Annotated in this window: 104 protein-coding genes and 1 pseudogene; 18 read left to right on the forward strand and 87 right to left on the reverse strand. The window is 53.9% G+C overall.

Annotated elements, in window-relative coordinates; genetic code table 11:
- Nucleotides 1-122: 122 nt before the first annotated feature.
- The 8 genes from ACTQ52_RS07460 to ACTQ52_RS07495 all read right to left on the reverse strand — a co-directional run bounded on the left by ACTQ52_RS07460 (nucleotide 123) and on the right by ACTQ52_RS07495 (nucleotide 9,237).
- Nucleotides 123-1,214: a SufB/SufD family protein gene (locus tag ACTQ52_RS07460; protein ID WP_441982224.1), complete on the reverse strand. Its 1,092-nt coding sequence runs from the start codon at nucleotides 1,212-1,214 to the stop codon at nucleotides 123-125.
- Nucleotides 1,215-1,225: 11 nt separating this feature from the next.
- A complete protein-coding gene (gene sufB / locus ACTQ52_RS07465; RefSeq protein ID WP_410043458.1) occupies nucleotides 1,226-2,644 on the reverse strand; it encodes a Fe-S cluster assembly protein SufB in 1,419 nt (472 codons plus the stop codon).
- A gap of 18 nt (nucleotides 2,645-2,662) precedes the next feature.
- Nucleotides 2,663-3,406, reverse strand: coding sequence for a Fe-S cluster assembly ATPase SufC (sufC, locus tag ACTQ52_RS07470; protein WP_441226341.1), 744 nt, complete (start codon nucleotides 3,404-3,406; stop codon nucleotides 2,663-2,665).
- Between the two features lie 249 nt (nucleotides 3,407-3,655).
- Nucleotides 3,656-4,543 carry a radical SAM protein gene (locus ACTQ52_RS07475; protein ID WP_441982297.1) on the reverse strand — a complete coding sequence of 296 codons (888 nt, stop codon included), beginning with the start codon at nucleotides 4,541-4,543 and terminating at the stop codon, nucleotides 3,656-3,658.
- Between the two features lie 127 nt (nucleotides 4,544-4,670).
- The gene (locus tag ACTQ52_RS07480; RefSeq protein WP_441982225.1) at nucleotides 4,671-6,023 is read right to left on the reverse strand and encodes an ATP-binding protein; all 1,353 of its coding nucleotides are present in this window, start codon (nucleotides 6,021-6,023) and stop codon (nucleotides 4,671-4,673) included.
- Nucleotides 6,024-6,173: 150 nt separating this feature from the next.
- Complete coding sequence (locus ACTQ52_RS07485; RefSeq protein WP_441982226.1) at nucleotides 6,174-6,932, reverse strand: S1 RNA-binding domain-containing protein; 759 nt, start codon at nucleotides 6,930-6,932, stop codon at nucleotides 6,174-6,176.
- Between the two features lie 346 nt (nucleotides 6,933-7,278).
- Entirely contained in the window at nucleotides 7,279-8,529 is a 1,251-nt protein-coding gene (locus tag ACTQ52_RS07490) for a hypothetical protein (RefSeq protein WP_441982227.1), read from the reverse strand.
- A gap of 42 nt (nucleotides 8,530-8,571) precedes the next feature.
- Entirely contained in the window at nucleotides 8,572-9,237 is a 666-nt protein-coding gene (locus tag ACTQ52_RS07495; RefSeq protein WP_441982228.1) for a hypothetical protein, read from the reverse strand.
- A gap of 486 nt (nucleotides 9,238-9,723) precedes the next feature.
- On the opposite strand from ACTQ52_RS07495, the gene ACTQ52_RS07500 reads away from it, so the two are divergent.
- Together ACTQ52_RS07500 and ACTQ52_RS07505 are read left to right on the forward strand one after the other, a co-directional pair.
- On the forward strand, nucleotides 9,724-10,209 hold the full coding sequence (locus ACTQ52_RS07500) for a peptidylprolyl isomerase (protein ID WP_410043454.1): 486 nt from the start codon (nucleotides 9,724-9,726) through the stop codon (nucleotides 10,207-10,209).
- Between the two features lie 209 nt (nucleotides 10,210-10,418).
- Nucleotides 10,419-11,294 carry an ROK family protein gene (locus ACTQ52_RS07505; protein ID WP_441982229.1) on the forward strand — a complete coding sequence of 292 codons (876 nt, stop codon included), beginning with the start codon at nucleotides 10,419-10,421 and terminating at the stop codon, nucleotides 11,292-11,294.
- A gap of 87 nt (nucleotides 11,295-11,381) precedes the next feature.
- On the opposite strand, the gene ACTQ52_RS07510 is transcribed toward ACTQ52_RS07505, so the two are convergent.
- From ACTQ52_RS07510 to ACTQ52_RS07530, 5 genes are all read right to left on the reverse strand, one after another.
- A complete protein-coding gene (locus tag ACTQ52_RS07510) occupies nucleotides 11,382-12,002 on the reverse strand; it encodes an AAA family ATPase (protein ID WP_441982230.1) in 621 nt (206 codons plus the stop codon).
- Between the two features lie 138 nt (nucleotides 12,003-12,140).
- A complete protein-coding gene (locus ACTQ52_RS07515; RefSeq protein ID WP_441982231.1) occupies nucleotides 12,141-13,496 on the reverse strand; it encodes a Na+/H+ antiporter NhaC family protein in 1,356 nt (451 codons plus the stop codon).
- Between the two features lie 81 nt (nucleotides 13,497-13,577).
- Nucleotides 13,578-14,843 carry a cytosine deaminase gene (codA, locus tag ACTQ52_RS07520; RefSeq protein WP_441982232.1) on the reverse strand — a complete coding sequence of 422 codons (1,266 nt, stop codon included), beginning with the start codon at nucleotides 14,841-14,843 and terminating at the stop codon, nucleotides 13,578-13,580.
- A gap of 267 nt (nucleotides 14,844-15,110) precedes the next feature.
- Nucleotides 15,111-16,379, reverse strand: coding sequence for a chloride channel protein (locus tag ACTQ52_RS07525; protein WP_441982233.1), 1,269 nt, complete (start codon nucleotides 16,377-16,379; stop codon nucleotides 15,111-15,113).
- A 98-nt stretch (nucleotides 16,380-16,477) separates the two neighbouring features.
- Nucleotides 16,478-17,296 (reverse strand): MBL fold metallo-hydrolase, encoded by an 819-nt coding sequence (locus ACTQ52_RS07530; protein WP_441982234.1) that lies wholly within the window; start codon nucleotides 17,294-17,296, stop codon nucleotides 16,478-16,480.
- A 129-nt stretch (nucleotides 17,297-17,425) separates the two neighbouring features.
- Here ACTQ52_RS07530 and ACTQ52_RS07535 point away from each other — a divergent pair, with 129 nt between their 5' ends.
- Nucleotides 17,426-18,331, forward strand: coding sequence for a TIGR01212 family radical SAM protein (locus ACTQ52_RS07535; protein WP_441982235.1), 906 nt, complete (start codon nucleotides 17,426-17,428; stop codon nucleotides 18,329-18,331).
- A gap of 109 nt (nucleotides 18,332-18,440) precedes the next feature.
- Here ACTQ52_RS07535 and ACTQ52_RS07540 read toward each other — a convergent pair whose 3' ends face one another.
- The 17 genes from ACTQ52_RS07540 to ACTQ52_RS07620 form a co-directional block, all read right to left on the reverse strand.
- Nucleotides 18,441-19,343: an NAD(P)-dependent oxidoreductase gene (locus ACTQ52_RS07540; protein ID WP_441982236.1), complete on the reverse strand. Its 903-nt coding sequence runs from the start codon at nucleotides 19,341-19,343 to the stop codon at nucleotides 18,441-18,443.
- Between the two features lie 120 nt (nucleotides 19,344-19,463).
- Nucleotides 19,464-20,258, reverse strand: coding sequence for an aspartate dehydrogenase domain-containing protein (locus tag ACTQ52_RS07545; RefSeq protein WP_441982237.1), 795 nt, complete (start codon nucleotides 20,256-20,258; stop codon nucleotides 19,464-19,466).
- A gap of 124 nt (nucleotides 20,259-20,382) precedes the next feature.
- The gene (gene fliB, locus ACTQ52_RS07550) at nucleotides 20,383-21,600 is read right to left on the reverse strand and encodes a flagellin lysine-N-methylase (protein ID WP_441982238.1); all 1,218 of its coding nucleotides are present in this window, start codon (nucleotides 21,598-21,600) and stop codon (nucleotides 20,383-20,385) included.
- Nucleotides 21,601-21,633: 33 nt separating this feature from the next.
- Nucleotides 21,634-22,296, reverse strand: a complete 663-nt coding sequence (locus ACTQ52_RS07555; protein WP_441982239.1) for a zinc ribbon domain-containing protein — start codon at nucleotides 22,294-22,296, stop codon at nucleotides 21,634-21,636.
- Between the two features lie 278 nt (nucleotides 22,297-22,574).
- A complete protein-coding gene (locus ACTQ52_RS07560) occupies nucleotides 22,575-25,124 on the reverse strand; it encodes an FAD-dependent oxidoreductase (protein ID WP_441982240.1) in 2,550 nt (849 codons plus the stop codon).
- A gap of 142 nt (nucleotides 25,125-25,266) precedes the next feature.
- Nucleotides 25,267-25,689 (reverse strand): NusG domain II-containing protein, encoded by a 423-nt coding sequence (locus ACTQ52_RS07565; RefSeq protein WP_441226358.1) that lies wholly within the window; start codon nucleotides 25,687-25,689, stop codon nucleotides 25,267-25,269.
- Between the two features lie 194 nt (nucleotides 25,690-25,883).
- Entirely contained in the window at nucleotides 25,884-26,831 is a 948-nt protein-coding gene (locus ACTQ52_RS07570; RefSeq protein WP_441982241.1) for a hypothetical protein, read from the reverse strand.
- Between the two features lie 232 nt (nucleotides 26,832-27,063).
- Nucleotides 27,064-28,533 carry a PTS transporter subunit EIIC gene (locus tag ACTQ52_RS07575; RefSeq protein ID WP_441982242.1) on the reverse strand — a complete coding sequence of 490 codons (1,470 nt, stop codon included), beginning with the start codon at nucleotides 28,531-28,533 and terminating at the stop codon, nucleotides 27,064-27,066.
- 67 nt (nucleotides 28,534-28,600) lie between these two features.
- Nucleotides 28,601-29,080 carry a PTS sugar transporter subunit IIA gene (locus tag ACTQ52_RS07580; protein ID WP_410043436.1) on the reverse strand — a complete coding sequence of 160 codons (480 nt, stop codon included), beginning with the start codon at nucleotides 29,078-29,080 and terminating at the stop codon, nucleotides 28,601-28,603.
- Nucleotides 29,081-29,083: 3 nt separating this feature from the next.
- A complete protein-coding gene (nagA, locus tag ACTQ52_RS07585; RefSeq protein ID WP_441982243.1) occupies nucleotides 29,084-30,196 on the reverse strand; it encodes an N-acetylglucosamine-6-phosphate deacetylase in 1,113 nt (370 codons plus the stop codon).
- A 26-nt stretch (nucleotides 30,197-30,222) separates the two neighbouring features.
- Complete coding sequence (nagB, locus tag ACTQ52_RS07590) at nucleotides 30,223-30,954, reverse strand: glucosamine-6-phosphate deaminase (protein WP_410043434.1); 732 nt, start codon at nucleotides 30,952-30,954, stop codon at nucleotides 30,223-30,225.
- Between the two features lie 13 nt (nucleotides 30,955-30,967).
- Nucleotides 30,968-32,587 (reverse strand): phosphoenolpyruvate--protein phosphotransferase, encoded by a 1,620-nt coding sequence (gene ptsP, locus ACTQ52_RS07595; protein ID WP_441982244.1) that lies wholly within the window; start codon nucleotides 32,585-32,587, stop codon nucleotides 30,968-30,970.
- Between the two features lie 35 nt (nucleotides 32,588-32,622).
- A complete protein-coding gene (locus ACTQ52_RS07600; RefSeq protein WP_441982245.1) occupies nucleotides 32,623-32,880 on the reverse strand; it encodes an HPr family phosphocarrier protein in 258 nt (85 codons plus the stop codon).
- Nucleotides 32,881-33,464: 584 nt separating this feature from the next.
- A complete protein-coding gene (locus tag ACTQ52_RS07605; protein WP_441982246.1) occupies nucleotides 33,465-34,814 on the reverse strand; it encodes an MATE family efflux transporter in 1,350 nt (449 codons plus the stop codon).
- Between the two features lie 189 nt (nucleotides 34,815-35,003).
- Nucleotides 35,004-35,963, reverse strand: a complete 960-nt coding sequence (locus ACTQ52_RS07610) for a carbohydrate kinase family protein (protein ID WP_441982247.1) — start codon at nucleotides 35,961-35,963, stop codon at nucleotides 35,004-35,006.
- A gap of 27 nt (nucleotides 35,964-35,990) precedes the next feature.
- The gene (locus ACTQ52_RS07615) at nucleotides 35,991-37,505 is read right to left on the reverse strand and encodes a GH32 C-terminal domain-containing protein (RefSeq protein WP_441982298.1); all 1,515 of its coding nucleotides are present in this window, start codon (nucleotides 37,503-37,505) and stop codon (nucleotides 35,991-35,993) included.
- 958 nt (nucleotides 37,506-38,463) lie between these two features.
- Nucleotides 38,464-38,970, reverse strand: coding sequence for a hypothetical protein (locus ACTQ52_RS07620; RefSeq protein ID WP_441982248.1), 507 nt, complete (start codon nucleotides 38,968-38,970; stop codon nucleotides 38,464-38,466).
- A 185-nt stretch (nucleotides 38,971-39,155) separates the two neighbouring features.
- Here ACTQ52_RS07620 and ACTQ52_RS07625 point away from each other — a divergent pair, with 185 nt between their 5' ends.
- Together ACTQ52_RS07625 and ACTQ52_RS07630 are read left to right on the forward strand one after the other, a co-directional pair.
- Entirely contained in the window at nucleotides 39,156-39,428 is a 273-nt protein-coding gene (locus ACTQ52_RS07625) for a type II toxin-antitoxin system Phd/YefM family antitoxin (RefSeq protein ID WP_410043427.1), read from the forward strand.
- Nucleotides 39,409-39,726, forward strand: coding sequence for a type II toxin-antitoxin system RelE/ParE family toxin (locus tag ACTQ52_RS07630; RefSeq protein WP_410043426.1), 318 nt, complete (start codon nucleotides 39,409-39,411; stop codon nucleotides 39,724-39,726). Before ACTQ52_RS07625 ends, ACTQ52_RS07630 begins: the two co-directional genes overlap by 20 nt.
- A gap of 294 nt (nucleotides 39,727-40,020) precedes the next feature.
- Here the strand turns inward: ACTQ52_RS07630 and ACTQ52_RS07635 are convergent, their stop codons facing one another.
- From ACTQ52_RS07635 to ACTQ52_RS07645, 3 genes are all read right to left on the reverse strand, one after another.
- Complete coding sequence (locus tag ACTQ52_RS07635; RefSeq protein WP_410043425.1) at nucleotides 40,021-40,956, reverse strand: DUF1848 domain-containing protein; 936 nt, start codon at nucleotides 40,954-40,956, stop codon at nucleotides 40,021-40,023.
- Between the two features lie 97 nt (nucleotides 40,957-41,053).
- Nucleotides 41,054-41,602, reverse strand: coding sequence for a histidine phosphatase family protein (locus ACTQ52_RS07640; RefSeq protein WP_410043469.1), 549 nt, complete (start codon nucleotides 41,600-41,602; stop codon nucleotides 41,054-41,056).
- 159 nt (nucleotides 41,603-41,761) lie between these two features.
- A complete protein-coding gene (locus tag ACTQ52_RS07645; protein WP_441982249.1) occupies nucleotides 41,762-42,130 on the reverse strand; it encodes a winged helix-turn-helix transcriptional regulator in 369 nt (122 codons plus the stop codon).
- Between the two features lie 268 nt (nucleotides 42,131-42,398).
- Here ACTQ52_RS07645 and ACTQ52_RS07650 point away from each other — a divergent pair, with 268 nt between their 5' ends.
- Both ACTQ52_RS07650 and ACTQ52_RS07655 read left to right on the forward strand, forming a co-directional pair.
- Nucleotides 42,399-42,899: a DODA-type extradiol aromatic ring-opening family dioxygenase gene (locus ACTQ52_RS07650; protein ID WP_441226369.1), complete on the forward strand. Its 501-nt coding sequence runs from the start codon at nucleotides 42,399-42,401 to the stop codon at nucleotides 42,897-42,899.
- A gap of 11 nt (nucleotides 42,900-42,910) precedes the next feature.
- Nucleotides 42,911-43,306: a pyridoxamine 5'-phosphate oxidase family protein gene (locus ACTQ52_RS07655; protein ID WP_154522770.1), complete on the forward strand. Its 396-nt coding sequence runs from the start codon at nucleotides 42,911-42,913 to the stop codon at nucleotides 43,304-43,306.
- A gap of 66 nt (nucleotides 43,307-43,372) precedes the next feature.
- Here the strand turns inward: ACTQ52_RS07655 and ACTQ52_RS07660 are convergent.
- From ACTQ52_RS07660 to ACTQ52_RS07670, 3 genes and pseudogenes are all read right to left on the reverse strand, one after another.
- Nucleotides 43,373-43,594, reverse strand: a pseudogene (locus ACTQ52_RS07660) (VOC family protein); the annotation flags it as partial.
- 138 nt (nucleotides 43,595-43,732) lie between these two features.
- A complete protein-coding gene (locus tag ACTQ52_RS07665; protein ID WP_410043421.1) occupies nucleotides 43,733-43,960 on the reverse strand; it encodes a hypothetical protein in 228 nt (75 codons plus the stop codon).
- Between the two features lie 73 nt (nucleotides 43,961-44,033).
- A complete protein-coding gene (locus ACTQ52_RS07670) occupies nucleotides 44,034-45,770 on the reverse strand; it encodes a [FeFe] hydrogenase, group A (RefSeq protein ID WP_441982250.1) in 1,737 nt (578 codons plus the stop codon).
- A 335-nt stretch (nucleotides 45,771-46,105) separates the two neighbouring features.
- Between ACTQ52_RS07670 and ACTQ52_RS07675 the strand changes: the two genes are divergently transcribed.
- Genes ACTQ52_RS07675 through ACTQ52_RS07685 form a run of 3 tightly spaced genes read left to right on the forward strand, consistent with a single transcriptional unit; the run spans nucleotide 46,106 to nucleotide 47,126 of the window.
- Nucleotides 46,106-46,447, forward strand: a complete 342-nt coding sequence (locus ACTQ52_RS07675) for a MoaF-related domain-containing protein (RefSeq protein WP_410043419.1) — start codon at nucleotides 46,106-46,108, stop codon at nucleotides 46,445-46,447.
- A gap of 30 nt (nucleotides 46,448-46,477) precedes the next feature.
- On the forward strand, nucleotides 46,478-46,948 hold the full coding sequence (locus ACTQ52_RS07680) for a hypothetical protein (protein WP_441982251.1): 471 nt from the start codon (nucleotides 46,478-46,480) through the stop codon (nucleotides 46,946-46,948).
- A complete protein-coding gene (locus ACTQ52_RS07685; RefSeq protein ID WP_441982252.1) occupies nucleotides 46,926-47,126 on the forward strand; it encodes a putative quinol monooxygenase in 201 nt (66 codons plus the stop codon). The genes ACTQ52_RS07680 and ACTQ52_RS07685 overlap by 23 nt, the downstream gene beginning before the upstream one ends.
- 338 nt (nucleotides 47,127-47,464) lie before the next feature.
- Here ACTQ52_RS07685 and ACTQ52_RS07690 read toward each other — a convergent pair whose 3' ends face one another.
- Together ACTQ52_RS07690 and ACTQ52_RS07695 are read right to left on the reverse strand one after the other, a co-directional pair.
- The gene (locus ACTQ52_RS07690) at nucleotides 47,465-47,833 is read right to left on the reverse strand and encodes a hypothetical protein (protein ID WP_441982253.1); all 369 of its coding nucleotides are present in this window, start codon (nucleotides 47,831-47,833) and stop codon (nucleotides 47,465-47,467) included.
- 16 nt (nucleotides 47,834-47,849) lie between these two features.
- On the reverse strand, nucleotides 47,850-48,653 hold the full coding sequence (locus tag ACTQ52_RS07695; protein WP_441982254.1) for an NAD-dependent protein deacetylase: 804 nt from the start codon (nucleotides 48,651-48,653) through the stop codon (nucleotides 47,850-47,852).
- Nucleotides 48,654-48,721: 68 nt separating this feature from the next.
- Between ACTQ52_RS07695 and ACTQ52_RS07700 the strand changes: the two genes are divergently transcribed.
- On the forward strand, nucleotides 48,722-49,228 hold the full coding sequence (locus ACTQ52_RS07700; protein WP_441982255.1) for a hypothetical protein: 507 nt from the start codon (nucleotides 48,722-48,724) through the stop codon (nucleotides 49,226-49,228).
- Here the strand turns inward: ACTQ52_RS07700 and ACTQ52_RS07705 are convergent, their stop codons facing one another.
- From ACTQ52_RS07705 to murI, 13 genes are all read right to left on the reverse strand, one after another.
- On the reverse strand, nucleotides 49,229-49,492 hold the full coding sequence (locus ACTQ52_RS07705) for a hypothetical protein (protein WP_441982256.1): 264 nt from the start codon (nucleotides 49,490-49,492) through the stop codon (nucleotides 49,229-49,231). It lies immediately after the preceding gene.
- 189 nt (nucleotides 49,493-49,681) lie between these two features.
- The gene (lysS, locus tag ACTQ52_RS07710; protein WP_441982257.1) at nucleotides 49,682-51,670 is read right to left on the reverse strand and encodes a lysine--tRNA ligase; all 1,989 of its coding nucleotides are present in this window, start codon (nucleotides 51,668-51,670) and stop codon (nucleotides 49,682-49,684) included.
- A gap of 22 nt (nucleotides 51,671-51,692) precedes the next feature.
- Entirely contained in the window at nucleotides 51,693-52,190 is a 498-nt protein-coding gene (greA, locus tag ACTQ52_RS07715; RefSeq protein WP_410043410.1) for a transcription elongation factor GreA, read from the reverse strand.
- Nucleotides 52,191-52,336: 146 nt separating this feature from the next.
- Nucleotides 52,337-53,290: a tRNA dihydrouridine synthase DusB gene (dusB, locus tag ACTQ52_RS07720; protein ID WP_410043409.1), complete on the reverse strand. Its 954-nt coding sequence runs from the start codon at nucleotides 53,288-53,290 to the stop codon at nucleotides 52,337-52,339.
- 3 nt (nucleotides 53,291-53,293) lie between these two features.
- A complete protein-coding gene (locus tag ACTQ52_RS07725; protein ID WP_410043408.1) occupies nucleotides 53,294-53,878 on the reverse strand; it encodes a DUF6145 family protein in 585 nt (194 codons plus the stop codon).
- Between the two features lie 114 nt (nucleotides 53,879-53,992).
- On the reverse strand, nucleotides 53,993-54,970 hold the full coding sequence (gene pfkA, locus ACTQ52_RS07730; protein WP_410043407.1) for a 6-phosphofructokinase: 978 nt from the start codon (nucleotides 54,968-54,970) through the stop codon (nucleotides 53,993-53,995).
- Nucleotides 54,971-55,060: 90 nt separating this feature from the next.
- Nucleotides 55,061-58,546: a DNA polymerase III subunit alpha gene (locus ACTQ52_RS07735; protein WP_441982258.1), complete on the reverse strand. Its 3,486-nt coding sequence runs from the start codon at nucleotides 58,544-58,546 to the stop codon at nucleotides 55,061-55,063.
- 122 nt (nucleotides 58,547-58,668) lie between these two features.
- Entirely contained in the window at nucleotides 58,669-58,929 is a 261-nt protein-coding gene (locus ACTQ52_RS07740; RefSeq protein WP_410043405.1) for an HPr family phosphocarrier protein, read from the reverse strand.
- Nucleotides 58,930-59,018: 89 nt separating this feature from the next.
- Entirely contained in the window at nucleotides 59,019-59,618 is a 600-nt protein-coding gene (whiA, locus tag ACTQ52_RS07745; RefSeq protein ID WP_441227285.1) for a DNA-binding protein WhiA, read from the reverse strand.
- A gap of 204 nt (nucleotides 59,619-59,822) precedes the next feature.
- Nucleotides 59,823-60,686, reverse strand: coding sequence for an RNase adapter RapZ (rapZ, locus tag ACTQ52_RS07750; RefSeq protein ID WP_410043403.1), 864 nt, complete (start codon nucleotides 60,684-60,686; stop codon nucleotides 59,823-59,825).
- Nucleotides 60,671-61,672, reverse strand: coding sequence for a UDP-N-acetylmuramate dehydrogenase (gene murB, locus ACTQ52_RS07755; protein WP_441982259.1), 1,002 nt, complete (start codon nucleotides 61,670-61,672; stop codon nucleotides 60,671-60,673). The genes rapZ and murB overlap by 16 nt, the downstream gene beginning before the upstream one ends.
- A 3-nt stretch (nucleotides 61,673-61,675) precedes the next feature.
- Nucleotides 61,676-62,611, reverse strand: coding sequence for an HPr(Ser) kinase/phosphatase (gene hprK, locus ACTQ52_RS07760; protein ID WP_410043401.1), 936 nt, complete (start codon nucleotides 62,609-62,611; stop codon nucleotides 61,676-61,678).
- Nucleotides 62,612-62,799: 188 nt separating this feature from the next.
- Entirely contained in the window at nucleotides 62,800-63,621 is an 822-nt protein-coding gene (murI, locus tag ACTQ52_RS07765; RefSeq protein ID WP_410043400.1) for a glutamate racemase, read from the reverse strand.
- A gap of 206 nt (nucleotides 63,622-63,827) precedes the next feature.
- Between murI and secG the strand changes: the two genes are divergently transcribed.
- The 3 genes from secG to smpB all read left to right on the forward strand — a co-directional run bounded on the left by secG (nucleotide 63,828) and on the right by smpB (nucleotide 66,864).
- Nucleotides 63,828-64,055, forward strand: coding sequence for a preprotein translocase subunit SecG (secG, locus tag ACTQ52_RS07770; RefSeq protein ID WP_410043399.1), 228 nt, complete (start codon nucleotides 63,828-63,830; stop codon nucleotides 64,053-64,055).
- 73 nt (nucleotides 64,056-64,128) lie between these two features.
- Complete coding sequence (gene rnr, locus ACTQ52_RS07775; RefSeq protein WP_441982260.1) at nucleotides 64,129-66,303, forward strand: ribonuclease R; 2,175 nt, start codon at nucleotides 64,129-64,131, stop codon at nucleotides 66,301-66,303.
- 78 nt (nucleotides 66,304-66,381) lie between these two features.
- Nucleotides 66,382-66,864, forward strand: coding sequence for an SsrA-binding protein SmpB (smpB, locus tag ACTQ52_RS07780; protein ID WP_441982261.1), 483 nt, complete (start codon nucleotides 66,382-66,384; stop codon nucleotides 66,862-66,864).
- 56 nt (nucleotides 66,865-66,920) lie between these two features.
- Here smpB and pheT read toward each other — a convergent pair whose 3' ends face one another.
- Nucleotides 66,921-69,359 (reverse strand): phenylalanine--tRNA ligase subunit beta, encoded by a 2,439-nt coding sequence (pheT, locus tag ACTQ52_RS07785; protein WP_441982262.1) that lies wholly within the window; start codon nucleotides 69,357-69,359, stop codon nucleotides 66,921-66,923.
- A gap of 17 nt (nucleotides 69,360-69,376) precedes the next feature.
- Nucleotides 69,377-70,399 carry a phenylalanine--tRNA ligase subunit alpha gene (pheS, locus tag ACTQ52_RS07790; RefSeq protein ID WP_410043395.1) on the reverse strand — a complete coding sequence of 341 codons (1,023 nt, stop codon included), beginning with the start codon at nucleotides 70,397-70,399 and terminating at the stop codon, nucleotides 69,377-69,379.
- Nucleotides 70,400-71,035: 636 nt separating this feature from the next.
- Between pheS and ACTQ52_RS07795 the strand changes: the two genes are divergently transcribed.
- Both ACTQ52_RS07795 and ACTQ52_RS07800 read left to right on the forward strand, forming a co-directional pair.
- Nucleotides 71,036-71,881: a Uma2 family endonuclease gene (locus ACTQ52_RS07795; protein WP_441982263.1), complete on the forward strand. Its 846-nt coding sequence runs from the start codon at nucleotides 71,036-71,038 to the stop codon at nucleotides 71,879-71,881.
- Nucleotides 71,882-72,011: 130 nt separating this feature from the next.
- The gene (locus tag ACTQ52_RS07800; RefSeq protein ID WP_441982264.1) at nucleotides 72,012-73,412 is read left to right on the forward strand and encodes a cysteine desulfurase family protein; all 1,401 of its coding nucleotides are present in this window, start codon (nucleotides 72,012-72,014) and stop codon (nucleotides 73,410-73,412) included.
- A gap of 148 nt (nucleotides 73,413-73,560) precedes the next feature.
- Here the strand turns inward: ACTQ52_RS07800 and moaC are convergent, their stop codons facing one another.
- The 20 genes from moaC to ACTQ52_RS07900 all read right to left on the reverse strand — a co-directional run bounded on the left by moaC (nucleotide 73,561) and on the right by ACTQ52_RS07900 (nucleotide 98,597).
- Nucleotides 73,561-74,061: a cyclic pyranopterin monophosphate synthase MoaC gene (moaC, locus tag ACTQ52_RS07805; RefSeq protein ID WP_441982265.1), complete on the reverse strand. Its 501-nt coding sequence runs from the start codon at nucleotides 74,059-74,061 to the stop codon at nucleotides 73,561-73,563.
- A 128-nt stretch (nucleotides 74,062-74,189) separates the two neighbouring features.
- Nucleotides 74,190-75,248, reverse strand: coding sequence for a sulfate/molybdate ABC transporter ATP-binding protein (locus ACTQ52_RS07810; protein WP_441982266.1), 1,059 nt, complete (start codon nucleotides 75,246-75,248; stop codon nucleotides 74,190-74,192).
- A 134-nt stretch (nucleotides 75,249-75,382) separates the two neighbouring features.
- Nucleotides 75,383-76,087 carry a molybdate ABC transporter permease subunit gene (gene modB, locus ACTQ52_RS07815; RefSeq protein WP_441982267.1) on the reverse strand — a complete coding sequence of 235 codons (705 nt, stop codon included), beginning with the start codon at nucleotides 76,085-76,087 and terminating at the stop codon, nucleotides 75,383-75,385.
- A gap of 230 nt (nucleotides 76,088-76,317) precedes the next feature.
- Nucleotides 76,318-77,259: a molybdate ABC transporter substrate-binding protein gene (gene modA, locus ACTQ52_RS07820; protein WP_441982299.1), complete on the reverse strand. Its 942-nt coding sequence runs from the start codon at nucleotides 77,257-77,259 to the stop codon at nucleotides 76,318-76,320.
- A 143-nt stretch (nucleotides 77,260-77,402) separates the two neighbouring features.
- Nucleotides 77,403-78,335, reverse strand: a complete 933-nt coding sequence (gene mog / locus ACTQ52_RS07825; RefSeq protein WP_441982268.1) for a molybdopterin adenylyltransferase — start codon at nucleotides 78,333-78,335, stop codon at nucleotides 77,403-77,405.
- A 123-nt stretch (nucleotides 78,336-78,458) separates the two neighbouring features.
- Nucleotides 78,459-79,439, reverse strand: coding sequence for a GTP 3',8-cyclase MoaA (gene moaA, locus ACTQ52_RS07830; protein WP_441982269.1), 981 nt, complete (start codon nucleotides 79,437-79,439; stop codon nucleotides 78,459-78,461).
- A 128-nt stretch (nucleotides 79,440-79,567) separates the two neighbouring features.
- Nucleotides 79,568-80,611: an XdhC family protein gene (locus ACTQ52_RS07835; RefSeq protein ID WP_441982270.1), complete on the reverse strand. Its 1,044-nt coding sequence runs from the start codon at nucleotides 80,609-80,611 to the stop codon at nucleotides 79,568-79,570.
- Between the two features lie 137 nt (nucleotides 80,612-80,748).
- On the reverse strand, nucleotides 80,749-81,783 hold the full coding sequence (locus ACTQ52_RS07840; RefSeq protein ID WP_441982271.1) for a molybdopterin-binding protein: 1,035 nt from the start codon (nucleotides 81,781-81,783) through the stop codon (nucleotides 80,749-80,751).
- A gap of 3 nt (nucleotides 81,784-81,786) precedes the next feature.
- Nucleotides 81,787-83,376 carry a histidine phosphatase family protein gene (locus ACTQ52_RS07845; RefSeq protein WP_441982272.1) on the reverse strand — a complete coding sequence of 530 codons (1,590 nt, stop codon included), beginning with the start codon at nucleotides 83,374-83,376 and terminating at the stop codon, nucleotides 81,787-81,789.
- A 139-nt stretch (nucleotides 83,377-83,515) separates the two neighbouring features.
- The gene (locus ACTQ52_RS07850) at nucleotides 83,516-84,532 is read right to left on the reverse strand and encodes a TylF/MycF/NovP-related O-methyltransferase (protein WP_441982273.1); all 1,017 of its coding nucleotides are present in this window, start codon (nucleotides 84,530-84,532) and stop codon (nucleotides 83,516-83,518) included.
- A 105-nt stretch (nucleotides 84,533-84,637) separates the two neighbouring features.
- A complete protein-coding gene (locus ACTQ52_RS07855) occupies nucleotides 84,638-85,621 on the reverse strand; it encodes an NTP transferase domain-containing protein (protein WP_441982274.1) in 984 nt (327 codons plus the stop codon).
- A gap of 225 nt (nucleotides 85,622-85,846) precedes the next feature.
- Nucleotides 85,847-86,272 (reverse strand): PaaI family thioesterase, encoded by a 426-nt coding sequence (locus ACTQ52_RS07860; RefSeq protein ID WP_441982275.1) that lies wholly within the window; start codon nucleotides 86,270-86,272, stop codon nucleotides 85,847-85,849.
- A gap of 134 nt (nucleotides 86,273-86,406) precedes the next feature.
- Entirely contained in the window at nucleotides 86,407-88,005 is a 1,599-nt protein-coding gene (locus tag ACTQ52_RS07865) for an acyl CoA:acetate/3-ketoacid CoA transferase (protein WP_441982276.1), read from the reverse strand.
- 14 nt (nucleotides 88,006-88,019) lie between these two features.
- Nucleotides 88,020-89,711: an AMP-binding protein gene (locus tag ACTQ52_RS07870; RefSeq protein ID WP_441982277.1), complete on the reverse strand. Its 1,692-nt coding sequence runs from the start codon at nucleotides 89,709-89,711 to the stop codon at nucleotides 88,020-88,022.
- Between the two features lie 19 nt (nucleotides 89,712-89,730).
- Nucleotides 89,731-90,972, reverse strand: coding sequence for an L-lactate MFS transporter (locus ACTQ52_RS07875; RefSeq protein WP_441982278.1), 1,242 nt, complete (start codon nucleotides 90,970-90,972; stop codon nucleotides 89,731-89,733).
- A gap of 116 nt (nucleotides 90,973-91,088) precedes the next feature.
- Entirely contained in the window at nucleotides 91,089-93,467 is a 2,379-nt protein-coding gene (locus ACTQ52_RS07880; protein WP_441982279.1) for an FAD-dependent oxidoreductase, read from the reverse strand.
- A gap of 18 nt (nucleotides 93,468-93,485) precedes the next feature.
- On the reverse strand, nucleotides 93,486-95,825 hold the full coding sequence (locus ACTQ52_RS07885) for a xanthine dehydrogenase family protein molybdopterin-binding subunit (protein WP_441982280.1): 2,340 nt from the start codon (nucleotides 95,823-95,825) through the stop codon (nucleotides 93,486-93,488).
- A 14-nt stretch (nucleotides 95,826-95,839) separates the two neighbouring features.
- Complete coding sequence (locus ACTQ52_RS07890; RefSeq protein WP_441982281.1) at nucleotides 95,840-96,463, reverse strand: (2Fe-2S)-binding protein; 624 nt, start codon at nucleotides 96,461-96,463, stop codon at nucleotides 95,840-95,842.
- A 411-nt stretch (nucleotides 96,464-96,874) separates the two neighbouring features.
- Nucleotides 96,875-97,564, reverse strand: a complete 690-nt coding sequence (locus ACTQ52_RS07895) for a TetR/AcrR family transcriptional regulator (protein WP_441982282.1) — start codon at nucleotides 97,562-97,564, stop codon at nucleotides 96,875-96,877.
- Between the two features lie 13 nt (nucleotides 97,565-97,577).
- Nucleotides 97,578-98,597 (reverse strand): ThiF family adenylyltransferase, encoded by a 1,020-nt coding sequence (locus tag ACTQ52_RS07900; protein ID WP_441982283.1) that lies wholly within the window; start codon nucleotides 98,595-98,597, stop codon nucleotides 97,578-97,580.
- Between the two features lie 263 nt (nucleotides 98,598-98,860).
- On the opposite strand from ACTQ52_RS07900, the gene ACTQ52_RS07905 reads away from it, so the two are divergent.
- Nucleotides 98,861-99,106, forward strand: coding sequence for a hypothetical protein (locus tag ACTQ52_RS07905; protein ID WP_441982284.1), 246 nt, complete (start codon nucleotides 98,861-98,863; stop codon nucleotides 99,104-99,106).
- 3 nt (nucleotides 99,107-99,109) lie between these two features.
- Nucleotides 99,110-99,301: a hypothetical protein gene (locus ACTQ52_RS07910; RefSeq protein WP_441982285.1), complete on the forward strand. Its 192-nt coding sequence runs from the start codon at nucleotides 99,110-99,112 to the stop codon at nucleotides 99,299-99,301.
- A 231-nt stretch (nucleotides 99,302-99,532) separates the two neighbouring features.
- On the opposite strand, the gene ACTQ52_RS07915 is transcribed toward ACTQ52_RS07910, so the two are convergent.
- From ACTQ52_RS07915 to ACTQ52_RS07980, 14 genes are all read right to left on the reverse strand, one after another.
- Nucleotides 99,533-100,546: a PHP domain-containing protein gene (locus ACTQ52_RS07915; protein ID WP_441982286.1), complete on the reverse strand. Its 1,014-nt coding sequence runs from the start codon at nucleotides 100,544-100,546 to the stop codon at nucleotides 99,533-99,535.
- A gap of 11 nt (nucleotides 100,547-100,557) precedes the next feature.
- On the reverse strand, nucleotides 100,558-101,367 hold the full coding sequence (locus ACTQ52_RS07920; RefSeq protein ID WP_441227297.1) for a spermidine synthase: 810 nt from the start codon (nucleotides 101,365-101,367) through the stop codon (nucleotides 100,558-100,560).
- A gap of 142 nt (nucleotides 101,368-101,509) precedes the next feature.
- Complete coding sequence (locus ACTQ52_RS07925; RefSeq protein ID WP_441982287.1) at nucleotides 101,510-102,055, reverse strand: NUDIX hydrolase; 546 nt, start codon at nucleotides 102,053-102,055, stop codon at nucleotides 101,510-101,512.
- Between the two features lie 53 nt (nucleotides 102,056-102,108).
- On the reverse strand, nucleotides 102,109-102,495 hold the full coding sequence (gene hisI / locus ACTQ52_RS07930; RefSeq protein WP_441982288.1) for a phosphoribosyl-AMP cyclohydrolase: 387 nt from the start codon (nucleotides 102,493-102,495) through the stop codon (nucleotides 102,109-102,111).
- A gap of 113 nt (nucleotides 102,496-102,608) precedes the next feature.
- Complete coding sequence (hisF, locus tag ACTQ52_RS07935; protein WP_441982289.1) at nucleotides 102,609-103,367, reverse strand: imidazole glycerol phosphate synthase subunit HisF; 759 nt, start codon at nucleotides 103,365-103,367, stop codon at nucleotides 102,609-102,611.
- Nucleotides 103,368-103,492: 125 nt separating this feature from the next.
- Entirely contained in the window at nucleotides 103,493-104,209 is a 717-nt protein-coding gene (gene hisA / locus ACTQ52_RS07940) for a 1-(5-phosphoribosyl)-5-[(5-phosphoribosylamino)methylideneamino]imidazole-4-carboxamide isomerase (protein WP_441982290.1), read from the reverse strand.
- A gap of 9 nt (nucleotides 104,210-104,218) precedes the next feature.
- Nucleotides 104,219-104,935, reverse strand: a complete 717-nt coding sequence (gene hisH / locus ACTQ52_RS07945) for an imidazole glycerol phosphate synthase subunit HisH (RefSeq protein ID WP_441982291.1) — start codon at nucleotides 104,933-104,935, stop codon at nucleotides 104,219-104,221.
- Nucleotides 104,936-105,351: 416 nt separating this feature from the next.
- The gene (gene hisD / locus ACTQ52_RS07950; RefSeq protein ID WP_441982292.1) at nucleotides 105,352-106,638 is read right to left on the reverse strand and encodes a histidinol dehydrogenase; all 1,287 of its coding nucleotides are present in this window, start codon (nucleotides 106,636-106,638) and stop codon (nucleotides 105,352-105,354) included.
- 10 nt (nucleotides 106,639-106,648) lie between these two features.
- Nucleotides 106,649-107,305: an ATP phosphoribosyltransferase gene (gene hisG / locus ACTQ52_RS07955; protein ID WP_441227303.1), complete on the reverse strand. Its 657-nt coding sequence runs from the start codon at nucleotides 107,303-107,305 to the stop codon at nucleotides 106,649-106,651.
- A complete protein-coding gene (locus ACTQ52_RS07960) occupies nucleotides 107,302-108,510 on the reverse strand; it encodes an ATP phosphoribosyltransferase regulatory subunit (RefSeq protein ID WP_441982293.1) in 1,209 nt (402 codons plus the stop codon). Before ACTQ52_RS07960 ends, hisG begins: the two co-directional genes overlap by 4 nt.
- Nucleotides 108,511-108,620: 110 nt before the next feature.
- Nucleotides 108,621-109,229, reverse strand: a complete 609-nt coding sequence (hisB, locus tag ACTQ52_RS07965) for an imidazoleglycerol-phosphate dehydratase HisB (RefSeq protein ID WP_410043815.1) — start codon at nucleotides 109,227-109,229, stop codon at nucleotides 108,621-108,623.
- 96 nt (nucleotides 109,230-109,325) lie between these two features.
- Complete coding sequence (hisC, locus tag ACTQ52_RS07970; RefSeq protein ID WP_441982294.1) at nucleotides 109,326-110,417, reverse strand: histidinol-phosphate transaminase; 1,092 nt, start codon at nucleotides 110,415-110,417, stop codon at nucleotides 109,326-109,328.
- Nucleotides 110,418-110,697: 280 nt separating this feature from the next.
- Nucleotides 110,698-112,152 carry a nicotinate phosphoribosyltransferase gene (locus ACTQ52_RS07975; protein WP_441982295.1) on the reverse strand — a complete coding sequence of 485 codons (1,455 nt, stop codon included), beginning with the start codon at nucleotides 112,150-112,152 and terminating at the stop codon, nucleotides 110,698-110,700.
- A gap of 284 nt (nucleotides 112,153-112,436) precedes the next feature.
- Nucleotides 112,437-114,134, reverse strand: coding sequence for an AAA family ATPase (locus tag ACTQ52_RS07980; RefSeq protein ID WP_441982296.1), 1,698 nt, complete (start codon nucleotides 114,132-114,134; stop codon nucleotides 112,437-112,439).
- Nucleotides 114,135-114,391 lie beyond the last annotated feature (257 nt).

The following is a 114,391-nucleotide window of genomic DNA, read 5'->3' on the forward strand; positions in this document are numbered from 1 at the left end:
ATGTGGCATTCAATCTTGAGTAAGTTCTAACTCGAGATCATAGTAGATTTTGAAAAGCACCCTTTGGGGAGCTCTGTTAGAGTTACCCTTTTATAGCCACTGATAAAAAAGGTAATTTTCTGCTAATCTATGCTTGACTTTTCATAGCTGGTCTCCTTATGGCCCTTGAGTTCCTCGAACACACGGTCACGTGTCACGGCATCCGGAATCTTATGGATCACCGAATCGATCCGGGCACCGGCCATCATCTCGTAGACCTCGGCCTCTGTCATACCTCTCGACTCGAGGTAGAACAGCAGGGCCTCATCGATCCGGCCGATGGTCGCACCATGGTTACCCTCGACGTCCTCCTCGTCACAGAGGATGACCGGAATCGTCTGGTTGATTACGTTGTCATTCATCAGCAGCACATCCTCGAGCTCGTTTCCGAGGGCACCCTTCGCGCCTCTCCGGAGGTCGATCGTGCCACGGAAGAGCTTATGTGCCTCATCGCGAAGCACGCCCTTCACATCGATCGCGCACTCGGTCTTCCGGCCGATGTGGTTCGCGATGTAGTTCATATCGAGATGCTCCTGCTGCTTCAGGAGATAGCCGATATCGGTCTTCAGGGTACTGTGTGCACCGACGAGGTCGGTACGGGAGCCCTGGTAGGTGTCTGCGCCGCCGAGGATGAGCTCGATCTGCTCGAAGCCGGCATTCTCCTCGGTCTTCGCGGCCACATCGTTCAGGAAGCGGAAGCCCTGGCCGAGCCGCTGGATCTGCACAAGCAGTACGTGGGCGTCCTTCGCCACATGAATCTTCGTCTGTACGGCTGCGAAGCCGGCGGCCTCTGCGGCGGAGCGGAAATCCATCACGACGACGAGGTCACTTCCTTCGTCTGCGTCAATGTAGACGGTATTGACGTCTGCACAGTCCTTTTTATACTCGAACTCGATATGCACCGGCTGTGCGGCCTTCTGCTGACGGCCGATCTGAAGCTTCAGAACATCCGCGTCCGAATGCTTCATATAGGTATCGAAGTCATAGCCCATACCGCCGGCGATATCCTGGATCTCTGTATAATCCGTCACCGTTGCGGTCACATCGGCTGTCCGGGTCACCATCGGATTTCCTTCGACCGTATCACCCGGTACCTTCACATCTGCGTCGTTCATCCGGAGCCAGTTATAGGTCGGTGACGGCAGAACATTTACTAAAAGCTGATTTTCCTTCATCTCTGCCCTCCTTAACCGATCGCGCCCTTCATCTCGAGACGGATGAGGTTGTTCATCTCAACGGCATACTCGAGCGGGAGCTCCTTCGAAACACTGTCTGCGAAGCCGGAAACGATCAGCGCACGTGCGTCCTCCTCGGAGAGACCACGGGACATCAGATAGAATACGGCATCGTCGGAGATACGTCCGATCTTCGCCTCGTGTCCGACGTCGGCATCCTGGGTGCGGACATCCATCGCCGGGATGGTGTCGGAACGGGAGATGTCGTCGAGCATCAGGGACTGGCAGGAAACCGCCGCCTTCGCGTGCTTCGCCGAGTTGTTGATGACGACGGAGGAACGATAGGTGCTGATACCGCCATCCTTACTGATGGAACGGGTGTTGATGTAGGAGCTGGTATTCTTTCCAGTATGGACGACCTTCGCACCGGTATCGAGGTTCTGGCCCTTTCCGGCGAAGGTAACGCCGGTGAACTCCATATGGGAGTTGTCGCCCTTCAGGATGGTCATCGGATAGAGGTAGGAAACATGGGAGCCGAAGGATCCGGATACCCACTCCATCGTGCCGCCCTCTTCGACGATGGCACGCTTCGTGTTCAGGTTATACATATTCTTCGACCAGTTCTCGATGGTCGAGTAGCGAAGCTTCGCGTTCTTACCGACATAGAGCTCGACGCAGCCGGCATGCAGGTTCGCGATGTTGTACTTCGGTGCAGAGCAGCCCTCGATGAAGTGGAGCTGTGCCCCCTCATCCACGATGATCAGGGTATGCTCGAACTGTCCGGCGCCCGGGGCGTTCAGACGGAAGTAGGACTGCAGCGGGATCTCGACGGAGACGCCCTTCGGGATATAGACGAAGGAGCCGCCGGACCAGACCGCACCATGGAGTGCCGCGAACTTATGATCCGTCGGCGGTACGAGGTGCATGAAGTGATCACGGATCATGTCCGCATACGGACCGTGCAGGGCCGACTCGATGTCGGTATACACGACGCCCTGCTCCTCGACCTCCTTCTGGAGGTTATGGTAGACGAGCTCAGAGTCGTACTGTGCGCCGACGCCGGCGAGTGACTCACGCTCGGCCTGCGGGATACCGAGCTTCTCGAAGGTGTTTTTGATGTCCTCCGGAACCTCTTCCCAGTCCGCGGTCATCTTCGTCTTCGGCTTTACGTAGGTCACGATGTTGTTCATATCGAGGCCGTCGATGCTTGGGCCCCACTGTGGAACCTTTTTCTGATTATAAATTTCAAGTGACTTTAAACGGAAGTCCCGCATCCACGCCGGGTCTCCCTTCTTCTCAGAGATCTCGAGGACGATATCCTTCGTCAGCCCCTCCTGGATCTTGTAGAAATCCGTATCCTTCTCTTCGTAACGGAAATCATACATGGAGCGGTTGATGTCCTGAACCTCTGCCTTTTCCTTATTTGCCATAGATGCTGTCCTCCACGCTTACTTGTTCAGGAAATCCACGAAGCCGTTCTCGTTGATGCGGTCGACCATCGATGCGTCGCCCTCGGCCTTCATCTGGCCGCTGACGAGAACGTGCGTCTTATCGACCTTCAGGGACTCGAGGATTCTCGTGGAGTGGGTGATGATGATGAGGGCACCGTCCATGGACTTCTGGTACTCCTCGACACCCTTACTTACAGTACGAACCGCATCGACGTCGAGGCCGGAATCGGTCTCGTCGAGGATCGCGAGGGACGGCTTCAGCATGAGGAGCTGCAGGATCTCTGCCTTCTTCTTCTCACCGCCGGAGAAGCCGACATTGAGATCACGATCGGCATAGCTCGGATCCATATCGAGGACCTCCATCGCCTTCTTCATCTCCTTCTTGAAGTCCCAGAGGCGGATGTGCTTGCCGGTTCTCTGCTGCAGAGCCGAGCGGATGAAGTTACCGAGGGTGATGCCCGGCACCTCGAGCGGGTTCTGGAAGGACAGGAACATACCGAGCTTTGCTCTCTTATCAGTCGGCTCCGTCGTGATGTCCTGGCCGTTGAACAGGATCTGTCCGCCGACGATCTGGTACTGCGGGTTGCCCATCAGTGCGTTTCCAAGGGTGGACTTACCGGCACCGTTCGGTCCCATCAGGACATGGGTCTCACCTCTATTCACTGTCAGATCGACGCCGTGGAGAATCTCCTTCTCCTCGACCTTCACCTGAAGATTCTTGACATTCAGTAAATCTGCCATATTCATTCCTCCATAAGAGCCCCGGGGTGCGGGGCGTGCATTCTATTCATGTAGAACATGATCACCGTACGACTGTGTCGCCTCCACAGGGCATACGGGAATATATGAAAAGCTGCTGATGTCCGGTCAGATGGTGCCGGATATCAGCAGCTTTGATTATAGCCCAGCGGATTCGCTTCCGCAACAAGATTTCCTAGTTTCCCTATAGGATTACGTACTAAATCGGGTGCACAGCACCCGACATCTCTTCTAGACACCCTCTGCATCCCATTTTGGGACGAAGCTCTCTTTCGCGACGCTGCCTTCCTGGATGAAGGCGTTGGTGACGCCTTTTTCGAGGGCGTAGTCGATGAGGCGTTCGTACTCACGGCGGGTGACGCGGCGGTTGATCTCCGGCCACTTTTCGAGGCGCGGGAAGGGGGTGAACTGGTGCATGAGGCTGAGGTAGACCTGGTCGCCGTAGCGGTCATACACGTAGTCGACGACGCGTTCTGCGTTATGGACCATCGACGGCATGAGGAGGTGGCGGACGATGACGCCCTTCTGCATCATGCCGCGTTCGTCGAAGACAGGCTCCGGGCACTGGCGCACCATCTCGGCGAGGCTTTCCTGCGCGCGTTCCGGGTAGTCTCCGGCACCGGAATACTTCTGTGCCTTCGCGCTGTCCATGTACTTGAAGTCGTCGAGGTAGATGTCCGCGAGGCCGTCCAGGCGGCGGATCAGCTCGGTCGTTTCATAGCCGGAGCAGTTGATGACGAAGGGGATCTTCAGTCCCTGCACGCGACTCCGCTCCATGGCCTGCGCGATGAGCGGGATGTAGTGGTCCGGGGTCACGAGGTTGATGTTGTTCGCGCCCTGCGCCTCCAGCTCGAAGAATATCTCCGCGAGTCGCTCGAGGCTGACGCACTTTCCGACCTCCTGGTGGCTCAGCTCATAGTTCTGGCAGAACACGCACTTCAGGGTGCAGCCGGAGAAGAACACCGCGCCGCTGCCTTCCTTGCCGGAGATGCACGGCTCCTCCCAGTAGTGGAGTGCCGCCCGCGCGATATAGAGCTCGGAGCCGACGCCGCAGACGCCCTTCTGCCCCGCGTTCCGGTTCACGCCGCACTGGCGCGGACAGAGCCGGCAGTTCTCCATCGTCGGTTCGCTGGTCCGGCCAATGCTGTCGGCCTCTGCGGGTGCACTGCGCGGTGTCGCGTCCGCAGGCGCTGCGGTCGGGTGAAATCCGGACGGCGTGTGATCTGATGTAGGCATTGGCCCTGTACTATGCGTTTCCATCCGGTCTCGCTCCTTCCAGTTTACGGAACTGCGCGTTGCGACGATTCTCCTCCGCATTCCGGCGCGCCTGCTCAGACTTCGGCTGGGAGTCGATGCGGGCCTTCTCCTTCTCCCGCTCCTGCTGGCGGCGAAGCTCATCCTCGTGGGCGATCTCCTCCTCGTTCATGACGCCGATCTTCAGGTCGTCCTCATCCTCGTACCACTCGAGGAAGCTGTGCTTCACGTGCTGACGCTTGTAGCCGAGGATCTTGTTCAGGCTGACGTTTTCCATCGCGCTGAAGATGTTCCGCTCGACGTACGGATTCGTTTCCTTCAGCTTCTCGATCAGCTTCTTCGTCTCGAGACGCTTCGAGCTGGTCTGACCGTCGGTATGGCAGGTCGCGCAGGTCTCGGTGAAGTGGCAGGCGCACTGGATGAAGTTCAGGCTGTTGTAGTCACGCCAGTGCTTGATTTCCGCCTCACGGATAAGGTAAAGCGGGCGGATCAGCTGCATGCCCGGGAAGTTCGTGGAGTGGAGCTTCGGCATCATCGCCTCGTACTGTCCGGCGTAGAGCATGCCCATGAGGACGGTCTCGATGACGTCGTCGAAGTGGTGGCCGAGTGCGATCTTGTTGCAGCCGAGGCGCTGGGCTTCCTTATAGAGGTAGCCGCGGCGCATGCGGGCGCAGACGTAGCACGGGGACTTCGGGATGTTGTAGACAGAGTCGAAGATGTTCGTTTCGAAGATCGTGAGCGGGATGCCGAGAAGATCCGCGTTCCGTTCGATGACCTTACGGTTCGCTTCGTTATAGCCCGGGTCCATGCAGAGGAACACGAGCTCGAACGGAATCTTGTTATGGCGCTTCAGTTCCTGAAAGAGCTTCGCCATGAGCATCGAGTCCTTGCCGCCGGAGATGCAGACCGCGATGCGGTCGCCCGGCTCGACGAGCTGATAATCGCAGATGGCCTTCACGAACATGCCGAAAAGGTTCCGCTTGAACTTCTTGCGGAGGGACTTCTCGATGTCGTCGCGGCGCTGCTCGGAATCCATGTCCTTCTGGATCTGGCGGAGCACCCACTTACCGTAGCCGCCGGCGAGGCTGTAGGCCTCATAGCCCTGCGCGCACAGGTCCTCGGCTGCCGTCAGGGAGAGGTCACCATACTTACAGTACAGTACGACACGCTTATCCTTCGGGATGCTGTGGTTCCCCTCGGCGATACGGTCGAGATCCACCCGAAGCGCATCCGGCATCTTGCCCGTCTGAAAATCCTCTTCTCTCCGCACATCAACCAGGTGATAGCTCTCCCGTGGCCACTGCTCGAGCTCCTCCGCCGTCACTTCCTTCGCTGTATACTCCATCTGTTTCCTCTCTTTAACAAAATCATCATGCATTCATTCCTGTTCCGCTATTATACCCATATGCACTGAAATAGAAAGCATAAATCATAAAAAATCAGCCACGCATCCTTTCGAATACGTGACTGATGAAAAATCAAGCTGTCTGCATCATCAGAACTTGATGCCGCTCTTCTTCATGATCTCTGCGAAGGAAGAGGTTGCTGCACCGGACTCCTTATAGTTTGCACGGAAATCCTCGCGCTCCTGCTTCTCCTTACGCTCCTGCTTCTCAGCCTCGAGTGCCTTCATGGAAAGGGAAATCTTACCATCCTTGACGCCGATAACCTGAACCTTTACGGTCTGGCCTTCCTTCAGCACATCTGCCGGAGACTTCACTCTCTTGTTGGAAATCTGAGAAACGTGCAGAAGACCGGTCACGCCATCTCCGAGATCGATAAATGCACCATAGTCCTTTACAGTCTCAACCGTACCCTCGGTTACGAGACCTGTCTGGATCGCAGCTGCCTTCTCTGCTCTTACCTTCTCCTGCTCATCACGGAGAACATCACGTGCAGAAAGAACCAGCTTGTTGTTCTCTGGCTCAGCCGTGATGACACGGACAGTCAGCTTCTTGCCTACCCAGTCCTTCAGCTCCTCATCCTTTACGAAGCCGAGTGAAAGCTTCGATGCCGGGATGAATGCTCTCAGGCCATCCACGCTTGCGGTCACACCGCTCTTCACAGCTTCGTTTACCTCTACCTCGAAGCTGGTCTTGTTCTGGAAGTCATCGAGGATCTTCTCCCACTTGCTCATGTCCACGCGCTTCGCATTTGCATGCTGCTTGAACGATGCCTCAAGCTCCTCCTTGAAATCATCCATGGAAGGGATCTTCTCTTCCTTTGCTTCCTCGATCTTGATCTCGTCTGCCATAGTCTATGGTACCTCTTTTTCTTAATAATGCGTGCCCCGAAGGCTCACTCGGTATACTATACCACAAACCGGCACGTCGCTACAAGATGGGATGGCGAAAATCCGAGTGCTTTGGCAGTGCCCTTTTAGTCTTTTGGGAATGTCCCAGGAGGGCCGGCAACAGAAGCACAGTACTCCGAGGGACACTCCCTATACTGCTACGTATTCACCTTGATGATCCTCTCATTTTCTGAGAAAAGATGCCGCACGTTCCGGATTATACAATCTGGTCGTACGACAGCTTACTCTATTTCACTATTACATCCCTTAGCTTGTTATAATCAGAGACGCTTCGGTCTATTCACTTTTAACGGACATCGATCATGACACCCTGTTCGTTAAATTCAATGGTGTGACCGTTCATCACGACGGTTCCGGTATAGAAGAAGCCCATCGGATTTACCCAGTGTGCATACATCTGGCCGTCAGCACCGAGCTGATAATAAACTTCTGTCTTTCCGGTTGCAAGCGGTGCACCGGTTGTAAGATCTACGAAACATCCTACAGACTGATCACCGGTTTTAATCACAAGCATCGGAGCCTGTGTCACTGCATGTACCTGACCATCTGCCGTGGCAATGCTCTTGCCATCTGCAGAAACCGTTCCAACGCCTGTAAACGTTGCACCTGCGACATCACCGTTGACGTTACGGATGATGATGCTGTTACCATTACCGGTCTGTTCCGAAGTACTTACAGTTGCCTGCTTATCTGCGATTTTTACAACTGCATTTGTATTATGCGTGCCGTTTGAATCAGAAGTCGTTGTTGCTACAGTTGCACCACTGGCAGACGGGATTGTCTGTACATTAGTAGAAGTCACACCTGGGCGACTACTGCTGGAAGATCCCGAGGAACCTGAAGATGAGCTCTCAGATTTCTGAATCGCAGATAATACTGCACTCAGCTGAACTCCACCACCTCTCGGAACGGTCAATGTATATGTTCCGTCAGAATTTTTACGTAATACCGCATCACCATTCTTTACAGAATCAACCTTGTATCCATCACTTGCCTGTACTTTAATGGTAATCTCCTCGGTCTCACGTGCTGTATCGAAACCGGAAATCAGACGCGTGTTAGAAAGCTTGATCGTACCATTATCGACCTTGTCTGTACGAATGATGTAGTTGATGTTCTTTAAAAGTTCTTCTGCAGCCTTATCATTTGCTGTATTTTCTTCCTTAAAATCTTCGTTCGTATAATCGGTTTTGTAATCCACGCCACGTACAATCGTATCCGTATCACTCGTCACCTTCCAGACTGTGATATCGCCACTACGTTTATCACCATATGTATTGGTTGTCACATTATCATTATCATCGAACTCTGTATCCGTAGCTTTCGATATAATGATAGCCGCTTCTCCACCCGATAAAGTTCCGTTTACTGTTACATTCGCTTTACCATCAATGCCCAGCAGCTTTAAGCCATATGCAGAACCTCTGACATCTCCGTTAACATTCGTGTTTGATTCCGACCCTTCATATGCATATTGTAATGAGATGCCTGTTCCCCATTTTTGAGAGGTAGCAGTAACATTACCATTTACTGTCACATTTGAATTTTTTTCCGTTTGATTAATATTAACAGCATCAGATCAGCCATTCGAAATTGCAGTAACATCGCCATTGACAGTTACATCCGTACTTTGTGTTTTATCTCCTTCACCAATAATCCAGATACCTGAGACATAAGAATTATCTCTTTTCTTATTATCTCCATAGGCACTTACATTACCATTAACTTCGACAGAAGCTTCTCCGGAACGATTCGTGATAACAATACCACTTCCAGATACCCTTATACTATCATCGTCCGCAGATGTCCTAGATTCAACATCGCCGTTAACCTTGACATTCAGCTTTCCTTTTGATTTTTCTTTATTAACAGTTAATGCTTCAATATTTATTCTTTGACCCTCAGCAGGTTTTCCGGTAACCTTTATTCCTTTCTCGATATTAACAACGTCATCTTCATCGCCGTGATTTTTTGTTACATTTACACCATTAATTGTCGAAGAAACTGTTCCCTTTACCGATATAGAAGAATTTTCACCATAAACACCTGTAGATTTCGATGTAACATTTCCATCTACCTTGATTGACGAATTCGAACTGTCAATACCATATTCTTCTGATTTAATTGATCCATGTACATTAACTGAAGAATTCCCTGAGCTTCTTACTCCAGAACCGCCCGATATCACATCACCAGTGATTTCAGTTTTACCGCCTTTATCAGTACCAACTGCACATTTTATCATACCACTAGGCTGCTGCGCATCACTCGTAACATTTCCTTTTACTGTAACTTCAGAAGCGCTATTATAAACAGCCGAATATTCTCCATTGGCAGTAACATTACCCGTTACTGTAACTTTAGATCCATTTGTGGCCTGTATAGCATTGTCGTTATTTACGACAATATCACCGGTTTTCTCAACAACTTTTCCTTCGTATTCGATGATTGCGTTTGGATCATGTGAATCGTCTTTCTGTACACGCCGAATTCAGCGATCTGATTTGAGAAGCTGGTCTTTATCCGAACTTTGATTTGTGTGCGCCTATTCCGAAATGAGGTGCATCTGCACCTGTTTTCGGAATAGAGTATGTATTATTGTACTGAGAAATTTATGATGGGCTAAAACAGTCCGAAACTGTAATCAGCGAATCTCCCTTTTTCTATTGTTCTGCCTGCGTTTTACTGGTAGAATCCATAGAGATAAATCAATGAAAAGAGGTTTTCAATTATGGCTAATCCAATCGTAACGATTCATATGGACGACGACAAGGATATCAAGCTCGAGCTGTATCCTGAGATCGCACCGATCACGGTAGAGAATTTCGTGAAGCTCGTAAAGCAGGGCTTTTATGATGGTCTGACCTTCCACCGCATCATTCCTGGTTTCATGATCCAGGGCGGTGATCCGGAGGGCAACGGTACCGGCGGCCCAGGCTGGAATATCAAGGGTGAGTTCTCCTCCAACGGCGTAAAGAACGATCTTCAGCACAAGCGTGGTGTGATTTCCATGGCGCGTGCGATGGATCCGGACTCCGCAGGTTCCCAGTTCTTCATCATGCATGCAGATGCTTCCTACCTCGATGGTCAGTATGCTGCTTTCGGTAAGGTCATCGACGGCATGGATGAGGTCGACCGCATCGCTTCCACCCCGACCGGCTGGCAGGACGCACCTGTAGTCGCCGTCACCATGACGAAGGTTACTGTCGAGGAGTAAATCATATCACTTAAAACGCAGAGCCTCCGGAATCCGGAGGCTCTGTTTTTTAGCGATGCTTTATCTTAAGTTTTTCGTAAGGGGGTCTGACCCCATAAACTTCCAGTTTAGAATCTGTTAAGAAAAATTTAATGGGGTCAGCCCCCCCTTACAGAATTCTTAAGACGATCATAAGGGGACTGCCCCATCCAACAGGAGGATATGAAATTATGCTTTACGGAGCTTTAGAGGCCGGTGGCACGAAGATGGTGTGTGCGCTCGGCGATGAAAACGGAACGATTCTCGAGCAGACATCCATCCCGACGACCACACCAGAGGAAACCCTGTCTGCGATTATCGCATGGTTCCGCGACAAGGAGATTGCATCCCTCGGTGTGGCCAGCTTCGGTCCGGTTGATCTTCGCCGAAACTCACCGACCTACGGCTATATCACGACGACCCCGAAGAAGGGCTGGGCCAATGTTGACATCGTCGGCATACTGAAGCGCGCGCTTGGCATTCCAGTCGGCTTCGACACCGATGTCAACGGCTCTCTCCTCGGCGAGGTCACCTACGGACAGGCGCGCGGTCTCACAGATGCCGTCTACATCACGATCGGTACCGGTGTCGGTGCCGGCATCCTCTCCAGTGGTCATCTCGTACACGGTATGCTTCACCCGGAGTTCGGACACATCCCGGTGGTGAAGCACCCGGACGATACGTATGAAGGCCACTGCCCTTACCATGGCAGCTGCTTCGAGGGCATGGCCGCCGGCCCGGCCATCGAAGAGCGCTGGGGGCAGAAAGCCATCACCCTCAAGGATGATCCGAAGGTGTGGGACATCGAAGCACACTACATCGCAGAAGCCTGCACCACTCTCATCATGACCCTGAGTCCGCAGATCATCATCCTCGGAGGTGGCGTCATGCACCAGGCACAGCTCTTCCCGCTCATCCGCGAGAAGGTGAAATCCATGGTAAACGGCTATGTCCTTACCGACGAGCTCGCCGATCTCGATCACTACATCGTCCCGGCCTCCCTCCACGACGACCAGGGCATCATGGGCGCTATCAAGCTTGCAATCGATGAAGTTTATGGGGTCTGACCCCATAAACTTCCAGTTTAGAATCTGTTTAGAAAAATTTAATGGGGTCAGACCCCCTTACGAAATTCTTAAGGTACGTCCGGGCCGTCAATCCAGCTCGAAGCGCTTGATTACGGCGTCTACGAGGTAATCGGCGGTGCCCTCGATGCCGAGCATGCTGCTATCGATCATGATTTCCTTGAAGCGCTGGTCATTCGGGAGAAATCCTGCATAGTGCATGTGATAGTGGTCTCTCGCCTCATCGACGGACTTCATCATCTTCTTCGCGGTGTCCTCGTCGAGATTCAGGTCATGCAGACAGTGCTCCAGCCGCGCCTCGTACGGGGCGTAAATGTATATGCGGATGATATTTGGCTCATCCGCGAGGATGAAATCACCGCAGCGTCCGACGATGATGCAGGAGTCCCGTTCTGCCAGGAACTGTATGATGTTCTTCTGCGTCTCGAAGAGCTTATCCTGCATCTCATCCGCCTGGGTGCCCAGCGGGAACATCATCCGGCGGAAGGAGTTCGTCTTCGCACTCTTCTGCGCCGTCTCCTCGATTTCGTTGATCTTCGATACCGGCAGATTCAGCTTCTTCGCTGCCTCCTCGACGATATCACGGTCATAAAACTCGATCCCGAGCTTCTCACTCATCCGTTTCGCGATCGGACGTCCCATACTGCCGAACTGACGCGCGATGGTGATGATGAACTTTTTCTTTTCCATAGTTCTGCCTCCCTGTATATCCAGTATTCTTTCCCAAAACAGGTTTTTCATTTGATAGTTGACCACTCAGACAGGTGCTCCTAGCTGAGCGGTCACAGCGATACCTGCATAAACCGTACTGCGTCGATGGAACACGCTCTACATTATAACGCCAAGCACCAGGAATCCGATCATCGAAATCGCCGCACCGATCAGTACATACGGAAGCTGCGACGCCGCATGCTCGAGGTTCTCGACGCCGGCACCATTTGATGCCAGCACCGTCGTATCACAGTAGAAGCAGGCGTGGTTTCCGAAGGCACAGCCGGACAGGATCGCGGCCATGACGAGGATGATGTTTGCCCCCACACTCGCACCCAGCGGCAGCAACACCGGCGCCACCAGCGTGCACACGCCCCAGGCATTGGCGATCATGAACGCCAGCAGACCGACGATGATAAACGTAATCATCGGGAACAGTGTGCCGGACATGATCGGCTTGCACACATCGACGAAGAACTCGGTCATCTGCATCTCACTCGCGATTTTCTGGAAGGTCAGTGCGGCGATCAGCAGGATGATGATCGGAAGCATATCCGAGAAGCCTTTTACGAAGGTATCCCAGAACTCCGAGAAGGTCATGATCTTCCCGGCGATGTACATCACCATGCAGACGAGGATGGCGATCACAGCAGCCACGACTAGATCACCCGTCACCACGGCGATGCCGACGAGAATCGCGAGCGGCAGGATGAAGTACCATACGTTGTTTCCCTCTTCCTCGCCATACTCGGACGCGAGATTGTACTTACGGCTCGCATCGCTGTAGGTCTTGCCCGTTTCAGCCACCCGCTGGTAGGCCGTCTTCATTCCCCCAAGCTTCGGGAACCAGCCCATACAGAAGAGGAAGACGATGAGCAGTGCCACGATCGGATAGACGCAGTACGGAATCGTCATCATATAGGTCTGGATCAGGCTGCCCGCGCCGAGCGCCTGTACGCAGTCCTGCTGCAGGAAGATCGCGCCGAAGTACGCCGCCCAGGACGAGAACGGGATCAGCACGCACACTGGTGCGCCGGTGCTGTCGAGGATATAGGCGAGCGCCTCTCTCGGCACCTTCTTCTTATCATAGGAACCTTTCATCGCTGTCCCGATGGACAGCACATTCAGATAATCATCAACGAAGATGATGATACCGAGGGCGAAGGTCGTGAGCAGGGTCTTCCGCTCCGAATTGCAGATGCGCGTGACGATCTTCGTGAAGCCGAAGCTGCCCTTCGACGCGGTCAGCAGCGCCACGAGGCTCCCGAACAGTCCGCAGATCAGGATGACATACGCCTCATCCGCCATCACCTCCTCGAGCGTCGCCACCCACTGCGTGAGAAACGCACCCTTCCACAGCACCAGCGCGCCTACCATCGAACCCGCGATGAGGAACGCCTCACATTTCTTCGTCACGATCGCGCCGACGACGATCACCAGCACGATCAGGGTTGCTATCAGTCCATAACTCATTATTGTGTCCATCCTTTTCCGTATTAAAAAAGCGCCGTGAGACGTTCATCATCTCACGGCGCCCTTGCCCTTAAATTCTGTTTATTTCAGCAGATCGATCGCACCGATCACCTTCGCCGGTTCCTTCTGGAAAAGGTACTCGCCCTTACGGACGGATGCGAGGATGTCTGCACGCTCACAGATCGCGTCGAACTCACTCTTTGCGTCAAGCACAATGAAGTTCGCCGGCTTTCCTTCCTCGATACCGTATCGATCCTGGATGTGCATGGTGATCGCACCATTCGTCGTTACGAGATCGAGATCATCCTGAATCTCCTCCGGTGACATCATCTGCGCGATATGGATGCCATGGTCGAGGATCATCATCATATTGCCGTTTCCGAGCGGATACCACAGATCAGACATCGAATCCTGCGCGAAGCAGACATTGATCCCCTGATCATGGAGCTCCTTCACACGGGTGAGGCCTCGCCTCTTCGGATAGCTGTCCTGACGACCCTCGAGGTAGATGTTCTCGGTCGGGCAGGATATGAAGTTGATGCCGGACTTCTTGAAAAGCTTCATCATACGGAAGGCGTAGCTGTTATCCGCCGAACCGAAGGAGCAGGTGTGGCTCGCCGTCGTCTTCGTACCGATCCCCTCCATCAGGACGAGTGCATTGAGCAGCTCCAGGAAGCGGCTCTGCGTATCATCCGTTTCGTCACAGTGTACATCGATCAGCTTGTCGTACTTCAGTGCCAGCTCGACGGTCTTATGGATCGACTTCTCGCCGAACTCGCGGGCCAGCTCGAAGTGCGGGATCGCACCGACGCAATCTGCGCCCATCTTGAGTCCCTCTTCCACCAGCTCATCGCCGCCCTTGTAGGCATACATGCCCTCCTGCGGAAACGCCACGATCTGAAGATCAAGGATATCCTTCACTTCCTCACGCACCTCGAGGGCTGCCTTGAGACCGGTAAAGCTCGGATCCGTCACATCGATGTGCGTACGGATCGCCTGTACACCATGAAGCATCTCCTTCCGGATACCACGGTAGATCCGCTCCTTCATCTCCGGCACCGTCATGTGTCCCTTCGACTCACTCCAGCGCTGGATACCCTCAAACAGCGTACCCGAACCATTATTCTCGCCGAGACCTGCTGTAAACACATAATCGAGATGCAGATGCGGATCGACATACGGCGGCACCACCAGATGTCCCTCGACATCGATGGTCTCACAGTCCTCGCCACCCAGACTGTTGTCCTCGCTCGTACCCAGCATGATCTTACGGATCATACCATTCTCCACATAAATCGAATTCAGATTCTGCGAACCCTTTAACCTGACATTGATAAACTTCTTCATATCCTGTACCTCTCCTCTTATGAAAACGACCTGCGCATATACACCATGTTGTTACTCCTGCCGGCAGATCCGCTAAAACGCATACTGCATGCGCAGCTCGTACCTGCAGACAGACTCTACCTATGTATACAAAAAGAGCGCTGAGGAAACAACCATCCTCAGCGCCCTTGCCTGTCTTTTCATATGCCCCACATCTTAGCACCCGACATTTCCGGAGTCAACGCCGTGCGGCATGAAGTATTGTTGTATCGATCATAACCCGCCGGCTCAGTGCGTATTCGCGTCGATCTCCGCCGGATCCCACTTGCTGAAGCGGATTTTCTGCGCGCCGTAGATACCGTAGTTACCGGAGAACAGATAAGTGATCGCGATCGCAAGGATGAAGTACGACGACGCGTCGAAGCCGAACATCTCAAACGCGATGAGCAGCGAGGCGAGCGGACAGTTCGTCACGCCGCAGAAGACGCAGGCCATGCCGATCGCGGAGCAGAGCGCCGGGTTCATGCCGGTAAAACTGCCGACCACATGTCCGAAGGTCGCACCGATGAAGAGCGACGGCACGATCTCACCGCCCTGGAAGCCACCGCCGAGGGTCACCGAGGTGAACAGAATCTTCAGCAAGAAGGCATAGAACGCCAGCTTGAACGTCGGATTTTCGATGCAGCTCGCGATGATATTCGAGCCGGTACCGTTATAGGTCTGGTCGCCCACGAGCAGTGTCAGCACGACGATGATTACGCCGGACACCGCCACGCGGATGTAGTCATTCGGGAAGTACTTCTGCAGCAGCTTCTTACTGCTGTGCATCGACGTCGCAAAGAGGATCGACACCAGCGCACACGCCCACGCAAACAGACCAGTGCAGACGGCGTCGCGCACATAGAAGGCCGGTACCGCCGAAAGCAGCATCGCCTCGCTTCCCGGGTTGATCACCTGCGCCACGAAGTGTGCGGTCAATGCAGATACCGCGCATGGTACGAGCGAGGAGTAATACATGACGCCGACGGTACTGATCTCCATCGAGAGCACCGTCGCGGCCAGCGGCGTTCCGAACAGTGCCGAGAAGGCCGCACTCATGCCGCACATGATGGTCCGGCGACGCTCCTCCTTCCGGAAGTGCAGCAGCTGTCCCAGCCCATGACCGAGCGAACCGCCGACCTGCAGCGCCGCGCCCTCTCGTCCGGCTGAACCACCGAAGAGATGCGTCAGCACCGTCGACACGATGATGAGCGGTGCCATCTTCACCGGCACACGCTCACTCTCGCGGATGGCCTCCAGCACGAGGTTCGTCCCCCGCGGCTTCCGCGCGCCGAGGCGATGATAGAACCAGACGATGAACAGACCCGCAAGCGGCAGCAGAAACACGATCCAGGTATGCGCCAGGCGGAAGCCCGTCGCCAGCACGATAGCCTTCGCAAACAGCGCCGACACACCCCCGACGAGGATGCCGGTCAGCACACCGAATCCGATCCACTTGAGCCCCACCAGCAGCTTATATGGCAGCGTCTTCCAGTACGCTACGTAATTTGTTCCCATAACTCTCCCCCTTTTAGCGCCGATCATGGGGTCTGACCCCATTAAATTTTTCTAAACAGATTCTAAACTGAAGTTTATGGGGTCAGACCCCATAAACTCTACAGCTCGATGGTCTCGAGATCCTCCGGTACCACGACGTGGCCGGTATACGACGCCTGCGCCTCTGCCGTATAGAGCTCCTTCCGGCGCGCGATGTTCTTATCCTCCGTATGATAGAGAAGTAGATTCGGCACCTGGAGACTCTGCGCGAGCTCCGCCGCATCCTTGACCGTCGAGTGATGCTTCTCATACGGATGGAAGCTGTCCCGCTCCTCATAGAGGCAGAACGCCTCATGGAGCAGCCAGTCTGCCCCCTTCGCATACTTCTCCTCGAACGCAGCGTTATACGGCTCATCACCACAGCAGCAGATCTTCCGACCCTCGCTCATCTCATAGAGATAGCCGAACTGCTTCGCCTTCGTAGAACCGATATCGAAGAAGGTCACCTTATGCCCATTGATCACACGGGTCTCGCCATCCTCGACCGGAATCAGATGCAGGCGGTCACCGATGAACTTCACCTGACCAGGCTGCAGCAGCTTCCGGGAGATATCATCAAGCAGCTCGATGACTTCCTTGTGGCCATAGATATTGGCCTCCCCCTCGTACTTCCCGGACTTCATGTTCTGCGTGATGAGACGCACCATCCAGATCATACCGGTGAAGTGATCGATATGCTTATGTGTCAGGAAGATTTCCCGCATATCCATCCAGTTGAAGCCCGCATACTTCAGCTGATGCACGATCTGTCCGCCGCCACCGGCGTCCACCATGAAGTACTTCTCCGTCCCCTGCTTCTCCTCATCCGTCAGTACATAGCAGGTATTGTAAACCTCCGACACGAGCGCATTGCCCGTACCCAACATCGTGATTTTCATATCAAAATCTCCTCATAGAATTATTTTCAGCCTATATATTACAACGTTTTTTCACATGAGAAAACCCCGAGGTTTTACCCTCGGGGTTTCCGTCACCCACGGTCGGCGATGCTGTGCTATACTACGCCTATGAAAATCATCACATTATCCGAATATCTAAAAGAAAAATATGGCACAAAGGTCTACAAGCTTTCGCTTCAGTCCGGCTGCTCCTGCCCGAATCGGGATGGCACACTTTCCTATGGCGGTTGCATCTTCTGCTCGGAGGGTGGGTCCGGCGATTTCGCGGCACCGCTGCTTCCGCTGAAGGAGCAGCTCCGGCTCGCGAAGGCACGTGTCGAGGCGAAGCTCCCGAAGAACCGCGCGGAGGAGGAGCAGAAGTACATCGCGTACTTCCAGTCCTATACGAATACCTACGGACCGGTCGAGCGCCTCGAAGCGCTCTATCGGGAAGCCCTCGCACAGCCGGAAATCGTCGCCCTCTCCCTCGGCACCCGTCCCGACTGTCTCCCGGACGAGATGCTCGCGATGCTGCAGCGACTTCGTGAAGCATCCGGGAAGGACATCTGGATCGAGCTCGGACTCCAGTCGATCCATGAGACAACCGCCGAGCGCATCCACCGCGGCTATCCGCTCGCCGTCTTTGACAACGCCTACCACCGCCTGAAAGCCGCCGGCTTCACCGTCATCGTCCATGTCATCCTCGGCTTCCCATGGGAAACCGACGACGACATGCTTGCGACCATCCGTTATCTCAGCGCACTGAATCCGCATCTCGACGGCATCAAGCTTCAGCTCCTTCACGTCCTCCGCGGCACAGAGCTCGGCCGCATGTATGAAGCGGAGCCCTTCCGAACGCTCTCACTGGACGAATACTGTGCACTGGTCGTGAAGTGCCTCCGGCTCCTGCCACCCGACACCGTGATTCACCGCATAACCGGCGACGGACCAAAGCGACTGCTCCTCGCACCGCTCTGGTCCGCCGATAAGAAAAAGGTTCTGAACACTCTGAATCGCGCGATTCACGAAGCCTGACAGAGAAAAAGCCGAAAATTAATGGGGTCTGACCCCCTTCCGAAATTCTTAAGGTGATGGCAAAATGCCCGCGGGGGTCAGACCCCTTGGCCTCCCGTCAGCGAATGCGTCACACCTCCAGCACGCTCCGGATGTTATCCAGCACCTTCCGGCTCAGAAGCTCATAGGCCTGGCAGGTCATGCCGGCACTGGCATTCATGCAGTACACGTTCGGATAGTCCATGACCTCATCTGCGATCTCGCCGATCGCGCCCTTCGTGTCACAGCAGAAGATGTTCTCCGGATCCTCGATCCACTTCCGGAGCGGCTCCATATCGGCCGCCGGTCCGATCGAGGTGTTGAACATGATCTTCCCCTTACCGAGTGCCTCGAACTCTTCCTCATGGAGCAGGATGACGTTCTTATTGAGTGCGGTGATGATGACATCGGACTCGGAAAGCAGGGTCTTCAGATCCTTAAAGTGGAACCCCTGTGCCGTCCGCTCCGGCTTCTCTGCACGTGCGAAATACGAGATATCCGCACCCAGGAACTGAAGGGCATCTGCGGTCATACCACCGGAGGTTCCGAGACCGACGAAGCCTACCTTCAAGCCTGTGATTTCCATCGGTGCGGACTTCCACATTCTGCCTTCATAGCCGTGAAGGAGCTTTACGAGCTGGTAGATCACATACTCTACGACGCCGTGATCACCGTAGTCACGGATGCCCTTCACCTCGATGCCATGCGCACGTGCATATGGGATGTCAACATTGGCACTCTCCTCACTGTAGAGACTGCAGCACATACCGACATAGCGAAGGTTCGGTGCCTGCGTCATGACATCGGCTTCGAGCCGTGAATTCGCAGACAGAAGCACCGCATCTGCACCCCCGATCCGCGCGACGATCTCCTCATCATTCTCCGGAATATCCTGGGCGAGTTCGATGCTTTCAGCGTAGTTCTGCAGCTCCCGGATGCCCGTCTCCGTCAGCGCCACCTTATCGATCGATACAAGTTTTCTAAATTTCTTCATAGCTTACTCCCTAATGAAAGCGCGATGGCCTTCGATCAAATCACGATACCGCATCATCCGACGTCCCCGGTACATGTCCTGCAGGACAATGTTCCGGGCGCGCACGCTGGACCTCCGCGATCAGAAAAACGAAACCGGACTGCTGAGGTTGCGCAGCAGCGCCACGATGGACCAGCCGGCGATGGCAGAGGTGCTGGAATAGATATCCACGATGGCCTTCAGCCCCTCGGTCTCCACGGTAATCTTATGGTCATCACCGATGAATTCCGGTACGGAGGTGATCCGTGCGGTCGCCTTCTCCGGTCCGATGGTCGCGAGGGACTGCGCGACGGCAACATTGACCTTCGTCGGAAGCAGCGCGATCGCATCCTGACAGGTGCCGTAGAACGCCTCGACCTCCTCGGTGCCGGCCATCTCCTCCTTATACACCGGGGTGTTCTGGAGGGACTTCGGTCCCTTGCGGGTCTCGATGCCGGCCTTGATTTCCATGTCACCGGCCTCGGCCATCAGCGCGATGGTCTGGAGCACATCGAAGCCGCCGACCGCACCGTGCGGGATGTAGATGTGTACGCCATGCGCACGTGCAGCCTCCTGTGCCTTCTGATAGAACGCAGCATCCGCAAATGCACCGATGGAAAGCGGGATGAAGTCTGCCCCGTGCTCGAGGGTCGGGATGCAGGCCTCACGGACCATCGCCACCGACGCGGTCTCGATCACCATATCCGGCTTCAGTGCCAGCAGCTCGTCGAGGCTCTCCACCGCCTCACCACCGAGACCCTCACAGAGCTTCTCGGCCGATGCCTTCTGGTGGCTCATCGCACCCGCCAGCGTATAGTCCGTGAGCAGCCCCTTCTTCATCGCGTCTGCGATGATGTTTCCGAGGAAACCACAACCGATAATCGCAATCTTCTTCATAGTCAAAACTCCTTTGTTTTGTATTTTTATTTTATTGTTTATCCATCGATTCTCGAGAATCGATCCTGATCTAAGATGTCAACGGTATGCGCTTATTCACGTACAGTCGCATTCAAATCATATGCTATGCAAGCAGGTAATCCGCGTAGCCCCACGGCCAGACCGGATTCTCGAAGCTGTCGCGGAGATACTCCTCGATCTCATCGCCGTCATAGCCGGTCATCCGCGCGATCAGGATGAGCAGCTCCCGCGCCTTCGGATAGGCGAGCGGTGCGTCTTCGCTCAGGCGCTGCAGCACCATCGCGTGCACGATCAGCACATACTCCATGATCATCCACTCGAGCTGCAGCACCATGTCCCGCAGCGTGCATCCCGGGATCAGCAGAGTGGCGAATGCTTCCGCCACGAGGTAATTCCGGAGAAGTGACGTATAGGAAACCACGACCTCCGCATGCAATGCGCAGATCTCATCCATCCGCGCAGGCTCCGCTTCCTGAAATTCATGACTCAGCTGCTCTGCCATCGCATAGAGTGGATTCAGCAGTCCCTGATAGCGCCCTTCCTTCCGGTAGTTCTCCGTGATATCGAGGAAGAGCGCATTCTGCTCCTCGATCGACGCCTGTGCATCCTTTGGCATCGCGAGAATCATCTCCGTCAGCTTCTCTACATCGGCCTCTTTCAGGCACTCGCCAGGATCGATCGCCCTCATCTTCTGCTCTTTCTCAAGAAGATCGAGGAGCATGAACAAACAACGTTTTAGATTCACTTCGTTCGAAACCGACGCATCCTGTAGCCAGTACATCATGATGTTACGGATTTGAAACAGTTTATCTTTTCCTTTCAGCAGAAACGCCCGGTCCTGATACGGGAGATTCGTGAAGTGCAGTTCCTTTAATGCATACAGACGATCCACGATTTCCGGACAGCAGCTGACCAGCGTCCGCTCCGTTCGATCCGCGAATTCATGCGTTTCCCGCGGAAATACATGACAGGTTTCGGACAGACACTCCTCTCCGTAATCCAGCACCAGGCGACAGAGCTCCGAATCCTCCAGGAACGGGCAGCGCATATTCGGGAGAAGCTCGATGATCTCACCGCCATCCTTCTTCATCACGAACTGGCTTAACTGCGCCTTATCTAAGCTTGATCGGCATGCATGCTTCGGCACACGACCGCTTTCCAGCACCGTCTCCGGCACGCTCAGCTTCCACCAGCGCTTCTTCGTCTCCGGGTCAACCGCGATCTTCCACTCCTTGCAGCAGGTGAAAGAGCATTGCCCACCGATACAGTGGAAATCCCCATAAAAATCCGGCTCAATCACCGGCTTCCTGTTCTCGCTCACGCTTCCTCCTGTTTCGTGTAATCGTCATTTGTCTCACAGTGCGCCGCCGACCTCGAGGAGCATCACCTCATCCGAGGTAAAGAGCATCAGGATGGCGAAAATCGCGAGGAGCACGGCGTGGACGATCGGGTAGAGCGCGTTTCGCTTCATACCCGGGAGCTGCCGTCGCTCGAAAAAGCTCATGACCGGCAGGAAATAGCTCAGGTACATGTAGCGGCTGCTGAACGCGACGCCACCATACATCTCCGGGCGCTGGCTGATCTCCTTCACATCGAGATAGCCGAAGAAGAAAATCAGGCCCTCGAAGATCAGTGCGGTATTCATCAGATTGAACGACATCTTATCCTGCAGCAGATTGATATGATACAGAAAGGCGAGTACGATCGGGAGCACCGCCTGCAGCCATGCGTACTTATCACGCACCCAGCTCTGACGGATGCGCGCCATAAAGCCGCTGCCATGCATCGCTGCAGCGCCACCTGCGTTCGCGCCGCCTGCATTGGCACCGTGCGGCTGCTGGTGTTCACGACGCTTCACGGGCCGGCCACAGCCAGGACATACCGTCGCATCATCCGGCACCTCTGCGCCGCAGTTCGTGCAGACACGCTTCGGCCGGATCTTCACGATCGGCGTGCCACACGCTGGACAGTGACTTGCATAATCTGATATCTCAGCACCACATTTCGGACATTTCATCTACTCACCTCAAATAATGTAACCGTTCAAGCAGGAGGCCCGGAGGGGCGGCAGCGCTGAACTGTTACCGAAAAACAAATGTAGCCTTCATCATAGTATGGATGCGCAGAATAATCAAGAAGGCCGCCCCTTTCGGAGCGGCCCATGCATGGTATTTTGTAGCTGTTCAGCCAGCTGCCCGGAGGACTGCCGGCTGAATCGTTTCATATTCTGTTTCTGTTCATTCTGCCATCCATCCCCGTGAACGATCCGCAGAATCGTTTCCTGCATTCAGCAGATTAGTTATCCTCGCTGATAGCGTTTGCTGCGGTACGACCGGAAACGAAGATCTCCGTGATCGCGTTACCGCCGAGACGGTTACCACCGTGGATACCACCAGTCACCTCACCGGCTGCATAGAGACCCGCGATCGGCTTCTCGTCTGCATCGAGTACGTGACGCTTCACGTCTACGTGGATACCGCCCATCGTATGGTGGGTCGACGGAGCGAGGAAGCGGATACGAAGCTTTGCATCGTCGAGGTTATAGGTGTCGGCCTTGTAGGAGCCGTCCTCGTTCTTCTCGCAGTCGCCGATCAGTGCAGAGAACTGCTTCTTGCTGACATCCTGTGGCTGTGTGCCATTGATGATCGCCTGATCGTAATCCTCGATGGTCGCCTTGATGGTCTCGACATCCGTGTCGAAGCCCTCTGCCTTCAGCACATCTGCGATCTCGCCGATGGTTCTGACATACTGACGCCCCTCGACATCCTCATCCTTGTACGGATATGGTCCAGGAATCGGGGTAGCTGCATTGGCGATCTCGATGAAGACGCCCTTATGGCCGTTCCACTCGATACCGTTTCTGAACTCGCCGAGAGACAGAACATCACGCTCAGAGGTCTCATCTACGAAACGCTTGCCCGTCGTCGGGTTGATGTAAACAGCATAGTCACCGCCGCCGAATGCGAGGTCACCGTTGTCTACCCAGGAGATCGGCATCAGCTGTGTATAGCCCATACCGGTCGTTGCGGCGCCGACAGCCTCGGCCATCGTGATACCGTCGCCCTGCAGCGAGCTGCGGTTTGTGGTCTCGGTCTTATCATTGAGATACTCCGGATCCCAGTACTCGTTGGTCTCTACGACCTTAGCAATGTTCGCCGCATAACCACCGGTTGCGAGAACGACACCCTTCTTCGCATGTGCAGTGACCGGTGTACCATCATACATCGTCGCCTTCACACCCGTTACACGGCCATCCTCCTGGATCAGCTCCTCGGCGGTGGTACGTGTCATGATCTTATTGTGCTCGTTTGCGTTCAGGAAGGAGGTCATCGGAGCTACGAAGTAGGTGCCCCATCTGCCATCATACTCCTCGGTCTGTCCATCACCATCGGTATCAACATTGGCACCGATAAACTGGTTCTCTCTGTACCAGAGGGCACCGATCAGGGTCGGCTGTGTATCTTCGACGAAGGTCGAACCCATCGACTCGAGCCATGGCTTCAGATCCTGACCATCCTTGATGAACTGGGAAACGAGATCGACATCGCCCCAGATCCAGCTGGACTTATCCGCGCTCTGACGAAGGCCGCCATAGTAGCTCTGGAAGATGTGAAGGTTTACCGTTGAGAACAGGGTGAGATCGGACTCCGGTGTGCCGGCGTCGAGCTTCGGCTGTGCCCAGTCGAGGTATGCCTTGATTTCCTTCTTGAGCGCCTGGAGAGTCGGGAGATACTCAGCAACGACACCGTGCTTCGAAAGCTCCTCGATATCACCGGCTACATACTCGTGTGTATCGTAGTAATCCTCATCGAATGGCTCCTCGGACCAGTTGTAGATGGTCTTCAGCTCATCGATACAGCCCTGTACGGACTTCACCTTGTTGTACTCATTTCCATCGAAGCCGATACCGGTCGTCGCATCCGGATTCTCTGGATCCCATACGAGATACGGCATCACAGACTGGTACTGACCGCCGGATACGAGGGTATTACCACCGACCTCGACGTTCTTCTCGATCACGAGTACGCTCTCGCCGTTCTGTGCGGCCTGTGCAGCTGCCGCCATACCGGCTCCGCCGCCACCGACAACAACCACATCCCAGGTATCCTCGATCGGATCCTGCGCCTTTACCTCGAGGGTGTTTGCCTTAAACGCATCGAGGTTGGTCGCACCAGCCTGCTCTGCAGCATCATTGACTGCGGTCTTCAGTGCCTTCGAGGAGAAGGTCGCACCGGACACGGCATCGACGCCGGTACCGTTTGCCTCGATCATCTGCGGGATGAGTACCTCGAACGCGGTATCACCTACATGAGCGGTCTCCTTCGTATCCACGATCTTGATATCCGTGATCTTACTGTCATCGAAGGTAACCTCCACGGTCGTCGGGCCGTTATAGCCCACACCGGTTCCTGTATAGGTACCTGCGGTGAATGCAAGCGCTTCATCGGAGCCGGTGGACGCATCACCACTCTTCGCCTTTTCAATGGCAGCGGCCATCGCCTTCTTTACGGCGTCACTGGTCACGGTCGAACCACTGACCGCGTCCACCTCTGCGGACTGCGCCTTCAGAAGCTCGCCCTGCAGCTTTTCCATCGCAGCGCCACCCTTGTCCGGGGTCTCATTCGGTCCCTCGACCTTTACATCTGTGATCTCCGACTCACTGGTCGTGATGGTGACCGTCACCTTACCGGCGAAACCCTCCTCGGATGCCGAGTAGGTGCCTGCCACATACTGCTTCGCAGCTTCCGTAGCAGCCGCTGTCGTCTCTGCAGGCTTTCCGGTTGAGCATGCCGTCATCGATGCGACGAGGCAAAGCGCCATCGCACCACTTACGATTTTTTTCATAGTCCCTCCTTCTTTCACGTACTACAAAAACCGATAATATTTTATCATATCGGATACAACCATACAACATGTTGTATAGAAAAGATGCAGAAAAGCCGGAAACAGAAGCCATACTCCGCTTCTGTTTCCGGCCCTCGGTGCCCTATTCAATCACGACGATGATCCCGTGCGGCAGGCAGGTGATAGGGAAATCGTAGTCCGAACCACTGAGCTTTCCGATCGATACACATACCTGGTTCGAGCAGTTCGATTCCGGCACCCATACCTCACCATCCTTGATTTCCAGCAGATTCACATCATGCTGCGATGGATACGCCTCCTCACCAAGTGACGCAAGTGTCGTATCCTTCGGCACCTCGATGGCCCGCCCATCCTCGATCTTATACATCGCATCCTTCGAGAGCGGCACACGCAGGATCTCCTGATCGCCGTACTGCACCACGACATCGAGCCGCGGACCACTGGTCTTTCGAATCACGAGCATCGCGACGAAGCTGATGACGATGATCGCCGCGATGACTGCGATCACGATGATATTTCTCTTCTTATTTACTGTTTCCTGCATATTTCTCCCCATCGGATGCCTGCATACAGCCTCCGAATTTCCTTTCTTTCTTTGGCGGCCTGTTTTCGGCCTCCGGATTTCCTTTCTTTCTTTGGCGACCTGTTTTCGGCCTCCGGATTTCCTTCCTATCTAATCATCATTCAGATCATTTCCCAGTGCATCCATGCACTGGCCGCGGCACCGGGTTCGGTACTTCAGTGCTCGACCTCTGTCTGTCCGATGATCTGAAAAAGCATCTCGTAGCTCTTCCCTTCCTCCGGCCGGAATGGCCAGTGCAGCCGTTTCTCCTGCACATCGGGATAGCGCTGCCGTATATCCTGCATCGACTGAAATGCGCCCTCGACCGGATGCGCCTCATCCTCCTCGACCGCGATGATCACCCGGTCGCCCATCGACAGCATCACCTCGTTCAGCACCGGGATAAACTGATCGTCGATCGCCCGCAGCGCCTCGAAAAACGGATCATGATTCATCGCATGTCCGAGGATCTGCTCCTCTACATTCCCCGCGAGCGTCAGCCAGCTGTAGCTCAGGATACTCCAGAACTGACTGTGCAGTCCCACACTGACGACCATATCGTAGTGCTCCTTCGGAAGCCTCGCCCGCAGCACCTCCCGAGTCGCAAATACCTTCCGCCGGATCTGCTCCAGCGCCGCCTGCGACATCTCCATAAACGCCGCCTCCGTAAGCGCTCGACCGCTTCGCACCACCTGATCATACAGCGTCTCGAAAAACGCCGCCACATCCTCCATCGTCACCCCAGAAAGGGAAGTATCCCACAGCGCCACCTTCGGACAATGCTGCAGCCCATAACGCACGAGCCCTCTCTCCATACTCTCACGATCCAGATCGATCAGCATGATCCGCTCGAAGCGCTCACTCAAACGCCGGAGGTCGATGTCATTCGCCGGCCCGATCCCGAACAGCGCGATAGAGCCTGTCGCCTTCGTGTCCGATGTAGGCATTGGCCGCCGTGAACGCTCCACGTCCTGAATCGAGGCCTGCAGCGAAGCCTCCTGCATCAAATCTGGCGGTGATGCACTGGCCAGAATAAGATCCGTGACCTCTTCCCGGTACACCGCCCAGCTCTCGAACGCCCCCGGAATCTCAAATTCCTTCTTGATTTCATCGATTACATTCATACCCCCTATACTACCATAAACCTCTCCTGTTTTCCGAACCTTTCCTCTTTTTTTAGTATTTTTAGTCCGGGCAGCGCCTGAACATTCAAATTGTCTGCAGCGAGGAAGGCCGGAGAGCCGGCCTTCCTACTGGACATAGAAAAACTGCCGCACATAACGTGCGGCAGTCCCTTCGCTTTTCATAATAGTGGGATTTTCAGTGTATCCCGAAACACTTCATCCTGTTCTCAGCTTACTTGCAAAGCTCAGAGAACGCATCTGCTACGAACTGAACCTTCGTGCCGACGATCACCTGAACTGAGGTCTTACCAGGCTTGATGACACCGGCAACGCCTGCAGCCTTGATGGCCTTGTCGTCAACCTGGGTCATATCCTTCACCTCAAGTCTCAGTCTGGTGACACAGTTGTCGATGCTGGCGATGTTCTCCTTGCCGCCGCAGCCTGCGAGGATCTGCTTTGCAATCGCAGTGAAGTCATCACTTGCGAGCTGAACATTCTTCTCAGCCTCTACATCATCATCCTCACGACCCGGAGTCTTGATATCAAACTTCTTGATCGCAAACAGGAATACGAAATAGAAAACAACGAATGCAGCGATGCCCAGCGGGATGATCAGCCATGTCTTCGCAGCTGCCGGAAGGGAAGCGGAGAAGAGGAGATCCATCGCACCTGCTGAGAATGAGAAACCAGCACGGAAGCCGAGGGCTACGGTAACAATCGTGAATACGCCATACAGTGCAGCATAGATCAGGTAGAGACCCGGTGCAAGGAACATGAATGCAAACTCGAACGGCTCGGTAACGCCACAGATGAAGGAACATACAGCAGCAGAAAGTAAGATACCGATGGTGGCAGCCTTCTTCTCAGGCTTCGCGCACTGTACCATCGCAAGTGCAGCACCCGGAATACCGAACATCATACATGGGAAGAATCCGGACATGTACATACCAAGGCTCCAGGAAACATCTGCAGATGTCTCACCAGCCCAGAAGTGAGAAAGATCACCGAGACCGATCGTATCAAACCAGAATACGTTGTTGAGCGCATGGTGTAATCCGGTCGGGATGAGGAGACGGTTCAGGAATGCATAGATACCTGCACCTACAACACCCATCTTCGCAATCGCATCACCGATGCTTACGAGTAAACCGAAGAACAGCGGCCATACGAACAGAAGAACGGCGGATACGATGATGGAAACCACACCTGCAACGATCGCTACGCAACGCTTACCACTGAAGAAAGCGAGCCAGTCCGGAAGCTTCGTGCCCTTGAACTTGTTGTAGCAGGTAGAACCGATCACACCGGCGAGGATACCGATGAACGGGTTTGCAATCTTGTTGAACGCGATGGTCTTGACTTCGCTCTCTGCGATCGACGGCATCAGGGTCGTCACAAATCCTGTAGAAAGGAGTGTGGTGAGCATGAGCCAGGAAGCAAGCGCAGCGATTCCGCCGGTACCGTCATTCTTATCAGACATACCGACGCCGACGCCGATTGCGAAAAGGATCGCCATGTTATCGATCAAGGCACCACCTGCCTTTACGAGGAACAGACCGATCAGGTTGGCTGCACCCTGGATATCACCACCCTGCATGGTTGCAGGACAGAGCAGGTATCCGATACCCATCAGGATACCACAGATCGGCAGCACAGCTACTGGGAGCATTAACGCTTTACCCAACTTTTGAAGAAACTTCATATTTCCCCTCCTTAAGAAAAATATACTAAATTGGATTACTCCAATCAGGTTCGAAATTAAACACTTATCAGGAAATCTTCAGCACGCTGTCCGCGAGTGTGACCTCGCCCTGCTTCTGCAGGCTGATTTCCTTATAATCATCGGTATTGCAGATCAGCACCGGTGTGATGATGTTTAAGCCGGCCGCCTGAATCTTCCCGAGATCCACATCCATCAGAAGATCTCCCTGCTTCACCTTATCCCCGGCCTTCACATGCGCAGTGAACGGCTCGCCCTTCAGGTTTACCGTGTCGAGTCCGATATGAATCAGGACCTCGACGCCCTGTGTCGTGGTCATCGTCACCGCATGCAGTGTGTCAAACACCATGGTGATCTCGCCATCGGCCGGTGCATATACCTTACCCTCTGCCGGAATCACCGCAAATCCATCACCGAGTATCTTCTCTGCAAAGGTCGGATCCGGTACCTCTGTGATCGGAACCACCTTTCCATTACACGGTGAGTGGAGGATGCTTCCCTTTTCCTTACTCTTAAAAAGTCCGAACATCTGTCAAATCTCCTCTCCGTCGATATAGACACTTACAAGATTTAAATCCTTATCCAGCAGCACGAAGTCCGCCTTCTTTCCTGTTTCAATGCTTCCGACCTCACCGTATATACCGATCTCTCTGGCCGGATTCTCCGTTGCGCACATGATGGCATCCTCCAGCGGAAGGCCGACGGTCTTCACACAGAAACGGACACAATCCATCAGATTCGTCGCGGAGCCTGCGATCGTGCCATCATGCAGTGTCGCACGATTGCCCCGCACGGTGACTGGCTGCCCACCGAGGGTATACTCACCATCCTCGAGGCCCGTCGCCCGCATGCTGTCACTGATGAGGATCATCCGCTTCGCACCGAACATCGCGAAGGTTGCACGGATCACAGACGGATGAATATGTACGCCATCACAGATCAGCTCAGGATGGACGTTCTCCGCATCCCGTGCGGCACCGATCACGCCCGGATTCCGGTGGTTGAGTGGCGGCATCGCATTGTAAAGATGCGTTACATGCGACGCACCATGCGCGATGGCGGTTTTCGCCGCTTCATAATCAGCCATGGTATGCGCGATGGAAACCACCACCTCACCCTTCACCTGATCGATGAAGTCGAGCGCGCCCGGCTCCTCCGGTGCGATATCTACGAGCTTGATAAGCCCCTTCGCCGCACTCTGCAGCTGTCGGAAGAGCTCCACGTCACAGCGAAGGATATTCTCCGCAGCCTGTGCCCCCTTCTTCGCGGCACTGATAAACGGTCCCTCCATATTGATACCGACGAGATGCGCACCACGCTTATACGTATATGCGCCCGCGTTCTGCATCACCTTGAGAAGCTCATCCTTTGCGATGGTCATCGTCGCCGGACACACGGACGTGACACCGATCGAAGCCTCATACTTCGTGATCACATCCAGCGCCTCTTCCGTGCCATCGCACATATCTGCGCCCATGCACCCGTGGAAGTGTATATCCACGAGGCCCGGAATCATGTAGAGGCCGTCTGCATTGACCACCCGCTCATCTCCGCCCTGCGCAGTGAATCGGCCACCGGTCACAGCGACATCCTTCGTTTCGAAGCGATGCTCCGCTGTATATACCTTTGCACCCTTTATAAGCATAGTTTTCAGCTCCCCTCTTCTGTGCTTTACAGCTCGACCTTGCTGAGCGCTGCCTCGTCCGCAACGAGGGTTACATCATTATGGAGCTGTAAAACAGATGCCGGAACCTTCGGTGTGATCGGACCGAAGAACGCATCGTGCACGATCTGTGCCTTGTCCTCGCCGCTTGCCACGATGAGGATCTTCTTCGCCTGCATGATGGTCTTGATGCCCATCGTGTATGCCTGCTTCGGAACGTCGTCCGCAGAAGCGAAGAAACGCTTGTTGGCTTCGATCGTCGACTCGGTGAGATTCACGCAGTGCACATCCGAATCGAAGGCCTCATCTGGCTCGTTGAAACCGATATGTCCGTTATGGCCGATGCCGAGAAGCTGCAGATCGATACCGCCCATGGACTTAATGAGTGCGGAGTAGCGCTTGCACTCCTTCTCGGAATCCATCTCCATGCCGTTCGGAAGATGTGTGCTCTCCACCGGGAGATTCACATGATCGAACAGATTCTCATGCATGAAGTAGTAGTAGCTCTGGTCGTTGTCACGTGTCAGCCCCTTATACTCGTCGAGGTTCACGGTGCGAACCTCGGAGAAATCGAGATCACCCTTCTGATACCACTCCACCAGCTGCTTGTATAAGCCGATCGGTGTGGATCCGGTCGCGAGGCCGAGTACACAGTCCGGCTTCATAATCACCTGTGCAGAAACGATGTTTGCGGCCTTACGGCTCATGTCCAGATAGTCCTTCGCTCTATAAATTCTCATGATTTCTACTCCCTTACTCCATCTCACAAATCTTACTGCGCACGCTGAGCACCATGGATGGTGCGACGCTCAGCTCATCGATTCCCATCTCGACGAAGCGCTCCGTCAGCGTCGTATCTGCGCCGAGCTCGCCGCAGATGCCGACCCACTTGCCTGCCTTATGCGCGCCGTCGATGGTCATCTGAATCATCCGAAGAACCGCCTCATGATGTGGATTATAGAAATCGTCCAGCTTCTCATTCTGGCGATCAATCGCAAGTGTGTACTGCGTGAGGTCGTTGGTGCCGATACTGAAGAAGTCGACGAGCTCTGCAAGCTCTGCACTCATCATCACCGCTGCCGGGGTCTCGATCATGATCCCCTGCTCCGGAATCGCATACGGGATATGCTCGCGCTCGAGCTCCGCGGCCACTTCCGCGACGATTTCCTTAATCCGAAGCACCTCGTCCGTCGAGATGATCATCGGATACATGATGGCAAGATTTCCATACTTCGCCGCACGAAGAAGTGCACGAAGCTGTGTCTTAAACACCTCCGGCTGCTTCAGACAGATACGAATCGCACGATAGCCCATCGCCGGGTTATCTTCCTTTCCGAGTCCGAGGTAATCGACATTCTTATCCGCACCGATATCGAGCGTTCGGATGATGACCTTCTTTCCGCCCATCGTCTGCAGTACCTGGCGGTATGCATTAAACTGCTCATTTTCGTCCGGCAGCGCCGTCTTTCCGAGATACAGGAACTCACTCCGGAACAGGCCGATCCCCTCCGCGTCATTTTCCTGTACATATGCTACATCCGAAACACTGCCGATATTCGCATAGACATGAACCTTACGGCCACTCTTCGTCACCGAAGGATGTCCCTTGTAGTTTGCAAGCAGCCGCTTCTGCTCTGCCGCCCTCGCCTGCATCTCGCGTGCAGCAGCGATGGCTGCCTCATCCGGATCCACGCAGAACACGGCATCCTTGCCATCGACGATACCCATCGTACCGGAGTGGAGACGGTCGAGCTCCACCGGCACACCGATCAGCGCCGGGATATTCATCATACGCGCGAGGATCGCGGTATGGGAGTTCGTCGAGCCATGGACGGTGACGAACGCGAGGATCTTACGCTTATCCATCTGCACCGTTTCACTCGGTGTCAGGTCATCTGCCACGATGATGGACGGTTCCATATGCGCCCAGTCGAGCTCCTCCTCACCACTCAGGTTCCGGATCAGACGATTCGAGATATCCTTCACATCCGCGGAACGCGCCTGCATGTACTCATCGTCCATATTCGCGAAGATCTCGGCGAAGTTATCTCCAGTGACCGCCACCGCGTACTCCGCATTGACCTCCTCCGTCTCGATCATCGAGTGGATCGCATCCTGGTAGTCCTCATCCTCGAGCATCATCTGATGCACCTCGAAGATCTGCGCATTTACCTCACCGACCTCCTGGAGCGCCTTCTCATAGAGCGCGCCCAGCTGGGTCTGCGCCTGCGCCTTCGCATCCTCGAGACGCTCGAGCTCTGCCGCGACATCCTCGATATGCTGGCGCTTCACGATGCCATCACGCTTCTTCAAAACATTGATCGGACCGATCGCCGTTCCCTTATAAACGGACTTTCCGATGTACTTTTCCATTTTCTGTCCTCTCAGATTCTATATCGATCGATGAATTACAGATTATTCTGGAAAAACTTTTCCATCGCTTCGAACGCAGCATCCTCATCCGGACCCTCGACCTGCACGTTCACCTCATCGCCCTGATTGACGCCCATGCTCATGATGGCGATCAGCTTTCCGGCAGCTGCGGTCTTTCCCTTGCAGGAAAGCGTCACCGCACTCTCGAACTTTTTCACTTCCTTCACCAGTAATCCGGCTGGTCTCGCATGCAGTCCGATCTCATCCTTAATCACATAAGAAAATTCCTTCATTTGTATCGCATCCTTTCTTACTGCTCAAAAAAAGCCTCGATCAAGCAGGCTTTAACATCACGAATTTTGTGTATTTTTAAATCGTTATGAATTGTGAAATTCTTAACTTTATAGTATTTTAACAATTTCTTTAGAATTTGTCCATCATTTTGCCGATGTTTATGACAGATTTGTCACATAAAGCGCTTACACTTACGTAATTTCGTCAATTTTCCAAAGCACCTTTTCTCATTCCACCCGGTTTTCATCGGCATAACTCTTAAGAATGTCATTTCCAGATGAATATTTAATTCTTGCCCCCTCGTAATTTAATGGGTCTGACCCCATTAAATTTTTCTAAACTGATTCTAAACTGAAGTTTATGGGGTCAGACCCCCTTACGAAATTCTTAAGACAGAAAAAGAGCCGCCCGGGAATCCCCGAGCGACTCTGCTCAATTCATTTCGATGCACTAATCTTAGCGCGTCGAACGCCGGATGCAAACTGTCAGCATCCACAAATCATTTCTTATTTTCGATGAAATATTCTATGAAAAAAATATCTCTTTCATGAAATCTATGCTCATGATGCAGTCTCCGCCTTAATTAATGCTGATAGATCCGCATCGCCTTTTTATAGATGCGGACGAAATAGATGATTTCCGCGATGGCCGTCAGTCCCCAGGAGAATGGATACAGGAGGTACAGGGACGGGATCGTATGGAAGTAGGCAAAGATCGTATATACCCAGATCACACGGAACACACAGGAGCCGAGCACGACGAGGATGGTCGGCACGACCGTCTCACCGAGGCCGCGGCAGGCGGCGATGGTGCAGTCCATAAAGGCCGAAATGCAGTAGGCGAGTCCCATGACACCGATTCGGTACATACCGGCATCGATGACGGCCGGCTCTGTCGTAAACAGTGCGAGGAACTCGCGTCCGAACAGCAGCAGGCTGCCACCGAGCACGAGGCCGATGGCGAAGGAATACGCCAGGCTGATGTAGAAGCTCTTTTTCACGCGATCGACCTTGCCTGCACCGTAGTTCTGGCTCATAAAGCTTGCGCAGGCCATATAGAAGGCGGCCATGGCATCATAGATCAGGTTGTCTGCATTGGCCGCCGCAGAGTTCCCCTTTACCATCAGCGAATCGAAGGAGTTGACGCCTGCCTGGATGAACAGATTTGCGAAGGCGAACACGGCGTTCTGAAGCCCCGCCGGCACACCGAGCATCAGCACACGCTGCCCGATCGTCCGATCGAACTTCACCTCCCGCAGGTGGAGCGCATAGCTGTCCTGCACCTTCGTCAGGGCATGAAGGATCAGTCCCGCGGAAACACACTGTGAAATCGCACTCGCAAGTGCGACACCGACCACGCTCAGATGACACACGATGACGAAGAACAGATTCAGAATCACATTCAGCACGCCCGCGATCGCGAGGAAGATCAGCGGCTTCTTCGTATCACCGATCGCACTGAAGACCGCATTACCGTAATTGTACAGTGCAAGCGCCGGCATACCCAGGAAGTAGACCCGGAGGTACATGACCGCACCCGGCAGCAGATCCGGCTTCGTGTTGATGGTTTTGAGCAATGCAGGCGACCCGAAGAGTCCGACGAGCAGGAGGATCACACCGGCGATCAGGCTGATGATCAGTGACGACCCGACCGTCTTTTTCACGTCTTTCGCACGACCGGCACCGTAATAGCGCGCAACCAGCACATTGATGCCACCACCGAGACCGATCAGAAATCCTGTAAACAGTGTAACGAAGATGCTCGTCGAGCCTACCGATCCGAGTGCAGTCGAGCCCGCGAAGCGTCCGACGATCGCAACATCCGATATATTAAACAGCACCTGAAGCAGGTTCGACATCACGAGTGGCAGACTCACGAAGAGAATCTGCTTCGCCAGTGGCCCCTCCGTCATATTGATTGCCTTTTTCATCATGAATTCCTCTCAGCTATAACCCGAAATGAACGCAAACATTCCTGTTTATATCAGTTTTTCAAATCTTTGTGAAGAGGATTTCCGTTTATTTTTCGGTACATAAAAAGCACCGCTTCATATGCCTGCTTCCATCAGAAAAGCCATGCCGTAGCATCACTACGGCATGGCCAGATGTTTTATGGTATGTGATTAAAGCGCTGCATTATCCAGAAGCTGCTTGATTTCCTCTGGCTTCGGCATCACACGAAGTGCGCCCTTTCGTGTCGTGATGATGGATGCTGCCGCATTTGCGTAACGAAGCATCACCCAGAGATCCGTTTCTGTTAACTCCTGTAATCCATGCAACAGGATATAGTGCAGTACACAGGCACAGAAGGTGTCACCGGCACCGGTGGTTTCGATCGTCGTCGGCTGAAGGAAAGGCTTCACCTCTACGATTTTATCCTGATAGTACGCACGGCTTCCATCTCTTCCCATCGAAACCAGAATCAGTGGAATCGAAAAACGCGCTCGAATCCAGCGAACACCTGCATCGAAGTCCTGCTCTCCACTCAGCCACTGGATTTCATTATCTGAGATTTTCAGGATATCACACTGTCCGAGTCCATACAGAACCTGTTCCTTCGCATCCTCGAGTGAATTCCAGAGCGGTTCACGAAGGTTCGGGTCGAAGGAAATCAGAGCGCCAGCTTCCTTCGCGATACGGATGGCTTTTTTTGTCGCCTGTCGTACACCCTCATGAGTCATCGAAAGTGTCCCGAAGTGAAAGATTCTGGCTTCCTTGATCAGCGGCTCCGGAAGCTCATCCTCACGAAGCATCATATCTGCACCCGGATTTCGATAGAAGGAGAAATCTCGATCGCCATCCGGAGTGTTATGTACGAGGGCCAGTGTCGTATGCACTTCTGGATCTCTTCTCAGTCCACTTGCATCGATTCCAACCTCTCGAATCGCTTTCTCGAGCTGCTGCCCGAAAAAATCCTGTCCGACCTTTCCGACGAAAGCCGTTTTATGTCCGAGACGTGACAGCATCGCCAGTACATTACATGGTGCACCACCTGGATTTGCTTCAAACAGCGGATTTCCCTGCGCACTCATCCCATTTTCCGTAAAATCGATGAGCAGTTCTCCTAAAGCTACTACGTCCATATCTCTCTCCTATCTCTGCTTACTCTTTCATGCCGGCAGAACGATGTCATACTTCTCAACCGTCATATGCAGTGTCTTATCACTGTAGAATCGAATCTCATCTGCCTCGAGCGGGGTACAGATGGCGGTCGTGGCCACCTGCTGTCCATCGTTTATGAAGAGCTCGATGGACTGACGATCGAGGATAAAGCGAAGCTTCTTCAGTCCCTTCGGATCATGTACCTTGATCTTTCTGGTGCAGACGATATCTTTCGTCACGCCACAGTAGGTCCGATCGATTTCCAGAATACCTTCACTCTTATGATAGCAGAAGCTCGTCTCGTATTCATCATTCGCTGCCAGCTTCATACGGAAGCACTCATACTCGTCATCTGCGAGCGTGATGGAGAGGTCGAGGTTACGTCCCTCGATACCTGGAAGCTTCTGCTCTCCCTGCAGCTCCACCTGCTCATAGCGGCAGGCATTCGCACGGTAGTTTTCGAGCTCACGTACCGGCTGCTGCCAGATTCTGCCATCACGAAGCGTCAGCTCTCGTGGCAGTGTCATCATCCCCTGCCATTTCTGACTGTTCGGCACGACACACGCATCCCAGGATTTCATCCATGCAATCATGATACGACGACCATCCGGAAGCTCTGTCGTCGGTGGGGCATAGAAATCCATACCGTAATCCAGTGGACGTGCCTCCTCTTTTACGAACGTATGCGTTTCTGTATCATAATCACCGAGGAAGTATACAGAATTATGACCGTTATGGCCTTCCTGGACGGTGGTATAGATGACCTGACCTTCATCCGTCACTGCAAAATGGTCACCGGTGTCACCATAGCCTTCGCCGAAGCCATTGATCAGAATCGCCGGGTCCTGGTCACCATTGTAAATGATAAACGAGAGCGGGATGACATCACCTTCGATATCAAATGCATCCTTCAGCTCCTGTGCATGATCACGAAAAGCGATCAGCACCTGCTCGAGCTCATCTGTCGTGGTCGGCACAGAAAGGCCGAGATAATCCAGCCACTTCTTATTGATATACGGGATATCACCGATCGCCTGGATGGCTTCCTTTCCGGAACCCAGCTGCTCGATCCATGGAAAAGCATAGATGTGTCCATCCGGGGCGGTACACATCGTCCGGTACTCCGGATAAGCCTCGAAAACCGCCTGAAGATTCGGCATGTACTTGTCGATCAGATTTTCCAGCGGGATGATGATGCCCTGCTTCGCATAACGAAGCAGATCATAATCGCTCATCTGCGCGTTAAACAGTCCATCCGGGAGATTTCCGAACTGTGCGAGTGCCAGGTTCTTCTTATCCGAGAACTGGTCCTGTACGAAACAGGTCCACTTGATATGGATATTCGTCTTTTCTTCGAGACGCTGGAAAATCACACGCTCATTCGGATTCTGCGTAGAGGTCGCCGGTGCAGCCGTAATGAATGAAAGCTCCTTCGTTTCCTTAAGAGGAAACTGAACCTCTGAAACCGGTGTATCCGGATCCTCAAGCACTTCCTTTGCAGCGGCCGGACGGCTCGCATAGATTTCTCCATGCTCACAGTATTCCGCATACGGAAGCATACGGTCATTTTCCGTCTTTTCATCTTCGCACTGGTCTACATAATCATCCCAGTCATACAGCGCTGTATCGTCGAGACTGTAGACCGCATCCGGGATGGTGCTCTCCCACCATGCAATCACAGCGTTTGCGGCATCCTTGGCCTCGTCCGCACCCTCGAGGATGTAGGCATTGACCAGCAGATCCGTGTCAAAGATCAGATTTGCAGAGACGGCCAGACTGCCGGAGCTGTCGCTGTCGGTGCTGCCACTGCCAGCGCCGCCTGACGTCGCCGAGCTTACGGCATCGACACTGTAGGCACTTCTGCTCTTTCGTGCCGACTTCACATTCTCCCCGGACGCCTCTCCGCTTGTCACACCGAAGCTCTTCGAGAAGGTCTGGAATCCGTTTGCATAAATCGTCAGTGTATACTTTCCCTTCGTCGCAAGATGATCTGTCTTATCGTTGTAAAGTACAAACAGATCCTGACTCAGCAGATACCAGTCATCAAATTTCTGAAGCTCCTCGATGTCGCCATTCGGCGTCTTCAGGGTGACACGCTCCACTGGCGAAGTGATGCCATATACGAGATCACTGACCGCAAAATGCAGATTCTTTCCGGACTGCGCGGTCTCCTTCAGTGTGAGCTTCGGCTTCTTCTCATTGACCACATGGATCGGAACCAGCGTGGTCTCGCCTGCACTCGACGTCACGCGTACATAATAGCGACCATTGTTCCGAAAATTCGTCTGTCCCATCGGGATCTCCAGCTCACCGACATGGCCCTTGCCATGCAGAACGTTCTTCTTCATGTCGAACTGAAGATCCGCATTGAGCGTCCTCTTCTGCTCGTCATAGGACACCAGCGCGAGCTTCTCGATGCCATCAAACCAGGTCTTCTCGTCCTCCGTGTTGTAATTAAACATAATAGACACCGTACCGCTCTCATTTTCCTTCATGATGGCGTCCGGTGCGTAGCTTGCATGCGCCGTCCTCGGTCTTATCATTCGCGTCCGTATTTTCCGTTTCCGTCGTCGCTTCACTCAGAGCGATCGTCTCGTACTTATCGGCATCTTCTGTACTGCGGATGCGGATCGTCCCCGGCGTGCGCTGCAGTGCGAGTTTGCCAATGCTTCCATCATCCGTCACTTTCGTCAGTGCACTGGTCACGTCTACGCCGTCGACCGTGACGACCGTATTTTCTGTGGTATAGCCCTCCTCATAGACGATCGGAAGCCACCAGCCGAGAGAATTCATCTCCGTCAGCTTCGTTTTCGTCTCATCAACGAGATTCGCAGTTGACTCCGGTGACGCTGTATTCTCTCCTGAATCCGGTTTCCCAGAATTCTCCGTATCGCTTCCCGTCTGATTTCCGCTGTTCTCCGAACCAGTACCGGAGCCACTGGCGGATTGATTCGTGCGCGGTTCCCCGCTTCGGTACTTCTGGTGCATTTCTCATAGTTCTCGCTGCGTTCTTATACCCCATGTACCTTGATTTTCTTGCCATCAGATTCTCCTTAAAAAATGCAGATGCCAGAGAATGAATTTTTCTCTGACATCTGCCCCATTGGCTTTTAGTTTTTTATTGTGATTCTGATAAAATAATGATAATGTAGTGTTATAAAGGAGGTGCCACTATGATCAACATTCGTCCTGTCTCAGATCTCAGAAATAAGTTTCCAGAGATTGAGGAAACAGTTACTAATTCCAACGCGCCTGTGTTTCTTACAAAGAATGGTTATGGAACGATGGTGCTCATGAGCATTGAACAATACTCCGAACTCACAGATAACATCGAGCAGAAACTGGATGAGGCTGATGCCGCTGCCGAACAAACTACCGTTCGGTATTCTGCTTCAGATGTTTTCGGCAGAGCAAGGAGAAGAATCAATGAGCACGCAAAAGTATAATCTGTCTTTCCTTCCCCTCTTTGAGGAAGACCTGGATGAGATCACAGATTATATTGCGAACCATCTGCATAATCCTGATGCTGCTCTCCGTCTGATTGATGATATTGAGATTGCGATCAATAAACGGCTTGAGACTCCGCTTGCTTTCGCACCCTATCCGTCATCGAAAACTAGGCCTCATCCTTACTACCGAATCAATGTAAGAAACTTTTCAATATTCTATGTTGTCATTGGCGACACAATGGAAATTCGCCGTGCTCTGTACGCCAAGCGTGATCTTGACAACCTGCTGACATAATTACAGTCAAGCCGCCTTCTGAAACAGGCGGCTTTTTCTGTCATCACTAGCACTGTATTTGCTACTGCGATTACTTTGCTCATATTCTTTTCCTCCCATCACGCATACCTAGAAGCCGGCGCGCATATAAAAAGAGGCACCCCTTCTCAGATTGATTCTGAAAAATGAGTACCTCTTCGGGCCACGTAGAGCCGGTATAAGAATCTTTCTACCCGCGACTTTTCCAATCGTGATTCCACAGGATCAATGTTTAATGTTCTACATCTACGATCATTTTGCTGTGTGGAGGGAGCTCTAGAGAAGGTCAAAGATGCTCATCTGTCTGTCAATCCAGGACGCCTGTTTGGCAGTGTGTACAATATCATGCTCTGTGAGATGTCCGATTAACAGCGGAGACGAAGGATCATGCTGACTCATATTATGGAGAACAGCGGATTGGTCGTAGTTGGCATAGCAATAAAGGCAGCCGTGTCCGCAGGTGTTGTACTCGCCAATATCAGCGCCAAGGAGACAGGAACACCCCTGCCGTGCAGGGGAATGGGTTGGCACGAGAAGTCTCTTTCCTATGGCATTTTCAATGACCTTCTTAGAAAAACACCCTTCTGCATCCACATGGCTTCTGACAAGGGATCTGTCTTCCAGACACAGGTGAATCTGCATACCCAGCCTTTCAGCGGTCATATTGAAAGAATCGATCAGCTCATTCTGTACGGACATCAGAACTGCCGATGCCTCTGGAAAATTGCGCTTTGTCTTTTCATACAGATCAAGGAAGCTCACTACACACTGATCGGTATAGGGCTTTAATTTCCCAGCCATCTCAGCGAATGTCCGTTTGTGGAAATCAACCGTATATTTTCCGAAAATAAAGACCGGATCGTACCTCCAGATGACACTCCTTCGGCCGGCGTAACGGGAAAGAGCAGCAAAGGCCTTCATAACCTTCTTCTTTTCCGGAACATGCGGCTCTATCTCCGTCCCGTAAGGAGTGATGGTCACCATGAAGAAAGTGCGGAATGCGTCCAGTTCATGGATCCTGTTCAGCATAGGAATTGGATTTTTTGTGCAAAAAGAGATGACATCCACAACTGACGGGTCCAACCTGTATTTTGTCACGGAGACCGGATTATATGGGTTCCTGACAAGGGCATATCTCTCGCGAATGCGGTTATAGAACCAGTCCGAAAAGAAGGCTGGGATATCCGTTCGGCTTCCTGTGTTGATAATCATTGCATACCTCTGAAATCCACTGTGCACATACAATTTCAATTCTGCACAACTTATCTGCAATCTGCTGATTTTCGAGACAACTGAACGGATAAAGGCATCAGAAATCATATTCCCGCACTTGCGCATTGCGGATACCGAATGAAGCGAACTCCTCGTTCGTCATGTCATGAAAATATGACTCGATAATTCTGGAAATGCCGTTGTGTGCAACGAGCAGATATGTCTTCTCCGGATCCCTTTTCAGATCATCGATCAGATTGTAGATGCGCTGTGCCATTCGCATCATGGATTCGCCGCCGTCAAAGCTGTCACAGAAGTTCTGCTTTGCTCTGGCAAACTCTTTTCCGTCTCGGGCGGTTCCCTCCCATTTGCCGAAATTCTGTTCAATGAGCCTTTGCTCGATCCGCATCGGCACACCGGTCATCACAGAAATTTCCTTTGCCGTATCATAGGCACGGCTGAGCGGTGATGTCAGGATTTCATCGATGGTGATTTCTCCGGCATCCATCTTCAGCTTCAGGATTCTTCCTGTCTCTCTGGCCTGCTCATGCCCCAGCTCTGTCAGGGGACTGTCTGTTGCGCCGCAGATCTTATTTTCAACGTTCCATACTGTCTGGCCGTGCCGGACGAAGTAAAATTTACCCATAGTTGTGTTTAAGGCTCCCTTGATAAAATAATATTGAGAATAATCCTTGAATGCATGATCAATCTTGAAGAGCCGGATATACTGCATTCAGCAAAGAATCAGAATATGTAATCGAGAATGAACATTTTTATTCTCCATAACTCTTTATTCATTATCTGTTTATGCATTTTTTGCTTTCAGATAAGTGATATATTCATTCCCCCATTTTTCGATCGACTGCAATACTGTTCTGAATTTCTCTCCGATCGGTGTCAGCTCATATTCCACGCGCAGTACGCCTTCCGTGTACACATTGCGGCGGATCATCCCTTCTTTTTCCAGGTATTTGAGCTGGTTGGAAAGTGTTCCCTGGGCGATATCAATTCTACGGAGCAATTCATTGAAGCGCACTGGACCATTTTCCAACTGATAAAGGATTAGAATTGCCCATTTCCCCTGCAGCACTGTCTGCGTGGTGACATAAGGACAGATGCCGAACAATTCCTTTCCCTGCTTTTTTGTCGTCTCTTCTATTTGTTCTATTTCCATTTCTGCATATCTCCTTCACTGTCGGAATAATGATAGATTAAGGCATACTTGGGAGAACACTCTGCACGGCCTTTACGCGGTTATTCATTAACTTGCTTGTATTTTCAGTATCCAGTCACTTGAAAATGACTTAGTCCTGTAAAAAATCCTGATTGACGATTGCACTCTATGTGATATTCTTAAGTTACTTCAATTAATTGACTATGTCAACGATTTAAAGCGCTTCTGATATTTTTTCAAAAAATTAGATGGCAGGAAGGGAAACATCATGAGTACAAGAATGCCGGTAGTTTTCTCCGGGCACGGCACATGGACGGTTCTGGTACATATGTTTCCAAAGGCCGATATCCCTGTGGTTCAGCTCTCCGTAAACGGAAGGCTCTCCGCTGCACAGAGCTATGCGATCGGCAAAAAACTCACAGCGCTGAGGGATGAGGGATACCTGATCTTCGGCAGTGGAAATGTCGTGCATAACCTGATGCGTGTGGAATGGGACAATGACGGCGGCACACCGATGACACTGCGCTTTAATAAGGAAATCACGGATGCAGTTCTATCAGCGAAAAAGGACATTGTGATTCGTTATGATCAGCTGCAGGATGCGTCCTATGCTGTGCCGACACCGGATCATTTTCTTCCCCTCCTCTACTGCCTTGGCGCGACGGAGGGAAATCAGGTAAAGGTCTTCAACAATATCTGCAATCTGGGATCTATGGCAATGACAGGTTATTTATTTGAGACAATATTTGAGACAAATGCTAATGCATGAAGGAGGCAGAAATGGAGAAAGTACTTGAGTTTTTAAAAAAGGCCGGCGTTTGGTATCTTGCAACGGTCGATGAGGAAGGTAATCCGCAGGTTCGCCCGTTCGGCGCACAGAATATTTTTGAAGGAAAACTGTACATCCAGACAGGTCTGAAGAAGAAGGTGGCAAAGCAGATGCTGGCTCATCCGCAGATTGCGATCAGTGGGATGGCCGACGGCAAGTGGATCCGCCTGAACGCAGAGGCAGTACACGACGAGCGGATAGAGGCACAGCAGTCCATGCTGGATGCCAATCCCAGCCTGAAGTCTATGTATGCCGCAGGTGACGGTAATACGGCTGTCTTCTACCTGAAGAATGCGACAGCGGAGATCTGCAGCTTTACAGCAGAGCCGGAAGTTATCCGTTTCTGATCTGCGGTTCTGATCGTTCAGAACTACAAATATAAAGGAAACAGCTCTCTGGACATCTCAGAGCGAATGAATGTATCCGGTGCGCGCCTGCGCTTTTTCTTCATCTTTCATTCCCGGCTTATTCATGATCTCGAGGCGGGCACCGTCATCAAAACTAAGAAAATATGATCGGAAATCTGTCTTTGGATTATGATATCCTTCGTTTGATCTGGCACCCAGATACTGCATAAAGAAGGATCTCGCCTTTTCCAGATCATTGACATACATGGCGATATGTTCAATTTTCATTGTCTGTCCTCCCATGTACATGGCATATCCCCATCTGCGGATAAACGGATGGTCTGAAAGCACATATTTTCCCGCATAGGATAGGGCTGTTTTAAAATCCAGGTCCGCAACATATTTAATCAGTTCGTCAGTATGCCACTAGTCATCAAACAACAGGTTGTGATTGATAAATGACATCCGATCATTCACGCTTCCGATCTGATCCAGTGTCACATAGAAATAGATGCGATGAAACTGCTGCTCGGTCAGCACATACCCACGTAGGGCAGATACATCGGCGTTATTCTTTACATATCGCATGATCAGGGCATCCACATCTTTTGTTCTGTAAGATTCCGGCAGGGCATCCAAATCTGCCTGGACCATTTCTTTTGTCATCCTCATTGTTGATTCAGCACATTGTGACCGGCGCGCTGGTGACTGCGCGCCGGTCACGGTGTCATTCGATCTCATCGAAGTAGGAGCTGTCCTTGTGACAGATCGGACACTCAGCCGGTGGATTGACGTCCTCGCAGATATAACCACAAATGCGGCACTTCCACTTCTTAACAGGATCGAAGTAGGAGCTGTCCATATGACAAATCGGACACTCAGCCGGCGGATTATCTCCTTCATAGATATAACCGCAGACACGACATTTCCATTTTCGTGTTGCAGATCCGGGCGTTGTCACTTCCTCATAATCGCCGGTGCCTTCTGACCTTGCATTTTTGCCTGTTTCTTCTCCGAAAAAGGCTGCTGCACCGTTTTTCGCTTCTGCTCCATCTACGTCAAATGTCAGTAGTGTCTTATATTTTCCGGCATCTTCACCGAGCAGCCCACTCCTGTCCGTGTAGGATATATGGAGCATTTCTTCAGCGATCGGCGAGAGAGGCTTTCTGTAAAACTCTTCGTACAGCTGCTTCAGCTCTGGATTCTCATGACTCTTTCGCAACTTCATCTGCGCATCCCGCTTGTAAAGACTTTCAATACGGGAATCCACCATAGTTCTGCGCTCTTCCACATCGGCTTTCGGCTGTCCTCCGCCGCCAATGCATCCTCCCGGACAGGTCATGACCTCAATAAAATCATAATGTTTTCCGGATTCCTTTGCCATGGAAAGGAATCTGCGGACATTCGATGTGCCATAGATCACGGCCAGCTGAAGGCGCAGTGTTCCGATTTCTACGGCCGCTTCACGGATTTCCTGCATGCCGCGGACGGGCTCGAGTGTGTACAGTTCCTTTGGAGCAGGTTCATGTGTGACAAATTCGTAGGCAGTGCGGACGGCAGCCTCCATGACGCCGCCTGTGTTGCCGAAGATTACGCCTGCGCCGGAGGCCTCTCCCATCAGCTTGTCGAATTTTGAATCCTCCAGCGTTGAAAAATCAATGTCAGCCTTTTTCGCCCAGTCTGCGAGCTCACGCGTTGTGATGACATGATCCATATCTCTGAGACCGGGAAGATTCAGATACCTGGCGGAAGCATTCATTTCTCCGCGGCGGATCTCGAATTTTTTAGCGGTACAGGGCGTCAGCGCCACATTTACAATTTTCTTTGGATCTATCCCCATTTTCTTTGCAAAATAGGTCTTGATCGTAGGACCCTGCATCCCTATAGGGCTCTTTGCGGACGAAATATTCGGCAAAAGCTCGGGGTAATAGATCTCGGCAAACTTCACCCAGGCCGGACAGCAGGATGTGAACTGAGGAAGTGGCTTATTGTGCGTTGTAAGCCTCTCCACAAGTTCGCTGGCCTCCTCCACAATCGTCATATCTGCCGCGAAATTTGTGTCGAGCACATAATCTGCGCCCAGTTTCCGGAGGAGTGCTATCATCTTTCCTTCGACAAAGCTTCCTCTTTGCATTCCGAAAGCTTCGCCCAGGGAAACCCTGACGGATGGTGATGTACTGACGATAAGAACCTTATCCGGATCCTTTGCTGCGGCTATTACGGCGTCCATCTCCGGTGTCTCTGTTATCGAGCTGACCGGACAGACATTCGCGCACTGGCCGCAATGGATACAGACGGCAGTGTCGTTGGTCTTTGACAGGTCATAATAGCCGAGCACGCTGATATAATCCCGGCAGATGTCTCTGCACTGACCACACTTAATACAGATATTTTCTATGCGGCGGATGGCAGGATTGTCTGCCTCAATTGGAACACGGATGCTTTCTGATAAATGTTTTCCCACTGCGCGCCTCCTTTTTTTATTGAAACTTACGCCTTTTCTTGTTCTGTCATCCTTCCGGGTCAGCTCATCAGAAAATGGCTGCAGGAAAGATCGATCCTGCAACCATTATACACCTGCCTGTGTTTCCCCGCATTAAAAATTTCACCGACCGAACTTTTTCAAAAATCAGAGACCGATTTTTCCCCAGGCGGTAATTTTCAGGTGACTTGGTCACCAAAAAAATCGTACTTTTTAATTTCTGTAAATGCTATATAGTAAGTGTAGTATTAAATCAATACTTGTTTTACTTTTAATAGTATTTCAGCTTTTTAACATCAACAAAGGAGAAAACAAAGATGTCTATTTATGAATTTACTAAGGGGAAAAAGGTCGATGTAGATTATGAGACAGGCTACCACTTTGTAATTACCTATCTCAGTGAGAATAAACTGCATTGGGACGCACTCTCAAAGACCGCCGAGGGCGCTCCGGCACATGAGGACGAGCCGTATACTTCTTATGACCTCGGCGATGGAAAATACATGGTCAACTGGATTGAGGCGTCCGGTCTTGTAGTATCCCAGATTGCAGATTTTGCAAATGGCAGGGTTTATGCCTTTATGACCTGGCCGGATGAGAATGCGCGCGGTAAAAGGGCTGAACTTCTTCACAAAGGCACACTGAAAATCATGGACTGATGTCTGATGACAGGAGAAAGGAACAAATCAATGAGAAAAACATTATCCACAGAGAATTTTAAGATTCATGTGTTCGGCACAGATGACAACAGTTTCAATGTAACCGCAGTCATCCTTCTGAAAGAAGCTGACGCTTATCTCATCAATACAGGTTTTACCAGAGCTACGGCAAATGAGCTTGTTGATTTTTTAAACACCGAAAAACTGAATCTGAAAGGTGCATTTGCTATCCACGGTGATCCGGATTACTATTTCGGAATAGAACAGATTCTACGCTCTGTTCCGAAGCTCGAGGTTCTTTCAACAGAGGAGACTCAGCAGCATATCGCGGAGAGTGTCATCGGAAAACTTGCTGTCTGGTCTTCCGTGCTGCAGGAACAGGCCCCATCCAGGTCAGAGGAGCTTGCTACTTCTCTGAAAACAGCCTATCCGGATTACATCAACACCGGAGTTATCGATCTTGGAGCCAAGGTTCTCCTTGGAGAAATTCAGTGGGGATGATTATGTTAAAACTTATAGCTTCCAATCATATCAAAAAGATCAGCTGGAAAAGTTCACTGCCCTGGCAAAGGAACTGATTATGAAGTCCCGCGCCGAAGAAGGAAATCTGTCCTATTCCATCAATGTAAGTCTAGATGATCCCTGCCTTTTTACGTTCGTGGATGTTTGGAGAGATTAGAAAGCCTTTGATATACATAACAGGACGCCTCATTTTACCGGCATCTTCCCGCAGATCCAAGTGATGTCCGATAAAGCGACACCTCCAACTTTCTATACGGAGTTGGAAGCATAGCTGAAAAGTTTGATATTTCAGTGGGCTGGTTTACTTTTGCTGCTGGAAGAATGTATATTTTTTTATCTGTTTTTTCAGTTTACCATGATACCGGAGACGACAAAAGACCCGGGAAGCATTTGCACAATCGCATCGGCCTCCCGGGTCTTTCTGATCTGTATAATTCTTCCGGTCACATTCATCCAGTCTATTTTTTGCCCTTATCTGAATTTCACATTATGATCTTATTCAGATACTGCTCTCTCGGATACATGCGCTGTTACCTCATAATATTTTTGCGGATCCCTGACAATAGAAAGCAGGTTTTTCATTACCTCACTACCATGGTAGTCATCAATTAAATACTGATGAACCGTCTGCATATATTCCTCATGATCGGCCGCCGTCATCGGCGTGAACACACCGCGGATCAGGGAGTCCAGGCCGTACTTCTGACGGAACTTCCCAAAGTACCTTCTGAACGATCCATTATCCGCAAAAATATGATACCCATCCGCGATGGAAAGCCCGTTGCTCGCCGTGATCAGAATGGCGTCCGTGTTTTTCAGCCAGTCTTTTGCCTCTTTATAATCGTTTACTTTATATTCCATCATTTTTCACCCTCTACGATCATACAGCTGTGACTTTCTTCTCCATTTCACTTCTTACATCCTCCAGCACTTTCCCAATATCGGCCTGGATAGCCAGTCCCCTGTCTTCAATTGCCTCCGGCAGGAACGCATAATCCTTGTTCACAGAAATATACGTCGTCTGTGGCAAACTGTTCACCAGTTCCCAGAACGGCTCCTGGATGAACATCGGTGTGAGTCTTCCGACGCCGAGTTCCAGGAAAAGAATCTTCTCGTCCTTATGCGCGAGAATGTAATCTGATATCTTCTGATATTCCTCTTCGTACTTCTTTCCGGTCAGGAAATTCCCGTAACCCCGGACCCACGGAAACGCCTCAGCGCCGCAGTGCGGGCAGCGCGGGATCAGTTCCTTCGGCACTTCCGTGCCCTCACCCATGGCATCGATCATCTCCTGCACCGGTTTCACGGCATCCCATACCTCATCCGTGCAGCACCTGGAGCACTGGAAGAAGCGATGGTCGCCCTGAATCTGGGCGACTTTAGACTCCGGATACAGCTTTACGAACTGGGTGTCCTGATTTGTGGTCAGTACAAAGAATTCTTTATCCGCGAGGACCGCATCCAAATCCAGGTACGGCTTCCGAACCTCCGCATGCTGGGTGGTATGCAGGAATGTTGCCATATATCCCCAGAACTCCTCACGGGAATCCCAGTGGGCAAAAGCACCTTTGAATCCGTATTTCTCCGCATACTTTCCGAAATATTTCCGGTAAGAGGCGTTGTCTTCATAATAGAAATCCCCGCCGCCTGCTGCGGAAAGGCCGGATGCTCCTCCAACGATCACGCAGTCCGCGTCCTTCACTTTCTGAACAAAATCCTGAATCTGCTCTTCATAAGGGAGCGGCTCTTTCTTTGTCAGCGGAACCACAGTCCTGCCGGATGCATATACGTTGTAATATCTGGAATAATTGCTCATCTGTACTTCATTTTGACAGCCTGGATGAAGTACTGGACAGTGTCATCGATGACGCCCTCCTCTTTTCAGAGAGCGGCTCCGGAACGGTTGTTGATGTACTCGATATTATCCGCAGCGGCAGGTCAGATGTGCTCCGTGAGAACGAAACCGTCCTGCCCGCCTGCCAGCGGATCGCTGATTCTGATAAATACCATCACTTGTTTATGGACGTATCTGTCAGCGACCATATCATCCAGAGGATTGCCGCTCATGATCATGACAAAGTTGTCCCGGATCTTATGGCGCATACCGGCCTCGCCACAGATGAAGCCGATATGCTTTTTAAGTTCATCCTTAACGGATCTTTCGCTGTAAACAGGAGCCTTAGCTGGGAGAAAAATGAACGATGGTACCGGTTCCAGCAGATCCTTGGCAGATTTATTAATGCCGGGATAGAGGGATAATCACATCGCCACTTCTGTTACCATCCCCGCCTTCATGGTGAACCTCATCATCTCCGAGAAGACCTCAATCTTTTCGATGAAGTCCCGGACGAGCTTGTCATCATAAGCCAAGGCATCACCCTTACTGGCCTCCAGCTCTTTGCGCAGGGCCGCGATGCACTCCTCGTTACGGGTGAAGAGCGCCTGCTCCTCTGTTAGCTTTACTTTATCTCCTCCCGGACTTCTCTTGGCCTTGTAATGTCCTGATACTCCTGTTCCACACATTTCCTCCTTGTGGATTTGTGTGCAGATGCCCGTATAATAAGCATCTGCGCCATCTGGCTGTTATTTCAAACAGGGATGAAAGGCTTTTCAGCCTCTTTTCCTGCTGTCTGCACGCAAAAAGGCACCCCCTCTCAGATTGATTCTGAAAAGGAGTGCCTTGAAGGTTTTCCGCCTGTTATTATCCCCGGATCAATACAGCTTCGCACCGGCCGGGATGTGGTTGTCCACCATCAGAAGATGAAGCTCTTCCTCACCGTTTCTCTCGTTCACCGCGGACAGGAGCATGCCGCAGGAGTCGATCCCCATCATCGCTCTCGGCGGAAGATTGGTGATGGCGATCAGGGTCTTTCCGACCAGCTCTTCCGGCTCGTAATAGGCGTGAATACCGCTTAAAATCACGCGATCCGTGCCCGTTCCGTCATCCAGAACGAACTTTAAGAGCTTCTTGGACTTCGGAACAGCCGAGCATTCTTTTACCTTCACAGCCCGGAAATCGGACTTAGAGAAGGTATCGAAATCCACTTCTTCTTCAAACATTGGCTCGATCTTCACATTCGAGAAATCAATTTTCTCATTCGGTGTAAAGAACCCGGTCTGATCGGAAACAGCCTCTTCGGTGGTTTCAGATCCGCCCTCTTCCCCGACCTTTTCACCCGCATGTGCTTCTTTGTTATCCGCCTTGAGGGTCTTCATTGTCGGGAAGAGGAGAACATCACGGATCGCCGGCGTATCGGTCAGCAGCATCACGAGACGATCGATACCATAGCCGATACCACCAGTTGGCGGCAGACCGATCTCCATCGCATGAAGGAAGTCCTCATCGGTGTGGTTAGCCTCTTCATCACCGGCAGCCGCCAGTGCATCCTGTGCCTTGAAGCGCTCACGCTGATCGATCGGGTCGTTCAGCTCGGAGTATGCGTTACACATCTCACGTCCGTAGATATAGAGCTCAAAACGCTCTACCTTTGTCGGATCGGAAGGCTTCTTCTTCGTCAGCGGCGAAATCTCTACCGGATGATCCATGATGAAGGTCGGCTGAATCATCTTCTCCTCACAGAATGTCTCGAAGAAACCGTTCTCGATGTCACCGATCTTATGGTGTGCCTCGTACGGAACGTTATGCTGATCCGCCAGTGCACGTGCCTCCTCGAGGGTCTTTACCGTGTTAAAATCAACACCGCACTCCTCCTTGATGGCATCCGTCATCGACAGACGGCGGAACGGCTTGCCGAGATCGATCTCGGTGCCCTGGTAGCTGATGAGGGTCTTCCCACATACCTTCTCTGCGAGGTAGCGGAACATGCTCTCCGTGAGCTCCATCATACCGTTGTAATCGGTATAGGCCTGATACAGCTCCATCAGTGTGAACTCCGGATTATGACGGGTATCGACACCCTCATTACGGAATACACGGCCGATCTCGAACACACGCTCGAGACCACCGACGATGAGACGCTTGAGATAAAGCTCGAGGGAAATACGAAGCTTTACGTCCTCGTTCAATGCGTTATAGTGGGTCTCGAAAGGACGGGCAGCGGCACCACCGGCATTCTCCACCAGCATCGGTGTCTCCACCTCCATGAAGCCACGTCCATCGAGGAAGTTACGAATCTCACGGATGATCTGAGAACGCTTGATGAAGACATTCTTCGAATCCTCGTTCATGATGAGGTCAACATAGCGCTGACGATATCTCGTATCGGTATCCTGCAGACCATGGAACTTCTCAGGAAGCGGATAAAGCGACTTCGACAGAAGTGTAAGTGACTGTGCATGGACAGAAACCTCGCCCATCTTCGTCTTAAATACGAAGCCCTTTACACCGACGATATCACCGATATCCATCTTCTTAAACTTCTTGTACTCATCCTCACCCAGCTCGTCACGGGTGATATATGCCTGGATACGGCCCTGCTTATCCTGAATATGGATGAAGGACGCCTTACCCATCACACGCTTCTGCATGATACGGCCAGCGATCGATACCTGCTGATTCTCGAACTTCTCGAAATCATCCCGGATCTCCTGGCTGTGCTGCTCCTGATCGAATTTCGTAATCTCGAAAGGATCCTGTCCGGCAGCCTGCAGCTCTGCAAGCTTCTCACGGCGCGTACGAACGATATGGTTCGTATCCTCTACCGGCGCCTGGTTCTTCTGGTTTTCCTGATTCTCTGCCATAGCTTCTCCTTGCTTTTTATGCTTACGCCTCGTGATCGTTGACGCGCTCCACCTCAAGTACGCGGAACTTGAGATCACCCGCCTCGGTCTCAACGGTCACCTCATCGCCTGCCTTGTGGTGCAGAAGGGCCTTACCGACCGGTGCCTCGTTGGAAATCTTTCCGGTCAGGCTGTTCGCCTCCGAGGAACCCACGATGAAGTAGGTCACTTCCTCATCGAACTCCTCATCATAGAGCTTTACACGGCAGCCGACATTGATCTCACCCTCGACAGAGTCATCCACGACCTCAACGTTCTTCAGCAGTGCCTCGAGCTCGACGATTCTCGCCTCGATGTCTCTCTGCTCATCCTTCGCTGCATCGTACTCTGCGTTCTCGGAAAGATCGCCCTGCTCTCTCGCTTCCTTGATCTTCTCTGCGATCATCTGTCTCTTGTTGACCTTCAGATCATGAAGCTCCGCCTCATACTTGTTAAGACCTGCACGTGTCAGTAAATTCTTCTTTACCTGCTCTTCTGCCATGTTTCCCATAGCTCCTTTCAAGACTTCCTTCTGCTCATCCATCCGCGATGAATCAGCATTATAAAACAGGCCGCTTCCGAATGGCCGGAAACCGCCCATCATCCATTTTCACGATTGCATATTGTAAAGCAAATCAGCTCCACTTGTCAACATTTCATCGCGTCCACCAGCGCATACAGCTCCTCGATGCTGCCGGCGGTATTCACCTTACCACGGAGCTTCGACGAGTCCGGGTAGCCCTCCGTATACCAGGCGATGTGCTTCCGCATCTCCCGGACCGTCGTGAATTCACCCTTATACTGAAGCATCAGCTCCGTATGATGGTGGATCATCGCGATCACCTCCTCGATGGAAGGTGCCGGCAGAAGCTCGCCCGTCCGGAGATACTCGACCGTCCGTCGGATGAGCCACGGATTTCCCTGGGCCCCGCGCGCGATCGCCACGCCGTCACAGCCCGTCTCGTCCATCATGCGCTTCGCGTCCTCTGGTGTGAAGATGTCGCCGTTTCCGAACACCGGAATCTTCACCGCCTCCTTCACCCGCCGGATCACTTCCCAGTCCGCTGCCCCACTGTAGAGCTGCGCCCGCGTCCGGCCATGCACCGTCACTGCCGACACGCCGGCCTGCTCCGCCATCTTCGCGAACTCGACCGCCGTATCGTCCGTTTTCTGAAAGCCCTTTCGGAACTTCACCGTCACCGGCTTATGGCAACGCTCTACCATCGCATGCAGAATCTCATACGCCAGCTCCGGATGGTTCATCAGATCACTTCCCTCATGATTGTTCACGATCTTCGCCACCGGACAGCCCATATTTACGTCGAGGATATCGAAACGATCCTCGATCCGGGACGCAATCTCCGCCATAATCTCCGGATCGGAGCCGAAGAGCTGCACCGCCACCGGATGCTCATCCGCCCCGGTCCGCATCAGCTCCTCGGTATTCTTATTATGGTAGAGGATCGCCTTCGCACTGATCATCTCCGTCGTCGTAAGACCGACCCCCATCTCCCGCAGGATCGTCCGGTACGGAAGATCCGTCACCCCCGCCATCGGTGCCATCGCCACATTGCTTGGGAGCTCCACATTTCCAATTTTCATATATTAATCATCCCCAAAAAGCGTATGGTACGCGGTCTGCTCCGCATTCGGGTCATCCGGCATCACCGGCATGTCCCAGGAACCCGTCATCCGGATCCCGCCCTGCTCCGACTCCGCGACGACATCCTGGTTCGATGTCTCCGCCGCGGACGTCCTCACCTCTTCCGAAGTCGCTCGACGCACCTCCGCATGGCCCTCCGGATTATTCGCACCCGGCTCCGCCTGCATGTCCGCCTCTGTCAGCTCCTCGGAAGACCGTCCTCTCCCATGCAGCATCTCCAGCGCCTGGTAGTAGGTCTCCAGCTTCGTAAACAGCGCCTCATAGCGCGTCGCCAGCTCCCCGATCTTCTTCTGTGCCTTCGCATCATCGAAACGAAGATCATCCTCCTCGTGCATCGACTTCAGTACCAGCTTCTGCTCCGCATTAAACGACATCAGAAAGACCCCACCGATCTCCTCGACATAATCCACCGCGATCAGCTTCAGCTCCTTCTGCACATCCTCCGGCAGATTCCCATACTCCGGATTCAGATAATACTTCTGATGATAGGCATTCGCCGCACACAGCACCACATCTTCTCTCATCATCGCACCTCACTGTTCTAAAAATCATCCGCATTATAACATCCATTCACCGTTCTGCAAAGTTAAGAAAAAGGAAAAGGGCGACTGCAGATGCAGTCGCCCTCCTGTGCGTATGATTTAGCGAACCAGCAGCTTCGCGATTCGATACTGCTCCTCGTTGATATCCTTCTTCATCTGAAGTGCTTCCTGGATAGCATAATCGACGAACTCGCCATGCTTATAAGCCACAAGGCGATTCGACTTACCCTCATGCAGAAGCTCTACGGCACGTGCACCCATCATCGATGCATAGTAACGATCCTTACAGGTCGGTGAGCCACCACGCTGGATATGTCCGAGAATGGTTGCTCTCGTCTCGATACCCGTCGCTGCCTCGATGCGCTTCGCCATCGATGTGCTGTGGCCGATTCCCTCGGCGTTGATGATGATATAGTGCTTCTTGCCTCTCTTACGTGCCTCGATGATACGGTTGATGATCGCCTGCTCATCGCCATCGTAGCGCTCCGGAAGCAGGATCTCCTCCGCGCCGTTCGCCACACCACACCAGAGTGCGATGTAACCGGCACGACGACCCATGACCTCGATGATCGAGCAGCGCTCATGTGAGGTCGAGGTATCACGCAGCTTATCGATGGCCTCCATCGCGGTATTGATGGCGGTATCGAAACCAATCGTATAATCCGTACATGCGATATCGAGGTCGATCGTGCCCGGCACACCGATGGTGTTGATGCCGAGTGCACTCAGCTTACCCGCGCCACGGAAGGAGCCGTCACCACCGATGACGACCATGCCATCGATGCCATGCTTACGGCAGATCTCGGCACCACGTGCCTGACCCTCCGGCGTTGTAAACTCCTGACATCTCGCCGTATAGAGGATGGTACCACCACGGCTGATGATATCGGATACAGAGGTCGTATCCATATCGACGATCTCCTCCTGCAGAAGACCCGCATATCCTCTCATGATACCCTTTACCTTGATGCCCTCGTGAATCGCCGTACGAACAACACTACGTACACAGGCATTCATACCTGGCGCATCACCACCGGATGTCAGTACACCAATCGTCTTCACAGCTTTCGTCGCCATAATCCTATCCTCCAGATATATTTACATTCTCCCTAAACACACTAGCAAGCGAGATTGTGATAGCTTTCACAATCTCGCACTTATAATAGTTTAGTTTTGTACTTTTTTCAATACCTTATATGAAACTCGAACGTTTTTTTCGCCGAGAAGCTGATCGAGGCTTTCCATCAACACCGGATCGAGCTGCACCGCATGCTGACGGTCGAGGCGTTTCACGGCCTTTTCCTGACGGAGATAGATCGCCACGCCATCTTCCCCGGGGTATGCTCTCAGGAGCTGTTCCAGCGCCTGCTGCTCAGCAAAGTACTGGTTTTTATCCTGGAGCTGCAGCCAGAGCTCCTTCGGTGCCTCCGCGAAGGTATAGATCCGATCGGCGATCAGCTTACTGTCCTTCTCGCCGGAGCCGTCGACATGTCCCTCGATAAAGAGCTTCGCATCCGGCGCGAGCAGTGCACGCATCGTCTGGTAGGTCTTCGGGAAGACGACGACCTCCACGGTACCCATCCGGTCCTCGAGCTGCAGGAAGGCCATCTGCTGCTGTTTCCGGGTGGTCTTCATCTGCAGCTCCGTGAGGATCCCGCCGATCGTCACCTTCTGCTGATCACGAAGCGGCACGGTGCCTGTCTCATCGTCCCGGCGGAAGTCCGCACTCGTGGCAGAGACATTGGCATCCATCACGGCGCGATAGGCATCCAGCGGATGGCCGCTCAGATAGAAACCGAGCGCCTCCTTCTCGTACTGCAGCAGCTCCTCCTTCGAATACTCCGGCAGCTTCGGCATGCGGATACGGAACTCGCCCGCCTCCTGATTATCCTCCCCGAGGAGATCCGCGAGGGTCATCTGACCCGCCATCGAATTCTGCTTTTCCTTCACACGGCCTTCGATGATGGTCGGAAGGATCGCGATCTTCTCCCGGCGGTTGCCCGGGAACGGATCGAGCCCGCCCGCCTGGATGAAGTACTCGATGGCGCGGCGGTTGATCCCCTTCTCCGAGACACGGACGACGAAATCCTCGAAGTCCTTATACGATCCGTGCTGCTGCCGCTCCTTCACGATAGCCTGCGCAGCGCTCCGACCGACGCCCTTTACGGCACTCAGACCATAGCGGATCGCCCCTTCTGTGGAGACCGAGAATCCGATCTCCGCCTGATTCACATCCGGCGGCAGGATCGCGATGCCGAGCGTGCGTGCCACATCGAAGTACTCGGCGGTCTTCCCCATGTTATCCATATAGGAGGTCATGAGCGCCGCGAAAAACTCGGCCGGATAGTAGCAGCGAAGGTAAGCCGTCTGGTAGGAAACGACGGCATAGCAGGCCGCATGCGACTTGTTGAAGGCATACTTCGCGAAGTCGATCATCTCGTCATAGATGTGGTTCGCCGTCGCCTCATCGATGCCCCGCGCGATGCAGCCCGGGATGTGCTGCTCCGGATTACCATAGACGAAGTTCTTCCGCTCCTCCTCCATGACCTTCGTTTTTTTCTTGCTCATGGCACGGCGCACGAGGTCCGAGCGTCCCATCGAGTAGCCGGCGAGATCACGCACGATCTGCATGACCTGCTCCTGGTAGACGATACAGCCATAGGTCGTCTCGAGGATCGGACGGATCTCCGGGCAGTCGTAGCTGATCGATTCCGGGTGCTCCTTGCCCTTTATGTACTTCGGGATGAAGTCCATCGGACCCGGTCGGTAGAGTGCGACACCGGCGATGATGTCCTCGATGCCCTCCGGCTTCAGCCGCTTCATGAAATTCTTCATGCCGGCTGACTCGAGCTGGAACACACCCTCACAGTGCCCGCCCGAAATCATCTGGTACACCTTCGGATCGGCATAGTTCATGTTCTCGACACTCAGGTCTGCATGATGCAGCTTATTCACATCCCGGATGGCATCCTTGATGACCGTCAGATTCCGAAGTCCTAGGAAATCCATCTTGAGAAGCCCCAGCTCCTCGATCGTCGTCATCGTAAACTGCGTGGTGAGGGTGCCATCTGCCGCCCGCGATACCGGCACGTACTCCACCAGCGGCTTTCCGGAGATCACGACGCCGGCCGCATGCATGGAGCTGTGGCGCGGCAGTCCCTCGAGACGCTTACTCATATCGATGAGGCGATGCGTCTCCGGATCCTCCTCATACATCTTTCGAAGCTCCGGATTCGACTGAAGTGCCTTATCGAGCGTGATGTTCAGCTCATTCGGCACCTGCTTCGCGATCATATCACACTTCGCATATGGAATATCCAGTACACGCCCGACATCACGGATGACACCGCGCGCGGCGAGCGTACCGAAGGTGATGATCTGCGACACACAGTCCTTACCATACTTCCGGGTCACGTACTCGATCACCTCCTGCCGGCGCTCATACTCGAAGTCCATATCGACATCCGGCATGGTGACACGCTCCGGGTTCAGGAAACGCTCGAAGACGAGATTGTAACGCATCGGGTCGATATCCGTGATGCCGATGCAGTACGCGACGAGGGAGCCCGCCGCCGAGCCTCTGCCCGGCCCCACCGCGATATCGTGCGTCTTTGCATAGTGCACATAATCCCAGACGATCAGGAAGTACTCGACGAAGCCCATGCTCGCGATCGTATCGAGCTCATAGTCGAGACGTGCCCGGTACTGCTCGCCATCCGCGCCGTAGCGCGCCCGGAGGCCATCCTCACAGAGCTTTCGGAGATAGCCCGTCGTGTCATAGCCCGCCGGCACCTGATAGCCAGGCACATGGTAGTGTCCGAATTCAATGCTTACATTACAGCGCTCTGCGATTTTATGGGTGTTGTCGAGGGCTTCCTCCGCATACGGAAATAAAGCCCGCATCTCCTCCTCGGACTTGATATAGAACTGCCCACCCGGATAGCGCAGACGATCCTGGTCTGTGATTTTCTTTCCGGTCTGGAGACAGAGCAGGATATCGTGCGGCTCTGCATCCTCCTTCCGGGTGTAGTGGATATCGTTTGTGGCGACCAGCGGAATCCCGGTTTCTTCATGTAACTGAAGTAAGCCTGCATTGACCTTCCGCTGCTCCGGATAGCCATGATCCTGAAGCTCGAGGTAGAAGTGCTCCGGCCCGAAGATGGAGAGGTAGCGCAGCGCCGCCTTCTTCGCCTCCGGATACATATTCCGGGTGAGGTTTCGTGACACCTCGCCGGCGAGGCAGGCGGACAGGGCGATGATGCCCTCGTGGTAGCGCTCGAGCGTCTCGAAGTCGACACGTGGCTTATAGTAGAAGCCGTCGATGAAGCCCGTCGACACGATCTTCATGAGGTTCGCGTAGCCCTGGTTATTCTCGGCGAGCAGCACGAGATGGTAGTAGCGGTCCTCGCCCTTTCCGACCTCCCGATCGAAGCGGGAGCCGCCCGTGAGATAGACCTCACAGCCGAGGATCGGCTTGATTCCCTGCTTCTGCGCCTCCTTATAGAAGTCGATGACACCGTACATCACACCGTGATCGGTGATGGCCATCGAATCCATCCCGAGCTCCCGGCAGCGCGCGATCATCTCCGGGATCCGACCGGCGCCATCGAGAAGGCTGTAGCTTGTATGAACATGTAAATGCGTAAAGGCCATCATACCCTCCAGTAAAAACAGATGCCTCTATTGTAGCATAGAATATACGCGAATGCTTGTTCTTTTTTGTACAGAAATTAAGGGAGACGCCTTTCGGCGTCTCCCTCCGTAATATTCAGCTCTTAAGCCTCCGCTCCGCAGAGATACTCTGTGATGCTCTTCAGTGCAGCATCCTCATCTTCACCGTCTGCGCTGACTACCAGCTCCTGTCCGTTGTCAAGTCCCAGTGCCATCATCCCCATGATCGACTTGGCGTTGACCTTACGTGGACCATCAGCCATATAAATGCGTGATTCAAAGCGGCTGGCAATTTGAACAAGCATCGCGATCGGATGCTCATCCGGTTTTTTCGGTAACTGAACTACTACATTTGTATCCTTCATATAATCCTTCCTCGAAGATAGAACTCGCGTTAAACGCTCCTCCCTGGATGCAAGCATCACTTCACCGAACGCTCTTCGCTATCTTTACACTATATACCCGCGGTTTTTCCCCTTAACTCCGACGCGATCCTGGAAAGCTTCCGAAGTCGATGATTGGCACCGCTCTTTCCAATCGGTTCCGAGAGGCAGGCTGCAAGCTCGGTGAGGGTGGCATCCGGATTCTCCAGACGCTTCTCCGCGATCTCACGCAGTCCCAGCTCCAGGTTCTGAAGCCCGATCTCCCGGTCGATCAGTTCGATATCCTCCACCTGGCGAATGCCGGCGGATACCGTCCGCTGCAGGTTGGCTGTTTCACAGTTCACCTGGCGGTTGATCTTCTCACTGACCTCCTTGAGTATTCTGACATTCTCAAGCTCCATGAGGCCATCCACAGCACCCATCAGCTTCAGTACATCCGAAATCTGCGCAGCATCCTTCAGATACACAACCAGATGCCCGCCCCGCTCCATGATACGTGGCTCGAGGCCGAAGCTTCGGAAGACGTCGATGATCCGATCCGCCTCCTCTGCTCCACCGCAGACCAGCTCAAGATGATAATCCTTCGTCGGATCCGTGATCGACCCCGCACTCAGGAAGCGCTCCCGAATGAAGTCCCGCATCTCGAGATCCTTCGAACCATTGCTAACCATATTAATGTCTTTTTCAGAGACTGTAAAGTCTTTTTTGCGTAGCTCCTGTTTCACTCTGGCTGAAAAAGATGTTCTCGTCTTCGCTTCTGCGCCCAACTCTGCCTCCATACACTGTTCGTACTGGTATATTTTACACGTCCTCTCCGAACGGCTTCTGTTCCAGGTCCTGCGCGCACCGGTCTGGACTGTGCTGCTCCGCACCGCTCAGCGTTCGATATCCCGGTGGTCGATGCGCAGTCCGTAATCCGCCGTTTTCTTCAGGCGCTCATAGAGGAGCTCTGCGATGGTGACGGAGCGGTGATGACCGCCCGTACAGCCGACGCCGATCACGAGCTGATTCTTTCCCTCCTCGATATAATGCGGGATCAGAAAGCAGATCATATCATAGAGCTTCTGGAGAAATTCTTCTGCGACGCCGTCCTGACAGACGTAATCGCGCACACTCTGCTCGAGGCCGGTATGGCTCCGAAGCTCCGGATCGTAGTAGGGATTCGGCAGGAAACGTACATCGAACAGCAGATCTGCATCCTCCGGAATCCCATTCTTAAAGCCGAAGCTGAGGATCGTCACCTGCAGATTCTCATATGCCTTCTGACCCTCGAAGATATCCGCGAGCTGTCCGCGCAGCTCCTTCGTGAGCAGATGCGAGGTATCGATGATGTAGTCGGCCTTTTCCTTGAGCCAGCTCATCTCCTTCCGCTCCGCCTCGATGCCGGTTTCGACACGGCCATCCTTACTGAGCGGGTGCGCACGCCGGGTCTCCTTGAAGCGCTTGAGGAGGGTTTCGTCGGAGGCATCGAGAAATACGATTTCGTAGTCGATGCGTCCCCGGATGTCCCAGGTGTCGAGCACCTCCTTCAGCAGCGGCAGATCCCTGCCGGAGCGCACATCGATCCCGAGTGCCGCCTTCGTGATCTGCTCATGACCGTCGACGATCAGCTCCGCGAATTTATCGATCAGCGGAATCGGCAGATTGTCGACACAGTAGTACCCCATATCCTCGAGGGACTTCAGTGCGATCGTCTTGCCGGCGCCACTCATCCCCGTCACGATTAAAAGTTTCCCCATAGCTTCACCTCCGGTGTCAGCTCTACGTGCTGCTCCAGGAGGACCCGCTTCCGAACCTCTCCGATCAGCCAGTAGATGTCTGCTGCCCGCGCGGTTCCGTCGTTGATGACGAAGCCGCAGTGCTTCTCGCTCACCTGCGCACCGCCGTGCCGGAAGCCACGGAGTCCTGTGTCCTCGATCAGCTTGCCGGCGAAGTAACCCTCCGGCCGCTTGAAGGTCGATCCCGCCGAAGCCTTGTCGAGCGGCTGCTTCTCCTTCCGCCGGTTCTGGAAATCGGCCATCTGCGCCTTTATCTCCGCCGGGTCTCCCTTTCGCAGTGCCAATGTCGCCGCCACGACGATATACCCTCTCTCGGGGATCACGCTATGCCGGTAGCCGAGCGCAAGCTCCGCCGGCGTCAGGGTCCGAAGCTCCCCTTCCGGTGTCAGGACGTCCACGGAGTACAGCACATCCTTCATCTCCGTGCCATACGCACCCGCATTCATCGTCACCGCACCGCCGAGGGTGCCCGGGATGCCGCGGAGTGCCTCCATACCGCTGAGCTCCTGCGTCGCTGCAAACTGCGCCGCCTTACTGAGCAGGGTGCCGGCCAGCACACGGAGATAGTAGATTTTCTCTTCGGCTGCTTCGTTCACTGCAGCACTGTTCTCAGATTCCGCAGCGTCCGACGCCACGCGCGCAGCTGTTCCGATCGAGGACGACAACCCGCGAAGCGGTGATGCCGCGTCGGAAGCATTGGCCTCTGGAAGAAGCTCGATGCCCTCCAGCGCACGGCCGATCTCTACGACGACATGATCGACGCCGGCATCGCTTACCAGCAGATTCGTGCCGTTTCCGATGATGTCATACGGGAGCTTCTCTTCGTGGAGGAAGCGAATCAGCTTCTGAAGCTCCTCGATATCCTCCGGAACCACATAGACCTTTGCCGGGCCACCGACCCGGAAGCTCGTATGCTGCTTCAGAGGTTCATTTTTCAGTATTTTCATAAATCAGTTTCCGTTCTTCATGTTTGCGGTGACACGCTCGTAGAGCACCTGCGCCGCGTTGTAGCCCATCTTCTTCGCACGGTTGTTGACCGCAGCACACTCGACGATGATGGCGACATTACGCCCCGGGCGAACCGGAATATCGTAGCAGATCACCTTGTTGCCGAGGAACTCGGTGTAATTATCCTTGAGGCCGAGACGGTCGTAATCCTTATCCTTCGACCAGTCAGCGAGCTTGATGACCATGTTGATGCTCTGGGTATCCTTCACGCACTCGACACCGAACATCTGCTTGACGTCGATGATCCCGATGCCGCGCAGCTCGATGAAGTGACGTGTGATATCCGGCGCACTGCCGACGAGGGTATCATCGGAGACCTTGCGGAGCTCGACGACGTCATCCGCCACGAGACGATGTCCACGCTTTATGAGCTCGAGCGCGGCCTCAGACTTACCGATACCGGAATCGCCCATGATCAGCACGCCCTCACCATATACATCGACAAGCACGCCGTGAACGGAAATCATCGGTGCCATCCGGACCTTCAGCCAGCTGATGATCGTCGCCTCCAGCTCCGTCGTCATACGCGTCGACTGCAGCAGCGGGATCCCCGCATTGCGACACGCATCGATCATGCAGCTGTCCGGCTCGATCCCACGTGCATAGATAATGACCGGAATCGGATACTTCGACAGCGCTGCATACTTCGCACGGCGCTCCGGTGCATCGAAGGTCATCAGGTACGCCGTCTCTACATTACCGATGATCTGCACACGCTCAGAATCAAACTGGTCGAAAAAGCCCGCAAGCTGTAACGCCGGACGGTTCACATCCGGAATCGTGATATATTTATGGTCTGTATCGATATCTGGTGTCAGATTTTTGAGTCCTTCCTTCTCGATCAGCTCTGTAACACTCACCTTATCTACTGTCTGCATCTTCATCTCTCCTTCATGTCTCTTCCTCTGGCCGCTTTCATCCGAACCAGGTTCTGCCTGTCGACATACTAAAGTTAGTATATTTTGTTGAAGGGTAAAAATCAACTGCGAGGGGCACACACAGCACACTATGCTATAACCGAAGCCGGGCCGTGGTGGAACGGAGGGCCGGCTTCGGAATCTACGTTTCAGTTTTCCGGCGCGTATGTAAATGGCAGGTCGAGGAGCTTCTGCTGAAGCGCGACGGCTTCCTGTCCGGGAACGCTGGAGTAGAGAGTGATCGTGCCTGCAGCGGCGGAAGCATTGACGAGATGCGCTTCCTGAAGGCGGCGCTTCGTTTCGCGAGCGGTTCCATAGGCACCGTCATAGAAGGTGAAGTCGTAGCCGAGGGCGTTTCGGATGGCATCCATCGCGAACGGGAAATGGGTGCACCCGAGGACGACGCTGTCGACGAGGAGGCCGTCACCGCCATCTTCTTTTTTACGGAACGGGCGAAGAAGGTCCTGAAGATAGTCGAGGAGCTCGTCTGAGTTTTCCTTTCCGGCTTCCACGAGCGGGACGATGCCTGGCGCGGCGACCGGATGGATCTCGGCAGCATCACGGAAGCGACCGATCAGGTGGTGCAGCCGCTCGCCGTGAATGGTGGATGCGGTCGCAAGCACGAGTACGCGCGGATGTTTCGTTTCGGCGTGATCCACCGCAGACTTCACCGCCGGCTCCATACCGATGATGATGAGTTCCGGATACTTCGCACGGAGCCAGTCAGCCGCGGCAGAGGTCGCTGTGTTGCAGGCGATGACGATGGCCTTGCAGCCATGTGCCAGAAGGAACTGAACATTGGCATCCGACATCTCACGGATACGCGCCTCCGGCTTATCGCCGTAGGGCGCGTGGATGCTGTCCCCAAAGAATATATAATTTTCGTTCGGCATATCGTGGCGGAGGATCCGAAGGACGGAGATCCCACCGACACCAGAATCGAAAACGCCGATCGGAGAGCTTGAATTCATATGATTTACTTCCTGTTATATTGCTGTTATATTGCATTCGTACTAATATTCGTATCTTAGTTCATTTGGTGTGGTTCCGCAACTCACAGGGCTTCGGTCACCGTGAAATGCGGCTGAAATGCGTAGAACTTCCACTTGCACATTCCGGACGAGTGTGTTATAGTTCATAGGTATTTGTAAAACTATGTATGAGGTGGTGAGGATTTATGAAAATCGCACTTGTCATTATATTCTGTATTTTAGGCGTTGCTCTTTCCGCTATCATTCTGATGCAGGAAGGTAAGAGCCAGGGTCTCGGTGCCATCTCCGGTATGGCCGACACCTACTGGGGCAAGAACAAAGGCCGTTCCATCGAGGGCGGACTGGAGAAGTTCACGAAGATCGCAGCTGTGCTCTTCTTCGTCGTAGCGCTTGTTCTCGACGTTATCTGGTAATGACGAATAAGATTTGATACGATGTACCTGCATACGTTTTGTATGCAGGTTTTATTTTTTTATGAGGAAACTTATGCAGGATTATCAAAAGGAAAAACTCGCGAAGCTGATCGTGGATCTCGTGAAGGATCCGATCTATCAGCCGATGAAAGCGAAGGAAATGGCCATGCTGATCGGTATTCCGAAGCCGGAGCGTGCCGCCCTCCAGGAGGTGCTGGACCGTCTCGTATCGGAGGGCCGCATCGGCATCTCCCAGAAGGGAAAGTATGGCCGCACAGAAAATTTCACACATGTCGGCACCTTCCATGCGCATCCACGTGGCTTCGGCTTCGTGTCGATGGAGGGCCACGAAAATGAGCCGGACATCTTTATCCCGGCCGATTATGTCGGTGAGGCGCTCGACGGTGATCGCGTGCGCATCATCATTACACGAAGTGCAGACGCGAACCATCGCTCCGAGGGACACATCACCCAGATCCTCGAGCATGCCAATAAGGAAATCGTCGGCTTTTATCATAAGAATAAATCCGTCGGCTTCGTCGAGCCGGACAACCAGCGGATCCTGAAGGACATCTACATCCCGCAGGGTAAGGACATGCACGCCGTAAACGGACACAAGGTCGTCGTGAAGATCGTGAACTACGGGGATGAGAAACACAGTCCGGAGGGTGTCATCACCGAGATTCTCGGCCATGTCAATGATCCGGGCGTCGACATTCTCTCCATCGTCCGGGCATACGGGCTCCCGGAAGCCTTTCCGAAGGACATCATGCGCGCTGCCCAGGCGATCCCGGAGACCGTACCGGAGGACACCATCGCGCGTCGCCGGCAGCACGACTTCCGTCCGCTTACCACCATCACCATCGACGGTGAGGACGCGAAGGACCTCGACGACGCCGTTTCCCTCGAGTATGACGAGGCGACGAAGCAGTACCGCCTCTATGTCCACATCGCGGATGTCACGGAATATGTGAAGGAGCACTCGCTGATCGATCAGGAAGCCCTGAACCGCGGCACCTCCGTCTACCTCACGGACCGTGTGATCCCGATGCTGCCACGTGTGCTCTGCAACGGCATCTGCTCCCTGAACCCGGAGGAGGATCGCCTGACCCTCTCCTGCGTCATGGACATCGACGCCAGCGGCAGGATTCTGAACCACGAGATCTGTGAGTCCGTCATCCGCTCCGACAAGCGCATGAGCTACAGCGGCGTGCACGCGATCCTCACGAACACGGAGCTCACGAACGGCGAGGACATCGCCTCCTATCTTCCGTATAAGCCGCTGCTCGAGCGCATGTACGAGCTGTCGCAGCTCCTCCGCAAGCGCCGCTATGAGCGTGGTGGCATCGACTTCGACTTCCCGGAGACGAAGATCATCCTCGATGCACAGGGCCACGTCACCGACATTCACCCATACGAGCGAAACGAAGCCCACATGCTGATCGAGGACTTCATGCTCGCGGCCAATGAAACCGTCGCCGAGGACTTCTTTTGGCAGCAGGTTCCGTTCGTCTTCCGCGTACACGAGAAGCCGGATGCCGAGAAGTTCCAGCAGCTCAGCCTCGCCATCGAGAACTTCGGCCACTTCATCCGTATCCGCGATGACGAAAGCATCCGCCCGAAGGAGGTGCAGAAGCTCCTCGATGCCATCGTCGGCACTCCGGAGGAGCCGATCATCAAGACAATGACCCTCCGCTCCCTCAAGCAGGCCCGCTACTCCACCGAGTGCTCCGGACACTTCGGCCTCGCGGCGAAGTACTACTGTCACTTCACCTCCCCGATCCGACGCTATCCGGACCTCCAGATCCACCGCATCATCAAGGAGGACCTCCGCGGTGAGCTCGACAAGCGCCGCCTCGAGCACTATAAGAACCTGCTCCCGGCCGTCGCCGACCGCTCTTCCACCCTCGAGCGCCGCGCTGACGAAGCGGAGCGCGAGACCGACAAGCTGAAGGAATGCGAGTGGATGCGTCACCACATCGATGAGGAGTTCGACGGCGTCATCTCCGGCATCACGAACTACGGCATCTATGTCCAGCTCCCGAACACCGTCGAAGGCATGTGTGCTGTCCGCCTCATGAACTCCGACTACTACATCTTCCGCGAAGACAAGTACGAGCTGGTCGGTGAACGCACCGGCCGTACCTATCGTCTCGGTGCCCACGTCCGTGTACGGGTGCTCAATGCAGACAAACTCACACGTACCATCGACTTCCAGCTCCTGGGCCCGGAAGACAGCGAGGCGTGAGAAACCACAGGTTGATTGAAATTCTGTAAAATTCCTGTCATACTAGGACTGTTCATCAGTAAGCACAGAGGTACTATCATGGCAAATCATGGAAAAGAAGAAGGCACCAAGCTCATCGCAAACAACAAGAAGGCCTACCACGACTACTTCGTGGATGAGACCTTCGAGTGCGGCATCGAGCTCGCGGGCACAGAGGTCAAGTCCCTCCGCCTCGGCCAGTGCTCCATCAAGGAATCCTTCTGCAACATAAAAAACGTAGAGGTTTTCATCTACGGCATGCACGTGAATCCGTACGAGAAGGGCAACATCTTTAACAAGGACCCGCTGCGCGACCGCAAGCTCCTCCTCCATAAGTCCGAGATCAATAAAATCCTCGGCAAGCTGAAGGAGGACGGCTACGCCCTCGTCCCGCTCCGCGTCTACTTCCGCCGCTCCCTCGTGAAGGTCGAAATCGGCCTCTGCCGAGGCAAGAAGCTTTACGACAAGCGCGCGGACCTCGCGAAAAAGCAACAGAAGCGCGAACTCGAGCGCGACTTCAAGGGCGCGAACCTTCGCATCTGATCTTAACAAAAAAAGACTTCGGATTTCTCCGAAGTCTTTTTTTGTGTTCAAATGTTTTACGAACGAAGGCTTACGCCGAGGCGCTCGAGTCCGTTCAGAATCTTCTTTACGACACTTCCGATCTCATCGTCCGTGAGGGTGTGATCCTGTGCACGAAGGGTCACCTTGTAGGCCATCGACTTGAAGCCCGCGAGCACCTGTGCGCCCTCGTATACGTCGAAGAGCTCGACGCGCTCACAGAGCTTACCGGCACGCTGTACGAGGATATCCTCGATCTGACCAGCCGTTACGGCATGCGGCACGAGCATCGAGAAGTCACGGCTTACCGACGGGAACTTCGCCAGCGGAACGTACTTGGTGTCATCATTGACCAGCGGATACACCTCCGGCATATCGACGACCGCGACATACGCCGCCTCGCCGATCGCGTAGTTCTCAAGAACCTCCGGGTGAACCTCACCGAGGTAACCGATCACATGACCATCGTAGATGATATTTGCGCGTCTGCCCGGGTGCAGGAACGGCTTCGCACAGCCGGCTGCATCATAGTGGTAGCGGCCCGTGAGGCCGAGCTGGTTCAGGATCACCTCGACATCACCCTTCATCGTGAAGAAATCGCCCTCGCCGATCTCACCGAGGGTCAGCGTCATACGCTCATCTGGAAGCTCCGTCAGCGGCAGTGCCTTCGGGATGTAGATGGACGCCATCTCATAGAGACGTGCATCACGATTGCGGCGGTTATAGTTCGTGCTGAGGGATGTCAGCATACCGTTCATGCTGGACGTACGCATCACCGAGAAGTCCTCACCGAGCGGGTTCAGAATCTTCACCTGCTGACGCTCCATCGCATCGGCCGGGAACAGGAGCTTATCATATACCTTCGGGGACTCGAAGCTGTACATGAAGGCCTGGGAATAGCCGAGCGCCTGTGCGTAGTGACGTACACGCTCATTGACCGCGAGGTCCGGTGCCAGACCGCCTGCCACATCCCCGCCGGACGGAAGGGTCATGGAGACATTCGCATAACCGTAGAAACGGAGAACCTCCTCCGCGACGTCACACATGCGGTGGATATCCTGACGGAAGGTCGGCGCGGTCACGGTCAGGGTGTCGCCATCCGCACCGATCTCGGTCGAGAGCTCGATCTTCTCGAGGTAAGCCTTCATCTGCTCTGCCGTGAGGTCGAAGCCGATCAGGTGATTGATCTCGGATGCCTTGCAGACCACGACCGACGGCTCCCGCTTCACCGGATAGACGTCGATGATCCCACCGACCACCTCACCGGCGCCGAGCTGCTCGATCAGGGCACATGCACGATTGATGGCAGACTCTGCGAGGTTCGGGTCGAGGCCCTTCTCGAAGTAGCCGGACGCATCCGTACGGTTGCCGACCTTACGAGCACTTAAGCGGATGTTGGTACCGTCGAAGGTCGCAGCCTCAAAGACCATGGTCTTCACATCGTCGGTGATCTTCGAGTTCTCCCCGCCCATGATGCCGGCGAGGCCGATCGCGCCCTCTGCATCGCAGATCGTCAGGATGCTGTGATCGAGGGTTCTCATCTGACCGTCGAGGGTCTCGAACTCGTCACCGTCCTGTGCGCGCTTCACGATGATCTCGTGGCCACGGATCTTATCGTAGTCATAGCTGTGCATCGGCTGACCGTACTCGAGCATCACATAGTTCGTGATGTCGACGATGTTGTTGATCGGACGGATACCGGCACTCGCAAGGCGGATCTGCATCCACTTCGGTGATGGTGCGAGCTGGATGTTCTTCACCATGCGTGCAGTATAGCGCGGACAGAGATCCGTATCCTCGACGGACACCTTGAGGTAATCGTGGATATCCTCAGCATTGCCCGACTTCTCCTCTGCCGGCATATGGAAGCACTTGCCGAAGGTCGCCGCAGCTTCACGTGCGATACCGATCACACTGTAGCAGTCCACACGGTTTGAGGTGATCTCATACTCGTGGATCGCGTCGTTCAGTCCGAGCAGCGTCGGCGCATCCTGGCCGACCGCGGTGCCCTCCGGGAAGATGTAGAGACCAGACTCCGGTGCCTCCGGATAGAACTCACGGCTGGAGCCGAGCTCCTCGATGGAGCACATCATACCGTAGGATTCTACGCCACGCAGCTTACCAGCATGGATCTCGATGCCATCCTCCGGAAGCGCACCGCCGTCATGTCCGCCGGCGACCTTACCACCGTCGAGCACGACCGGCACCACATCGCCGACTTTCATGTTCGACGCACCGGTGACGATCTGGATAAGCTCGGACGCACCGACATCGACCTGGCAGATGACAAGCTTCGTCGCATCTGGATGCGGCTCGATGGACTTGATCTGTCCGGTCACGATCTTATCGAGGTTCTTATTTAAAATGGTGCAGGTCTCGACCTTCGTACCGGTCAGCGTCATGGCATCTGTCCACTCCTTCGGTGTACAGTCGAGATCCGGAACATACTCCTTGATCCAGTTCATGGATGTATTCATGCTATTTCCTCCCCTTCTTAGAACTGATTCAGAAAACGTGTATCATTCTCATAGAGAAGACGCATGTCATCGATTTCATACTTGAGCAGCGCGATACGCTCGAGGCCCACACCGAAGGCGAAGCCCTGGTACTCGTTCGGATCGATACCGCACATCTCGAGTACGTGCGGGTGTACCATACCGCAGCCGAGGATCTCGATCCAGCCCTCACCCTTACAGAAACGGCAGCCCTTGCCACCGCACTTGAAGCAACTCACATCGACCTCTGCCGACGGCTCCGTGAACGGGAAGTGGTGCGGACGAAGCTTGGTCTTCGTCTCCGGTCCGAACAGCTCCTTCGCGAAGGTATCGAGGGTGCCCTTCAGATCTGCGAAGGTCACGTGCTTATCGATGACGAGACCCTCGATCTGATGGAAGGACGGGGAGTGGGTAGCATCCACGGCGTCCGAACGGAATACACGGCCCGGACAGATCATACGGATCGGAAGCTTGCCCTTCTCCATCACACGCGCCTGTACGGACGACGTCTGTGTACGAAGCAGGATATTGTTTCCGATATAGAAGGTATCCTGCTCATCTCTCGCCGGGTGGCCCTTCGGGATGTTCAGCTTCTCGAAGTTGTACTCGTCGTACTCGACCTCCGGACCCTCGACGACCTCATAGCCCATACCGATGAAGATACGCTCGACCTCCTCAAGGGCCTTCGTATTCGGATGCGCGTGACCATACTGCATCTTCTTCGCCGGCAGCGTCACATCGATCGTCTCGGCTGCCATCTTCGCCTCACGTGCCTTCTTCTGAAGCTCCGTCATATGCTCCTGAAGCTCCTCCTCGACCTGCTGGCGAAGTGCATTGACCAGCTGACCGAACTTCGGCTTCTCCTCTGCGCTCAGATCCTTCATGGACTTCAGCAGCGAGGTGATCTCACCCTTCTTACCAAGGAAACGAACACGCACATCATTCAGTGCATTCGTGTCCTGCGCTTCGCGGATACTCTCCTGCGCAAGCTTTTTCAGCTCTTCAAGCTTTGAATTATCCATTCTTCTCTCCTTCATGATAAAAAAATCCCTGCATGTCTTACGACACACAGGGACGAATCATCGCGGTACCACCCTTGTTCCCGCAGCCAATGCTTCCGTCACGACATCGTCACGAAGCTTCACCCACAGGCACTCACTATGCTTAACGCGCATCCACGTTCCGAACTACCAGCACCGCGCCTTTACGCAGGCCTTCCCCCGGACAACTCCAGTGCGAAAATTCGTATCAGAGATTTCTCAGACCGCTCGCAGCGTGTCACGGTCACTCTCTCAGGAGAAACGATTCTGAACTACTGAACACCTTCCATGTATTTATTCACTATAGGCTGTCTGACGCTCCACCACATTATATGGAAGAAAATCAAACTTTCTATAGTTTATTTCCTGACCACAGAAAAGTCAAGGGGGGCTTACAGGGCGTCCCGACTTCTCCTGTCATGCTGTATCATTGCCCCTACCGTTTCTTCTCCGTATCCGCTCACAATCCGTAATTAACTATCCGTATACCGCTCGTATATTATTCTTATAGTACCCATTTTATCCGTTCCATAGTATAATATGAATATCTGAAGCTGAATTATATGTTTATCCAGACTTATGAATACCCGAATATCCGAACGAAGGGAGATCATCACTATGACGCTTGAAGAGATGTGTGCGCGACGACGCGAGCTGGGCTTCAGCTACGAGAAGCTGTCCGAGCTGAGCGGGGTACCGGTCGGAACGATACGAAAGATTTTCGGTGGCTACACGAAGGCTCCACGGCTGGAGACGATCGAGCGACTGACACTGGTGCTCGCCCCGTCCCAGTTCCACCGGACGCACAGGAACACCGTGCACTATACGAATCTCGTTCCGGATCAGGCACTGCGCGAGTACGCCGGCGGGTATGGTGATCAGAGCGCTGCAGAGAAACTGCAGGGAAATTTTACGATTTCAGATCTCGAATCACTGCCGAAGGATAAGCGCTTTGAGCTCATCGATGGGTACATCTATGAGATGTCGCAACCGTCGATTCCGCATGTACTGATCATGCAGGGCATCTACCGTCAGCTCTGGGCCTGCATCGATCGCCATAAAGTGCCTTGTAAGGTCATGGTTTCGGATGTCGGCGTGCGCCTCGACCGCGACGACCAGACGATGGTTTCCCCGGACATCATCCTCTTCTGTGACAGGTCAATGCTGCAGTACCGCTACATCGATGGTGCCCCGGACCTCGTCATGGAAATCCTCTCGCCATCGAACCGGAAGTACGACCAGGAAATCAAGAAACTGAAGTACGAAAGCGCAGGTGTACGCGAGTACTGGCTGATCGACCCGGAACGGCAGAAAATCATCCTCTATTATTTCAAGGATCTCGCAGAGGACGACATCTTCATCTATGGTTTTCACGATCAGATTCCAGTCGGCATCAGCGAAGGAAAGTGTGAAATCGACTTCGATTTGATTTATAATGAGCTGGCAGAAGACGGATTTCTCTAAAGAAAATCAGCATACGCATCGCCCTCCAATTTGCATATGTCATCCGAGGGCATATATCCGAAGCAGATAAAAACCACATCACCCTCCGACATGCATTGTCGCTCGAGGGCTTAGATTAGAAGAGGCCAGAATGAAGGATTATTACATGGATCATGCGGCGACCACGCCGCTTTCGAAAGAAGCACTGGAGGCGATGATGCCCTACCTCACCACGGAGTATGGCAATGCTTCCACCGTCTACACCTATGGCCAGCGCGCGAAGGCGGCGATCGAGCGCAGTCGTCGTACCATCGCGACCACCATCGGCGCGAAACCATCTGAAATTTACTTCACGAGCGGCGGCACCGAGTCGGACAACTGGGCGCTGATCAGCACATGCGAGGCTGGACGTGAACAGCTTTCGAAAACTCTGCAGCCGCAGGCTACTGCAGCCGCAGTCGACCAGAAATACCGGTGCAGCAGTAAAGCATCGATGAAGTGCGGTCATATCATCACCGACCAGATCGAGCATCACGCGATCCTCCATACCTGCGCGTATCTCGAGAAGCGGGGCTTCGATGTGACCTATCTTCCGGTCGACCATGAGGGCCATGTCGATCCGGATGCGGTGATGGCGGCGATCCGTCCGGATACGCTGCTCGTCAGCATCATGGTGGCGAACAACGAAATCGGCACCCTCGAGCCGATCGCAGAGATCGGTGCGCGCCTTCAGAAGCATGCAGCGGAAACCGGCCAGCGCATCCTCTTCCATACGGATGCCGTCCAGGCGTACGCCCATATCCCACTCGATGTCGATGAACTGAAGGTCGACCTCATGTCGGCGAGCAGTCACAAGCTGAACGGCCCGAAGGGCGTCGGCTTCCTCTATGTGCGCCGTGGCGTGAAGCTTCCGAGCTTCCTGCATGGCGGTGAACAGGAGCGGGGGCGTCGCGCCGGCACGGAAAATGTCGCCGGTATCGTCGGCTTCGCACGCGCCGCAGAGCTCGCCTGCGGTGTGAATACACAGGTTCCAGCGCTCACCTGCGGTGTGAAACCTCAGCCGATGAGCTCGAGCGCCAGCCCAGATACCGCCGCCACATCCACCGCAGGCGCACACGCTGCAGCATCGTCCCTCGCCCCCATGGCGCAGCGCATCGCGCAGGAAAGCGTCGTCCGCGATCACCTCATAAAGCGCCTGCTCGACGAGATTCCGTACACCAGCCTGAACGGTGATCCGACGCATCGCCTCCCGAATAACGTAAACGTCTGCTTCAAATATATCGAAGGCGAGACGCTCCTGCTGCTCCTGAACGAGAAGCACATCTATGCGAGTGCCGGCTCCGCCTGCGCCAGCGGCTCCCTCGAGCCGAGTCATGTACTGACCGCCATCGGCATCCCCCACGAGGACGCCTACGGAAGCCTTCGCCTCACGATCGGACCGGAGACGACGATCGCAGATGTCGACGAAGTCGTGGACCTCATGAAGCCGATCATCGCCTGTCTCAGGGAGCAGTCGCCCCTCTACCAGGCGATTTCAGCACATCCATCATGATGAGCACCGTTTCATCATATTGATCTCTCATCCGTAAATGAAGATCTGCTGCAGCTCTTCTCATCCATCCCTTCTTCAGCGGGATGAAAAGGAGCTTCGTACCGCAACCATCACGATACGAAACTCCTTTCATGATCCACATCCTGTTTCATCTTTCATCAAAGTAGAAATCCCCGCTCTTCCCGCCGTTCTTTTCGACGAGGTGGATGTCCCGGAGGATCATCCGCTTATCGATGGCCTTACACATGTCATAAATGGTAAGCAGGGCGACATTGACGCCGGTCAGGGCTTCCATCTCGACGCCGGTTTTTCCTTCGGTCTTCACCTGACAGAAGGCCGTGATGGAGGTCGTTTCCGGATGGAGCTCGAACCAGACCTTCGCATTCGTCAGGTTCAGGATGTGGCACATCGGGATCAGCTCCGATGTGCGCTTCGCGCCCATGATACCGGCGACCTGGGCTACCGTCAGAACATCACCCTTCTTGATCTTTTTTCCGAGAATCGCCGCGAAGACCTCCTCCGTCACCTTGATTTCCCCCGTCGCGATCGCCATCCGGCTTGTAATGTCCTTCCCGGATACGTCCACCATGTAGGCATTGCCCTGCGCATCGAAGTGTGTGAATTCCTTCATCTCTTCCATTTTTTCCATACTCCTGTCCTCTTCTTTCATTTATTCCACGACGCTGTGCTTCATGTAGCCGCTTCTCATCGTGGCCCTCGCATCTGTCTGCGCGCTCTGTCGTCAGACTCATCCATACTTCGCAACTTCAACACGATCTACTTCAGGAACAGCATATCCCGTTCATGTAGTTTCAGATAGTCCGGCAGCCCCTTCTCCTCGATGGTCAGCCAGCAGGCGCGCTGCACGAGCCAGGTCAGGATATCGTCCCGGTGAAATTCCTCTGTTTCCGGCTTCACATAGAAGTTCCGTTCAAACTGCAGTTCCGCCTTCGAAGAAAGGCGAAAAGCGATGCAGTTCTCCTCACGTTCTCCCCAGATCGGTTCAAACTGATGCGCACGGTAGCCGATGTAATGAATCTCATCCGAAAGCTCACGCGCCACATGCAGGGTGATGCCCCAGCTCGTCGCTTCCAGCGTGTGCGCATCGAGGATTTTTACATCCGAGAAATTCTTGCAGCCGGTCAGCATCGCCGCCGTCTTCGTCACCGGATGATCGAAGATCTCCTTCGTATCACCATGATTCGTGATCTCACCACGGTCGATGATCAGCAGACGCTGGCTGAAACGGTAGATTTCATCCCGACTGTGCGACACCATGATGACCGTGCCATCGTAGTCCTCGAGCATCTCGATGAGCTCCTCCTGCATATGGTCCTTGAGATAGCCATCGAGCGCGGAAAACGGCTCATCCAGCAGGATCACCTCCGGCTGGTACGCCATGATACGCGCGAGCGCCACCCGCTGCTGCTGTCCGCCGGAGAGCTGCGTCGGAAGCCGCTTCTCGAGCCCCTCGAGCTGAAACTTCCGGATCATCTCCTTCGTACGTGCCGCATTCGCGCCACGGCTGCCCCTGAGCCCCGCCGACACATTCTGCTCGACGGTCATGGTCGGGAAGAGCGCATAGTTCTGAAACAGATAGCCTACCCGCCGCTCCTGCGGCTTCAGATCGACCTTCTGCGCGCTGTCGAAGAGCGTCCGCTCATTCAGCCGAATCTGCCCCTCCTCCGGGTGGACGATACCCGCGATGGCCTTCAGCGTCATGCTCTTGCCGGAGCCGGAGGCCCCCAGGATCCCGATGCGCTTCGAATCTTCTTCGAAGCCAATGTTTAAGCCGAAGCTGCCGAGTTCTTTTCGGATGTGTACAGAAATTCCCATACTGCGTGATTTTCACTCCCGTTTCTACTGTTTTCACGATGACATCATATGACTGCCTCTGCTTCATCTCGTGAGATGAAGCTTATACCGACCGACAGAAGCATACCGACGTAAACAGCGTTATCGTATCGGTCTCACCAGCGATGTACGTTTTTGATCGTCTTCCCCGAAATCAGATTCATCAGAAAGATCGAGAGAAAGGCGATCAGTAGTACGATCGTAACCCAGATGCCCGCCGTGCCATAGTCCTGGTCCTGGATGACCATCGCGATGCGCTGCGAGATCGTCGCCGTTTTTCCAGGGATATTGCCCGCCAGCATCGAGGTCGCACCGTACTCACCGAGTGCCCGCGCGAAGGTCAGGATCGTTCCGCTCGCGATGCCCGGACCGGCCGTCGGCATCACGATCTTCCAGAAAATGGAGAACTCCGACATACCGAGCGTCCGTCCGGCATAGACGAGATTTTCATCGATCAGCTCGAAGGCCGCACGCGCATTCCGATACATCAGCGGGAAGGCGATGACCGTCGCCGCGATAATGCAGCCGAGCCAGCTCTGCACAACCTTGATCTGGAAGTGGTCCCAGAGAAAGATGCCGAGCGGACGCCGCTTCGAGAACAGCAGCAGGAGGAAGAAACCGGCCACCGTCGGTGGAAGTACCATCGGCAGCGTCAGGATGCCATCGACCACTGCCTTGATCGACGGGCGCAGCTGCATGATCTTCCGTGCCGCCCAGATCCCGAGGAAAAAGCAGAGAACCGTCGCCACGATCCCTGTCTTCAGTGAAATCCAGAGCGGACTCCAGTCCAGGCCCCGCATTAACGCCATAAAACCATCCATTTCCTACCTCCTGTTCATATCCACGCACGATCGATTTTCACATGCTGCATGCCACTAACCCCATCCATCATATGAAATCCGATCCCCGGACAGGCGAGCCCTCACCTGCCCGAGTACGTTTCGAAACGAAGATGGACAATTACAGGGCGACCGGGGCGCCCTCACCTGCCCGAGTACGTTTCTTCGGCGCTACGCTACATGATCCCACGATCTTCGCAGGTCTCGGCGCATCACTCTACCTCTGTATCGAAGTAATAGTTCTGGAATACGGTCTTCGCATCATCAGAGGTCACGAAGCGGATGAAATCCAGTGCGGCTGCCTTCTCGGCGTCATCAGCCTCCTCGTTCTGCACCTGTGCGATCGGGTAGATGACATTGCCCGTCAGATCGTACGGGATCTTCTCGAGGATGACCACCTGATCCTCATAGCCATAGGTGTCGGAGTAGTAGGTCGTACCTACCTCGCAGGAGCCTTCGGTCACCGCCGCCAGCACCTTCGACACGTTCGACTGCTCGGAGATCTCGACACCGCCGAGCGCCTGGGAAACCTCTTCGGTCGTGATCTTCGACACATCCTCCGTCTTCGGAAGCATGCCGGCATTAACCATGGCCTGACGTGCATACTTTCCGACCGGAACCGAACCATCCGCAAGCGCGATGGACGCTGCCTCGCCGATGTTCTGAAGGCCCGTCACCTTCGTGCCGGAATCCTTCGTCGTGATGACGCAGACCTGGTTGTTCACGACGTTCTTCCGTGTGCCCTCGACCACGAGCTTGTCCTCCTCATCGAGTGTATTCATCTGCTTCTGGGCAGCAGAGAAGAAAACATCGCAGGAGTAACCTTCCTCGATCTGGGTGAGCAGCTTTCCGGAGGAATCCGCGTTAAAGGTGATGGTCACTTCCGGATGCTGCTCGTTGTACATTTTCGCGAGGTCCTGCATCACCGTGTTCAGCGACGCCGCGATAAAGACCTGGATCTCCGTCTTCTCATCGCCTGCCTCTGCCTCTGTTGCTGCTTCCGTCGCCGCTTCCGTTGCTGCCGCGGTGGTCTCCGCTGCCGTGGTCTCGGCCTTCGTCGCTGCTGTCGTCTCCACCGATTTCGAGGGACTACATCCGCTCACGCCCATCAGCATCGCTGCTGCGATGACCCCCGCCGTTACTTTACGACACATTCTTCTCATCGTCTTACTCTCCTTATCTTACGGTGTGCAGTCACGCCGCGCCTCGGTTCCTGCGCGTCCAGCCTTGCACGCGCTCTTACATCAGGCCAATGCCTACATGCGGCACCCGCCCTTTGCTTTCCTTCGTTTCCAGACTAATCCGTCGCTGTCCCGCGCAGGATGCCGAGCCCATGCGCCAGTGGCTTCAGCAGAAATTCGAGGTTCTCCCGGCAGGCCTTCGGGCTGCCCGGCAGATTGATGATGAGGCTCTGCTTCCGGATGCCCGCTGTCTGTCGGCTGAGAATCGCATTCGGCGTATACTTCAGACTGTCGGCCCGAAGCGCCTCCCCGATGCCCGGAACCTCGCGATCACATACCGCCTTCGTAGCCTCCGGTGTCAGATCCCGCAGACTGAAGCCGGTACCACCGGTCGTGAAGATGACACTGATCTGTCGCTGATCCGCGAGACGCGTGAGCTCCAGCTCGAGTCGCGGGCGTCCGTCCGGAAGCACCAGCTGCTCCATGACCTGGTAGCCCGCCGCCTCCAGCATGTCCCGGATTAGGGGGCCGGATTTATCCTCATATTCGCCCCTCGACGCACGATCCGACAAGGTAATCACCGCTGCCGTAAACGGACGCTCCGGATCCGCCTCGATCAACGTGATCTCGTCACCCGGCCTCACGACACCGCCCTTGAGAACGATGGTAAAGACACCTTCCCGCGGCATGATACAGTCGCCGACGACCTTATAGATCTCACAGTGACTGTGGCAGGCCTTGCCGATCTGGCTGAGCTCCAGCAGACAGTCTCCGATCCGGAAGCGCGTGCCTACCGGCAGCGTCCGAAGATCGAAGCCCTCACACACGATGTTTTCTCCGAATGCACCGAACGCCACATCCGCGCCCCGCTTCCGGAACTCCTCGATCTTCTCATACGCCAGCAGACTCACCTGCCGGTGCCAGTGTCCGGCATGCGCATCCCCCTCGATGCCCCAGTCCGGCTTCAGCGTGATCGCATCCACCGGCTGCTTCTGTGTTCCCTTCTGTGCACTGGTACAGACCGCCAGCACCTTTCCCTTCCTATTCAATTTGACGCCTCCTCTATTTATATGTTTCATGCGAAAATGATCGCACCCGTTGTTTTCACAGCTTATTCATGCATGCATGAACTCATCCGGAAACATATCTGCGTATCTCCGGTAGCACACATTTCAACCACCGATTTCCACCATCTCCCGAAGCTCCGTCACCTGTGCGCGTGCCTCGAAGCAGTGCGCCTCCGGCTTCTGCCGGATGGCTTCCTGAATCGCCTGCTGAAGCTGTGCCTGTCGTTCTTCTCCATCCGCCAGAGCGAAAATCGACTTGATATCGATCGTATCGCCATAGCAGAGGCACGGCTTCAGCTTTCCGGTCGAGGTCAAACGGATACGGTTGCACTGTGCACAGAACTTTCGATGCATCGCGCTGATGAAGCCGATGGATCCCTGAAAGCCCGGAAGCCGCAGATAGCTCGCCGGTCCGTTTCCATGAATACGCACGTCTTCGACCGTCCCCGGATACCTCGCCATCAGCGCCGCGCGCAGGTCCTCGTTATAGATGACCTCGAAGTCCTTTCCGTAGCCGATCGGCATCATCTCGATGAAGCGCACATCGATCGGCTGCGCGTGCGCGAGCTCGACGAGGTCCGCCCACTCCGAGGCATTGCTGTCCCGCTGCAGCACGACGTTCAGCTTCACGGGTATGCCGAGGGCCAATGCCTCCTGAATCCCCTTCCTCACGCGCCCGAGCGCATCGAATCCGGTGATGTCCTTAAAGCGCGCCGGCTTCAGTGTATCGAGACTCACATTGACGGCATCCAGACCGGCGGCGCTCAGCTTCGGCAGATTCTCCGAGAGCAGCACACCGTTCGTCGTCATCGTCACCTGTTCGACTCCCGGAATCCGCTTCAGCATACCGACGAAGTCCGCACAGCCGCGTCGCGCGAGCGGTTCGCCACCCGTCACCTTGAAGCGGTTGATACCGCAGCGAACCGCCGCCTCCGCGATCTCCACCAGTTCCTCATAACGAAGGATATCCTTCATCGCCACCTTATCGCCCACACCGTTCGGCATGCAGTACCGACAGCGCAGATTGCAGCGATCCGTGATCGACATCCGCATGTAGTTGATTCTTCTATCAAATGTATCTTTCATTTCTCATCTCATTCCACGTTTCCGTGTCCTTATATGATTTCCATTCTACTCTGTAAATCCATCTCTATTTTCTGACAGAACAGGCATCGAACCGACCGGCATTCTTTCCATCACAGATTTTCATCACTCTAAATCGCTTCCATCAGTATATCCAGCACGCCACCGCAGACCATGCCTTCCTCAGACGCTGCATCATCCGTGAGGTCCACATGGTAGAGAATCGGCTTCGGATCCTCATCCAGCAGCATCTCCCGACCACGTCGCATGACATCCGCCTCGACACAACCGCCGCCGATGGTACCGATGCAGTGCCCGTCCGGCAGAATCAGCATCTTCGTCCCGACCTCGCGCGGTGCCGAGCCCTTACGGGTCACGATCGTCGTGAGGATCTTCCGTCCCTCCATCGGACGCTCATGCGGATTCGCCCCCAGGATGGCATCCAGGATTTCCTTCGGATAACCGAAGTTCCGCTTCTTCTGGTTCTTCACCTCGATGATTTCCGCCATTACCGATACCGCGATCTCCTCCGGGGTCTCCGCACCGATGGCGAGACCGATCGGTGTATACACCGCATCGAGCACTTCGCGCGGGATGCCCTCTTCTGCAAGCTTCTCCTTCACGATGCGCACCCTCCGCTTCGACCCCATCAGGCCGATGTAGGCGTGTGGCTTCCGTGCGATCACCCGCAGGCAGTCCTGATCCCAGCGATGACCGCGCGTCACGATAACGAAGTAGGTATCCCCATCCCCCGGAATCTGCGCCAGGGCCTTCATGAACTCATCGCAGATTACCTGATCGGCACCTGCGCTCCGGGCATTGTTCGCAAACATCGGCCGGTCATCGATGCAGGTCACCCGACAGCCGATCATCCGCCCGATCTTAATGATCGGCATCGACACATGCCCCGCCCCCAGGACGACGAGCTTCTTCTCGTGTCCGAGCAGCTCCGCGTAGATCCGCTTTCCGTCGATGTCGAGGATCCCGCTTTCGGAAACCGCTGCCGCTTCTGCCGCATGCTGTGAGAAAAATCCGTCCACGTCCGACATCCATGCGATTTCCCGATTGGAAATCAGCGCCTTCTCGCCGAAGCCCTCGCCCTCCAGCAGCGTCAGAATATAGTTTTCATAATTCGGATTCAGCCCGCTGATTTCTTCATATAGTTCTGTTCCCATCTTCGTTTCTCCCTCTATTCTTCTGGGGCACGGCACCGGCAGGATCGCCGATCCATACACCAGGACTGTTTCTTCGATTTCCCCGTTCACCCCGATATGTTTTGCAGCAACAATCGGCTACCTGCCGGTATGCCTGCTCACGCATACGCACCGAATCCGCAGTTCGGGAAGGTGCAGCTCGCGCAGTGCTGGCAGTATCCGCCGACGCCGAGTCGGTCGATATCTTCTTTCGTCACGATATCCCCGGCCATCACACGTGGCAGAATCAGGTCGAAGATCGTCCGCCCCGCATACATCACACAGCCCGGCAGGCCCAGCATCGGGATCTCATCGTGCGCCCCCTTATAGGCCAGCATGAACATCGCGCCCGGCAGCACCGGCGCACCATAGCTCACCACTCGATCCGCGGTCTTTCCGATGGCGTACGGTGTCTTATCATCCGGATCGACGCTCATGCCACCGGTGCAGAGCACCATATCCGCCCCGGCTGCCAGCACCTTTTCGATGCACGCGATCTCCATCTCCGGATCATCTGAGCTGTACTCATGGGCGACCACCTCGGCACCGAAGGCCTCGATCTTCGCCTGCACCACCGGCGTAAAGGTATCCTGGATACGTCCGTAGTACACCTCATTGCCCGTCGTCACGATGCCCACCTTCTTATGCTGGTATGGCATGAGTCGGAACAGCGGCTGCTCCCCCACGAGCTTCTGTACGCCTTCCATCTTCTCCTTCTCGATGATCAGCGGGATGATCCGCATCCCGGCCACATGCTGGTCCTTCTTCACCGGATAGTTATTATGGAGGGAGGCGATCATCATCTGGCCATAGGCATTGACCTGCTGCAGTCGTGCGATGTCGATTTTCAGCAGGCCGTCGCAGTCCGCGATCAGCTCGATCTTTCCCTCCTTGATATCCTCGTTCCGGTGCAGATGCTCGTTTTTGCAGAGATCGTACAGCACCATCGCCGCATCGTTCTCATGCATCATCGTTTCATTGACCTCCCAGATGTAGATATGGTCCTTTCCGACCGAAAGCAGCACCGGCACATCCTCCTCCGTGATGATATGTCCCTTCCGGAACACCGGTCCCTTCTTCACGCCCCGGATGATCTGTGTGATGTCATGACAGAGCATCTGACCCACTGCATCTTCTGTTTTCATCAGCTTCATACTTTATCTCCTGTTCTTTATGATCTTCTTTTCGATTTCCAACGTCTTCGCGAGCATCGCATCGTGATGCGCACAGGCCTCCGGTGACCGACACTTTTTCCGACTCTCCCGGAAGCGCTCCTCCACGGACACCAGCACATCCTCCTGTACGCGTTTATCCGCATAGAAGAGCAGCTCCGCCTCCGTGAGGGGCCCCTGTGCCTCCTGCTCGCTGTACGCCGCCTGATGATGCACCGCGACGAGCGCCGCGATGGCCGGATAGCCCTCCTGTCGGATTGCCTCCGCCGACACCCGCGCATGCTCCTTCTCCGCTCGGCAGAGATCATGGAGGAGACAGGCCTTCATCACCCGCCCCCGATTCAGCCCGGGCATCATCACTGCTTTCTCGCAGACATCAACATCGGTATGCGTCCCGGAGACCGCCGGCTTTTCTCCAACGTCCATCCTACAGATGCCCGGATCATCCATCTGCATGTTTTCGCTTGTTCGAAGCTCTGATCCGCACATCTTCATGCCGTCCATCAGTCGATCTGCGACCTCGGCGACCTTCCGCATATGGCGGATCACCTGCTGCGGCGTCCGGTATTTCTGATACAGCCGTGAGATTTCCGCTGCATCCAGCAGCTCTTCCGGGCGTACGCCAATGCCCTCGGGCACCACGCAGATACCCTCACGGCAGGTTCTTATGCCCGCCGCTTCATGCCCTGCTGCGCTGTCCCCCCTCCTGCCATCGCACACTTTCGTTTGCTCTGCGCAGATGAAAGCTTCACCATCCACCTCCAGCTCCGTGACCGAGGCGTACGGCAGCGGGATGTCCATCAGATGATCGAGATCCCGCCCCATCAGCAGGCTGAGGTATGCCCGGATCACGCCGGCATGCGCGACGACGAGGATGATTTCTTCTTCGTCCGCATCGGACGAACGAGCGTCTATTTCACCCACACGACTACTTTCGTTTCCATCACTCCCCATACCGCTACTCTGTTTTCCATCCGCGGCCATCTCGCTTCGATCTGCAAATTTCAGAATTGCCTCGATGGCCTTCTGAAATCGGACACCGGCCTCCAGAAAGCTCTCTCCTCCGGGGGTATGATACGTTCCGAGCGCATGCCCTCGCGCTTCATACTCTTCCGGAAAGCGTTCCCTGATCTCCCGAACACTCTTTCCTTCCCAGTCTCCGAGATCGATTTCATGCAGTGCCTCGACCACGTGCGGTTCCATAAGCGCGATTCCCCGATCGGAGAGCACACGGTGTATCTCCTCCGCCGTCTGACGACAGCGCTGCAGCGGGCTCGTAAGGATGCGAACACGCACGATTGCCTGACCATCTGCGTGCTTCCGCTTCGCCTGCTGCTCCGCTACCATCCAGGGCTCGATGCTCGATGCGTCCTGGTGGATTCTGTTCTTCGCGAAGGTACGATCTGTGCGCCTGACTGCATTGACCGACTGTATGTGCTGTAAAAAACAGCTGCCCAGCTGGCGCGCCTCTGCACGTCCACGCATACTGAGCGGAAGGTCGGTCACACCGATATATTCTTTTTCACTTGTGCTTTTCTCCGGCAGCCCGTGCCGGACCAGATAGATCCGTCGCATTTCCATCCTCACTACGCATACTTCTATGCGATGATACATATCTATATCCGTCTCCGAAGATAAATGTATTCCAGTCTTCCACGCGGAAGTTTCCTGATTTCACAAAGGCTTCCCCTGTCAGATACAGTTTTCAATGCCATTATGGATTCCCCTGCTTTACCAGCACTGCGGTTCCATGAAGATCCATGAGCGGTACCACGAAGAGCTCGTGTGCGCGGCAGTACTCGTCCACCGCCATCTTCACACCTTCGAACTGACAGCTCGTATAGTCGTGAATGAGGATGCGTCCGCCCGGCGCGAGCCGCGGGTAAAAGTAGCGAAGCCCCTCGAGCGTCGGCTCATAGAGATCCGGATCCAGACTCACCAGGGCGAAGCAGGGGTCGCTGCTTTCTTTACGCTGCTCTGTATGAGAGCGGCTGCACGCAGCCATAGCGTTCACGGGCTCCTGCATCACGTTCCTTCCAGATGACTGCAGAGCTCGCTGTATCTTCTCATGTCCTCCACCCTGTTCCGCGTCGCTTCCGGATACCACTTCGAAATCCAGGCTCTCCGGGAAATACCCCTTTATGAAGCGAGCCATCTCCGGATGCGGCAGCTGGCTTCGAACGAGCTCTATCGTCGTATCTGAAAAGCTCCGTCGCTGCGTCTTCACGCCGGTTCGCTCCGCCTCGATGGCGAGGTCGCGCGCATGAAAGCCCTCGAAGGTATCGAAGAGCCAGAGCCTTCGCTCCGGAAACAGTCGATTGATCTCTGCGGCAAACGCCCCCTGGTACACGCCGAGCTCCGCGACATCGCCCGGTATTTTCCACGCTTCGATTTCTCGCGCCTGCAACCGAAGCGCGGACAGCCGGACATCCTGCAGTTCCCTAATGCTTCCCAGACAGGTACAGGTCCCCGTGAAACCAGTCTCTTCGATCTGTTTAAGAATCATCCGCTCTGCCTCCGCGTTCAGAATCGCGAGGATGATCTCTTCCGGCTGAAGCCGTAACGCTTCCTCGAGACTTAACACAGGCAGCCCATCCGGCATTTTTCCCTGCTTTTCTTTATCATTATCGATAAAACACAGTAGCTCCTGCCTGGCCGGAAGCCAGGTACGCACCATCGCGCCTGCCTGGCCGGCACCGAAAATGGCGATTCGTTTTACATCTGTTCTCATTTTCCGATCCTTTTCCCGCAATCTCGCCTTTCCAACACTGCACTACATCGCTTTATGCACGAACATCACGCAGCCGCACACCCGACCTGTAACGCACATCGCAGGTTACGTATCCCCCATATCGCCCTGTAGATTCGATTTCTTCAGCCAGTCTCCATGCAGGAAGATCTCATCGAACTTCTTCTGCACGACTTCATTCATCTCCCGCTCGAGCTGCTCATACAACAGGATCAGCTTCCCTCCATGCTTCGAGATCACAGCTTTACCACCATACTTTCCGCCCGGCTGTCGCTCGACGATGCGATAGCCCAGTTCATTTTCACAGTCATGGATGATGGTCCAGCCCTTACTGTAGGAGATACCGCACTTCTCGCAGGCCTCCCGGACACTGCCGGTCGACGCGATCTGTCGAAGCAGGTTCACCGTACCCGGACCGAAAAACGGCTTCGAATTACACAGCCGCACCCGGATATCCGGTCGCATCAGACGTGCATTATGAAGATCCAGCAGGTTCTGATAATCCTCCTTCGTATCGGCGTCCATCACCGCGCCGTCGTCGTCGACGCTGATCTGCAGCACCCTGCCCACTCCGGTCTGTCCGAAGGACTCGTAGGCACCCCGCATCCCGCGTTCACCGGTATACTGAAGCACATACTCCACCGCCCGTTGACTGAGCAGAATCGGATGTCCCGGCCGCGCATGACAGTACGGAACGATGATGTCCGCACTCTCTGCACGATTCATCTCCGCCTTTACGGTTTCATCCGTAAAGAACGGCACATCCACCGGACAGAAAAACACCGCATCGCAGCGATCCTTCAGATACGAAAAGCCGATACAGGCGGAGTCAAACATCCTTGTCGTCTCATAGTGATCATTTCGAAGAAAGACCACACCGGATCCCTTCAAGGACTTCTCGAGCTCCTCGCCACGATAGCCCGTTACGATGGCGATGTCCTGTATGCCTGCACGCTGAAAGTTCGTGATGACACGATCCGCGAAGGTCATATCCCCAATCTTCATCAACTGTTTAAAGTCATTCATTCGTTTCGACATCCCCGCCGCCACGATCACTGCTCCGAATCTCATATAAACTCCTGTCTATGCACTATGTCGGTCGTTTGACCTAGTATACCACTTTATATGTGAATTTGCATCAGGCGATTTGCTTTTTAAAATATATCGGTCAGCACAGCTCGTACAGACTGCACAATCCATTCTTCTATCAGCAGCTCTGCTTGTTCGATTTGTTATATATTTATTTTTTTCGTTCCTTATAAGACCTGATCATTCGCGAGGTAGATGATCTGATGATCACAGCTTCCCATCCGATGCCGGATAGACGATGACGACCACGCCTTCCGCTTCCGTAACGATCGTCTCTCCTCTTCGTAATTCCGCCCGAAGGTGAATCGCACGACTGCCCGGCGTGTGCGCACTCACCCATGCATGTCCCTCGAGATGATCGCCCACGTAGGCGATTGCGCGATAATTCACATTGATATTTGCCGTCACAACATCCTGCCCGGACCAAGCGCGACCTGCATAAATCATCAGATTATCCAGGATAGATGCAGCGATACCTCCATGCAGGATATGATCATAGCCGATGTAGTTCTCCTGCACGGTCCATGCGCAGGCCGCGCTTCCTTTCTCTGCATCCGTCTCGATCTCGATATGGGTTCCGATGGGATTCTTCTTTCCGGTGATAAAATCATATTCATATTTCAGGATCGGCATATTTTCTCCTTTCCATCACGGATATTGCAATCTCAGATATTTTTCTGGATATGGAATCAGCCAGGTGATGTCACCTGGCTGATTCACAACTATGAAACGGACATACGGTCAAACAGCTACCAGCACAAGCGTCATCAGAAGGTATCCTTCAGTCTGCCCCAGTTCTCCTGGAACAGTGCTGCATCCATCAGCTTCGGACCACCCTCCGGCACGATCGGGCGGAAGCCCATATGATCGAGCACCTGCGTCTGAAGATCGATGCCCGGAGCGATTTCAGTCAGCACGAGGCCCTCCTCCGTACGCTCGAATACACAGCGTTCTGTGATGTAGCTGATCTTATTGCCCTTCTTCAGGCACTGCGCTGCATTGAAGGAAACCTGTACGCAGTGATCTACGAACTTGTTAAAGCGACCTTCCTGATCGATGTACAGTTTTCCATCCTCCACATGACACTCGAGTCCACCGGCGGTAAAGGTGCCCATGAAGATCGAGTGCTTCGCGTTGGCCGAAATATTCGGGAAGCCACCACAGCCGGCGATCTTGCCATTCAGGTAGGTGGTATTGACATTACCATCCTTATCCACCTCCGGAAGTCCGAAGACACCGGCGTCGAGTCCACCATGATCGAAGAAACTGAAGAAATCGGTCTGATTCACCATCGCAATCGGATTGAAGTGTGCACCGAAATCGCCGCCCTGCGCCGGCACACCGCCGATGAGTCCGGATTCTGAAAGCATCATAATCTGATCATCGACGCCCTCCTCCATCAGAATACTCGGAACGAGACCCGGCATGCCGATACCGAAATTGCACTTCATGTCATGATGGAATTCCGCTGCGGTTCGACGCGCGATCACTTTTCGATGATCAAACGGAACCTCCTGCTTCGCGTCTCTGAGTGGTACGCGGATCTCTCCGGTGAATGCCGGATTGAAGTGAGTGATATGCGTCTGCATCGAACGCTCCGGATGCTCTTCGACGACGACATAATCGACGAGGATACCCGGAATCTTGACAGTGCGCGGATCCAGGGAACCTGTCTTCGCAACGCGCTCGACCTGGGCGATGACGATCGCACCGGAGGCCTTGGCTGCCATCGCGAGATCCAGCGGTTCACATGGCATACACTCCTTTTCATAGCTCAGGTTGCCTTCTTCATCTGCAGTTGTGCCACGAAGAAGGGCGACGTTCAGCTTCGGAAGGGTATAGAAGAGATACTCCTCTCCCATAAAATCCGGAATGTGATAAATGAACTGCTTTCCTTCCTTCTTTGTTTTTTCATTGATCATCGCACCATCAAAACGTGGATCGATATAGGTTCCGAGTCCGACCTTCGTCATCAGTCCAGGGAAACCTCGACCGATCTCTCGCCAGATCTGTCCGACGATGCCGAGTGGGATGTTGTACGCAAGGATCTTATTATCCGTGATGTTTTTGATCATTTTAAAAGAGCAGCCGACATGTCCGTGGATCGAGCAGGTCAGAAGACCATCCTCTGCCAGGGCATCCTCACCACGTGTCTTCTTTTTTTCAGGATCCATACGTCCGAAATCACCCTGTCCTGCGCCGTGAATATGTGTGATTCCTGCTGGATGTCCGCACTCCTTAAAACGCTCCTGGATTGCAAGACCGATTTCCTCCGGCCATCCTGTCATCCCCTGCACTGCCGAACCGATGACTGCGCCATCCGGAATCAGCTCCGCTGCCTGTTTCGGTGTAATAAATTTTGCCATAGTTTATCCTTTCTTCAGCTGAATCTCGTATGCTCAGCTGCTATCTTCTTCAGCTCTTCCTTTGCAATCTTACCGGAGCCGGTCAGTGGAAACTGCTGTAGGATTTCGATTTCTTCCGGAATCTTGATGGTTGAAATCTTACCTTTGCAGTCACTGCGAAGCTCCTCCAGACCAAGTTCCTGCCCTGGCTTCAGAATCAGAAATGCATAGACGCTCTCACCGAATTCACGATTCGGGGCGCCCACGATACAGGCATCCTCGATTTTCGGATGCTGCCGTAAAAAGTCTTCGATTTCCTTCGGGCTGATGTTCTCGCCACCCCGGATGATGATGTCCTTACATCTTCCTCTCAGGCGGATGATGCCATCCCGATCCACCGTTGCGATATCTCCGGTGCGAAGCCAGCCATCCTCGAACGCTTTTTCTGTTTCTTCGATATTCCGAACATACCCCGCCGTGACACAGGGACCCTTGATGCAGATTTCACCGACCTGATTCTCTCCCAGTGTGATGCCGGTGGCGAGGTCACGGATCTTCCACTCAATCAACGGCCAGAAACGACCGACGGTCGTCGACACCATGCAGAGGGGATCCTGTATTTCCGTACTGCTGATTCCCGGACCGGCTTCCGTCATCCCATACATCACCATGAAATGATCGATATGCAGAACCTCCGATGCATGTCGGAACACCTCCTCCGGACAGCTCGCTCCGGCGATCACGCAGAGACGAAGATGGAGATTCTGCTCACCTCCGATTTCTTCTGCATGATGCATCAGTCGAAGGAGAATCGTCGGAACGCAACTCATCACCGTACACTTTTCCTTCACCAGAAGCTCCAGCACACCCTCATGCTTCAGATCATCAAACAGCACCATCGTAGCCCCGGCCATCAGTGTCGTCAGCATGCTTCCGATGCAGCCCAGCGAGTGGAACAGCGGAGCTGTCACACACAGCCGGTCATCTGTCGTCATCTTCATATAGTGCACATGTTCGAGTGCATTCAGCATCATCTGTCGATGCGTCAGCGGAACGCCTTTCGGGGTACCGCTCGATCCGGAGGTATGGATGATCGTGGCGGTCTGGTCCATGTCCAGCTGCTTCGCCCGATCTTCCAGCAGCTGGTCAGAGCACTGTTCTCCTGCCTTCAGGATCTCATTCAGCTGCCATGCACAGCCTTCCGCTCCAGCCCCACCGGTCACGATGATATGCCGAAGCTTCGGCAGCAGTACTGTCTGCAGCCTGCCGGCAGTCTGCGTCTTCAGTTCCGGACAGATTTCATACAGCATCTCCATATGATCCCGGTTTTTCATCCGTTGCTTTATGATCATTATGCTGCATTCAGTATTCTCCAGAAGCCGTCGCAGCATATCCGCTTTTTCATGGATATTCACATTGACGAGCACTCCACCGGCCTTCGAGATGGCGAGCTTCGTGACGACATGTTCCCAGCAGTTATCGATGATCACAGCCACATGATCGCCCTGCCTGAGTCCCAGATGAATCAGCCCCTTCGCCAGATCATCACTGACCGTATCGAGTTCCTGATACGTGAGGCGTCGATCATGCAGATAATCTATCACCGCGAGATGGTCCGGATACCGAGAGGCCTGAAGATGAATCAGCTCTCCCAGCGTCCGGTTCGAAATGGAGCACCAATATGGATCATCGTTTTTTTGATTTTCAATCAACTGCGATTTGTCCATAATTAAACCTGTCTATTCTTTACTTCATACTCTCTCTGAACTTTACGAGAAGGAAAATCAGCACGATTGCTACGATGCCAAATGCACCCACAATCGTCAGCGGCATCGCATAGGATCCACCGGACTGCTCCATCAGACTCGTGAAGAACTTCGGTCCGACATAGCCGCCGAGCGCGAAACCGATAAACATGATACCGTAATTGATGCCATTGTTCTTCGGTCCAAAATTATCCGCCGTCAGTGCCGGATATACACCCATGGAGCCTCCATAACATGCTGCAATCAGCATAGCAAAAATCAGGAACATTCCGTACGACTGATTTACTCGCGATAAGCAGAAACCACAGATCGCCACGAGGCATCCCATCGCCATCAGCGCCTTATAGCGTCCGATCTTATCGGAGATCGACCCCCAGAGAAGACGTCCGCCGGAATTCGCGATACCGATGAACGAAACCGTATACGCTACGAGTGCACTCTCCTTCGGCAGTCCACCGATGGTCTTCGCCATACCGGTCGCCGACTGAATGACGAAAAGACCGGCCGATGAGAAGCAGAGGAAGGCGATCACCGCTACGTAATAGCGTTTATCCCGGATCATCTCATTCCATCTGTAATTTCTAGGTGCCGGACCGTTTTTCTTCGGTGCAGGTGGTACGTATCCATCCGGCAACCAGCCTTCTGGTGGCGCCGAGATGAAAAATCCACAGATGAATCCGACGATGCCGATCAGGATTCCAAGTATCATGAAGGTCTTCAGTACGCCAATGCTGCCGATCAGAGGTCTCAGCACGAACGGGAAGAGAATTGACCCCAGTCCGAAGAAGGCCGTCGTAAGGCCTGCAATCGTACCACGCATTTCCGGAAACCAGAGGCCGGTATTGGTTGTGGTGATGCCATTGATCATGCCGACACCGAAACCGGCGATGATACCGAAGCCGATCCATACCATCGGCACACTGTGGGCCATGCCCGTCATCAGAAGACCAAGTAAGGTCAGAACTGCGCCGATTTTGATGACACCTCCAGCACCAAACTTTTTCTTCATCGCGCCACCGGTAATCATGGTGATCGGACCGACACCTGTATTAAAGGTAAATGCCAGTGCCAGCGAAGATGCCACTACTGTCGCACCGAAAATTTCTTCTGACTCACTCATAAATCCGGACTGGAAGATACTCCAGCAGTACGAAATACCGATAAAGACATTGACGATACAGCTTGCAGCCACGACCGTCCATCTTTTTTTCATATAATCCATACACCCTCCCTTCTAAGAAGAATTCTGTTCTTGTATGTACGTTATTTTTTTAACGACTCATGATTTTGAAATAGCGAGTCCCCGTCGTGGACGGGGCTCGCTTAAAATACGCTTCTTTATGCGTTTGCCATCCGCTCTACGAGATTTGAGATGAGTGCTCTGACTTCCTGTACCTTATAGTCATTGTACTGAAGCGGCGCAGCATCCTTAACAGCGATCTCTGCAGCCTCAGCAGCAACTTCCTTCGTCGGTTTCTTTCCGATCAGGAACGCTTCTACCTCCGGTCGTACCAGCGGAACCGGTGCCACTGCACCCAGAACCAGCTTCACATCACGGATCACACCATCCTCGAGCTTATATGCATATGCGAGAGATGCAATTGCAAAGTCGATCGAATCACGTACTCTGAATTTGTCATAGCCGGTCGTATAGCCATCCAGCTTTTCGAAACGAACGGCCTTGATCAGCTCTCCCGGATTCAGCATATCGTATGCCTTGAGTTTCGTCGTAAAGAAATCCTTCGACCGAATGGTTTTCTCCGTTGTGATCAGTTCCGCATCCATCATCACCATCACCGGTGAAAGATCGGAAGCATTTACCGAATAACATCCGCAGTCCATACATCTGCCGGCTTCCTGGATAGCTGTTTCCGGTGTAAAGGATCCGGTATCCTCGTCACTCAGTGTCCGCTCGGATACCGCCCGCTCTGGAAGAACATGCATCGTCGTTTCCTTGATGGCGTCCTTATCAAAATGAAGGAATCCCTTTGTCTGCGGCCAGTGATACTCTTCTACGCCGAGATCCTTATTGATCGTGATGGCTGCAACACGACCACCATGAATCGCCTTGATGGCAAGGTTCGGTCCGGTAACCGCATCGCCGCCTGCATAGATCTTCGGATTTGAGGTCTTCGCCGTTTCGAGATCGGCATCGATCAGACCTCTCGGGCTCTTCACCTGAGACAGGAAGTTCTCGCCGAGGAAGCTGATATCGACACGCTGTCCGGTAGCGAGGATGATATAATCCGACGCGAAGTTCATCTTCGTGTCGTAATCATACTGCGGATCAAATCTGCCCTCTGCATTTCGTACGGAGGTACACTTCATGGACTCGAGTCCGTTGACCTTACCGTCTGCATCCGTCAGTACTCTGGAAAGACCCCAGCCATTAAAGATTTCGACGCCTTCTTCCTTCGCTCTGCTGACGTCTTCTTCGGTCGCCGGCATCTCATCTGCCTGCTCGAGACAAACCAGCTTCACGGACTTCGCACCGAGACGCTTCGCGGTCATCGCAACATCCATCGCAACATTACCGCCACCACAGACGAGGATATCATTACCGATGGCCTTCTGGAGATAGGTATTGACATCAACGAGGAAATTCAGACCGAACTGTGTCAGCTCCTCACCACCGATTCCGAGGAGCGGCTGCTTCCACGCACCGGTACCGAGATAGATGGCATCATATTCCTGATCCAGCTGATCGAGGGTGATGTCCTTTCCGATCTCCGTATTCATCCGGAACTCGACACCCATCTTTTCAAGCTGAGCAGCATATCCGTCGACGATATCCTTCGGCAGACGATAGTGCGGGATACCATACTGAAGAACACCGCCGGCCTTCTCCATACGATCATATACCACGACCTTCTCACCGGCACGGCGAAGATAATAGGCTGCCGTCAGACCGCCCGGGCCTGCACCGACGATGGCTACCTTTTTGCCGGACTCCTGTTCCGGTGCCTTAAAATAGTCATCATAATGCGCGATGATATAGTCGCCGAGTGAACGCTCTACGGCATGGATATCGACCGGATCGCCGTGCTGATTCTGATTGCACTTCAGCTGGCAGTTATGCGGACATACCCTGGAGGTAACCATCGGCATCGGATTGTACTCGAGGAAGATTCTGGCCGCGCCATCCCAGTCGCCTTCACGCAGCTTCGCCATGTATCCCGGAATATCCGTATTGCCCGGGCACTCATGGGAACATGGTGTAAAACCGGTCTTCATGCCACCATAGATGGAGTGATAACGGTTCTGTCCCTGAATCGCGAAGCACTCTTCACCACCCTTACGTGCACAGTCGAGTCTTCCACCGACGCCATTCGGATAGCGGTAGAACCAGCAACGCACATCCTGACAGAGATTACCACCGATGGTTCCTTCGTTACGGATGATCGGAGAAGCGATGGATTTCGCTGCTTCCTGAACTGCCGCTGCTCCCTCCGTCAGCTCCGGACTCTCCACGATCTGTGTCAGTTTCGTCAGGGCACCGATTTCGATCGCATTTCCTTCCTCTTTAATATAATTTCCTTCCTTGATGGTTTTCAGATTGACAACCTTCTCCGGTGCCTTCTTCAGGATCTTTTCCTTCATCACACCGACGAGGTCTGTACCTCCGGCGATGGCCACCGCCTTACCGGATTCTGTATTCTTTAATAACGTGCTGGCCTCTTCAAAAGAAGCCGCACTCTCATAATCAAAATTTCTCACGATCGGTTCCTCCTTCGATTATGCCTTACCGAGGGCGCTCAGAATCACGCCAGGCGTTGCAGGGTAGGTCTTGATATCCTTTCCGGTTGCATTGGAAATCGCCATCAGAACTGCACCACCGAGTGCCGCACCGGATACTTCACCGATGCCGAGTGCCTTAAATACATAGCTATCGATCTGCGATTCCATGACGTATGCGTCATAGGTCGGGAACTCATTAAAGGTTCTCATCTTATACTCGAGCATGCTTGCGGTCACCAGACGTCCGGTGATCGGATCCTGTAAGCACTCCTCCATCGACGCTGTATCTACGCAGGCAGATCCGATGCCACCATGCAGCTGCATCTCCACCGCCTTCGGATCGAGAATCTGTCCGATATCCGTTCCTGCACCGATATGAAGTAAGCGCTGACGACCCGTCTCGAGGTCGACCTCGACATCGACGAACACCGCGATACAGCTCGGAATATTGAAGAGCTCCAGGTGCTTACCATATCCACAGATGGAAAGCTCCTTATCGCAGAGCTTAAACATCGGAACCATAAGCTCAGGTGTATCGCGCACATAAACCATATAGTCCTTCGTTTCCATCTGGTCGATGGATCTGTGGAAGTGCGTCGCTGCGAGCTCCAGAGCTTTCTGCTTACACTCCATCGCTGCCAGTGTTGCTGCCTTACCGGTCGTGATCGTACCTCTGGAACCGCAAAGACCATAGTTGGAAGGATTATACTTCGAACCCGGATCCGTGATATAAACCGTCTCTACCGGCACATTAAGGATTTCTGCCACCTGTTTAACTACATTTGATCTCGTACCCATACCAGACTCGGTAACATCCATCTCGATCACCGTCTTCGATGCTCTCGGCTTACCTACGAGATCCGGGATGATACGACAGATACACTCGGTATTATCCTCATTGATATCGGCATTACCGATAACGCCCATACCGACGCCTCTGGCCTTCTTGCCATCCGGGCTTACCCAGTACGGCTTATTCCAGCCGACCCACTTCTTATCCCAGTCGAAACGATCCGCAGCACCCTGCATCGCTTCTGGGAAGAACATCGAGGATCTGGACTGCCACCAGCGACCATCACGCCACTGGAAGCGATCACCCGGTGCCACGTAATTCTTCTTAAACACGTCAAGCGGATTGAGATTTCCTTCCTTCATCGCAGTCGCCATGAGACGCTCGAGACAGCTGTTCAGCTCCTGTCCGCCATAACCACGTACGATACCGGCTGCCTGCCGATTCGTAACGGCAATTTCAGAATCCATATCCCAGTTTGCGCACTTCGCACATACAAGCTGCGCCTCGCCGAGGCCGACACCGACCTGGCCCTGAATCGAGTCTGCGATGGATCCGGTATCTACCAGCCACTTGCCCTTAATCGCATTTACGATGCCATCCTTCGTGATACCGATCTTGGCATTCATGATGGATCCGAGACGAACCTCATAGCAGGTCAACTGCTCTTCCTTGGTCATGACTACCTTTACCGGCTTACTGGTCACACGGGACAGCATACATGCGGAAAGGACGGTCGTCATCAGGGACTGCTTATTACCATAAGAACCGCCGACATTGAACGTACGAACATCGAAGTTTGAATGGTCGATACGACCCTCGGCCATCAGCTTCAGAATATGGGAAGACTGAGAAGATGCCCACAGGGTATAGTCGGTTCCTCCCGTCCACTTTGCGATGGCTGACGGTGTCTCCGGCGCGGCCGGTGACGGCATCTTATCGAACTCAACGCGATCTTCCGCAACATAGGCACACTCTGCAAAGGCTGCCTCCGGATCGCCTCGGCGGATCTGCCACCACGGACCATCCGGCTGGAAATACTTGATACCGTTATCTACATGATTTCCAGGGAATCTCTTATAAAGCTGCGGTGCACCTTCCTTCAGGGCGTCCTCCGCATTAAATACAGCCGGAAGCTTCTTATACTCGACATCGATCAGATCGAGGGCTTCTTCTGCGATTTCCAGCGTATCCGCGGCGACCAGTGCGACGACGTCACCGACACACCATACCTCATCCTCGAGAAGATGACGATGTACCGGAAGGCCGAGTCCCCACTGCTCCGGCGCATTCTTATAGGTCACGACTGCACGTACACCCGGAAGTGCCTCTGCCTTCGTCGCATCGATGGACAGAATCTTTGCATGCGGATACGGTGAACGCAAGGTCTTACCATACAGCTGGCCAGGAACATTAAAATCATCCAGATAGGTTGCATGTCCGGTTACGATATCCTTGGCATCGATTCTCGGGGTATATTTACCAACATGACGATAGTTCGGCTGAACCACATCACGGTAATTCATTTTCTTATCTGCTGCACTCATTTTGAAGGCCCTCCTTAATCTGCTAATGAATGCTCATTGCATGACTGCCAGGTCGAAGGATTGTTCGGATGCTTGTTTTCACGAACCGGAATACGATCCTCTACAGGGATATCATCCGCTGCCCGATGCATCTCGGAAAGTTCGGCATCCTCATTTCCTGCTACCTTATTAAGCGCTCTCAGCACCGTATAATGACTGATACAACGGCAGAAGTTACCGGAAAGCGCTTCCTGAATTTCCTCCGCAGTCGGATGCGGATTATGCATGAACAGTGCCTTCGCCGACATGATGATACCCGGTGTGCAGTAGCCACACTGGAAAGAGTACTCATCGATAAAGGCCTGCTGAATCGGATCGAGTCCCTTCTCCGGATCCTCCAGTCCTTCGATGGTGATGATATCACTACCATCACAGTCCACCGTGAGCGTCATGCAGGATGCGACAGCATACGTATCCTTAATCACGGTACAGCACCCACATGCACCTTCGTTACAGGACGATTTCGTTCCGGTCAATCCCAGACGATTTCTTAATGTATCTACGAGTGTTTCGGATGGTGGAAGCTGTCCAAAGGCCGTGCCGACAGAAAACGTATATTCTCGTTTGTTTACTGTCAGAGTTACAAAATCCTTTTTCATACTTTTCAGAACCTCCTTGATTTTTATGATGTGACGTATCATTCGCGAACATCCGGACCGCGGATTCGGACGTTCGTTTAGGTCATTCGTTTGATTTGACTTAATTTTAACGGTGTTGCTATGCATTGTCAATATTGCACATACATAAATGCGTTTTGTTTTATAATAATATACGCTTTGCACATTTTGCTGCCGAAAAAACAGGCAATAATGCACGTTTGGATAACGCGTTAGTTCTTTCTAACTGTGCACTTTGTACAGTGGTTTGTATGATGCGCTCTATCAGCGCAATAAAAAACCATCCCCCGGAAGTATTTCTCTTCCAGTGGATGGTCTATATCACTCAGATTCTTTGTATGCATGCTGCAACTCAGCTTCATGCCTTTCGCTTTTCATCGTATCATTTTCAGCTCATCTGATTTCGATCCGGTCGTCGGAACATACATATGAGGCTCCCTCGACTACACCGTGTACGATCATAAGACAATCATTCTTTATCATCTTCGGAATCCATTCTCTGACCGTTTCGGAACCTGTTTTCTTTGATATAAACGGGGAGACCAGATGTTGATGCTCTCCGAATGAAATGATACTGCCATTGACGTGGCGGCTTATGATAAAGGCTTCTTCGAGGTTCAGTCCCGGTGCTAAAAACTTCAGGAGCTGAGCCATCACACTCTCCACCTCTGTGAAGAGGATGTTCGCCAGTGGCTGATCTCCCTCCGGCCCGCGATCTTCCTGCCATACCATATGCACAGTATAGCGATTGTTCCTGGAAAAAGCGGCTTGTAACTGCAGATCGATGATTTCTTCGATATACGCAAATGCCTTTTCCTTCGTCATCGTATGCTCATCAAAATCCCGGTTTACTTTCTCATACATCAAGTTGTAATAATCACCGACCCGCTCCCCGAGATATCTGAGGGTTTCCTGATATAGTCCCTCTTTACCATTATAATGAAACGAAATCGCAGACAGATTCACACCCGCTTCCGTCGCAATCATGCGCGTAGATGTTCCTGCATAACCATATTCAGCAAAGAGCCTGATGGCTGTTTTTAAAATTCTTTTTTTGGTATCATCTCTCTCTTTCTTTTCCATCCAAATGTTCCTCTTATAATCCGATATATTCTGAATAGATTGCCTTTGCCTTTGCTTCAGATGTTACATGCAAGATAATCGCACGTCCATCATAAAAAACCTGAAATGATGCATCGCTCCCTTCAAAGCTCAAATAGTATTTATTCTTTCTGACCTGTCCGAGATCGGACAGCTTTTTTTCCAGCGCATCCAGTGACATATGGCAACGTTTTTCCGGAAGGATCTGAATCGAATCTTCCCCACATAATCGAGATGCCCTCACGCCTGCCACATGCCCCAGATAATGAAATTTCTGCCTCTGACAAATCGGGCAGTCTGCTTCCTTTTCCGGGTGAAAATGATGGAAGGAATTCTTCCATAAGTCAAATGTGATCAGCCCCTGTTCCAGCGTATCTGCCGAAACCAGAATTTTAAGTGCCTCCTTCACTTCCAGCGAAGCTACGATGGCCGTCGCCGGAGATAAAACGCCGGCTGTACTGCAGGTTTTCTGTGTACTCTGATTCATAAATGGCTCTACCGTTCCCGTTACACACGAAAAGCATGCTCCTCCCGGTAAAAAGCTCATCGTCATGCCCTGCGCTTCTACCGCTCCGCCATAGATCCAGGGCTTACGGAGCTTTACACATACTTCATTGATAAGATAGCGTGTTTCCAGATTATCCGTACCATCCAGGATGAGGTCTACATCCTGCAGAAAGCTTTCTGCATTTCCATAATTAAAATCCTCCGGAAAAGCCTCCACCTGCACTTCTGAATTGATGCTGTGCAGATGCTGTGCACAGGCTTCCACTTTTAATCTGTGCATACGCGCATCTTCTTCATCGTACAGCATCTGGCGCTGTAAGTTATGCAGTTCGACAAAATCCCGGTCAATGAGGCACAAAAAGCCGATACCGGCTCTTGTAAGTTCTTCCGCGATGACGGTTCCGAGTGCTCCCAGTCCGATGATGGCCACCCTGCTTCGTCTTATCTTTTCCTGTCCGTCTTTCCCGATTCCAAAGAAACGTTCCTGCCTGGAATATCGATCATTCATGTCCTCTCCCATCTTATCCCGTTAAAATCGCAAACGATGTCCCGAATAATTCCCATTTCCAGCATAGTACATTTAACATCCAGCTTATGTAATATATAACTTATTTTTCGGATTAGGTCAAACGTTTACATCATTTCCGCTTGCCTAAAGACTCATTTCGTTGGATAATATAAGCGTTACGAAGGATGTGTTTGATGATAACCGTATGCTTGAATCATTCATCGATTCTACGATCAGCATGCGCAAAGGGAAAGAAGGTCCTCATGGGATGGCATGGCGAATTTAAGATTCATGTGAAATTCATGGATGAAGAAACGGATCCGGAAATTCGTCCGGGAACCACGCTGAAGGAATTTATTATGCGCTTCATGGAAGATAATCTGCTTGATAATAAGGACAGCGGATGCTTCGTGAATTGTAACGGTGAAAACATGACCGATAAACTGGATTATATTTTAAAAGAAGGTGATCAGTTAAACATCTCGCTCATGTTGCTTGGTGGAGGTTAAAGTATGGATATTACGATGGGCAATCTGCGTCACGCATGCAAGTACTACTTCTGGGAGATTGATTTTTACAACGAACATGGTGGCGAGCATACCTGCAGCTACCAGGGCAACCTTGCCAGGGATGGGCAGGCCGGTACCTGCTCTGAGGAAATCTGCCCATTTCTTACCCATGCAGACGATGAAGGATGCGAGTAAGCTTCTGTCCTTCAGCTGCGAAGCGCATGGACTGCGCATGATAGCTGGATGAAAAATCAGCAGCACTGGTCTTCGCATACGAAACGCCCGGAAACATTCCGGGCGTTCTCAGTTTTTCAGTGCGTCTGGCTCACTACATAATCGAAAGCAATCCGCCTGCCTTTTTCTCCATCATCCGGTCGAGGTCCTCGACCCTGCTTTTTCTGATTTCCATTCTATTCTTTCCTCTGTCTATTCGTTCAATGCCGTCGTCCGCCAGTACAGTGTTCCTCCCGCATCCGGCTTCGTATTCTTCGCAGGTCGAGAAGCATCATCGGCGCCCACCGCACGCACGAGGAGGTTTGTGTGCGTGAACCCTGCCCAGCGTGCGAGCTCCATCGCCTCCTCGAAGCCGCCGTCGAGCAGCTCCTTCTGATGCGCATCCGCGGAGATCAGGATCTCTCCGCCGAGCGCATGGAGATGCCGAAGCAGCTCCGGTCGTGGATACAGTTCCCTCTTCCGCCCGCGGTTCACTGCGCCGCAGTTGATTTCAAACGGCAGCCCGTACGGCACGAGCGCCTCCATGGCTCGCCGCGCCGGCAGAAGGTAACGCTCACTCATCTCATCGAGGAAGTGGCCACCATCTGCGCGCGAGAGATCATTGAAGCGCGTGATCAGATCGAAGTGCCCGATAAACGTCGGGTGCAGCCGTGTCGCCACCATCGCCTCGAAGCGGTAGTAGTCCGCGGACAGGGCGTAGAAGTCGCCGCCATAGTACTGCCTGCACTGGTCATGGAGCATGCCAATGTCTCCATCCACGCCGATCAGATCCCAGTTTTCGGAGCCCTCACGGTGCGTCCCGAAGGCAGCCGGTGTCGACCACACAGAAGAGCCAGGCAACGGCACGAAATGCGTCGAACCGATGGTGTATTCCGCACCGAAAGCTTCACCCGCAGAAGTCCCCAGGGCGTCGGGCAGCGCCCCCGCGCTGTCGGGCACCTCCGCACCGGTCACACAGGACGGGTCGTAGACATTGTCCAGCTCCGCACCTCGGAGGATATCGATTCGGTCGCGGTACGCCACCTGCAGACGGCAGATTTCCTGTGCGTAGGCCGCGTAGTCCATCGAGACGCCCGGGTCCATATGCCCGCTGAAGCCGAGATGCGTGAATCCCTTTCGAAGCGCCTCCTGCACCACGGCCTCCGCCGCGTCGGAGCCATCACAGAAGGTGGTATGCGTATGATAATTTGCTTTTAAGTTTCCCATGAGAACTCCTGTCACATCTCAAATGCCGTATCCGAAGCGAAGAAAATGTTGTTCTGCGGCACGAATAGACTGATCTCGTCGTCGCACTGCATGAGAAAGGTGTATGCGAACACCTTCTGAAAATTCTTCCGCTCACGGCGCATCTGAATCGAGTGGAGGCCACGAAGCGCCGTCACCATATTGGCGGCGTAGAGGCCACCATCCGTGAGGCACTGGTGGAACAGCTGCGCCGACGCCTGCATGGATGCGCTCGACTTATAGCCGATATATGCATCGTTCAGGATGGCGTCGTAGCGGAGTGAATCTTCCTCCGCAGCGGTATGAGCCTCGCGGTCGCCTGCATTGGCCACCCTCACAGACGCATCCGTAGCGGCAAAGGTTGCGGACAGTTTTTCCAGATATCGGTGGCCGTCGCCGACGATGACGCGGAGTCGGTCCGAATACTGTGCCTCCAGCGCGCGCAGACCGAAATAATCCCGCGCGACCTCGACGATCGTCGGGCTAAGCTCCACCACGTCGATCGACTTCTCCGGATACTGCTTCAGAAAAAACCGAGGGTAGGCAAAGCCGCCGCCCCCGATCAGCAGTACCCGCTGCGCCGACGGATGCAGGCGGAACGCCCACTCGAACTCGCGCATATACTCGAACGCGAGCTCATCCGGACGCAGCGGATCCAGGTACTGCGCCGACTGCATCGCCCCATCGACGAGCAGCAGCCGCATGTGTTCCTCGTTGTAGAGCCCCTCACAGACCTCGATCGACTGCCCGAGCGGGTCCCGCGTTTTATAAACTGTTTTCTTTTCCTTGATAAACTCTTCCATGTACAGCTCTTCGTTCTCCCACAGATTTTGCCCCTTGGTACTCGCCTGGCAGGCATGATACCTGAAAATACCGCAGAACATGCCTACACTCCCGAAATTCACCATCATGAACCGCAGGCACGTTTCCTTCAAAAGCCAGACATCATGCCTGCGTCACCTTCTTCTCCGCCGCGAGTGCTTCCTGAATCCGCTGATAGTGCAGGAATTCATCCGCCTCGTGCAGCGCGCGGATCTCGTCCATCGTCGCCATGCGGAAGTCGATGGCCTCCGACTGCTCGATCGTCACGTCCGCATCCGCGAACTCCAGCTTCACATGATAGATATCGACGAAATAGTTGTCGCCGCGCTTCAGGTCCTCGTTGCGGTACCCGTAGATCGGCGTCCGCATCACCGCCGGCACCGCTGAAATATCGAGTCCGGTCTCCTCGCGCACCTCGCGCGTCACCGCGGTGAAGCTGTCCTCGCCTGCCAGCGCCCCGCCACCGGAAATCTCCCAGGCCCCCGCCGCCCACTTCTTCGTGCGCGCACGCTGCGTGATGAGAAAACGCCCGTCCGACGGCCGCTCGATCAGCGCCAGCACGTAGAGCATGAACTCGCCCGCCTGCAGGAAGCTGCTACGCGGCACGACACGGCCCGTCCGGCGCTTCTCGCTGTCATATATATCCATTCGCTCGTCTTTTGAATCCATCTCTTCTTCCCCACATCTCATTTTCTTCGATCAATGCCTCTGCCGTCAGCTTCTCACTTCCCGCACGGCTTTTCCCCCGATACTTCCGGTCGGTTCTCCGCCCATTCTTTATATAAAGAATCATCGAAACAGCTGTCATTCCCGCGGTGGCACGCCGGGCCATCCTTCCGGACCTGCACGAGAATCGCGTCACGGTCACAGTCCGCTTCCATCGTCACGATGTGCTGGTAGTTTCCGCTCGTCGCGCCCTTCAGCCAGAGCTCCTGCCGCGAGCGGGACCAGAAGCAGGTGAGCCCCTTCTCCAGTGTGATACGAAGCGACTCCCTGTTCATGTACGCCAGCGTCAGCACGCGCTTCGTCTCGACATCCTGTACGATGCACGGCACCAGCCCCTTCTCGTCAAACTTCACCTTCTCAATATCAAATGTTTCGACTGCCATTCCTGCCCTCTCCTCATCTGTGATACGCTGTCAACATTGTACTATAGAACGTAAAAAATGGAAGCAACACTCTGAATGTACACTTCAAAATGTGCCCCCATCTTTACTGTGAATCAACGTCTGACCGGGATGCCTTCCGCCTGGAGTCTCGCCTTCAGGTCTTCGATTTTCACCTCACCGAAGTGGAAGATCGAGGCGGCGAGGCCGGCAGAGATGTCCGGAATCTCGTGAAACAGTGTCACGAAATCCTCGATGGAGCCGGCACCGCCGGATGCGATGACCGGCACCTTCACGAGCTGATTCACCGCCGCGAGCATCTCGAGGTCGAAGCCCTGCTTCACCCCGTCGGTGTCGATCGAGTTCAGCACGACCTCACCCGCACCACGTTTCACGCCATCCCGGATCCACTCGAGTGCATCCATGCCGGTATCGATGCGTCCGCCGTTCAGGAACACATGATAGCTTCCGTCCACGCGCTTCGCATCCACCGACAGCACCACACACTGATTACCGTACTTCTCTGCCGCTGCATTGATGAGATCCGGATTCTTGATCGCGCCCGAATTCACCGACACCTTATCAGCACCGCACTTCAGCACACGGTCGAAATCATCGACGGTGTTGATGCCGCCGCCCACGGTCAGCGGGATGAAAATCTGCCGCGCGACCGCGGTCAGGATGTCCGTGAAGAGCTTCCGCCCCTCGAAGCTCGCGGTGATGTCATAGAACACGAGCTCATCCGCGCCCGCATCGCTGTAGTATTTCCCGAGCTCCACCGGGCTGCTCACATCGCGCAGTCCCTCGAAATTGACGCCCTTCACCACGCGCCCGTCGCGCACATCCAGGCACGGAATAATTCGTTTCGTAATCATCTCTGTTACCTCATCATCTGCCTTCGGCCAATGCACTTTCACAGGCACCGTCCGCTGCGTTCTGTCAGCAAGACTTCACCGATCTCCCGATGTCGCCTGCCAAAGCATCCCTACTGCCCGACACATCATCCGCGTGCGACGTCCAGCGCATCCTTCAGCTTGATGGTGCCGTTGTACATCGCCTTGCCGAGAATCGCGCCATAGAGCCCCATGTCGCGGAGTGCCCGGATGTCCTCGAGCGTCGACACGCCGCCGGACGCGGTGATGTCGATGCCGTCAAGCCAGCTCAGGCGCTCATACAACGGCAGATTCGTGCCCTTCATCGCGCCGTCCTTCGAGATATCCGTGACGATCGCGGTCTTCACACCGAGGCTTCGCAGCTTCCACAGGAAGTCGAACATATCGACATCGAGGACCTCGACCCAGCCCTTGACGGCCACCCGGCCATCCTTCACGTCGACGCCCACGGCGATCCGGTCGCCCCAGCGCCCCACCGCATCCCGCAGGAAATCCTCATCCGTCACGGCCTTCGTGCCGAGGATGACCCGCGCGACACCGGCATTCAGATAGCGCTCGATCATCTCGAGACTGCGGATCCCACCGCCGATCTCCACCTGGAGCTTCGTCTCATGGCAGATTGCCGCCACCACATCGAAGTTCGGCGTCGTGCCGTCCTTCGCGCCCTCGAGGTCCACGAGATGCAGCCAGCGTCCGCCGTCCGCCTCGATGCCCCGGGCTGTCGCCACCGGGTCCTCGCTGTACACTGTCATCTTCTGGTAGTCGCCCTTCAGAAGCCGTACTACCTTATGGTCATATAAATCAATCGCTGGAAACAGCAGCATAGTTCCTCCTCACAGTGCAGCAAACGCCTTCAGGATCTTCAGGCCGACAGCCCCGCTCTTCTCCGGGTGAAACTGCGTGCCATAGACATTGCCCTTCTGAACTGCGGCGGTCAGCGGCACACCGTACTCCGCGGTCGCCGTCAGATGCGCGTCACAGTCGAAGGCCGCGAAGCTGTGCACGAAGTACACACAGTCGCCCTCCGTGAGATCGCGGAAGAGCGGGCAGCGACCGGATGCATCCTCCGGAATCTGCACCTTATCTGTACCCTCATCCGATGAAGCCGGGTCCGTCGACGATGTCTGTTTATCCTTGGATGCACAGGCGGTCTCCGGATGATCGATGAAGTGCAACGCATTCCAGCCCATGTGCGGGATGTCGAGATGCGCCGGGATCACGCCCTCGATTGGACGCACCTCACCCGGGATCAGCCCGAGGCCCTCATGCTCTCCATACTCGAGGGAGCGGTCGAACAGCAGCTGCATGCCGAGGCAGATCCCGAGAAACGGCTTCCCCGTCGCCGCCTGCGCCTTCACGAAATCGAAGAGCCCGCAGTCGCGCAGCTTCTGCACGGCGTCACCGAACGCACCGACCCCCGGCAGGATCACATGATCCGCCTGCCGGATGACCTCCTGATCCGCCGTCACCACCACCTCCTCGCCGATCGCTCTGAGAGAGCTCTGCAGCGAGAAGAGATTTCCCACGCCATAATCGATGATTGCAATCATAGTCGTCCTTTCAATCTGATTTTCCCAATCGGTTTTTCTGGTACTTCCTTTTTCGCAATACTGCATATTATAGAATGAATGACATTATGTAATTTCAAGTTTGACGCAATACATGCCTTTTGAAAAATTCGACATTACCTCTATCGTTAAATTCTTACACATATGCAAAATATTTAAGGATATAGCTAATGTCATTATTTTTAAACAAGCTCTATTGCGTCAAATATAATGTCAATATTTCTTTAGAACCTTTATTGCGTCAAACCAGGTAATGTCGAAATTTTTAAAAGTACCTTATTGTGTCAAATTTCAAAATAGATAATGTCATCTCATCTATTTAATGCTGTTTTGCGAAAAATCTGCAGGATTGGAGCAGAACCTGCCTGAATCCCGGTCTGCCTTATGAAAAATCCGACTCAATCCCGGTCTTCTTTCCCGAAGCGGATGTCCACAGCACGGGCGTGGGCGGTGAGCCCTTCCTTATTCGCGAACATGGAGATCTTATCGTAGTCCTGTTCGAGGGCGTCCTTCGTGTAGTAGCTGTACTGCATCTTCTTCACGAAGTCGTCGACACCGAGCGGGCTGTAGAAGCGTGCCGTCCCGGAGGTCGGCAGCGTGTGGTTCGGGCCAGCGAAGTAGTCACCGGTTGGCTCGGCATTGTAACGGCCGAGGAAGACGGAGCCGGCGTTCTTGATGAGCGGCAGGTAGTCAAACGGCTGGTCTACGCACACCTCCATGTGCTCCGGAGCGATGCGGTTCGCCGCGTCGATACCCTCACGGAGGTCATGGGCGACGATGATCTTTCCGTTGTGATCGATGGACGCCCGCGCGATCTCCTCCCGCTTCAGCTTCGCGAGCTGTACTTCGAGTTCCTGCTGCACCGCCTCGGCGAGCGCCATGGAATCCGTGATGAGCACCGCCGACGCATTCTTATCGTGCTCTGCCTGGCTCAGCAGATCCGCCGCCACGAAGCGCGGATCCGACTTGCCGTCCGCGAGCACCAACACCTCCGACGGACCGGCGATCATATCGATCCCAACCTGTCCGAACACCTGCTTCTTCGCCTCGGCGACGAAGGCATTGCCCGGACCCACGATCTTATCGACGCGTGGAATCGACGCCGTGCCATATGCAAGCGCCGCCACCGCCTGCGCGCCACCGACCTTGAAGATCCGGCCCACGCCTGCGACATGCGCCGCCGCCAGGATGTACGGATTGACCGAGCCCTCCTTGTTCGGTGGGGTCACCATGACGATCTCCTCGACGCCCGCGATCTTCGCCGGAATCGCATCCATCAGCACCGTCGACGGATACGCCGCCGTGCCGCCCGGCACATAGAGGCCGACCTTCTCGAGTGGGATCACCCGCTGCCCGAGGATCACGCCCGGCTTGTCCGCCATGATGAAGCTGTTCCGCACCTGTTTACTGTGGAAGGCACGGATATTGGCCGCCGCCTCCTCGAGCACCGCGATGAAGCCCGGCTCCACCTTCGCGAGCGCCGCCTCGATCTCCGCCGTACTCACAAGGAAATCCTCGACGTCGACGTGGTCGAACTCCGCGCTGTACGCCCGCAGCGCCGCATCCCCCTCCGCACGCACGCGCGCGATGATGCCCTTTACGCTATCCTCGACGCTGGAGGTCGGCTCGAAGCGCGCGAAAATCTCCTCGTCTCTGATCTTTCCCATCTCGAAAATCTTAATCATGTCTCTTCTCCTAATGCTCCAGCTTCACGGCGTCTACCTTCTCGCCGCTCGCGACGATCTCCGCGAGACCGTCCCGTAAGCGCATGATCTCGTCATGCTTGAACTGGTAGCTTACCTTATTACAGATGAGGCGTGCACTGATCGGCACGACCTCCGTCAGCACCTCGAGGTCGTTCTCCCGAAGTGTGTTGCCCGTCTCGACGATATCGAAGATGACATCGCTGAGGCCCAGGATCGGCGCGATCTCGATCGAACCGTTCAGCTTGATGATGTCGATGTCGCGACCGATGGACTCGTAGTAGCGGCTCGCCACATGCGCAAACTTCGTCGCGACCCGGAGCGTCCGCTCCTCGTTATCATAGAAATCCTTCGGGCCCGCCACGCACATGCGGCACTTGCCGAAGCCGAGGTCCAGCAGCTCGTACACATCCGGCTCGTACTCGAGGAGGATGTCCGCACCGCAGACGCCGATGTCTGCCGCGCCACGCTCGACGTAGATCTCGACATCCGACGGCTTCACCCAGAAGTAGCGGATGCCCTTCTCCGGATTCTCGAAGGTGAGCTTCCGGTTCTTCTCGAGGATCGCCGGACAGTCGAAGCCGGCCTTCGCCATCATCGAGTAAGTCTTATCGCCGAGGCGGCCTTTCGCCAGTGCTACATTGATCATTTTAAGCCGCTCCCTTCTCCGATGTGGTTTTTCATTTCACCGGTCCGCATGGTCGATGCTTCCACGCCCGGCACAGCATCACATGCTGCGCCTAAGACCGCGCCATCCGAAACTGTATCCTCGCGCGTCGCCAGCGCCTCCGCGTCACTGAGGCGCAGTGTCTGCCGCGCGGTGATCTTATGCTCGACGCGCGCCTGCTCCTCTATCCGGAGACTCCGCACCCGGAGGCCGCGCGCACTGAGCGCCCGCATGACCGCCGCCACCCGCGTCGCTTCGTCGCCCGCCGCATAGAGCACGAGCACATCGACGTCGGCATCCCGGCGCTTTGGACTATAGTTTGCGACGGTATCAAGGTCGAGGGCGAAGCCGATCGCGCCGACCTTCTTCCCCATCTTCTCCGGGAGACGATCATAGCGTCCACCCGACAGCACAGTGAATGGGATCTCCTCGACCGCACCCTGGAAGATCAGTCCGTTGTAATAATCCATGGAGTTCACCAGGGAGAAATCGAGATAGACGTACTGGAGCACACCGAAGGCCTCGAGGATATCACAGAGCTTCGCGAGGTGATCTGCCATCTGGGCAGAAGCATTGGAAATCGCAAAGGAGTGAAGCTCGGCAGCCCCCTCCCGGAACGGCCGGTACAGATCCGCGAGCAACTTCAGCGTCCGCGCACTCGCCTCCGTGAGCTTCCCCTCGCGCACCAGCGCATCGAAGCCCGCCGTGTTCTTCATCGAGAAGAGACGCAGCGCCTCCGCGATGGTGCTGTCCGTGAGGCCCATCGTCGCGAACATCTCCTGCAGGAAGGCCGCATCCGACACGCGGATCACGAAGCGCTCCCCGATCAGCTTCAGCGACTCCGCCGCGAGCGCGATCACCTCGGCCTCCGAATACGCGTCGATCTGTCCGATGCACTCGATGCCCGACTGCAGGATCTCGCGGTAGTGACTGTCCTTCGGACGGTAGACCGTCTCGTTGTAGTAGACCTTTTCCTCCCCGCCGAGGTTCGACTTGATGATGCTGAGCGTCACATCCGGCTTCAGCGCCAGCAACGAACCATCGAGGTCCGTGAAGGTGATCAGCTGACTGGACTTCAGAAAATCCCGGTTGTCCGCGTAGAGATCATAAGGCTCAAATTTCGTCATCTTGAACTTCCGGTAGCCGAAGCGCTCGTAAAGCTCATTCAGTTTCTGTTCCGTCATCATGTTCATCCTTCCTGCACCGCCCCCATGCGTCCCTGTGCAGTTGTATCGTGTGGCCAATGCCTCGTCCGCTGCGTAGTCATCGCCCAATGCGGGCTGTCCGCCAACACACATCACTCCCCGGTCGGGCTCGCGAGTACGCCCTTCGTACTCGGGATATCGTTTGCGAAGCGCGTGTCGATCTCGACCGCCTCCCGCAGCACATGCGCGAGGCCCTTGAAGCAGCCCTCCGCGATGTGATGGCTGTTCTCGCCCGCGAGCTCTCGAATATGCAGTGTGATACCGGCGTTCAGCGCGAAGGCCTGGAAGAACTCCACCACGAGCTCCGTGTCGAAGCTGCCGATCTTCTCCGTCTTAAACGGAATCTCACCATAGAAGCCGCCACGGCCGCTGATGTCCACCGCCACGAGGATGAGCGCCTCATCCATCGGCAGCGTCATGCTCGCATAGCGCCGAATCCCCTTCCGGTCGCCGAGCGCCTCCGACATCGCCTGCCCGAGCGTGATGCCGATATCCTCCACACTATGATGATCGTCGACCCAGGTATCCCCCTCGCAGGTGAGATTCATCTGAATCCCCGAGTGCCGGCTGAACAGCGTCATCATATGATCGAAGAAACCGATCCCCGTCTTGATCTCCGACTCCTTGCCATCCCCATCGAGGTCCAGCCACAGCTGCACATCCGTCTCATTCGTCACCCGATTGATCTCTGCTACTCTCATATCTACTCCCTGAATCTCATCTTAAGAATTTCGTAATGGGGTCAGACCTCATTAAATTTTCTTAATAGGGTCAGACCCCATTAAATTTTTATAAACTCAGAACGTGAGGATGTCCCGCACGGTCTCGATAAACTGCGCCATCTCCTCCTCGGAGCCGATGCTGATGCGGTTGAAATTCGTGATCTTCGGATCATCGAAGTGGCGCACCAGCACGCCGTTATCCTTCAGGCGGAGGTAGAGCTCCTTACCGGAGATCGCCGGGCTCTCTGCGAAGAGGAAATTCGTCTGGCTGTCCAGCACATGGAAGCCAAGCTTCTCCAGCTCTGTCCGCGTCCATGCACGATTCGCACGGATCTTCGCACAGTTCGCCTCGAAGTATGCCGTATCCCGGAGCGCCTCCACCGCACACTTCATCGAGATGCGGTTCACGTTGTACGGGTTGTTCGAGTTCCGGAGCGTCTCCATGTCCTGAATCAGTGCCGCATCACCGATCGCGAAGCCGACTCGAGCCCCCGCCATGCTGCGGGACTTCGAAAAGGTCTGCGTCACGAGCAGGTTCTTATACTTCTTTGTGAGCGGCACCGCACTGATCGCCTGGTCTGCGAAATCCACATAGGCCTCGTCGATCATCACGACGTGGTCTGCATTCGCCTCACAGAGCGCAGCGATCGCGTCGAGCGAAATCGGAATCCCGGTCGGTGCGTTCGGGTTCGGGATCACGATGTTTTTCCCGATACCTGCATGACCCCCGTCCGGCGTCTCCGGCCCGAGATAATCCGCGAGGTCGATCGTGAAGTCCGCCCGCAGCGGCTTCACCTCCGTCGTCACCTGATTCAGCTGCGCGATCACCTTATAGAAGCTGTAGGTGATGTCCGGAAATGCGAAGCCGTCCTCGCCGAAGGCCATGAACGCATAGTTCAGACACTCATCCGAGCCGTTGCCAATGAATACATCAGACATATCCACCTGGAAGCTTTCGCTGAGCTGCGCCTTCAGCGGCTTCAGCTCCGGGTCCGAGTAGAGCCGGAGGTCCATCGCCTCGGAGGCATTGACCGCCGCGATCACCCCCGGCGCCGGCGGAAACGGCGACTCGTTCGTGTTTAACTTGATGTACTTCTTATCCTGCGGCTGCTCGCCCGGCGTATACTGCGTCAGCGTACGGTATGCACTGCTTAAAAATCTGGACATCTCGAACCTCCCGATGGTTTCCTATAAGTATACAACATGGCCGTGAATCTCGGTATAACAATTGATGATAGGAGTTGTTACTATGCTTTATTATAGTAGCATGGTAAAGTGCCATAGTGAGATGATATAAAACGAAGCTACACATGTCAAGAAAAAAATGAGGACCGGCGTTCCCTCCGGCCCTGAACTTTATGGGGTCTGACCCCCTTACGATCGCCTTAAGACTTTCGTAATGATTTCTTAATGGGGTCAGACCCCATTAAATTTTTATAAACTCAGCTCACTTCGTCGCCTGCGCTGCCTTCAGCAGCTCCATCTTCATCTGGTAGTACGCCGGGCTCATGTCGAGGTAGTGCGTGTGCGGATTCTCGAGTCGCTGCTCCTCCGGCCAGATCTCCCGCTCGAGCTGCTGCTTCACGTAGCTCCGCACCTGCTCGATGGATGGAGACGGCTTCGTCCGCCGTCCGTCGACCATGACGGTCTCCTGCAGCTCACGCACCGTGCAGTCCGTGAAGGCCATCGACTTCCACGGCTTCTCCGGATCCACATACGGGATCGGCTGCGATGGATCCGGCACCTCGTCCGCCATCGTGATCAGATCCGCGACCGCGTAGCCATCTGGATTATAGACACGCCATACGCGCTTCTGCCCCGGATTCGTGATCTTCTCGAAGGTCTCGGACACCTTGATCTTCGGTAAGCAGACCTTATCCCTGTTCACCGCCACCAGCTTATACACCGCGCCGAACACCGGATCGCTCTTCGCTGTGATCAGCCGCTCGCCGACACCGAAGGAATCGATGCACGCGCCCTGCTCGAGCAGCGAGTGGATCGTAAACTCATCGAGGCTGTTCGACGCCACGATGATACAGTCCTCGAGCCCCGCTGCGTCGAGCATCTTCCGCGCCTTCTTCGACAGATACGCGAGGTCACCGGAATCGAGCCGGATGCCCTTCAGCCGCTTCCCCATCGGCATCAGCACCTCCTTCGCCACGCGAATCGCATTCGGCACACCGGACACCAGCACATCGTAGGTGTCGACGAGCAGCACCGAATTATCCGGATAGATCTCCGCGAAGTGCTTAAACGCCGTGTACTCGTCATCGTGGTACATCACCCAGCTGTGCGCCATCGTCCCGCTCACCGGGATGCCGAACATCTCCCCGGCCAGCATCGTCGCCGTACTTGCGGCACCGCCAATGTAGGCGGCCCGGGCACCATACACCGCGGCGTCAACATTGTGCGCCCGACGCGCGCCGAAGTCCGCCACCAGCCGGCCCTCTGCCGAGCGGACGATGCGGTTCGTCTTCGTCGCGATGAGGGACTGGTGATTCACCTGCGCGAGAATCGCTGTCTCCACCAGCTGTGCGTCGATGAGCGGCGCCTCCACCGTGAGGATCGGCTCATTCGGGTACATGATGCTGCCCTCCGGCAGCGCCCGCACGGTGCCACGGAAGCGAAAATCCCGCAGCCAGTCGAGAAAATCCTCCGCATAGATATGAAGTGAGCGAAGGTACGCGACATCCGTATCATCGAAGTGCATCCCCTCGAGGTAGTCCAGCACCTGCTCGAGCCCCGCGAAGATCGCGAAGCCCGCACCATCCGGATTCTTCCGGTAGAACACGTCGAAGGTCACCAGGTCCTCCGCCCCCGGATCCTGGAAATAACCGTTCGCCATCGTCATCTCATAGAGATCCATCATCATGGAAATATTCCGCTGATCACTCTGATTCATATCAAATCCTTTCTCTTTACCAGTTCAGCTCTGTCCTCATCATATAAAAACTGCCCCGTTTTTACAACAGTAGCCCTCCTCGTTTGCCCCGTTTTTCGCAAAAATATCGCCACATAGTGCCCCGTTTTTGCAACCGCAGTTCTCCCCGTTTGCCCCGTTTTTTGCAAAAATATCGCCACATAGTGCCCCGTTTTCATATTTACGGTATCAAAAAACCGGAGTGAACATCACCCCGGCTTCATAACTATAGAGGGAGTCCGTCCTCTTTCTTTCGTCTCAGCATCTCACAGTTTTTCACTGATTGCACAGCACCGTTTCTTACAGAAGGCGATCCCATACAGCCGGATGTTCTTCCGATCATCGTTCAGAAGATACTCCTGATAACGACGGTCCCGAATCTGGTCAAGGGCCTTCCGAGACGCCGCCTTCAACTCGTCAAAGTTCTTCGTATACTTTAGTTCCACGACGATCCCCGCATCCGGATCATCCGTTTCCACGATGATATCTGCAAATCCTTCTCCAGCTTCAACGTTTGACTTCACAAGCCAGTCTGCATTTTCGGTAAGGATCCCGACGAGAAGGTTATGATAGGAGCTTTCCTTTTCTTCCTTTCTTGCTTTCGTATCGAAAACACTGATGGAATTACTGAGTATCCGGTTCAGATACTGCTCGACACCTTCGGTATCACCTTCTTCAAAAGCTTTCCAGAATGCAGTCAGGCGCTCTGTGTTACTGAAGATGGATTTCTTAAACCATTCGTTGATTTGAAGTCTGAAGACTTCGCGCACTTCCCGATTCGGAATAATCAGGCGATAAGCGCCATCCTTCGGTCTTCCAGTTTGTGTCAGGTACCCCGTCGTAAAAAGTACACTCCAGAGGTTCTCGATGCTCTGATCGATCTCTTCATATGTGAGTTCCAGGCGAAGCTCCTTTTCGATGGCTTCCCCGTTGATCAGACGTTCGATCTCACTCTTCGTTGTTTTATTCGCTTTATCGATAAAGCGCTTCACGAGGTCGTTTCCGCTCGTATTGATCCAGTACGCTTCCGGCCTTGCCTCTCGATCATCCTTCGCGCGGTCCACGAAGTTTACAACATCCCACGGACAGTAAACATCTGCATTTCCGAAGTGATAGCCGTCGTACCACTCCTTCACTTCTGCAAAACGATCTTCCATCTGATAATCAGAAAGTAACGTCCGCACCTCCGTATCTGTAAATCCAAATTGTTCATCGAAGCGTGTATCGGTGATCGATAGAATTTTAAAGTTGTTGAGACCGGTAAAAATACTTTCCTTCGAAACGCGGAGGCAACCTGTCAGGACAGCGAACGCAAGTGAGTCATTCGTTTTTAAGACTTCGCCTAACAGTCCACGTATAAAGTGGAGCATTTCTCTGTAATAGCCATACTGAAATGCCTTATCGAGCGGTACATCGTACTCGTCGATGAGAATGACCGCCTTTTTACGGTAATGCTTATACAGGAGATCAGACAATGTTTTGATGGAGGACATGATGATCTCTACCTCTTCAGGCTGGTCCTTCATTTCAAGAAGCTCACGATACCTTTTTTTATCAATATCGAGCAGGCGCTGGCTGTCCTTCAACACATAGAATCGCTCTGCTTCTCTCTTGATCAACTGAATGCATCTCCGTCTGGCTTCCGAAAAACTCAAACCCTCCACGCCCTTTAAAGACAGGAAAACAACCGGGTACTGCCCCAGATGCTGTTTACACAGATCCTGATTTTTCGAAATATAGAGTCCATCAAACAGTGACGGATCTGTACCAATCTCGAAAAAACTCTTCAGCATACTCATATTCAGAGTCTTTCCAAAGCGACGCGGACGCGTGAACAGACTCACCTTTCCGAGACTGTCAAACAGCTGCTCAATCAGTTTTGTTTTATCGATATAGTAATACTGGTTTCTTCGAATCTCTTCAAAATTTTCGATCCCCACCGGAAGTTTTAATCTGTTTTCCATAAAATCCTCCCGTTTTCATGCCATCATGTTGCTGATTTCATGAGCTGTCACGGAGCTGCTCTCATGAGCTGTCGCTGAACTGCTCAACTTTGCGTCATGAATGTCGTATGGGTTATCGCCGCCGGAGATCACCTTCGGCGGCATTTGCTTACTCATTCACAACAAGCATTTCGTGTTCTGCCACATAACTGACCATGTGGTCATCGATCAGTCGCTTCTGTGTCTGACTGGCATACATCAGGCTCTTTTCGCAGACA

Source organism: Oribacterium sp. Sow4_G1_1 (assembly GCF_052116105.1).
Lineage (GTDB): Bacteria > Bacillota > Clostridia > Lachnospirales > Lachnospiraceae > Oribacterium.

Bases quoted from the DNA above. Each gene is read 5' to 3' on its own strand.
- ACTQ52_RS07560 (WP_441982240.1), bottom strand. From the start codon at position 25,124: ATGAAAAAAATCGTAAGTGGTGCGATGGCGCTTTGCCTCGTCGCATCG.
- pheT (WP_441982262.1), bottom strand. From the start codon at position 69,359: ATGAATACATCCATGAACTGGATCAAGGAGTATGTTCCGGATCTCGAC.
- ACTQ52_RS07460 (WP_441982224.1), bottom strand. From the start codon at position 1,214: ATGAAGGAAAATCAGCTTTTAGTAAATGTTCTGCCGTCACCGACCTAT.
- secG (WP_410043399.1), top strand. From the start codon at position 63,828: ATGAAAATCGCACTTGTCATTATATTCTGTATTTTAGGCGTTGCTCTT.
- ACTQ52_RS07635 (WP_410043425.1), bottom strand. From the start codon at position 40,956: ATGATTATCAACACAGGAAGCCGAACGGATATCCCAGCCTTCTTTTCG.
- moaA (WP_441982269.1), bottom strand. From the start codon at position 79,439: ATGAAAGATACATTTGATAGAAGAATCAACTACATGCGGATGTCGATC.
- ACTQ52_RS07800 (WP_441982264.1), top strand. From the start codon at position 72,012: ATGAAGGATTATTACATGGATCATGCGGCGACCACGCCGCTTTCGAAA.
- ACTQ52_RS07495 (WP_441982228.1), bottom strand. From the start codon at position 9,237: ATGATAAAATGTGCAGTTGGTACTGATAAAGGCGGTAAAACTGAAATC.
- murI (WP_410043400.1), bottom strand. From the start codon at position 63,621: ATGAATTCAAGCTCTCCGATCGGCGTTTTCGATTCTGGTGTCGGTGGG.
- ACTQ52_RS07705 (WP_441982256.1), bottom strand. From the start codon at position 49,492: ATGTGTGGAACAGGAGTATCAGGACATTACAAGGCCAAGAGAAGTCCG.
- ACTQ52_RS07515 (WP_441982231.1), bottom strand. From the start codon at position 13,496: ATGAGTTATGGACTGATAGCAACCCTGATCGTGCTGGTGATCGTCGTC.
- ACTQ52_RS07680 (WP_441982251.1), top strand. From the start codon at position 46,478: ATGAGAAAAACATTATCCACAGAGAATTTTAAGATTCATGTGTTCGGC.
- smpB (WP_441982261.1), top strand. From the start codon at position 66,382: ATGGCAAATCATGGAAAAGAAGAAGGCACCAAGCTCATCGCAAACAAC.
- ACTQ52_RS07910 (WP_441982285.1), top strand. From the start codon at position 99,110: ATGGATATTACGATGGGCAATCTGCGTCACGCATGCAAGTACTACTTC.
- ACTQ52_RS07610 (WP_441982247.1), bottom strand. From the start codon at position 35,963: ATGGACGTAGTAGCTTTAGGAGAACTGCTCATCGATTTTACGGAAAAT.
- ACTQ52_RS07920 (WP_441227297.1), bottom strand. From the start codon at position 101,367: ATGGAAGAGTTTATCAAGGAAAAGAAAACAGTTTATAAAACGCGGGAC.
- ACTQ52_RS07500 (WP_410043454.1), top strand. From the start codon at position 9,724: ATGGCTAATCCAATCGTAACGATTCATATGGACGACGACAAGGATATC.
- murB (WP_441982259.1), bottom strand. From the start codon at position 61,672: ATGAAAATACTGAAAAATGAACCTCTGAAGCAGCATACGAGCTTCCGG.
- ACTQ52_RS07485 (WP_441982226.1), bottom strand. From the start codon at position 6,932: ATGGCAGACGAGATCAAGATCGAGGAAGCAAAGGAAGAGAAGATCCCT.
- hisB (WP_410043815.1), bottom strand. From the start codon at position 109,229: ATGAGAGTAGCAGAGATCAATCGGGTGACGAATGAGACGGATGTGCAG.
- ACTQ52_RS07525 (WP_441982233.1), bottom strand. From the start codon at position 16,379: ATGGGAACAAATTACGTAGCGTACTGGAAGACGCTGCCATATAAGCTG.
- ACTQ52_RS07540 (WP_441982236.1), bottom strand. From the start codon at position 19,343: ATGAAGAAATTTAGAAAACTTGTATCGATCGATAAGGTGGCGCTGACG.
- dusB (WP_410043409.1), bottom strand. From the start codon at position 53,290: ATGAAAATTGGAAATGTGGAGCTCCCAAGCAATGTGGCGATGGCACCG.
- ACTQ52_RS07840 (WP_441982271.1), bottom strand. From the start codon at position 81,783: ATGAAGCTGATGAAAACAGAAGATGCAGTGGGTCAGATGCTCTGTCAT.
- ACTQ52_RS07475 (WP_441982297.1), bottom strand. From the start codon at position 4,543: ATGGAGAACTGCCGGCTCTGTCCGCGCCAGTGCGGCGTGAACCGGAAC.
- ACTQ52_RS07570 (WP_441982241.1), bottom strand. From the start codon at position 26,831: ATGAATGTAATCGATGAAATCAAGAAGGAATTTGAGATTCCGGGGGCG.
- codA (WP_441982232.1), bottom strand. From the start codon at position 14,843: ATGAAGAAGTTTATCAATGTCAGGTTAAAGGGTTCGCAGAATCTGAAT.
- modB (WP_441982267.1), bottom strand. From the start codon at position 76,087: ATGGATGGTTTTATGGCGTTAATGCGGGGCCTGGACTGGAGTCCGCTC.
- ACTQ52_RS07810 (WP_441982266.1), bottom strand. From the start codon at position 75,248: ATGGGAATTTCTGTACACATCCGAAAAGAACTCGGCAGCTTCGGCTTA.
- ACTQ52_RS07900 (WP_441982283.1), bottom strand. From the start codon at position 98,597: ATGAATGATCGATATTCCAGGCAGGAACGTTTCTTTGGAATCGGGAAA.
- ACTQ52_RS07605 (WP_441982246.1), bottom strand. From the start codon at position 34,814: ATGATGAAAAAGGCAATCAATATGACGGAGGGGCCACTGGCGAAGCAG.
- rnr (WP_441982260.1), top strand. From the start codon at position 64,129: ATGCAGGATTATCAAAAGGAAAAACTCGCGAAGCTGATCGTGGATCTC.
- greA (WP_410043410.1), bottom strand. From the start codon at position 52,190: ATGGCAGAAGAGCAGGTAAAGAAGAATTTACTGACACGTGCAGGTCTT.
- nagB (WP_410043434.1), bottom strand. From the start codon at position 30,954: ATGAGAATTTATAGAGCGAAGGACTATCTGGACATGAGCCGTAAGGCC.
- whiA (WP_441227285.1), bottom strand. From the start codon at position 59,618: ATGGTTAGCAATGGTTCGAAGGATCTCGAGATGCGGGACTTCATTCGG.
- ACTQ52_RS07645 (WP_441982249.1), bottom strand. From the start codon at position 42,130: ATGGAAATAGAACAAATAGAAGAGACGACAAAAAAGCAGGGAAAGGAA.
- ACTQ52_RS07740 (WP_410043405.1), bottom strand. From the start codon at position 58,929: ATGAAGGATACAAATGTAGTAGTTCAGTTACCGAAAAAACCGGATGAG.
- ACTQ52_RS07845 (WP_441982272.1), bottom strand. From the start codon at position 83,376: ATGCGACGGATCTATCTGGTCCGGCACGGGCTGCCGGAGAAAAGCACA.
- ACTQ52_RS07860 (WP_441982275.1), bottom strand. From the start codon at position 86,272: ATGCCGATCCTGAAATATGAATATGATTTTATCACCGGAAAGAAGAAT.
- ACTQ52_RS07650 (WP_441226369.1), top strand. From the start codon at position 42,399: ATGAGTACAAGAATGCCGGTAGTTTTCTCCGGGCACGGCACATGGACG.
- ACTQ52_RS07885 (WP_441982280.1), bottom strand. From the start codon at position 95,825: ATGAGTGCAGCAGATAAGAAAATGAATTACCGTGATGTGGTTCAGCCG.
- moaC (WP_441982265.1), bottom strand. From the start codon at position 74,061: ATGGAAAAAATGGAAGAGATGAAGGAATTCACACACTTCGATGCGCAG.
- ACTQ52_RS07690 (WP_441982253.1), bottom strand. From the start codon at position 47,833: ATGATGGAATATAAAGTAAACGATTATAAAGAGGCAAAAGACTGGCTG.
- ACTQ52_RS07960 (WP_441982293.1), bottom strand. From the start codon at position 108,510: ATGATGACGGAACAGAAACTGAATGAGCTTTACGAGCGCTTCGGCTAC.
- ACTQ52_RS07625 (WP_410043427.1), top strand. From the start codon at position 39,156: ATGATCAACATTCGTCCTGTCTCAGATCTCAGAAATAAGTTTCCAGAG.
- ACTQ52_RS07600 (WP_441982245.1), bottom strand. From the start codon at position 32,880: ATGAAGGAATTTTCTTATGTGATTAAGGATGAGATCGGACTGCATGCG.
- ACTQ52_RS07795 (WP_441982263.1), top strand. From the start codon at position 71,036: ATGACGCTTGAAGAGATGTGTGCGCGACGACGCGAGCTGGGCTTCAGC.
- lysS (WP_441982257.1), bottom strand. From the start codon at position 51,670: ATGGCAGAGAATCAGGAAAACCAGAAGAACCAGGCGCCGGTAGAGGAT.
- ptsP (WP_441982244.1), bottom strand. From the start codon at position 32,587: ATGGAAAAGTACATCGGAAAGTCCGTTTATAAGGGAACGGCGATCGGT.
- ACTQ52_RS07555 (WP_441982239.1), bottom strand. From the start codon at position 22,296: ATGAAATGTCCGAAATGTGGTGCTGAGATATCAGATTATGCAAGTCAC.
- ACTQ52_RS07655 (WP_154522770.1), top strand. From the start codon at position 42,911: ATGGAGAAAGTACTTGAGTTTTTAAAAAAGGCCGGCGTTTGGTATCTT.
- ACTQ52_RS07905 (WP_441982284.1), top strand. From the start codon at position 98,861: ATGGGATGGCATGGCGAATTTAAGATTCATGTGAAATTCATGGATGAA.
- ACTQ52_RS07630 (WP_410043426.1), top strand. From the start codon at position 39,409: ATGAGCACGCAAAAGTATAATCTGTCTTTCCTTCCCCTCTTTGAGGAA.
- pfkA (WP_410043407.1), bottom strand. From the start codon at position 54,970: ATGGCGACGAAAGCTGTGAAGACGATTGGTGTACTGACATCCGGTGGT.
- ACTQ52_RS07735 (WP_441982258.1), bottom strand. From the start codon at position 58,546: ATGGCCTTTACGCATTTACATGTTCATACAAGCTACAGCCTTCTCGAT.
- ACTQ52_RS07665 (WP_410043421.1), bottom strand. From the start codon at position 43,960: ATGGTCCAGGCAGATTTGGATGCCCTGCCGGAATCTTACAGAACAAAA.
- sufC (WP_441226341.1), bottom strand. From the start codon at position 3,406: ATGGCAGATTTACTGAATGTCAAGAATCTTCAGGTGAAGGTCGAGGAG.
- hisC (WP_441982294.1), bottom strand. From the start codon at position 110,417: ATGTCCAGATTTTTAAGCAGTGCATACCGTACGCTGACGCAGTATACG.
- ACTQ52_RS07925 (WP_441982287.1), bottom strand. From the start codon at position 102,055: ATGGATTCAAAAGACGAGCGAATGGATATATATGACAGCGAGAAGCGC.
- hprK (WP_410043401.1), bottom strand. From the start codon at position 62,611: ATGCAGACAGTAGATAAGGTGAGTGTTACAGAGCTGATCGAGAAGGAA.
- hisD (WP_441982292.1), bottom strand. From the start codon at position 106,638: ATGATTAAGATTTTCGAGATGGGAAAGATCAGAGACGAGGAGATTTTC.
- ACTQ52_RS07510 (WP_441982230.1), bottom strand. From the start codon at position 12,002: ATGGAAAAGAAAAAGTTCATCATCACCATCGCGCGTCAGTTCGGCAGT.
- ACTQ52_RS07875 (WP_441982278.1), bottom strand. From the start codon at position 90,972: ATGGATTATATGAAAAAAAGATGGACGGTCGTGGCTGCAAGCTGTATC.
- ACTQ52_RS07835 (WP_441982270.1), bottom strand. From the start codon at position 80,611: ATGGGAACAGAACTATATGAAGAAATCAGCGGGCTGAATCCGAATTAT.
- modA (WP_441982299.1), bottom strand. From the start codon at position 77,259: ATGTGTCGTAAAGTAACGGCGGGGGTCATCGCAGCAGCGATGCTGATG.
- ACTQ52_RS07580 (WP_410043436.1), bottom strand. From the start codon at position 29,080: ATGTTCGGACTTTTTAAGAGTAAGGAAAAGGGAAGCATCCTCCACTCA.
- ACTQ52_RS07620 (WP_441982248.1), bottom strand. From the start codon at position 38,970: ATGCACCAGAAGTACCGAAGCGGGGAACCGCGCACGAATCAATCCGCC.
- ACTQ52_RS07855 (WP_441982274.1), bottom strand. From the start codon at position 85,621: ATGAGATTCGGAGCAGTGATCGTGGCGGCGGGGATGTCGAAACGAATG.
- ACTQ52_RS07865 (WP_441982276.1), bottom strand. From the start codon at position 88,005: ATGGCAAAATTTATTACACCGAAACAGGCAGCGGAGCTGATTCCGGAT.
- nagA (WP_441982243.1), bottom strand. From the start codon at position 30,196: ATGCTTATAAAGGGTGCAAAGGTATATACAGCGGAGCATCGCTTCGAA.
- sufB (WP_410043458.1), bottom strand. From the start codon at position 2,644: ATGGCAAATAAGGAAAAGGCAGAGGTTCAGGACATCAACCGCTCCATG.
- ACTQ52_RS07505 (WP_441982229.1), top strand. From the start codon at position 10,419: ATGCTTTACGGAGCTTTAGAGGCCGGTGGCACGAAGATGGTGTGTGCG.
- ACTQ52_RS07675 (WP_410043419.1), top strand. From the start codon at position 46,106: ATGTCTATTTATGAATTTACTAAGGGGAAAAAGGTCGATGTAGATTAT.
- ACTQ52_RS07530 (WP_441982234.1), bottom strand. From the start codon at position 17,296: ATGAAAATCACGATGTTGGGTACGGGCAATGCGCTCGTGTCGGAGGTT.
- ACTQ52_RS07545 (WP_441982237.1), bottom strand. From the start codon at position 20,258: ATGAAGAAGATTGCGATTATCGGTTGTGGTTTCCTCGGAAACATCATC.
- pheS (WP_410043395.1), bottom strand. From the start codon at position 70,399: ATGGATAATTCAAAGCTTGAAGAGCTGAAAAAGCTTGCGCAGGAGAGT.
- ACTQ52_RS07535 (WP_441982235.1), top strand. From the start codon at position 17,426: ATGAAAATCATCACATTATCCGAATATCTAAAAGAAAAATATGGCACA.
- ACTQ52_RS07890 (WP_441982281.1), bottom strand. From the start codon at position 96,463: ATGAAAAAGGATTTTGTAACTCTGACAGTAAACAAACGAGAATATACG.
- hisG (WP_441227303.1), bottom strand. From the start codon at position 107,305: ATGATCAATGTAGCACTGGCGAAAGGCCGCCTCGGCGATAAGACTTAC.
- ACTQ52_RS07575 (WP_441982242.1), bottom strand. From the start codon at position 28,533: ATGAAGTTTCTTCAAAAGTTGGGTAAAGCGTTAATGCTCCCAGTAGCT.
- hisI (WP_441982288.1), bottom strand. From the start codon at position 102,495: ATGGCAGTCGAAACATTTGATATTGAGAAGGTGAAGTTTGACGAGAAG.
- ACTQ52_RS07895 (WP_441982282.1), bottom strand. From the start codon at position 97,564: ATGGAAAAGAAAGAGAGAGATGATACCAAAAAAAGAATTTTAAAAACA.
- ACTQ52_RS07640 (WP_410043469.1), bottom strand. From the start codon at position 41,602: ATGGGTAAATTTTACTTCGTCCGGCACGGCCAGACAGTATGGAACGTT.
- ACTQ52_RS07870 (WP_441982277.1), bottom strand. From the start codon at position 89,711: ATGGACAAATCGCAGTTGATTGAAAATCAAAAAAACGATGATCCATAT.
- hisH (WP_441982291.1), bottom strand. From the start codon at position 104,935: ATGATTGCAATCATCGATTATGGCGTGGGAAATCTCTTCTCGCTGCAG.
- ACTQ52_RS07565 (WP_441226358.1), bottom strand. From the start codon at position 25,689: ATGCAGGAAACAGTAAATAAGAAGAGAAATATCATCGTGATCGCAGTC.
- rapZ (WP_410043403.1), bottom strand. From the start codon at position 60,686: ATGGGGAAACTTTTAATCGTGACGGGGATGAGTGGCGCCGGCAAGACG.
- ACTQ52_RS07975 (WP_441982295.1), bottom strand. From the start codon at position 112,152: ATGAATCAGAGTGATCAGCGGAATATTTCCATGATGATGGATCTCTAT.
- ACTQ52_RS07915 (WP_441982286.1), bottom strand. From the start codon at position 100,546: ATGGGAAACTTAAAAGCAAATTATCATACGCATACCACCTTCTGTGAT.
- ACTQ52_RS07980 (WP_441982296.1), bottom strand. From the start codon at position 114,134: ATGGAAAACAGATTAAAACTTCCGGTGGGGATCGAAAATTTTGAAGAG.
- hisA (WP_441982290.1), bottom strand. From the start codon at position 104,209: ATGCTGCTGTTTCCAGCGATTGATTTATATGACCATAAGGTAGTACGG.
- ACTQ52_RS07725 (WP_410043408.1), bottom strand. From the start codon at position 53,878: ATGATGAGAGAAGATGTGGTGCTGTGTGCGGCGAATGCCTATCATCAG.
- hisF (WP_441982289.1), bottom strand. From the start codon at position 103,367: ATGATTACGAAACGAATTATTCCGTGCCTGGATGTGCGCGACGGGCGC.
- ACTQ52_RS07850 (WP_441982273.1), bottom strand. From the start codon at position 84,532: ATGAGAACAGATGTAAAACGAATCGCCATTTTCGGTGCCGGCCAGGCA.
- ACTQ52_RS07480 (WP_441982225.1), bottom strand. From the start codon at position 6,023: ATGGAGTATACAGCGAAGGAAGTGACGGCGGAGGAGCTCGAGCAGTGG.